At 34.0% G+C, this 115343-nt stretch carries 106 protein-coding genes, 2 tRNA genes, 1 pseudogene and 1 riboswitch; of the genes and pseudogenes, 57 read left to right on the top strand and 52 right to left on the bottom strand.

All coding sequences use genetic code 11. From position 1 onward, the window contains the following. Nucleotides 1-224 precede the first annotated feature (224 nt). The 7 genes from fucP to AC1Q7L_RS19935 all read left to right on the top strand — a co-directional run bounded on the left by fucP (nt 225) and on the right by AC1Q7L_RS19935 (nt 7657). Nucleotides 225-1505 (top strand): L-fucose:H+ symporter permease, encoded by a 1281-nt coding sequence (gene fucP / locus AC1Q7L_RS19965; RefSeq protein WP_492307571.1) that lies wholly within the window; start codon nt 225-227, stop codon nt 1503-1505. 150 nt (nt 1506-1655) lie between these two features. Further along, the gene (locus AC1Q7L_RS19960) at nt 1656-3296 is read left to right on the top strand and encodes a UxaA family hydrolase (RefSeq protein ID WP_492307572.1); all 1641 of its coding nucleotides are present in this window, start codon (nt 1656-1658) and stop codon (nt 3294-3296) included. Between the two features lie 268 nt (nt 3297-3564). After that, complete coding sequence (locus AC1Q7L_RS19955) at nt 3565-4329, top strand: SDR family NAD(P)-dependent oxidoreductase (protein ID WP_492307573.1); 765 nt, start codon at nt 3565-3567, stop codon at nt 4327-4329. A gap of 278 nt (nt 4330-4607) precedes the next feature. Further along, complete coding sequence (locus AC1Q7L_RS19950; protein WP_492307574.1) at nt 4608-5459, top strand: fumarylacetoacetate hydrolase family protein; 852 nt, start codon at nt 4608-4610, stop codon at nt 5457-5459. Then, nucleotides 5456-5785 carry an L-rhamnose mutarotase gene (locus tag AC1Q7L_RS19945; protein WP_492307575.1) on the top strand — a complete coding sequence of 110 codons (330 nt, stop codon included), beginning with the start codon at nt 5456-5458 and terminating at the stop codon, nt 5783-5785. Before AC1Q7L_RS19950 ends, AC1Q7L_RS19945 begins: the two co-directional genes overlap by 4 nt. Before the next feature lie 26 nt (nt 5786-5811). Next, nucleotides 5812-6636, top strand: coding sequence for an amidohydrolase family protein (locus AC1Q7L_RS19940; RefSeq protein ID WP_492307576.1), 825 nt, complete (start codon nt 5812-5814; stop codon nt 6634-6636). Nucleotides 6637-6874: 238 nt separating this feature from the next. Next, nucleotides 6875-7657, top strand: coding sequence for an L-fucose dehydrogenase (locus AC1Q7L_RS19935; RefSeq protein WP_492307577.1), 783 nt, complete (start codon nt 6875-6877; stop codon nt 7655-7657). A gap of 214 nt (nt 7658-7871) precedes the next feature. Here AC1Q7L_RS19935 and AC1Q7L_RS19930 read toward each other — a convergent pair. The 4 genes from AC1Q7L_RS19930 to AC1Q7L_RS19915 all read right to left on the bottom strand — a co-directional run bounded on the left by AC1Q7L_RS19930 (nt 7872) and on the right by AC1Q7L_RS19915 (nt 11348). Next, nucleotides 7872-7944 (bottom strand) — tRNA-Phe (locus AC1Q7L_RS19930). 118 nt (nt 7945-8062) lie between these two features. Next, a tRNA-Phe gene (locus tag AC1Q7L_RS19925) sits at nt 8063-8135 on the bottom strand. A gap of 110 nt (nt 8136-8245) precedes the next feature. After that, nucleotides 8246-10087, bottom strand: coding sequence for a bifunctional lysophospholipid acyltransferase family protein/GNAT family N-acetyltransferase (locus AC1Q7L_RS19920; protein WP_410692478.1), 1842 nt, complete (start codon nt 10085-10087; stop codon nt 8246-8248). Between the two features lie 22 nt (nt 10088-10109). Continuing rightward, nucleotides 10110-11348, bottom strand: coding sequence for an aspartate kinase (locus tag AC1Q7L_RS19915; RefSeq protein WP_410692479.1), 1239 nt, complete (start codon nt 11346-11348; stop codon nt 10110-10112). Nucleotides 11349-11672: 324 nt separating this feature from the next. On the opposite strand from AC1Q7L_RS19915, the gene fbp reads away from it, so the two are divergent. Both fbp and menC read left to right on the top strand, forming a co-directional pair. Then, nucleotides 11673-12689: a class 1 fructose-bisphosphatase gene (fbp, locus tag AC1Q7L_RS19910; protein WP_410692480.1), complete on the top strand. Its 1017-nt coding sequence runs from the start codon at nt 11673-11675 to the stop codon at nt 12687-12689. After that, nucleotides 12690-13691, top strand: a complete 1002-nt coding sequence (gene menC, locus AC1Q7L_RS19905; protein WP_492307578.1) for an o-succinylbenzoate synthase — start codon at nt 12690-12692, stop codon at nt 13689-13691. A 240-nt stretch (nt 13692-13931) separates the two neighbouring features. On the opposite strand, the gene AC1Q7L_RS19900 is transcribed toward menC, so the two are convergent. Next, nucleotides 13932-15065: an alpha/beta hydrolase gene (locus tag AC1Q7L_RS19900; RefSeq protein ID WP_492307579.1), complete on the bottom strand. Its 1134-nt coding sequence runs from the start codon at nt 15063-15065 to the stop codon at nt 13932-13934. A gap of 158 nt (nt 15066-15223) precedes the next feature. On the opposite strand from AC1Q7L_RS19900, the gene AC1Q7L_RS19895 reads away from it, so the two are divergent. Both AC1Q7L_RS19895 and AC1Q7L_RS19890 read left to right on the top strand, forming a co-directional pair. Then, on the top strand, nt 15224-16897 hold the full coding sequence (locus AC1Q7L_RS19895) for a glutamine--tRNA ligase/YqeY domain fusion protein (protein WP_492307580.1): 1674 nt from the start codon (nt 15224-15226) through the stop codon (nt 16895-16897). 286 nt (nt 16898-17183) lie between these two features. Next, nucleotides 17184-18362 carry an MFS transporter gene (locus AC1Q7L_RS19890; protein ID WP_492307653.1) on the top strand — a complete coding sequence of 393 codons (1179 nt, stop codon included), beginning with the start codon at nt 17184-17186 and terminating at the stop codon, nt 18360-18362. A 46-nt stretch (nt 18363-18408) separates the two neighbouring features. Here AC1Q7L_RS19890 and AC1Q7L_RS19885 read toward each other — a convergent pair whose 3' ends face one another. Then, entirely contained in the window at nt 18409-19374 is a 966-nt protein-coding gene (locus AC1Q7L_RS19885; protein ID WP_492307581.1) for a YpdA family putative bacillithiol disulfide reductase, read from the bottom strand. Nucleotides 19375-19431: 57 nt separating this feature from the next. Between AC1Q7L_RS19885 and AC1Q7L_RS19880 the strand changes: the two genes are divergently transcribed. Both AC1Q7L_RS19880 and AC1Q7L_RS19875 read left to right on the top strand, forming a co-directional pair. Next, on the top strand, nt 19432-19842 hold the full coding sequence (locus AC1Q7L_RS19880; protein WP_492307582.1) for an EVE domain-containing protein: 411 nt from the start codon (nt 19432-19434) through the stop codon (nt 19840-19842). Between the two features lie 82 nt (nt 19843-19924). After that, on the top strand, nt 19925-20563 hold the full coding sequence (locus AC1Q7L_RS19875; protein WP_492307583.1) for a hypothetical protein: 639 nt from the start codon (nt 19925-19927) through the stop codon (nt 20561-20563). Here AC1Q7L_RS19875 and AC1Q7L_RS19870 read toward each other — a convergent pair. The 7 genes from AC1Q7L_RS19870 to AC1Q7L_RS19840 all read right to left on the bottom strand — a co-directional run bounded on the left by AC1Q7L_RS19870 (nt 20560) and on the right by AC1Q7L_RS19840 (nt 28860). Then, the gene (locus AC1Q7L_RS19870) at nt 20560-21861 is read right to left on the bottom strand and encodes a glycosyltransferase family protein (RefSeq protein WP_492307584.1); all 1302 of its coding nucleotides are present in this window, start codon (nt 21859-21861) and stop codon (nt 20560-20562) included. The genes AC1Q7L_RS19875 and AC1Q7L_RS19870 overlap by 4 nt on opposite strands. A 102-nt stretch (nt 21862-21963) precedes the next feature. Continuing rightward, entirely contained in the window at nt 21964-24501 is a 2538-nt protein-coding gene (locus AC1Q7L_RS19865) for a YfhO family protein (RefSeq protein ID WP_492307585.1), read from the bottom strand. Nucleotides 24502-24535: 34 nt separating this feature from the next. Beyond that, nucleotides 24536-24766: a hypothetical protein gene (locus AC1Q7L_RS19860; RefSeq protein WP_492307586.1), complete on the bottom strand. Its 231-nt coding sequence runs from the start codon at nt 24764-24766 to the stop codon at nt 24536-24538. Nucleotides 24767-24792: 26 nt separating this feature from the next. Next, nucleotides 24793-25845, bottom strand: a complete 1053-nt coding sequence (locus tag AC1Q7L_RS19855; protein ID WP_492307587.1) for a DUF6263 family protein — start codon at nt 25843-25845, stop codon at nt 24793-24795. Between the two features lie 27 nt (nt 25846-25872). Further along, nucleotides 25873-26625 (bottom strand): 23S rRNA (guanosine(2251)-2'-O)-methyltransferase RlmB, encoded by a 753-nt coding sequence (rlmB, locus tag AC1Q7L_RS19850; RefSeq protein WP_072409810.1) that lies wholly within the window; start codon nt 26623-26625, stop codon nt 25873-25875. A 113-nt stretch (nt 26626-26738) separates the two neighbouring features. Continuing rightward, entirely contained in the window at nt 26739-27212 is a 474-nt protein-coding gene (locus tag AC1Q7L_RS19845; RefSeq protein WP_123979806.1) for a DinB family protein, read from the bottom strand. A gap of 331 nt (nt 27213-27543) precedes the next feature. Further along, a complete protein-coding gene (locus AC1Q7L_RS19840) occupies nt 27544-28860 on the bottom strand; it encodes a peptide-N-glycosidase F-related protein (protein ID WP_492307588.1) in 1317 nt (438 codons plus the stop codon). A gap of 259 nt (nt 28861-29119) precedes the next feature. Between AC1Q7L_RS19840 and AC1Q7L_RS19835 the strand changes: the two genes are divergently transcribed. The 11 genes from AC1Q7L_RS19835 (at nt 29120) to AC1Q7L_RS19785 (ending at nt 39506) form a co-directional block, all read left to right on the top strand. Further along, nucleotides 29120-30415 carry a hypothetical protein gene (locus AC1Q7L_RS19835; RefSeq protein ID WP_492307589.1) on the top strand — a complete coding sequence of 432 codons (1296 nt, stop codon included), beginning with the start codon at nt 29120-29122 and terminating at the stop codon, nt 30413-30415. 280 nt (nt 30416-30695) lie between these two features. Continuing rightward, entirely contained in the window at nt 30696-31700 is a 1005-nt protein-coding gene (locus AC1Q7L_RS19830; RefSeq protein ID WP_066756308.1) for an AAA family ATPase, read from the top strand. 6 nt (nt 31701-31706) lie between these two features. Then, a complete protein-coding gene (locus AC1Q7L_RS19825; protein ID WP_492307590.1) occupies nt 31707-32162 on the top strand; it encodes a GNAT family N-acetyltransferase in 456 nt (151 codons plus the stop codon). Nucleotides 32163-32239: 77 nt separating this feature from the next. Then, entirely contained in the window at nt 32240-33103 is an 864-nt protein-coding gene (locus AC1Q7L_RS19820; protein ID WP_492307591.1) for a DUF58 domain-containing protein, read from the top strand. An 85-nt stretch (nt 33104-33188) separates the two neighbouring features. Next, nucleotides 33189-34085 carry a BatD family protein gene (locus AC1Q7L_RS19815; RefSeq protein ID WP_492307592.1) on the top strand — a complete coding sequence of 299 codons (897 nt, stop codon included), beginning with the start codon at nt 33189-33191 and terminating at the stop codon, nt 34083-34085. Further along, complete coding sequence (locus AC1Q7L_RS19810) at nt 34078-35070, top strand: vWA domain-containing protein (RefSeq protein WP_492307593.1); 993 nt, start codon at nt 34078-34080, stop codon at nt 35068-35070. Before AC1Q7L_RS19815 ends, AC1Q7L_RS19810 begins: the two co-directional genes overlap by 8 nt. Further along, a complete protein-coding gene (locus tag AC1Q7L_RS19805) occupies nt 35070-36077 on the top strand; it encodes a vWA domain-containing protein (protein WP_492307594.1) in 1008 nt (335 codons plus the stop codon). The genes AC1Q7L_RS19810 and AC1Q7L_RS19805 overlap by 1 nt, the downstream gene beginning before the upstream one ends. Before the next feature lie 99 nt (nt 36078-36176). Next, nucleotides 36177-36923: a tetratricopeptide repeat protein gene (locus AC1Q7L_RS19800; RefSeq protein WP_410692500.1), complete on the top strand. Its 747-nt coding sequence runs from the start codon at nt 36177-36179 to the stop codon at nt 36921-36923. Then, complete coding sequence (locus tag AC1Q7L_RS19795; RefSeq protein ID WP_492307595.1) at nt 36923-38659, top strand: BatD family protein; 1737 nt, start codon at nt 36923-36925, stop codon at nt 38657-38659. The genes AC1Q7L_RS19800 and AC1Q7L_RS19795 overlap by 1 nt, the downstream gene beginning before the upstream one ends. Nucleotides 38660-38703: 44 nt before the next feature. Next, complete coding sequence (locus AC1Q7L_RS19790) at nt 38704-39306, top strand: MarC family protein (RefSeq protein WP_410692502.1); 603 nt, start codon at nt 38704-38706, stop codon at nt 39304-39306. A gap of 5 nt (nt 39307-39311) precedes the next feature. Continuing rightward, nucleotides 39312-39506: a hypothetical protein gene (locus AC1Q7L_RS19785; protein ID WP_066756330.1), complete on the top strand. Its 195-nt coding sequence runs from the start codon at nt 39312-39314 to the stop codon at nt 39504-39506. 76 nt (nt 39507-39582) lie between these two features. Here AC1Q7L_RS19785 and AC1Q7L_RS19780 read toward each other — a convergent pair whose 3' ends face one another. The 9 genes from AC1Q7L_RS19780 to AC1Q7L_RS19740 form a co-directional block, all read right to left on the bottom strand. Beyond that, entirely contained in the window at nt 39583-40557 is a 975-nt protein-coding gene (locus AC1Q7L_RS19780; RefSeq protein ID WP_492307596.1) for a chorismate-binding protein, read from the bottom strand. A gap of 24 nt (nt 40558-40581) precedes the next feature. Then, nucleotides 40582-41454 (bottom strand): hypothetical protein, encoded by an 873-nt coding sequence (locus tag AC1Q7L_RS19775; protein ID WP_492307597.1) that lies wholly within the window; start codon nt 41452-41454, stop codon nt 40582-40584. Nucleotides 41455-41470: 16 nt separating this feature from the next. Then, entirely contained in the window at nt 41471-42583 is a 1113-nt protein-coding gene (locus AC1Q7L_RS19770) for an RNA polymerase sigma factor (protein ID WP_492307598.1), read from the bottom strand. Between the two features lie 6 nt (nt 42584-42589). Then, nucleotides 42590-43621, bottom strand: a complete 1032-nt coding sequence (locus AC1Q7L_RS19765; protein ID WP_492307599.1) for a hypothetical protein — start codon at nt 43619-43621, stop codon at nt 42590-42592. Between the two features lie 105 nt (nt 43622-43726). Beyond that, nucleotides 43727-44155, bottom strand: a complete 429-nt coding sequence (locus AC1Q7L_RS19760; RefSeq protein ID WP_492307600.1) for a PaaI family thioesterase — start codon at nt 44153-44155, stop codon at nt 43727-43729. Nucleotides 44156-44264: 109 nt separating this feature from the next. Beyond that, complete coding sequence (locus AC1Q7L_RS19755) at nt 44265-44861, bottom strand: 1-acyl-sn-glycerol-3-phosphate acyltransferase (RefSeq protein WP_492307601.1); 597 nt, start codon at nt 44859-44861, stop codon at nt 44265-44267. Between the two features lie 299 nt (nt 44862-45160). Further along, nucleotides 45161-46879 (bottom strand): PspC domain-containing protein, encoded by a 1719-nt coding sequence (locus AC1Q7L_RS19750; RefSeq protein WP_492307602.1) that lies wholly within the window; start codon nt 46877-46879, stop codon nt 45161-45163. A gap of 10 nt (nt 46880-46889) precedes the next feature. Beyond that, entirely contained in the window at nt 46890-47219 is a 330-nt protein-coding gene (locus tag AC1Q7L_RS19745) for a PadR family transcriptional regulator (protein ID WP_066756355.1), read from the bottom strand. Nucleotides 47220-47431: 212 nt separating this feature from the next. Next, nucleotides 47432-48772 carry a cytochrome P450 gene (locus tag AC1Q7L_RS19740; protein WP_492307603.1) on the bottom strand — a complete coding sequence of 447 codons (1341 nt, stop codon included), beginning with the start codon at nt 48770-48772 and terminating at the stop codon, nt 47432-47434. Nucleotides 48773-48955: 183 nt separating this feature from the next. On the opposite strand from AC1Q7L_RS19740, the gene AC1Q7L_RS19735 reads away from it, so the two are divergent. Further along, the gene (locus AC1Q7L_RS19735) at nt 48956-49546 is read left to right on the top strand and encodes an HD domain-containing protein (RefSeq protein WP_492307604.1); all 591 of its coding nucleotides are present in this window, start codon (nt 48956-48958) and stop codon (nt 49544-49546) included. A gap of 76 nt (nt 49547-49622) precedes the next feature. On the opposite strand, the gene AC1Q7L_RS19730 is transcribed toward AC1Q7L_RS19735, so the two are convergent. From AC1Q7L_RS19730 to AC1Q7L_RS19715, 4 genes are all read right to left on the bottom strand, one after another. Next, nucleotides 49623-50006: an acyl-CoA thioesterase gene (locus AC1Q7L_RS19730; protein ID WP_072409841.1), complete on the bottom strand. Its 384-nt coding sequence runs from the start codon at nt 50004-50006 to the stop codon at nt 49623-49625. A 114-nt stretch (nt 50007-50120) separates the two neighbouring features. Further along, nucleotides 50121-50300: riboswitch (cobalamin riboswitch) on the bottom strand. 73 nt (nt 50301-50373) lie between these two features. Next, entirely contained in the window at nt 50374-51174 is an 801-nt protein-coding gene (locus AC1Q7L_RS19725) for a hypothetical protein (RefSeq protein ID WP_492307605.1), read from the bottom strand. Between the two features lie 116 nt (nt 51175-51290). Continuing rightward, on the bottom strand, nt 51291-51776 hold the full coding sequence (locus AC1Q7L_RS19720) for a YcxB family protein (protein ID WP_492307606.1): 486 nt from the start codon (nt 51774-51776) through the stop codon (nt 51291-51293). 10 nt (nt 51777-51786) lie between these two features. Then, nucleotides 51787-53934 (bottom strand): endonuclease MutS2, encoded by a 2148-nt coding sequence (locus AC1Q7L_RS19715; RefSeq protein WP_410692513.1) that lies wholly within the window; start codon nt 53932-53934, stop codon nt 51787-51789. A gap of 266 nt (nt 53935-54200) precedes the next feature. On the opposite strand from AC1Q7L_RS19715, the gene AC1Q7L_RS19710 reads away from it, so the two are divergent. From AC1Q7L_RS19710 to AC1Q7L_RS19700, 3 genes are all read left to right on the top strand, one after another. Then, nucleotides 54201-54704: a GNAT family N-acetyltransferase gene (locus AC1Q7L_RS19710; RefSeq protein WP_492307607.1), complete on the top strand. Its 504-nt coding sequence runs from the start codon at nt 54201-54203 to the stop codon at nt 54702-54704. A 73-nt stretch (nt 54705-54777) separates the two neighbouring features. After that, the gene (locus AC1Q7L_RS19705) at nt 54778-55584 is read left to right on the top strand and encodes a toll/interleukin-1 receptor domain-containing protein (RefSeq protein ID WP_492307608.1); all 807 of its coding nucleotides are present in this window, start codon (nt 54778-54780) and stop codon (nt 55582-55584) included. Nucleotides 55585-55688: 104 nt separating this feature from the next. Further along, nucleotides 55689-56330 (top strand): uracil-DNA glycosylase, encoded by a 642-nt coding sequence (locus AC1Q7L_RS19700; protein WP_492307609.1) that lies wholly within the window; start codon nt 55689-55691, stop codon nt 56328-56330. On the opposite strand, the gene AC1Q7L_RS19695 is transcribed toward AC1Q7L_RS19700, so the two are convergent. The 3 genes from AC1Q7L_RS19695 to AC1Q7L_RS19685 all read right to left on the bottom strand — a co-directional run bounded on the left by AC1Q7L_RS19695 (nt 56317) and on the right by AC1Q7L_RS19685 (nt 58583). Further along, nucleotides 56317-56817: a hypothetical protein gene (locus tag AC1Q7L_RS19695; protein WP_492307610.1), complete on the bottom strand. Its 501-nt coding sequence runs from the start codon at nt 56815-56817 to the stop codon at nt 56317-56319. The genes AC1Q7L_RS19700 and AC1Q7L_RS19695 overlap by 14 nt on opposite strands. 11 nt (nt 56818-56828) lie before the next feature. Beyond that, the gene (locus tag AC1Q7L_RS19690) at nt 56829-57320 is read right to left on the bottom strand and encodes a DUF456 domain-containing protein (RefSeq protein ID WP_066756387.1); all 492 of its coding nucleotides are present in this window, start codon (nt 57318-57320) and stop codon (nt 56829-56831) included. Nucleotides 57321-57395: 75 nt separating this feature from the next. Continuing rightward, nucleotides 57396-58583: a carboxypeptidase-like regulatory domain-containing protein gene (locus tag AC1Q7L_RS19685; protein ID WP_492307611.1), complete on the bottom strand. Its 1188-nt coding sequence runs from the start codon at nt 58581-58583 to the stop codon at nt 57396-57398. 274 nt (nt 58584-58857) lie between these two features. Between AC1Q7L_RS19685 and AC1Q7L_RS19680 the strand changes: the two genes are divergently transcribed. The 9 genes from AC1Q7L_RS19680 to AC1Q7L_RS19640 all read left to right on the top strand — a co-directional run bounded on the left by AC1Q7L_RS19680 (nt 58858) and on the right by AC1Q7L_RS19640 (nt 65010). Further along, entirely contained in the window at nt 58858-60123 is a 1266-nt protein-coding gene (locus AC1Q7L_RS19680) for a mechanosensitive ion channel family protein (RefSeq protein ID WP_410692518.1), read from the top strand. 158 nt (nt 60124-60281) lie between these two features. Next, a complete protein-coding gene (locus AC1Q7L_RS19675; protein WP_492307612.1) occupies nt 60282-61001 on the top strand; it encodes a pyridoxine 5'-phosphate synthase in 720 nt (239 codons plus the stop codon). 99 nt (nt 61002-61100) lie between these two features. Further along, the gene (locus tag AC1Q7L_RS19670; protein ID WP_492307613.1) at nt 61101-61880 is read left to right on the top strand and encodes an alpha/beta fold hydrolase; all 780 of its coding nucleotides are present in this window, start codon (nt 61101-61103) and stop codon (nt 61878-61880) included. Between the two features lie 115 nt (nt 61881-61995). Then, nucleotides 61996-62226: a microviridin/marinostatin family tricyclic proteinase inhibitor gene (locus AC1Q7L_RS19665; protein WP_492307614.1), complete on the top strand. Its 231-nt coding sequence runs from the start codon at nt 61996-61998 to the stop codon at nt 62224-62226. Between the two features lie 27 nt (nt 62227-62253). Continuing rightward, nucleotides 62254-62463, top strand: coding sequence for a microviridin/marinostatin family tricyclic proteinase inhibitor (locus AC1Q7L_RS19660; protein WP_410692521.1), 210 nt, complete (start codon nt 62254-62256; stop codon nt 62461-62463). A 25-nt stretch (nt 62464-62488) separates the two neighbouring features. Then, nucleotides 62489-62701: a microviridin/marinostatin family tricyclic proteinase inhibitor gene (locus AC1Q7L_RS19655; RefSeq protein ID WP_066756412.1), complete on the top strand. Its 213-nt coding sequence runs from the start codon at nt 62489-62491 to the stop codon at nt 62699-62701. A 42-nt stretch (nt 62702-62743) separates the two neighbouring features. Next, a complete protein-coding gene (locus AC1Q7L_RS19650) occupies nt 62744-62962 on the top strand; it encodes a microviridin/marinostatin family tricyclic proteinase inhibitor (RefSeq protein ID WP_492307615.1) in 219 nt (72 codons plus the stop codon). Between the two features lie 93 nt (nt 62963-63055). Next, nucleotides 63056-64009 carry an MvdC/MvdD family ATP grasp protein gene (locus AC1Q7L_RS19645; protein ID WP_492307616.1) on the top strand — a complete coding sequence of 318 codons (954 nt, stop codon included), beginning with the start codon at nt 63056-63058 and terminating at the stop codon, nt 64007-64009. Beyond that, complete coding sequence (locus AC1Q7L_RS19640) at nt 64006-65010, top strand: MvdD family ATP-grasp ribosomal peptide maturase (protein WP_492307617.1); 1005 nt, start codon at nt 64006-64008, stop codon at nt 65008-65010. The genes AC1Q7L_RS19645 and AC1Q7L_RS19640 overlap by 4 nt, the downstream gene beginning before the upstream one ends. A 54-nt stretch (nt 65011-65064) precedes the next feature. On the opposite strand, the gene AC1Q7L_RS19635 is transcribed toward AC1Q7L_RS19640, so the two are convergent. After that, complete coding sequence (locus AC1Q7L_RS19635; RefSeq protein WP_492307618.1) at nt 65065-65247, bottom strand: hypothetical protein; 183 nt, start codon at nt 65245-65247, stop codon at nt 65065-65067. 168 nt (nt 65248-65415) lie between these two features. Between AC1Q7L_RS19635 and AC1Q7L_RS19630 the strand changes: the two genes are divergently transcribed. From AC1Q7L_RS19630 to AC1Q7L_RS19620, 3 genes are all read left to right on the top strand, one after another. After that, nucleotides 65416-66429, top strand: a complete 1014-nt coding sequence (locus tag AC1Q7L_RS19630) for an NAD-dependent epimerase/dehydratase family protein (protein ID WP_492307619.1) — start codon at nt 65416-65418, stop codon at nt 66427-66429. Further along, nucleotides 66430-68196: an AMP-dependent synthetase/ligase gene (locus AC1Q7L_RS19625; RefSeq protein ID WP_492307620.1), complete on the top strand. Its 1767-nt coding sequence runs from the start codon at nt 66430-66432 to the stop codon at nt 68194-68196. A gap of 98 nt (nt 68197-68294) precedes the next feature. Continuing rightward, entirely contained in the window at nt 68295-69350 is a 1056-nt protein-coding gene (locus AC1Q7L_RS19620) for a diphosphomevalonate decarboxylase (RefSeq protein WP_492307621.1), read from the top strand. 157 nt (nt 69351-69507) lie between these two features. On the opposite strand, the gene AC1Q7L_RS19615 is transcribed toward AC1Q7L_RS19620, so the two are convergent. Then, nucleotides 69508-70593 (bottom strand): endonuclease/exonuclease/phosphatase family protein, encoded by a 1086-nt coding sequence (locus AC1Q7L_RS19615; RefSeq protein ID WP_492307622.1) that lies wholly within the window; start codon nt 70591-70593, stop codon nt 69508-69510. Nucleotides 70594-70774: 181 nt separating this feature from the next. On the opposite strand from AC1Q7L_RS19615, the pseudogene AC1Q7L_RS19610 reads away from it, so the two are divergent. Both AC1Q7L_RS19610 and gloA2 read left to right on the top strand, forming a co-directional pair. Then, nucleotides 70775-71146 (top strand): annotated as a pseudogene (locus AC1Q7L_RS19610) (nuclear transport factor 2 family protein); the annotation flags it as partial. Nucleotides 71147-71154: 8 nt separating this feature from the next. Further along, on the top strand, nt 71155-71532 hold the full coding sequence (gene gloA2 / locus AC1Q7L_RS19605) for an SMU1112c/YaeR family gloxylase I-like metalloprotein (RefSeq protein WP_492307623.1): 378 nt from the start codon (nt 71155-71157) through the stop codon (nt 71530-71532). A 16-nt stretch (nt 71533-71548) separates the two neighbouring features. Here the strand turns inward: gloA2 and AC1Q7L_RS19600 are convergent, their stop codons facing one another. Next, the gene (locus tag AC1Q7L_RS19600; RefSeq protein WP_492307624.1) at nt 71549-71932 is read right to left on the bottom strand and encodes a DUF1634 domain-containing protein; all 384 of its coding nucleotides are present in this window, start codon (nt 71930-71932) and stop codon (nt 71549-71551) included. After that, complete coding sequence (locus tag AC1Q7L_RS19595) at nt 71932-72762, bottom strand: sulfite exporter TauE/SafE family protein (RefSeq protein ID WP_410692532.1); 831 nt, start codon at nt 72760-72762, stop codon at nt 71932-71934. Before AC1Q7L_RS19595 ends, AC1Q7L_RS19600 begins: the two co-directional genes overlap by 1 nt. A gap of 85 nt (nt 72763-72847) precedes the next feature. Between AC1Q7L_RS19595 and AC1Q7L_RS19590 the strand changes: the two genes are divergently transcribed. Together AC1Q7L_RS19590 and AC1Q7L_RS19585 are read left to right on the top strand one after the other, a co-directional pair. Then, the gene (locus AC1Q7L_RS19590; protein WP_492307625.1) at nt 72848-73396 is read left to right on the top strand and encodes a DUF1543 domain-containing protein; all 549 of its coding nucleotides are present in this window, start codon (nt 72848-72850) and stop codon (nt 73394-73396) included. Between the two features lie 51 nt (nt 73397-73447). Then, the gene (locus AC1Q7L_RS19585) at nt 73448-74557 is read left to right on the top strand and encodes a 5-(carboxyamino)imidazole ribonucleotide synthase (RefSeq protein ID WP_492307626.1); all 1110 of its coding nucleotides are present in this window, start codon (nt 73448-73450) and stop codon (nt 74555-74557) included. A gap of 46 nt (nt 74558-74603) precedes the next feature. Here AC1Q7L_RS19585 and AC1Q7L_RS19580 read toward each other — a convergent pair whose 3' ends face one another. From AC1Q7L_RS19580 to AC1Q7L_RS19555, 6 genes are all read right to left on the bottom strand, one after another. Beyond that, nucleotides 74604-74963 carry a hypothetical protein gene (locus tag AC1Q7L_RS19580; protein WP_492307627.1) on the bottom strand — a complete coding sequence of 120 codons (360 nt, stop codon included), beginning with the start codon at nt 74961-74963 and terminating at the stop codon, nt 74604-74606. After that, nucleotides 74960-75532, bottom strand: coding sequence for a hypothetical protein (locus tag AC1Q7L_RS19575; protein WP_492307628.1), 573 nt, complete (start codon nt 75530-75532; stop codon nt 74960-74962). Before AC1Q7L_RS19575 ends, AC1Q7L_RS19580 begins: the two co-directional genes overlap by 4 nt. Before the next feature lie 10 nt (nt 75533-75542). Then, entirely contained in the window at nt 75543-77666 is a 2124-nt protein-coding gene (locus tag AC1Q7L_RS19570) for a cation:proton antiporter (protein WP_492307629.1), read from the bottom strand. Between the two features lie 6 nt (nt 77667-77672). Continuing rightward, a complete protein-coding gene (locus AC1Q7L_RS19565; protein ID WP_492307630.1) occupies nt 77673-78239 on the bottom strand; it encodes a hypothetical protein in 567 nt (188 codons plus the stop codon). 89 nt (nt 78240-78328) lie between these two features. Beyond that, a complete protein-coding gene (locus AC1Q7L_RS19560; RefSeq protein WP_492307631.1) occupies nt 78329-79234 on the bottom strand; it encodes a DMT family transporter in 906 nt (301 codons plus the stop codon). A gap of 137 nt (nt 79235-79371) precedes the next feature. Then, complete coding sequence (locus tag AC1Q7L_RS19555) at nt 79372-80355, bottom strand: zinc-dependent alcohol dehydrogenase family protein (protein WP_492307632.1); 984 nt, start codon at nt 80353-80355, stop codon at nt 79372-79374. A 50-nt stretch (nt 80356-80405) separates the two neighbouring features. Between AC1Q7L_RS19555 and AC1Q7L_RS19550 the strand changes: the two genes are divergently transcribed. Next, complete coding sequence (locus AC1Q7L_RS19550; protein WP_492329397.1) at nt 80406-81284, top strand: AraC family transcriptional regulator; 879 nt, start codon at nt 80406-80408, stop codon at nt 81282-81284. Between the two features lie 232 nt (nt 81285-81516). Next, nucleotides 81517-82020, top strand: a complete 504-nt coding sequence (gene purE / locus AC1Q7L_RS19545) for a 5-(carboxyamino)imidazole ribonucleotide mutase (RefSeq protein WP_492307634.1) — start codon at nt 81517-81519, stop codon at nt 82018-82020. Nucleotides 82021-82121: 101 nt separating this feature from the next. On the opposite strand, the gene AC1Q7L_RS19540 is transcribed toward purE, so the two are convergent. The 5 genes from AC1Q7L_RS19540 to ahcY all read right to left on the bottom strand — a co-directional run bounded on the left by AC1Q7L_RS19540 (nt 82122) and on the right by ahcY (nt 88901). Beyond that, on the bottom strand, nt 82122-83747 hold the full coding sequence (locus AC1Q7L_RS19540) for a BspA family leucine-rich repeat surface protein (RefSeq protein WP_492307635.1): 1626 nt from the start codon (nt 83745-83747) through the stop codon (nt 82122-82124). A gap of 33 nt (nt 83748-83780) precedes the next feature. Next, complete coding sequence (locus AC1Q7L_RS19535; protein ID WP_492307636.1) at nt 83781-85301, bottom strand: BspA family leucine-rich repeat surface protein; 1521 nt, start codon at nt 85299-85301, stop codon at nt 83781-83783. A gap of 8 nt (nt 85302-85309) precedes the next feature. Further along, a complete protein-coding gene (locus AC1Q7L_RS19530; RefSeq protein WP_492307637.1) occupies nt 85310-86695 on the bottom strand; it encodes a BspA family leucine-rich repeat surface protein in 1386 nt (461 codons plus the stop codon). Nucleotides 86696-86850: 155 nt separating this feature from the next. Then, nucleotides 86851-87243 (bottom strand): inner membrane protein YiaA, encoded by a 393-nt coding sequence (gene yiaA / locus AC1Q7L_RS19525; protein ID WP_492307638.1) that lies wholly within the window; start codon nt 87241-87243, stop codon nt 86851-86853. A gap of 344 nt (nt 87244-87587) precedes the next feature. Further along, complete coding sequence (gene ahcY, locus AC1Q7L_RS19520) at nt 87588-88901, bottom strand: adenosylhomocysteinase (RefSeq protein WP_123979708.1); 1314 nt, start codon at nt 88899-88901, stop codon at nt 87588-87590. Nucleotides 88902-89063: 162 nt separating this feature from the next. Here ahcY and AC1Q7L_RS19515 point away from each other — a divergent pair, with 162 nt between their 5' ends. Further along, on the top strand, nt 89064-89594 hold the full coding sequence (locus AC1Q7L_RS19515; protein ID WP_492307639.1) for a HugZ family pyridoxamine 5'-phosphate oxidase: 531 nt from the start codon (nt 89064-89066) through the stop codon (nt 89592-89594). 316 nt (nt 89595-89910) lie between these two features. Beyond that, on the top strand, nt 89911-90525 hold the full coding sequence (locus tag AC1Q7L_RS19510; protein ID WP_410692546.1) for a 4'-phosphopantetheinyl transferase superfamily protein: 615 nt from the start codon (nt 89911-89913) through the stop codon (nt 90523-90525). On the opposite strand, the gene AC1Q7L_RS19505 is transcribed toward AC1Q7L_RS19510, so the two are convergent. The 3 genes from AC1Q7L_RS19505 to porU all read right to left on the bottom strand — a co-directional run bounded on the left by AC1Q7L_RS19505 (nt 90506) and on the right by porU (nt 98493). Then, nucleotides 90506-92788, bottom strand: a complete 2283-nt coding sequence (locus tag AC1Q7L_RS19505) for an FUSC family protein (protein WP_492307640.1) — start codon at nt 92786-92788, stop codon at nt 90506-90508. The genes AC1Q7L_RS19510 and AC1Q7L_RS19505 overlap by 20 nt on opposite strands. Nucleotides 92789-93360: 572 nt before the next feature. Beyond that, nucleotides 93361-94524, bottom strand: coding sequence for a type IX secretion system outer membrane channel protein PorV (porV, locus tag AC1Q7L_RS19500; RefSeq protein WP_123979700.1), 1164 nt, complete (start codon nt 94522-94524; stop codon nt 93361-93363). A 60-nt stretch (nt 94525-94584) separates the two neighbouring features. Beyond that, nucleotides 94585-98493, bottom strand: coding sequence for a type IX secretion system sortase PorU (porU, locus tag AC1Q7L_RS19495; protein WP_492307641.1), 3909 nt, complete (start codon nt 98491-98493; stop codon nt 94585-94587). Between the two features lie 165 nt (nt 98494-98658). Here porU and gldJ point away from each other — a divergent pair, with 165 nt between their 5' ends. Both gldJ and AC1Q7L_RS19485 read left to right on the top strand, forming a co-directional pair. Continuing rightward, nucleotides 98659-100260 carry a gliding motility lipoprotein GldJ gene (gene gldJ / locus AC1Q7L_RS19490; protein ID WP_410692549.1) on the top strand — a complete coding sequence of 534 codons (1602 nt, stop codon included), beginning with the start codon at nt 98659-98661 and terminating at the stop codon, nt 100258-100260. 63 nt (nt 100261-100323) lie between these two features. After that, nucleotides 100324-101595, top strand: coding sequence for a UDP-N-acetylmuramoyl-tripeptide--D-alanyl-D-alanine ligase (locus AC1Q7L_RS19485; RefSeq protein WP_492307642.1), 1272 nt, complete (start codon nt 100324-100326; stop codon nt 101593-101595). Here AC1Q7L_RS19485 and AC1Q7L_RS19480 read toward each other — a convergent pair. Then, on the bottom strand, nt 101588-102199 hold the full coding sequence (locus tag AC1Q7L_RS19480; protein ID WP_410692551.1) for an NUDIX hydrolase: 612 nt from the start codon (nt 102197-102199) through the stop codon (nt 101588-101590). The genes AC1Q7L_RS19485 and AC1Q7L_RS19480 overlap by 8 nt on opposite strands. Nucleotides 102200-102236: 37 nt before the next feature. Between AC1Q7L_RS19480 and AC1Q7L_RS19475 the strand changes: the two genes are divergently transcribed. Both AC1Q7L_RS19475 and AC1Q7L_RS19470 read left to right on the top strand, forming a co-directional pair. After that, entirely contained in the window at nt 102237-102626 is a 390-nt protein-coding gene (locus AC1Q7L_RS19475) for an SRPBCC family protein (RefSeq protein ID WP_410692552.1), read from the top strand. Between the two features lie 90 nt (nt 102627-102716). Continuing rightward, a complete protein-coding gene (locus tag AC1Q7L_RS19470) occupies nt 102717-103490 on the top strand; it encodes an alpha/beta hydrolase (protein ID WP_410692553.1) in 774 nt (257 codons plus the stop codon). Nucleotides 103491-103493: 3 nt separating this feature from the next. Here AC1Q7L_RS19470 and AC1Q7L_RS19465 read toward each other — a convergent pair whose 3' ends face one another. The 4 genes from AC1Q7L_RS19465 to mdlD all read right to left on the bottom strand — a co-directional run bounded on the left by AC1Q7L_RS19465 (nt 103494) and on the right by mdlD (nt 107951). After that, the gene (locus AC1Q7L_RS19465; RefSeq protein WP_492307643.1) at nt 103494-104540 is read right to left on the bottom strand and encodes an anhydro-N-acetylmuramic acid kinase; all 1047 of its coding nucleotides are present in this window, start codon (nt 104538-104540) and stop codon (nt 103494-103496) included. 9 nt (nt 104541-104549) lie between these two features. Then, nucleotides 104550-105140 carry an LPS export ABC transporter periplasmic protein LptC gene (gene lptC, locus AC1Q7L_RS19460; RefSeq protein WP_492307644.1) on the bottom strand — a complete coding sequence of 197 codons (591 nt, stop codon included), beginning with the start codon at nt 105138-105140 and terminating at the stop codon, nt 104550-104552. A 3-nt stretch (nt 105141-105143) separates the two neighbouring features. Then, nucleotides 105144-106433 (bottom strand): BamG family beta-barrel-assembly machinery protein, encoded by a 1290-nt coding sequence (gene bamG, locus AC1Q7L_RS19455; protein WP_492307645.1) that lies wholly within the window; start codon nt 106431-106433, stop codon nt 105144-105146. A gap of 198 nt (nt 106434-106631) precedes the next feature. Continuing rightward, on the bottom strand, nt 106632-107951 hold the full coding sequence (gene mdlD, locus AC1Q7L_RS19450; RefSeq protein WP_492307646.1) for an NAD(P)-dependent benzaldehyde dehydrogenase MdlD: 1320 nt from the start codon (nt 107949-107951) through the stop codon (nt 106632-106634). 510 nt (nt 107952-108461) lie between these two features. Between mdlD and AC1Q7L_RS19445 the strand changes: the two genes are divergently transcribed. The 5 genes from AC1Q7L_RS19445 to AC1Q7L_RS19425 all read left to right on the top strand — a co-directional run bounded on the left by AC1Q7L_RS19445 (nt 108462) and on the right by AC1Q7L_RS19425 (nt 115121). Continuing rightward, nucleotides 108462-109580: a DNA polymerase III subunit gene (locus AC1Q7L_RS19445; protein ID WP_492307647.1), complete on the top strand. Its 1119-nt coding sequence runs from the start codon at nt 108462-108464 to the stop codon at nt 109578-109580. A 303-nt stretch (nt 109581-109883) separates the two neighbouring features. Next, nucleotides 109884-110510, top strand: a complete 627-nt coding sequence (locus AC1Q7L_RS19440; RefSeq protein WP_492307648.1) for a TetR/AcrR family transcriptional regulator — start codon at nt 109884-109886, stop codon at nt 110508-110510. Beyond that, entirely contained in the window at nt 110494-111813 is a 1320-nt protein-coding gene (locus AC1Q7L_RS19435; protein ID WP_492307649.1) for a TolC family protein, read from the top strand. The genes AC1Q7L_RS19440 and AC1Q7L_RS19435 overlap by 17 nt, the downstream gene beginning before the upstream one ends. 14 nt (nt 111814-111827) lie before the next feature. Continuing rightward, complete coding sequence (locus AC1Q7L_RS19430; RefSeq protein WP_492307650.1) at nt 111828-112931, top strand: HlyD family secretion protein; 1104 nt, start codon at nt 111828-111830, stop codon at nt 112929-112931. Between the two features lie 615 nt (nt 112932-113546). Beyond that, the gene (locus AC1Q7L_RS19425; RefSeq protein ID WP_492307651.1) at nt 113547-115121 is read left to right on the top strand and encodes a DHA2 family efflux MFS transporter permease subunit; all 1575 of its coding nucleotides are present in this window, start codon (nt 113547-113549) and stop codon (nt 115119-115121) included. The last annotated feature ends 222 nt before the right edge of the window (nt 115122-115343 follow it).

Below are 115343 nucleotides of genomic sequence, written 5' to 3'. Positions count from 1 at the left end.
GATAAATATTCAATAAAACTGAAATATTTTTACACTGTCTTGTACTATCCTGTACGAATAATTTTTATTATATAAAATTTTTATACATTTAAAAAACCAGAAAATATTTAAATATATGAGAAGAATAATCAAAGCATGGAGTATAAAATATTCATTATGCAATCGATTAATCTTCTCAATTTAAATGAAACAATAGATATTAATTTATAAAATAAACCAAATCGATGAACAATACCCAATCCGGAAACTCGTTTTCTTCTTCTACAAAAAAGAAAAATTACTACTTTCCTCTGATCCTTATCACGAGTTTGTTTTTCTTTTGGGGATTTATCCATAATCTTGATCCGATCTTGATTAAGCATCTCCGAAGCGCTTTTCACCTGAACCATTTTCAGGCTTCGTTGGTTGATTCATCTGTTTTTGCAGCATACTTTTTACTGGCAATTCCTGCCGGAATGATTATTCAGAAATATGGTTACAAAACCGGAATTTTGGTGGGTTTGTTCTTTTTCGCAGCTGGATGTTTTTTGTTTGTTCCGGCAGCTAATACGATTAGTTATCCGTTTTTTCTCGCGGCTCTTTTTGTCTTGTCATGCGGTCTTGCGATTCTGGAAACCGCAGCAAACCCTTACATTACCGTTTTAGGCGCACCTGAAAAAGCAACACAAAGATTAAACTTTGCACAGTCTTTTAATGGTTTGGCAGCATCCATTGCTCCTATCGTTGGCGGAATTTTCATTCTGAGTGAAGAACCAAAATCACAGGAAGAACTTGCCGGACTTGATCAGGCAGCAAAACTGGCTTATATTCATGCCGAAACTTCGCTCGTAAAAGGACCTTACATCATATTGGGATTGATCATTCTGCTGGTTATGTTTTTATTTTTATTCGTAAAACTACCGGAAGTCACGGAAAGCAAAGAAAAATCAACAAAGAATTTTCTACAGGTTTTAGGCGTAAAAAATGTTGGATGGGGCGTTCTTGCACAGTTTTTTTATATCGGTGCACAAATTTATGTTTTCAGTTTTCTTTTGGTTTTTGCAGAAGATGCAATCAATATGAAAGGTCAGGAAGCTAAATATTATGCGGGTGTAGCAGGATTATTATTTATGATCGGGCGTTTTGCAGGAACTTTTTTTATGAGATATATTTCGCCGCAAAAACTGTTGAGTATTTATAGTGTGATCAGTATTGTTCTTAGCATCTGGGTTATTGCAGGATCAGGAATTTTAACATTATATGCGCTTGTTGCGCTTACATTTTTTATGTCAATCATGTTTCCGACTATTTTTGCTTTGGGAATTGAAGGAGCTGGTGCAGAAACAAAACCTGCCTCAAGTTTATTAATAATGTCTATTGTCGGAGGCGCCATTATACCACCGATTGCAAGTAAAATTACAGATATTTCAGGGAACATTCATTTTTCTTATGTTGTACCTTTAGTCTGTTTTATCATCGTATTTTTATTTTCATTAAGATTTAAAAATAAAAAATCCTCATTGTAAATTAACATAAATAAAAAAACATTTGCTATCATTTGCTGAGTGAAACGCCTTTGCGAACCTTAAAACAGTTAGTAGTTAAAAAAAACTTTGCGGACTTTGCGTTAAAAACAAATAGTAAGTATAAAAGAATATTAAATTTTAAAGCTAAAAATGAGCAATTTAATTTTAAAAATAAATCAAAAAGACAATGTTTTGGTCGCTTTGCAGGATATTCCGGCAGAAACTGAAATTATTTTCGAAGGAGTTACCTACACCACTTTAGAAGCTATCCCCGCTAAACATAAATTCTTTATGAATGATATGAAACAGGGCGACGAAATCTTTATGTATGGCGTTTTAGTTGGTAAAGTACAATACGATCTCGCAGCGGGAACCCGAATGACGACCGACAATACAAAACACGCTGCCGAACCTTACTACTACCGCGATGTTGACTATCATTGGACAAAACCCGACGTGTCAAAATTTTTACATAAAACTTTTAAAGGATATCATCGCTCAAATGGCGATGTGGGTACGGCAAATTACTGGCTTTTTATTCCAACCGTTTTTTGTGAAAACCGTAATCTTGATATTATTAAAGAATCACTTTATGACAATTTAGGATATGCAGTGGATGCAAAATACAAAAGCTATACCCACCAATTGGTAGAAGCTATTTCAAAAGGAGAAAATATTGATGATATTGATTTTTCGCCCTCAAATATTCTTGCAAAAGACAGAGTTTTCAAAAATGTAGATGGTATCAAATTTCTCAATCACACCGGTGGTTGCGGCGGAACAAGACAGGATGCAGATACCCTCAGCAAACTTTTGGCGTCTTATGCAGATCATCCCAATGTTGCGGGAGTGACTTTGTTGAGTTTGGGTTGCCAGCATCTTCAAATCGATAATTTTAAAAAGGATTTATACAATCGAAATCCTGATTTTGATAAACCTCTACTCGTTTTTGAACAACAAAAAGCGGTAAGTGAAGAAACCATGATCAAGAATGCCATTTTTGAAACCCTGAAAGGACTTTTAGAAATAAATAAAATTGAACGTGAAGATGCACCGATAAGCAAACTTTGTGTAGGTGTAAAATGTGGCGGAAGTGACGGTTTCAGCGGCATTTCAGCGAATCCGGCTGTGGGACATCTCGCCGATATTCTTTCGGTTTTGGGAGCAAAAGTTTTACTGGCAGAATTCCCGGAATTGTGTGGTGTCGAACAGGAATTAATAGATCGTGCTGTAGATAAACCAACCGCAGAAAAATTCATCAAGTTGATGACGGAATATGATGAACTCGCTCATGCAGTCGGTTCAGGATTTTACATGAATCCGTCGCCGGGAAATATCAAGGACGGATTGATCACGGATGCCATAAAATCCGCAGGCGCCGCGAAAAAAGGAGGTTCCGCCCCTGTTGTAGATGTTTTAGATTATACTGAACCTGCAACTAAACCAGGATTAAGCCTTGTCTGTACTCCGGGAAATGATGTGGAAGCTACCACGGGAAAAGCCGCTTCGGGAGCAACTTTAATTCTGTTCACGACCGGTCTTGGTACACCGACAGGAAATCCGGTTTGCCCTGTCATCAAAGTAGCGACCAATACCGTTTTAGCAACGAAAATGTCAGATATTATCGATATCGATACGGGTGCGGTTGTGCGCGGGGAAAAAACCATTCAGCAAATGGGTGAAGATATTTTAGATTTCTGTATCGATGTTGCCAGTGGAAATATCATTCCTAAAGCTGTAGCATTGAATCAGGATGATTTTATTCCTTGGAAAAGAGGTGTCAGTCTTTAAAAATTAAGTGTTATTAACCTTAAAAAAAAGTTTTTCAACGCAAAGATTTAATAATTGGATCTTAAGGTTTTAAGGAGCAAAGATTGCGACAAGTTGCATGAAGCTTGAAAATAATAAAATCATAATTGCATTAGGATTAATAATCAACTGAAAGCCTTTGCTGAGTGAAACGCCTTTGCGGACGAAAAATATACAGAACAATATTAAAAAAAATCTTTGCGCCCTTTGCGTTAAAAAATATAAATAAAATCTAATAATTAACATAAAGATGTTTTCATTAAAAAATAAAAAAGCCGTTGTAACAGGCGGAGGAAGCGGAATCGGACAAGCAATTGCTATTCAGCTTGCAGCCAATGGTGCAGAAGTTCACATTCTTGAAATAACACAGCAAAACGGACAGGAAACTCTGGAAAAAATACAATCTTCCGGAGGAAATGCCACAGTGTATGCATGTGATGTTTCAAAACAAAAAGATGTTTTGGCAGTTTTCGACCAGATTGGAGCGATCAATATTCTTGTCAATAATGCCGGAATTGCACACATCGGAAAGGCAGACACCACTTCAGAAGAAGATTTCGACAAAATTTATAATGTCAATATTAAAGGAGTCTACAATTGTCTGTTCGCAGCCATTCCACAAATTAGAAAATCAGGAGGCGGTGTGATCATTAATATGGCTTCAATAGCTGCATTGGTCGGAATTCCTGATCGTTTTGCGTACAGCACGGCTAAAGGCGCCGTAAAAGCAATGACCATGAGTGTTGCCAAAGATTATATCAATGAAAATATTCGTTGTAACTCTATTTCTCCAGCGCGTGTACACACGCCTTTCGTGGATGGATTTTTAAAGAATAATTATCCTGATAACATCGAAGAAATGTTTGAAAAACTGTCAAAAACTCAACCAATCGGAAGAATGGCTCAACCTGAGGAAGTTGCTTCTTTAGCACTGTATTTATGCAGTGATGAAGCTTCATTCATAACAGGAGTAGATTATCCTATTGATGGTGGCTTTACTACTTTGAACAATTAAAACTAACAATTGGGTTGAATTATTTTTAACGCAATGCACGCAAAGAATATAAATTAAAACAAAAAATAGTTCGCAAAGGCACTTCGTTCAGCAAATGATAGTAATATCCTTGTGTTAAATTTTAAAAATGTAATTAAAGTAAATTATAAGAATCAGTTATCATTCGCTGAGTGAAACGCCTTTGCGAACGAAAAATACACAGAATAATATTAAAAAAAATCTTTGCGAACTTTGCGTTAAATTAATTTAGACATTTAAAACAGACAAAAAAATTAAAAATGAAATTAATAAAATTCGGAAAACCGGGACAGGAAAAGCCGGGAGTCATTATTGATGATAAAAGATATGATGTTTCTCATTTGGTAAAAGATTATGATGAAAACTTTTTTTCCGGTGATGCTATTGAAAATTTAAAATCTGAAATAAACACGCAAAATCTACCTGAAATTTCTCCTGATGAAAGACTAGGTTCACCTTTGGCAAGGCCATCCAAAATAATCTGTGTCGGACTTAATTATAAAGATCACGCCGCTGAAACCAATGCTCCGATTCCGCAGGAACCTATTTTATTTTTTAAGGCTACCACGGCAATTGTTGGTCCAAATGATGATTTGATTATTCCTAAAACGAGCACAAAAACCGACTGGGAAGTTGAATTAGGAATTGTTATTGGAAAAAAAGCAAACTATGTTTCTGAGGAAAATGCGCTTGAACATGTTGCAGGTTATGTTTTGCACAACGATTATAGTGAAAGAGCTTTTCAACTGGAAAGAAACGGACAATGGGTAAAAGGGAAAAGCTGTGATACTTTTGCACCAATCGGGCCTTTCATCGCGACGCCTGATGAAATTGAAGATGTTCATAATTTACGTTTATGGCTTAAGGTTAATGGTCAAATGTTGCAGGACGGAAATACTTCCAATCTGATTTTTGATGTGCCATTTATGATAAGCTACATCAGTCAGTTTATGACTTTGCTTCCGGGTGATGTTATCAGTACGGGAACACCTGCCGGTGTCGGTTTGGGGCAAAAACCTGAGCCTTGGTACCTGAAACCGGGAGATGTAGTGGAATTGGGAATTGACGGTTTAGGAAGCAGCACACAAAAAGTAAAAGCTTACGGTGAATGAAAAAATTTCGTTTAGCCCTCGATTTGATTGATGATCCTGAATTGATTGCGGAATACGAAAAATATCACCAAAACGTCTGGCCTGAAGTAAAGCAAAGTATTTTGGATTCAGGAATTGTAAATATGGAGATTTATCGTGTTCAAAATCGATTATTTATGATGGTGGAAGCAGATGAAAATTTTTCTTTCGAAGCTAAAAATGAAGCAGATAACAACAATTCAAAAGTTCAGGAATGGGAACAGCTGATGTGGAAATTTCAAAAACAGTTACCCAATTCTAAGCCAGATGAAAAGTGGCAGCTGATGGACAAAATATTTTCATTATAAATTGATTTTAGAAAAAACTGATTAAAATGATTATTGATTCTCACGTACATTTTTGGAAATTTGATCCGATTCGCGATGCATGGATTACGAAAGATATGACCGTAATCCAGAAAGATTTTCTGCCGGAAGATTTTTCTTTATATTTAAAAGAAAACAGTATTGATGGTTGCGTTGCAGTTCAGGCTGATCAGAGTGATGAAGAGACTGATTTTTTGATAAATTTAGCCAAAGAAAATCCTTTTATTAAAGGTGTTGTCGGTTGGATTGATTTAACTTCTGATAAACTTGAACAGTCACTTCAAAACTATCAGTCTGAAAAATTGATTAAAGGCTTCAGACATATCGCTGAGGGAGAAGAAATCGGTTTTTTATTACAAAAAAATGTACTCAACGGAATCGCTACACTGCATCAATATGACTATACTTTCGATATTTTATTGAGACAGAATCAGCTTTCTGACGCAGTAAAACTTTCGGAAAAATTACCAAATCAACCTTTTATTCTGGATCATTGCGGAAAACCGGATCTTAAAACAAATCATTTAAAAGACTGGAAATCTAATATTTCAGAACTTGCAAAAAATCCTAATATTTATTGCAAAATTTCAGGGCTTTTGACTCAAGGAAATTGGAATAATATTGATGAAAAAACAATTTTTGAAACTTTGGATTTTGTTTTTTCTCAGTTTGGAATTAAGCGTACAGTTTTCGGAAGCGACTGGCCTGTCATGTTATTGGGAGGAAATTATGCTTTGTGGATGGAATTGATTTCAAAATATGTAAGTCAGTTTTCAAAAGAAGAACAGGAACTTTTTTTCTCCGGAAACGCTGTGAAATTTTACAAACTATAATTTTTATTACCATAAAACTCACAAAAGTTTTTTAACACTTAAGAATATTTAAGATTAAATTCTTTGCGTGTAGAAGAACACTTAAGTTCTTAAAAATCGAAGATTTTTATTTTAAAATGAATGTAATTAAAAACTTTGTGGTCTTTGTTAAATGAAATGCCTTTGCGAACTTAAAAACAGTTAGTAGTCAAAAAAAACTTTGCGCCCTTTGCGTTTAAAAAACATAACAAAAAAAATTATGAACCTAAATCTCGACCATAAAATAATCATCGTAAGCGGCGGCGCAAAAGGCATCGGAAACGCAATTGCGAAAATCTTAGCCGAAGAAAATGCGTTTCCGATAATCATTGGCAGAAACGAAGACGATAACAAAAAAGCCATTCAGGAAATCCTAGATCTTGGAGGAAAAGCTGATTTCGTTACCGCCGAACTTTTCCAACCTGATGAATGCAAAAAGGCAATTGATGAAGTTGTAAAAAAATACGGAAAAATTGAAGGTATTGTCAATAATGCAGGTGTCAACGATGGTGTTGGTTTGGAAAACGGTTCTTATGAAGGATTCATGGCCTCATATCACAAAAATGTTGTGCATTATTATCTTTTGGTGCATCACGCACTTCCCTATCTTAAAGAATGCAAAGGTTCAATTTTAAATATTGGCAGCAAGACAGCAGAAACCGGACAAGGCGGAACATCAGGTTATGCCGCTGCGAATGGCGCCAGAAATGCTTTGACAAGAGAATGGGCGGTTGAACTTTTACCTTACAGCATTCGTGTGAATGCGATCATCGTAGCTGAAGCTTGGACACCACTTTACCAATCGTGGATTTCTACTTTCGAAAATCCGGAGGAAAAACTAAAAAGCATTACTTCAAAAATCCCTTTGGAAAACCGCATGACAACCTCAGAGGAAATTGCTAATATGGCAGCGTTTCTTTTATCGGAGAAATCTTCGCATACAACTGGGCAATTGATTCATGTGGATGGCGGATATGTGCATTTGGATAGGAGTGTGGGGTAGTTTTTTTAACTTTGACAAAATGAGTATATCTATTTGATGATAAATAGCAAGGCTTTCGGGAAATACGGTTACCTGAAAAAAATAATAAGCTCAGGTAACTGAAAAGGGCACCTTTACTTTGAGAGAATTTGTTTTATTTTGATATATATTCAAAAAAATAACCCCTCAAATTGTACAATTTGAGGGGTTTTGTTAGAAATTGTTAAATTTCCAGTGGTTTCTCCAGGAATCGAACCAGGGACACATGGATTTTCAATCCATTGCTCTACCAACTGAGCTAAGAAACCGTATGTTTTGATTTGTTACTTCGTTATTCAAAGTGGGTGCAAAAATAATAATTTTTCTTATACCGTGCAAATCTTTTTTTGCTTTGGAATAAAAAACCGCCTTTCGCAAGGCGGTCTGTGGTTTCTCCAGGAATCGAACCAGGGACACATGGATTTTCAATCCATTGCTCTACCAACTGAGCTAAGAAACCGTATATATTTTTGTTTGACTTACTTCGTTGTTTTAAAGTGATGCAAAAGTAGTAAGTTTTAATATATGAAGCAAGTATTAACAGTACTTTTTTCTAATAAAAATAAAAACCTACTGATTCTCAGGAGAATTATTTTCCTGTTCCTTTCTAATTTGCTCACTCATTTCCTCTAATACAGGTTTTATCGTGCTTTCCGGAAGGTCACTTATTCTAATATACATCAATCCGTCAATGGCATCATTGAAGTTTGGATCTACATTAAATGCAATAACTTTTGCGTTTTGCTTAATATATTTTTTAATTAAAACAGGTAATCTCAATTCTGGCTCAAGATCATCGATGATTTTATCTAATTTATTTAAATCAGATTCCATTTCCTCGAAGAATAAGTTTTTATCCCTTTCGCGAAGTTTTACTTTATACTCGTTTCTTGGGGTAATGTATTGAGCTACTGCAGAATCATAATAATTCGAACGCATAAACTCGATCATTAATGATTTTGAGAATTCAGAGAATTTGTTGGAAATACTCACACCTCCCATCAAAAATTTGTGATCAGGATTTCTTAAGCAAACATGTACAATTCCTCTCCATAAAAGGAAGAGTGGAAGCGGTTTTTGCTGATATTCCTGGCAGATATATGCTCTACCCATCTCAATCACTTTTTTAAAGAAAGGATGAATATCTTGTTCAAATTCAAATAAAGAACTGGTGTAAAAGCCTTTAATTCCGGATTTTTTCATCACTTCCTTACCTAAGGCCATTCTGTAAGCCCCAACCAGCTTTTCCTCGGCATTATCCCAAAGAAAAAGATGATGATAGTGCTTATCATATTCATCAAGGTCAAAAGGCAGGTTACTTCCTTCTCCCACGGCACGGAATGTAAGCTCTCGCTGACGTCCGATTTCCCTCATTACAGAAGGAATTTCCTCGTAAGCAGTGAAATATATTTCGTAATTACCATTGCTGAAAAGCATTTTGTCGGTGCCTTTCAGTTTGCTGATGTCATTAATGATGTCTTCTTTCGGAGTTTCATCAATGATATTCTGAACAATATTTTCTTCTCTAAGCAAAGGAAATTTTACATATAAATTTTGAAGATTTATAGCCTGAGCCAGAGATTTTCTCTTTTCATAGTAAGATTTCATCATATAAACCTTACGTTTAAGAAATTCGCCTAATTCTTCAATGTTTTCCATCTCGTCCATTGCCTTTAGACCAATAGGCTTTCCGATTCTGATACGGATCGGTTTCTCCCTGTCATTCATCATTTCAGCAGGAAGCATCAATGTTTGAAAGTTAGGGTGAAGTTTTGCCACCTGATAAAAAAGACGGCTGTTCTTTGCATGAAAATACATAGGAACAACCGGCACTTTTGCCATTTTGATAAGCTTAAGAGCCGGTTTTTCCCATTCTCTATCTAGAATTTCTCCGTAAGGATTGTTTTTGTTTGAAACTTCTCCTGCCGGGAAAATACCTACACAACCTCCTTCCTGCAAATGCTTCAATGTTTCGCGCATTCCGGAAGAGCTGCTGTAAGCTCCTTTTCTGTTTTCAAAAGGGTTTACAGAAATTACGTACGGTTCCATAGGTTTTATTTTTTCTAAAAGAAAATTACCCATTACTTTGAAATCCGGACGAACTTCTGATAAGATCTTGCACATTAAAATCCCGTCTATCGCGCCAAGCGGATGATTCGAAACCAAAATAAACGGTCCCGTTTTTGGGATCTTTGCGAGATCTTCTTCAAATGCGACATAGCTCAAGTTTCTCTCTCTCACAAATGAGTCGAAAAAGTCTTTACCTTCCTTATCTTTTAGTTTATCGTATAATCTATTAACTTCATTTATTTTAGCAATGCTCATCACAGCGGATGCTACCGGATTCTTTAGAAATCCTATTTTGCTTAAGCCGGAAGCTTGAATTAAATCGTTTTTCGAAATTAAACTCATGTGTGTTTAGTCGCAATTAGTTTTATTGTGTTACCATTTGAAGCGTATTCTTGGAAATCTGTTCCAATAATACACTTTTTTCTTGGTAAAATTTATCAATGTTCTCCATCTTCGCATTTCTCACGGTAAATAAAGATACATTTTTAACTACTTCAGTTTTAAATATTTTCTGAAGTTCTTCATTAAGCTCGTCTATTTTGTCAAATTTATCTTCCAGACATAAAGCTAGTGAAATTGCAGAATTCTGCATCAAAGAAACTTTAATTTTATATTTTGCTAAAAAGCTAAAAACCAAACTCATATGATCCTCTGCTACAAAAGAGAAGTCTCTGGTAGAGATTTTCAATAAAGTTTGATGTTCCTTTAAAATATAAGATTCCTGAAATTCATTTTTATCTGAAGCACCTACTTTTGTTCCTTCTTTTGTAGGATCTACGAAAGATTTTACATAAAAAGGGATATCTTTTTGCTGTAAAGGCTGTAATGTTTTCGGGTGAATGATACTTGCTCCGTAATACGCCATCTCGATTGCCTCTTCATATGATATATTAGAAAGAAGCGTAACATCCTTGAATTTTCTCGGATCTCCCGTCATCACTCCCGGAACGTCTTTCCAGATTGTCATTGCAGATGCATTTAAACAATAAGCAAAGATCGCGGCAGAATAATCTGAACCTTCTCTTCCTAAAGTTACGGTGAAATTATTATCATCAGATCCAATGAAACCTTGCGTTACATAGCAGATTTCAGGATTTAAGGTTGACATAAATTCTTCAGTTCTTTTCCAGTCTACGTTTCCGTCTCTGTAAGAATTGTCGGTTTTTATGTAATCTCTGGCGTCTAACCATTGATTGGTAAATTGTATTTCATTTAAATACTCACTTACGATCTTTGTAGAGATCATTTCTCCACAACTTACAACCTGATCGTACACGAAATTGTAATTCGGTGATTTATTTCTTCGTAAAAAAGAATCAATATCATCAAAAAACAAATCGATTTCTGCAAAAACCGCATGATTTTCAGGAAATAAACCTTCCGCGATTTCCATGTGTTTTCGTTTTATCTTTTCAATTTCGGTTTGATAGTTATCCTTCTTGAAATAAAGTTCTACAACTTTTTCCAATTCATTAGTCGTTTTGCCCATCGCTGAAATTACCAGCAGACATTTGGCAAATCCTTGGCTTTCTAATACCATGGATACATTTTTTACACTTTCAGCATCTTTTACCGATGCTCCACCAAACTTGAAAATTTTCATTAAATTGTTAAAAATAAAATTGTTAGATAAAATTTAATTGAGTTTTTTACGGAGGTCAAAATTATAAATTTACAACGAGATATGAAAGAGCCGAGCGAGTAGACCTACTTAAGATTTTATTAAAATTAAAAATTAACACTATTTATTGAATTTTTCATTCCTTAGCAGGTTAAATTGGTGATTCATTTTCATGTTGAAATTTATGATAAGTACCACTATTTATGATGTATTGATTTGATATACAGTGCTTAATGTATTTTAAAAGAAAATTCTCTATAATGTTGTAAATTTTACGAAATTTGAGCAAAACGTAAAAAGAAAAATATGTCAGATCAACCATTACAGACTTTAGGAGAATTTCTTATTGATAAGCAGGACGATTTCCAATATTCTACAGGAGAATTTTCACGTCTTTTAAGCGCAATAAGACTAGCTTCAAAAGTAGTAAACAGGGAAGTAAATAAGGCGGGAATTGCAGATATCATCGGAAAAGCAGGAAATGAAAATATTCAGGGAGAGGAGCAGCAGAAACTTGATGTGATCGCCAATGACATTTTTATTACGGCATTGTCTCAAAGAGAAGTAGTTTGTGGTATCGCTTCTGAGGAAAATGACGATTTTATTGACATTAAATGTGGAGAAAACGGGCATTTAAGTAAATATGTTGTATTGATCGATCCTTTGGACGGGTCTTCAAATATTGACGTAAATGTTTCTGTAGGAACTATTTTTTCAATTTACAGAAGAGTAACAGAGCCCGGAACTCCGGTTCAGCTTGAAGATTTTTTACAAAAAGGAATTAATCAGATTGCTGCGGGATACGTAATTTACGGTTCTTCAACAATGATTGTTTACACAACAGGAAATGGTGTGAACGGATTTACATTAGATCCATCATTAGGTACTTATTATCTTTCTCACCCGAATATGAAGTTTCCGGAAACAGGTAAAATTTACTCTATCAACGAAGGAAATTATATAAAATTCCCTCAAGGAGTTAAAAATTATCTTAAATATTGCCAGATGGAAGAAGGTGACAGACCGTATACTTCAAGATATATTGGTTCGTTAGTTGCTGATTTTCATAGAAATATGTTAAAAGGTGGAATTTATATTTATCCATCTTATTCACAAGCTCCGAACGGAAAACTGAGATTACTTTATGAATGTAATCCAATGGCTTTCTTAGCTGAACAAGCTGGTGGAAAGGCAACAGACGGTTTCAGAAGAATTTTGGAAATTGAACCAACAGAACTTCATCAAAGAATTCCGTTTTTCTGTGGAAGCGTCAATATGGTTGAAAAAGCAGAGGAATTTATGCGAATTGACAGTGTAAAATAAATGAAAGCAGAATATTTTAAATATTTATTAGAATTCAAGCGCCCGAGTGGAACATCTCGCGGCGTTTTGCATGAAAAGGAAACTTTTATTCTTGAAATTTCAGAAAATGGAAAAAAAGGAGTAGGAGAATGTGCCATTTTTAGAGGATTGAGTTTTGATGACAGACCGGATTATGAAGAAAAACTACAATGGCTTTGTCAAAATATTCAAAAAGATTCTGAATTTTTAAAAGAAGAATTAAAAGAATTTCCATCCATTTGGTTTGGATATGAACAAGCTGTTTTGAACCTGAAACATGGCGGAAATCTTTATTTTCCAAGTGAATTTACGGAAGGTAAATCTCCAATAATTATCAACGGTTTGATCTGGATGGGGGATATTCATTATATGGAAGAACAGATTCAGGAGAAACTTGAAAAAGGCTTTCACTGTATTAAATTAAAAATCGGTGTCGACTGGAAATCTGAATATGAAGTTCTTCAAAAACTAAGAAAAAAATTTTCAAAAGAGAAATTGGAACTGCGTGTTGATGCAAATGGAGGTTTCAATAAAGAAGAAGCAAAGGTTGTTTTACAGCAGTTGGCTGATTTAGATATTCATTCCATTGAACAGCCAATAAAAGCCGGAAACTGGGCAGATATGGCAGAGTTATGTACTGAAACTCCAACTCCAATTGCATTAGATGAAGAATTAATCGGAATTATCGATTTTAATGAAAAAAAGAAGCTATTACAAGAAATAAATCCTCAATATATTATTTTAAAACCAGCTTTGGTAGGAGGTTTTTCTGGTTCTGACGAATGGATTTCTCTTGCAGAAGAACTTAATATCGGTTGGTGGATTACATCAGCTCTTGAAAGCAATATTGGATTGAATGCGATTGCTCAATATACGTTTACGAAAAATAGCAAAATGCCTCAAGGTCTTGGAACAGGAGGCTTATTTACAAATAACTTTGAAACTCAGTTAGATTTAAAAGGGGAGAAGTTGTTTTTTAAATAAAGTAATTTTATAATCGGATAATTTATAGTTTTTGAGTTAATAATAAGTTCGTTAAATCACGTCTTTTACGAAAATTGCTTTCTTAATATATTGCAATAAATAAGAAAACTTGCTTTTAACTTTTTTCATGATAAAAAATTTAGTATTTCTCTGTTTAATGATTTTGCAATCTTTATGCCAACATGAGCACTTGTTTTAGGGTTTAACATAAGGCTTTACGATATGATTAATTTTAATATATTATTGTGAAATAATTGTGAAAATATTTTCGTTATCCTTTGATCTATTGGTGATAAGATTCCTATCCACACCATATAAATTTTGAAAAATATCATTTTGAACTTGCGAACTGGAAAGGTATCCCCAATGATTTCCGATATCATATTTTAATCCAGTTAATACATCATCTTGAACAAAAGTGCAATCGATGATAGAAACAATATCTTTGAATTTTTCAATGTCACTCGGCCCATTTTTACCTAATCTCGGGGTTAAAATGTTTTTAGTAAACTGAGAAATTCCAAGAATGGTATCTTTTCTGTTTAAATAAATGGAAATCCGATTCGCCAACAATGGTAACTTATTAAATGAATCTTCAGAGTCCTCAAAAACTTTATAAGTAACATCAGAATTCAATAATAAAACCTGGTCGATAACTCTCAAAATATTTTCCTTTTTCAAACTGTACAACATACTTTGAAGCACTCGGTTTCCCATGGAATGAGCCATCAAATGAATTCTCTGATTGCAGGGAACGAGATCACGGTTCGAAAAAATATCCTTTAAAAACTGCGTATAAAAGTAAAATAATCTCATCAACGAAGCTCCGGAATTGATGCTCGAAGCTTTATCATCAAAATAAGTCATAGGAACAATGCTGCTCGAAGCCGGCCAGCTTACGAATAAAATATGCTCAACAGGCGACGCCGGATTATCAATGAACAATTTTTTTAGATCAACAATGGCTTTCAATTCATCATCAAAATCATAAGCGTAGCCATGAATAAATATCAAAACATCACTTCTATCTTTTGTAGAAGACATATCTTTGTATAATTCATAGAACATTCTTTGACTTCCACCGAGATTATTGGCTGTCAAAGTAGATTTTTTGATGCCTTTTTCATTTAATAAAACGTCCAAAACATCCTGATAACCTTGTTTTTCAGGCTCGGAAAACAGTTTATAGTTTACAATATTTCGGTTGGTGTAGTCTTTCTTTTTTTTAGCTGCAGCAGTAGGTTCCTTATAGTTATCAAAATCGCATTTTGCTATCCTGAAATTAGGAATAGAGTATTCATCATTAGAAAATGAATCTGCTTTTTCACCTTTATGGCGAACAATTTTTCGATTGCTTAGGATATAAACAGCCATGTTGTTGTTATTTGAGAAACGGGTTCTTAGTTAATTCTAAGTTAAATAAAAATATTGAATTATTAACAATTATAGTTTTAAATTATAATTTCCGTAAACCCTTAAAATTTCCTAAATTTGCAAATTGTCGTATTATTCGACATTTAAAGCGAATTTTAATGGAAGAAGAAAAAAAATCTCTCAATTTTATTGAGCAAATTATAGAAGATGATTTGGCAAACGGTCTTAAAAATGATCAGATCCGTTTCCGTTTTCCGCCTGAACCAAACGGTTATCTGCATGTAGGTCACACAAAAGCGATCTGCATCAACTTCGGTTTGGGTGAAAAATACAATGCTCCCGTAAACCTTCGTTTCGACGATACGAACCCTGAAAAAGAAGAGCAGGAATTCGTAGATTCTATCATGAAAGACGTTGAATGGTTAGGTTTCAAATGGGATAAAGTTTTGTATGCATCAGACTACTTCCAGCAGCTTTATGATTGGGCAGTTCAGTTAATTAAAGATAAAAAAGCTTATGTTGATGAGCAGCCGTCTCAAACCATTACAGAACAAAGAAAGAATCCTGCAGAACCCGGAGTTGAATCTCCGTTCAGAAATCGTCCTGTTGAAGAGTCTTTAGATTTGTTCGAAAGGATGAAAAATGGTGAATTCGAAAGCGGTTCAATGTCTCTTCGTGCAAAAATCGACATGGTTTCGCCAAATATGAATATGCGTGACCCTGTTATGTATAGAATTTTGAATAAACCTCACCACAGAACAGGAACAGACTGGAAAATTTATCCAATGTACGACTGGGCACATGGTGAATCTGATTATATCGAACAAATTTCGCACTCGCTTTGCTCTTTAGAGTTTGAAAACCACAGACCGCTTTACAACTGGTATTTAGATCAGGTGTATGAAGAAGGAAGGGTTAAAAACAAGCAAAGAGAATTTGCAAGGATGAACGTTTCTTATATGATCACTTCTAAAAGGAAATTGCAAAGGCTTGTCGCTGAAAATGCAGTAACCGGATGGGATGATCCAAGGATGCCTACGATTTCCGGAATGAGAAGAAAAGGCTTTACGCCTACTTCCATCAGGAATTTTATTGATAAAGTTGGGGTTGCAAAAAGGGAAAATTTAATTGAGATTCAGTTATTGGATTTCTGTGTTCGTGAAGACTTGAATAAAGTAGCTAAACGTGTAATGGCAGTGGTTGATCCAGTCAAATTGGTGATTGAGAACTATCCTGAAGGAAACGGAGAGTGGTTAGAAACTGAAAACAATCCTGAGCAGGAAAATGCCGGAACAAGGCAAGTTCCTTTCTCAAGAGAATTATATATTGAGCGTGAAGACTTTAAAGAAGAAGCAAACAATAAATTCTTTAGGTTGAAATTAGGCGGAGAAGTCCGTTTAAAATCTGCTTACATCATCAAAGCTGAAAGAGTGGAGAAGGATGAAAATGGAGAAATCACGACAATTTATGCTTCTTATGACGAAAAATCTAAGTCTGGAAGCGGAACAGAGGAAAGTTTAAGAAAAGTAAAAGGTACGCTACATTGGGTGTCTGCAAAACACGCACTTCCTGTAGATGTAAGAATTTACAATCATTTATTTACTGTGGAACAGCCTGATGCTGAGAAAGATGTGGATTTCTTGAATTTCATTAATCCTGAATCTGTTTCTACCATTAAAGGTTTTGCTGAACCTAGTTTAAAAGATGTTGCTGTTGGAGAACCTCTTCAGTTCCAGAGAATTGGATATTTTACGAAAGATCAGGATTCTACGGATACTACGTTGGTATTCAACCGTACTGTAACATTAAAAGACTCTTATAAGCCGGAGTAAAAATTTATTTATATCATTATAAATGAAACAGGGCTTAATTTTTTAAGTCCTGTTTTTTTGTTTTAAACACTAAAAACACGAATATTCTCACAAATTGCACAATCCAAATTTGTGTTATTCGTGAAGAAAATTAGATCCATTTGTGTTTAAATCAAAAAGAGTCCCGAAGGGACGATTTAACCAAGGATAGGATAAAATCCTATCAAAAAACATTTAAAATTAAAAAATTGTGAAACTAATACACATATATACAAATTCATTCAAAGGACTTTCAGAAGAAAGTTGGATGCTCGCGTTGGTAATGCTCATCAACCGTGCGGGCTCAATGGTACTTCCGTTTTTGGGAGTTTATATGACGAGCCATTTACATTTTAGCATAGAAAATACAGGAATTGTTTTAAGTTTTTTTGGAATCGGATCTGTAATCGGATCTTGGTTAGGAGGATTCATTACAGATAGAATCGGAGAGTATAAAGTTCAGTATATGAGCTTGTTATTAAGCGTTCCGTTGTTTTGTTTAATTCCGGTTTTTAAAACAGAAGTTGGAGTGGCAGCGATCATTTTACTGCAAAGTATTGTAAGTGATACATTTCGTCCTGCCAACTCGGTGGCGATTACAAAATATGCGAAACCTGAAAATATAACGAGAGCATTTTCATTGAACCGTATGGCGGTCAATTTGGGATTCTCTGTTGGCCCTGCCTTGGGAGGGATTTTATCTGCTATTTCTTACAATTTTTTATTTTATAGTAATGCTTTAGCGGCTTTACTAGCCGGGATATTGTACATTTCTTTCTTTTATAAACGAAATAAATTAGCAAAAGTAAAAATCACAAAAGTGAAAGATGCTATTGAGGTTAAAAAAGAAAATTCGCCTTACCGAGATGGTAAATTCTTGATTTATTGTTTCTTTTGTTTGTTGTTTTCGATGTGCTTTTTCCAGTTATTCAGTACATTGACAATCTTTTATAAAGATGTTGCAAAGCTGAGTCAGGAAAATATCGGTTACATCTTAGGATACAGCGGTTTTCTGATCGTTTTACTCGAAATGGGTTTTGTACAAATTGCTGAAAAGTATTTTAATCTAGCTTTTACCATGCTTTTCGGAACTTTCATTTGTGGAATTGCCTATGCAATGATGGCTTTTGATTATAGCATAATTACATTGGTCATCTCGATGACTGTACTTTGTATCGGAGAAATTTGGACACTGCCTTTCATGTCTACAATCACCGCAAAACGTTCCGGGAAAAACAATAAAGGAGCTTATATGGGACTGAACGGGATTTCTTTTTCCGCAGCGTTTATCATTACTCCATATTTGGGAACTTTGCTGGCCGAGAAGTTTGGATTTAATGCTTTATGGATCGGAACCGGAGTTTTAGCGACATTTATTGCAATTGCATTTTACTTTATTGTTCCTTGGATGTTGAAAGATAATAGAGAAATGGAAGATGTGATATAAATATTTATAGGATTAGATTTAATTAATAGCATATTCTCCAAGACAATTATTTGTTTTGGAGAATATTTTTTATAATCATTTCTGCATGAATTCTTGAATTTTCTATAAACCAAAGATGTGTGTCTTTTCCGCCACAAACAACGCCTGCTAAATAAAGATTTCTGACATTTGTTTCCATTGTTTCTGAATGATAAATTGGGTTTAAACAATCTCCTTGAAGATCTATTCCTGAATTTTTTAAAAACTCAAAATCTGGAAGATAGCCTGTCATAGCTAATACAAAATCATTTTCAATTTCATGAATTTGCCCGTTTTCATCTTTAAAAATAACAGAGCTTTGCTTTATTTCAATAATTTCAGAATTAAAATGAGCGGTAATATTTCCCTCAGCTATTCTGTTTTCAATATCAGGTTTTACCCAATATTTTACGTTTTTTGATATTTCAGAATGGCGAACGATCATCGTGACTTCAGCTCCTTTTCTATACGTTTCCAACGCTGCATCTACAGATGAGTTACTAGAACCCACAACCACAATTTTCTGCTTTGCATAAGGATAAGGTTCGGTATAATAATGTTTTACTTTTTCTAGATTTTCTCCGGGAATATCCATTAAATTTGGAATGTCATAGAATCCTGTTGAGATAATTACATTTTTGGCTAAATATTCTCCTTTAGAAGTTTCAACTTTAAAAATATCGTTATTTTTAGAAATATTCAGAACTTTTTCATACAGATTAATATTAATATTTTTCTGTCTTGCAATTCCTTGATAATATTCCAAAGCATCTTGTCTTCCTGGTTTTGGAGCGGTTGTAATAAATGGAATTTCATCGATTTCTAATTTTTCAGCAGTTGAAAAAAATCGCATGTATAAAGGATAATTGTATAATGAATTGACAATGGTTCCTTTTTCTATAATTAAATAATTCAGGTTATTTTTTTTAGCTTCAAGAGCACAGTTAAGTCCGATGGGACCGGCTCCGACAATAAGAATATCTAGAATTTCCATTATGCTAAGATATTGAAAAACTTTCTTACCTTTAATTGAATTCATGAATATCAAACAATGAAATATTATATTGCTGTTGCATCAAAAGATCATATCGAAAGAGGAGTCGAAGGTGGATTTATGCAGGCTAATCATGGAAAAGCCGCTTCTTTAAAAAGACTAAGAACAGGAGATGGAATCATTTTTTATTCACCCAAGCGATATTTCGAGAAAGATGAAAAATGCCAGTGTTTTACTGCGATAGGTGAGATCAAGGATGAGGAAATTTATCAAGGTATTATGGCTGCAGGTTTTCAACCGTTTCGTAGAAATGTAGATTTTTATAAGTGTAAAGAAGTGTCAATTATTCCTTTAATTGATGAATTAGATTTTATTATTGATAAAAAGAGATGGGGATTTTCCTTTAGATTTGGTTTTTTAGAAATTCCTGAAAAAGATTTTCAATTCATAAAAAGTAAGATGATATAATACACTTAATCTAAAATTTGAATTAAAATTATTTAGAAAGCTGGCATCACTTTTGGACATTTTCATTGATTAATATTAAAAAATGAAAAAATTATTACTATCCATATTCGTTATAAGTCTTGTTGCGTGTAAAAAAGAACCAAGTAAAGCTACCGATCACAAAGTTGATTCTACAACCCAAACGACTGTCCAAACTTCAAACCCTAGTCCATCTACCATAACTAAAGAAGAAATCATAAAAGAAGCTAATGATGAAGTTTTGAAAGCCTTAAAAAATAAAGATTATAAAAGATTTGTTGAATTCATTCATCCCGAAAAAGGCGTTCGATTTTCAATGTATGCTTTTGTAGATCCAAAAGAGGATAAGCAATTTTCTAAAACTGATTTTGAAAAGTATCAACCAACAAAAACTCTTTTCACTTGGGGCGCTCATGATGGTTCGGGAGATCCTTACAGAGCGACAATTAATGATTATTTAGGAAAATGGGTTTTCTCAAAAGACTTTACTGCATCTCAATTTTCTTTGGATAAATTTCAAGGTGGCGGAAATTCTTTAAACAATTTAGAAAAAATGTATCCTAAACTTAATTTCACGGAAAATTACATCAAAGGCACCGAAAAAAATGGCGAAATGGATTGGAAAACACTTCGTTTTGTGTTTGAAGAATTCAAAGGAAAGTATTATTTAGTTGGAGTGATTAATGACCAATGGACGATTTAATCTAAAATCTCAATCAATTTTTTTGTAAGATTCTTTCTTGAAAACTGTTCAATATTTTGAGCATTTTCAAGAAGGTTTCCATTTTTCCACAATTCAAATTTCTCTAAAATAAAGATTTTTATTGTTTCGGAATCTTGATAACCAAAATGTTTTCCTGCCTGAGTTTCATTTAAGATTTTTGAAACATCAGCCTGATCCGGACCAAAAGAAATAATCTGTTTTCCTGTCGCTAAATACTCAAATATTTTCCCTGGAATAATACCTTTCGAAGATTCATTGGGGAAATTTGTAATTAAAAGCATATCAGAAGTTTGCATTTCTATGATCGCTTTATCATGAGAAATATATCCTAAATTTAAAATATGATTTTTTAAACCAGAATTTTCAATTGTATTTAAAATTTTATCATCAATTCTGCCCACAAATTTTAATGAAAAACTTTCAGCAAAATCGGAATTGGTTTTCACTAAATCATCAAGAGCTTTCCAAAGATTTTCAGGATTTCTGAGCTGTTCTAAAACTCCAATATAGCTTAATGTAAATTTTTGTTTGAGATTCTGAGAGTTTGAGGATTTGTGAGTTTGAGAAGCATCTGTTTCATCAAAACCATTCGTAATACAAACCGCATTTGCTCCATTTTTGCGGAAATTTTCAGCGTCGGTATAACTTGTAGCTAAAGTAATATCAGCATTTTTAAAAACATCACTTTCTAATTGTCGATGTTTTTTGTCGGAACTTTTGGTTAGTTTTAAATGTTTATAATAAGAAATTTCCGTCCAAGGATCACGGAAATCAGCAATCCATTTTAAATTAGGAAGTTTCTTTTTTAAATTTAAACCTATCAAATGCAAAGAATGTGGAGGTCCCGAAGTGACCACAACATCAATTTTATTTTCTTTTAAATACTGTTCTAAAAATTTTACGGAAGGTTTTACCCAAAAAACTCTGGCATCAGGAATGAAAAAATTTCCTCTAACCCAAATCGAAAGCTTCGATTTCCAGCTTTGGTTTTTACCGACATCAAACTGTCCGGCTTTGAACTTTTTATTACTTTTATTAAGCTTTTCAGCGAGTTGATAAGGTTCCCAAATCTTGGTTTTAACGATTTCAATATTCTCAGGAATATCTTTCATTAAACTTTCATCCAACAACGGGTAACTCGGATTTTCTGGTGTGAAAATAACGGGTTTCCATCCAAATTCAGGTAAATATTTTACAAATTTTAACCATCTTTGAACACCGGGACCTCCCGCAGGTGGCCAGTAATAGGTGATGATTAATATTTTCTTTTGTTCCATTAACTCTGAATTCTTTTTGTCATTCCGTAGGAATCTAGACAATATTTTTAAAATTGTGATTTTAATAATTACTGAGATTTCTACGGAATGACAAAATTGAGATTAAACTTTTTCTACTAAAATTTCCTTCTTCTTATTTTTATTCATCCAATAAATCCCGAAACCACTTAATATAATAAATAATCCAAAGCTCAATAAAGAAATCCATTTTCCAGTTTCAATAACTTCCGGTTCGAAGATCATTCTGATGTTATGTTTTCCTGCGGGAACATGCACTGCACGAAGTAAATAATCGGCTTTGATGTATGGAACTTCTTTGTCGTCTACGAACATTTTCCAGCCGTGAGGATAGTAAATTTCGGAGAATACTGCTAACTGAGGAGTCTTAGATTCTGATTTGAATTCTAGCTCATTCGGTTGATATTTCGTTAAATTAATAAACGCTGTCGGATCTGCCTGAACTGGTTTATTGTTGAAATATTCTTTATCTGAAGAAGCAATAACGGCTGTTTTCTTACTGTCGATTACTCCGATTGACTTAATTTCTTGATTAGGACTGTTCACAAATTTCAAGTCGCTTACAAACCATGCATTTCCATTGGCTTTTGGATTTGGCATTGCCTGAGGATGTTCCGGATCGCCAGCAACCCAATATTTAGCGTTCAGTAAATTAAGAACATTTGGGAGTTTCACAGAATCCATTACTTGGAAATATTCATTGATAACGTCGTCATATCTTCTCAATTTTACGGCGTGATAACCTCCGATTGAAGATTTAAAATAAGATGTATTTGTCTCGCTGAATGTCCCTAAAAGATTATTAAAAATTCTGTAATGTGTTTTGTCTTTTTCAGCAATCGTTTCCAATGTTTTGTTGACCTGAACATTGGCTAAAATTGAACCCAAATTAGGATTTGCCTGTACTTTTTCAGCCAAAAGATCTGAAGTTTCTGTTTGGAAAGGATTTTCAGCAAAAACTTTATCTACATAGTTTTCATCATTCAAATAACGCTTGTTTACTGTCCAAAGATCAAATAAACTCACGACTCCGATAATGATCAAAGCTATATTTTGATTTAATTTTTGCTTTAAAACCATAAATAAAGCTCCTGCTGCGATGGCAACATAGATAAATGCTTTGATTGCATCAATTCTGAACAATTTGAATCTTTCATCCACCAAATAATCCAATAGGAAAGGAGGAAGATATGTTTTTTCATTTTCTGTATGGAAACCTAATAAAGATTTTCCGAAAATTAATAGAATTAATAAAAATCCTAACGTTCCACCACCTACATACAGAAGAATTTTCTTTTTGTATTCTTCCGTTAATTTTTCGTCTGTAAAGAATCTATACAATCCAATAATCGCGATTAAAGGGAATAAAAGTTCCACAATAACTAATATAGAAGATGGCGCTCTGAATTTATTGTAAATCGGAACAAAGTCTATAAAGAAGTCCGATAAAGGCATAAAGTTACTTCCCCAAGCCAATAAAACGGTAAGAATTGAAGCTCCTAAAATCCAGTAACGGTATTTTTTCCAAGCAAAAAAGAATCCTAATAAAGCTAAGAAACAAACGATTGCTCCCTGATAAGCAGGTCCCGAAGTTCCCGGTTGGTCGCCCCAATACGTTACGCTTCCGAAGCCTTTAGAAACACGATCCATTTCAGTTTGTGAAGTCACATTTTCCTGAACAAGTTCCTGAACTTTATTCATAATGTCTTTAGCCTCAGGTTCCTGGCTCCCTCCACCCATCAATCTTGGGATGAAAAGGTTTAAAGTTTCCAGTCTTCCGTAGCTCCACATCAGCATACTTTCTTTGTCCATTCCGGATTCTCCTGAAGTATGAGTATCGTTATCTAAGATTTGTTTTCCTCGAACGGTTTCTTTTACATATTCGGCATTGGCCATAATTCTTTGAGAATTCATTCCAACTCCGATGACACAAGCAGCAGCAATAATTCCCGAAGAAATTAAGAAATGCTTCATCGGCGTTTTCTTTTGGATCGCTCGGATTAATTCAGATAAGAATAAAAATCCTAAAGCAATGAAAAGATAATACGTCATCTGTGGGTGATTCGCTGCTATCTGAAGTCCCATAAACAGGGTCGTAACAATGAATCCCCAGATGTAACTTTTCCGTATATAAACGAGTAATATTCCGGCTAATAGTGGCGCGAAATATTCAATAGTATTCACTTTACCATTGTGCCCCGCAGCAATAATAATATAAAAATAGGTCGAAAGTCCGAAGAAAGTAGCTCCTAATAAAGCATATTTCCAATTTCTGACCGCAACCATTCCTAAAAGGAAAAATCCTGCGAAAAGTAAGAAAAGATAATTAACCGGTCTTGGAAAAAAGTTTAGATTACTATCAATTTTTTTGATAATATCTCCTTTGAACTGGCTTCCCATCTGATAAGTTGGCATTCCACCAAACATGGAATCACTCCAATACGTTTCATCTCCAGTGTTTGCTCTGTAGTCCAGAAGTTCTTTTGCGCCTCCTCTGTACTGAACAATATCATGCTGGAAAAGCTGTTTTCCTGTAAACACAGGTGTGGAATATAAAAATGCTAAAACTATAAATACAACTAATGAAGCCGCAATATAAATTAAGTTTTTATTTTTCGCCATTTTGGTTATTATCTTTTATTTTCTTGGGTATATTTTACCTTTTGTCTTTATTTTCTTTTACCTCTTCATAGTCCACGGTTTCTGCATCCCAATGGATCTTCGGGTTTTTATCCTTGTTTGAACTGTTGATATCCTGCTGATTACTATTTTGTTTGATATTTTTGAACAAATAACTGTAGAATGTTTTAAAAAATAATCTTTTCAAAATATTCCATACAAAGAAAATAATAATAGCGGTGAGTACTAACTCAAGAATAAACTTCATAATTTTTTATTTTAAAAACTTCGACATTATTTTTTAGCAGAAGGATTTACCATTACAGAAGATTTTGAAACGCTTTTCATAGACTGAGACTGTTTTCCGTCTGAAATTGTTTCAATCTGAGTAGTTTCTACATTAATATTCTGATTGGTGATCCATCCTGTGCTTTGATCAAATTTAATGGTACCATTCTGTACAAGCTCACTGCTTAAACTGTGGGTGATTTTATCCTGAGCTTTTTTCTCAGTTTTCTTAGGAATTCCACCAGATACGCCAATTTCTGCAATACCGTTTCCTACGCTTTTTAATACATAGTTTGAGGTAACTTTTACGGCTCCGCTTGGATCTGCGTTTTCAGAACTTGTCCATTTTTCACCGATTTTTGCTCCTTTTTTAGGAATAATAGTTAAGTTTTTGTTGAATTGGTCTTTTAAAACCTTTTCGTTAAAGCTTTGCTTAAGACTTGCAACAACGCTTTCTTTTTGATTTTTATCTTTAATAAGAGTTCCTACAGCATTAGAAACTTTAGTGTAAACTGCATCGAAACCTGTAATCGAAAGTACATTTCCTTTCGTATCCATTTTCATGTTCAGTTTATTGCTTGTAAGAGCTTTGTTGATGTTCCAGATCATTTTCAGATCATCTTCTTTTGGAATCGGAAGCTTAGTATCTACTACAATTGTCTTTCCATCAGCAGTTTGCGAATTTCTTTTTCCGATAAGATTAAGAGTCAAATCATAAACATTTCCTTTGATATCATTAACGGTGAAAGTCATTTCGTCAGTAGATTCACTTGTCCCGTTTAGAGATTTTCCTTGAGGATCTGTCATCGTTTTTACATCTCTCTGGTAAGTTGTAAGAGGATATGTTTTTCCTTTTTCAAGCTTGAAAGTTTGAGTATAAACACCTGCAAAGTCCTTAATTGCAGGGTTTTCTGAAACTTTAGCTACAGAATCAGCAGGAACTTCAACGGTAATTGTTTTTCCTGTTTTCGGATCCACTTTTGTTACGGTCGTTGTTTCTTTTTTACAAGAAACTAAAGCTATAGATGATATAAGCGCAAGCGCTGCAATGTTCTTCATTTGAATTGATTTTGAATGTGTTATCGATTAATTTACTTTCATTAATTTCTGTCTTGTTGCTTCATATAAAATCGCTCCACAAGCAACAGAAACGTTTAGAGATTGTGTTTTTCCTTCAATTGGTAATTTTATTTTTTCATCTGCATGGTGTAAAACTTCTTTAGAAATTCCGGTTTCCTCATTACCCATTACGATTGCGCAAGGTTCTGTGAAACTTACATCATAGATCAGTTTTTGAGCTTTCTCGGTAGCTGCAAATACGGAAATTCCGCTTTGTTGAAGATAATCTACAACGTGCGCTAAATTTGGTTCTTTACAGATTTTAATATTATAAAGTGCTCCTGCAGAGGTTTTTATTGCGTCAGAGTTGATGGGTGCGCCTCCCTTTTCAGGAATAATAATAGCGTCAATTCCTACACATTCTGCAGTTCTGCAGATGGCTCCGAAATTTCTAACGTCAGTTAATCTGTCCAATATCAATAAAAATGGAGTTTTTCCTTCTTCAAATAATTGAGGAACAACATCTTCCACTCTATGAAACGGAACATCCGAAATAAAAGCTACAACACCCTGGTGATTTTTTCTTGTAAAACGATTCAGTTTTTCAACCGGAACGTAGTTTGGACGTAATTTATTTTTAGCTAAAATTGTTTTCAGTTCGGCATAAATATCGCCTTGCAATGCATTTTGTACAAAGATCTTGTCAATAGTTTTCCCTGCTTCAATAGCTTCAATTACAGGACGAAGCCCGAAAATAAAATCGTCTTTTTTATCTGTCATTTTAATAATTTAAATAGTGAAATTGTTAAATATCAATTTTACTTTGTGGGTCAATTTGCTGTGCTTTAAAAAGTCACATTTGAGAATTGACATACCGCAAAATTCATTTTTAACTATCTTCCTTTTTCTCCTAAAATTGCTCTTTTTTGAGCCATAGCATAGCCATAATGAAGGCTTTCATGCATGTTGTTGAAAATGATGGCATCCTGAATACTTTTCAAATCCATCCCAAAACTTGTGGTATAGGGCGTGTAATCTGAGAAGAAATCGCTGTCATAATCTTTCATTAAGATCTTCGAAGTTTCGGTTAATAAAAACTCCAGATCTTCCACTTCAGATTTTTGTACATTTAAGTTCGGAAGAGTTCCTTTCTTATATGTTTCGATCCAATATTTATCAATCCTGAAAGGGTTTCCGCTTAGGTAATAGTGCAAAAGCTGCTCTGTAGCAACGGTGTGTGCAATATTCCAGTAAATGTTATTGTTAAAACCATCCGGAATCAGCAAAAGATCTTCATGAGATGTATTTTGCAGGATATCCAGAAGGTTTCTTCTCACCTGTCTGTGGGCTTGAAAATGATAATTCATTTTACAAATTTTTTAATCACCAAAAATAGTTTAATAAAGTGGAAGTGACAATTTTTAAATGTGAGATTAAGGTTAAAATTATTTAAAATAATGCCTTTAAAATAAATAAATGTTAAAAAAGGTATTTGTTTTCGGTTTATTTAATGGAAAGTCTTTGTTAAAATAATCGATTTTGAGAAGTGTATTTCTTTTCTGACTATTTTATTATGACTTCGAAGCTGGAGCTAACTTACAATATGAAATTTAAAATCTGTTCAAATTTTATAAAAGTAAAAACCTCCCGCGAAGATGTTCGAAAGGAGGTTTCTTTACTTGTTTTTAAAAGAATGTTTTATTTTTTGATAATCTTATGTTTGAAAGATGTTCCGTCTTTTAAGACAACATTCAGAATATAAATTCCTGTATTGTATGAAGAAATATCGATCTTGTTTTCTTTATAATTTTCAAATAATTTTCTTCCGTCTATGCTGAATAAAGTTAGAGATATCACATTTACCGGAGATTTAATATTGACAAAATCAGAAGTCGGATTTGGATAAATACTTACATCTGTTGTTTTGACATCATTTACATTTAAATTGACATTACTTTTGCCCTGCATGTAAACAGATAAATAGACATCTCCTTGTTGCTGATTAAAAACAGCGGTTGGGATTGTATGTTTTAGAGTATGATTTCCTGCGGTCAAGTTAGGCATTACAAATCCTCTGATCGGAACAGAATTTCCGGGACACCAGTTGTTCCATGAAGTCCAATCCGCAACAGTTTTTGGAGTTGTTCCGTAAATTCCGTTGCCTTGTGTATTATATACTCTGAATGGTTCGCACGAAATTCCTCCGGGAGTATACGTAAAAACTTGTACGTCATCTATATATGTGTAGTTTTGTCTTCTTACATATTCTTCACCGCCACTGTTTGCACCATGAGGTGTTGATATTACAAAAAAGCGGGCATCGGTAACGGGATTGGGTAAGTTAAAATTTACAATTCTAACAGTTTGTCCAGGAACATCTGTACTGTTATAGTTATTTATTCTACTGTAACTCAAAAGAGGAGTAAGGCTGTTGTAATCTGTAGGTGTTGCCCCTGCATCTGTTGAAAAGAAAGTAAGAGATCCTGAAAAAACATCAATTCTTCCGGAACATCCCGCAACCTGAGTTTGTGCAGCATAAGGAACACCAAAAACATCTAGTTCCATATACATATCGTAAGTACTACGAAGCGCAGCGTCGTGAAAGACGCTGTATAAATTACTTAAATTATAGGTGTAAGGTACTTCCGTAGGTGTACGGTTTTTGTTCATGAAAGGGGTGATGTATCTACCAACTTCCATTCTTTTTACATTGACATCATCTATAGTATAAGTAGCTTGATTTTTAGGAACTAAAGCCAAGAAAACTTCTCCCAGACGGTCATAATTGTCACAAAGAGCGCCAATGGAAACTCTCATGGCAATTTTTGCTTTGAAAGAATTCAGTTCTGCGTCTGTAAGTTTTCTTGCATATCTTGTGTTTCCAAGTCTGATCAGACCTGTAGGAACAGGATCAGATACCGTTGCTGCATAGCCATCATAATAAACTGCTTGTGAAATCACATTTACCATCGTTGTGGTTTGTGATTGAAGAAGTCCCGCGAAAAAGAGACTCAAAAAAAATAGCTTTTTATACATGTAATTGGTATTTGTTACAAATGTATTAAAATATGTACTTAAATTTAGTGTTTGTTGGTCGATTTTTCAAAGCAAATAATGATTTGTTGATAATTGTATAAATATTTAAAGAGATATAGTTGATTTGAGTTTAAAGTATTATTAAGATTAATGTATGTGATTAAATAATCATATTTATTATAAAAATTAAAACTTTAGTACTAAATTAGCACCATATTCCATATTGAATTTATTAATTATGAAAAGAATTTTACTTTTATCTTTATTATTGATATCGTTGGCGTTTAATGCCCAAATAAATATAAACATTGGAAGTACAAATGTGGGAACTGCTCCGGTAAGTAGCTTTTTTTCCTATTCTTATGTTCAGCAGATCTATCCTAAACAGGAAATAAATGCTAATGCTGCAGGAAATATTACAGGGCTTACATTTTATATAGATCCTTCTTCAACTATTTCTGATTCTTCAAATTGGACTGTTTATATAGGACACACAACAAAAACGGCTTTCATATCTGGAACGGATTGGGTTCCCTCTTCGCAACTAACTCAAGTATTTGCAGGTACGGTGACCAAAAGTAATAATAAAGTTGAACTTACTTTTACAACACCATTTGCTTATAATAATACAGATAATCTAGTAATCGCAGCAAAAGAAAATGCTCCTAGTATTGATATTAATAATTTTGATGAAGCATTTAAAGTTTATTCACATCTTCCATATTCAACTCTTTATTACAAAGGTGACAATGCGGTAGTTGATCCAGCGTCTCCACCCGGCGGAATAAGAGCAGATTACAAATCATCAGTAACGTTTTTAGGATTAACGCCTAGATCTACGCCTGCGTGTCCTTTCGTTGCTTATCCAACAAATAACGCCCAACTTGTTTCATTATCTCCCAATATTAAATGGTTTCCGGTTTCCGGAGCAGATTCTTATAAAATTTCAGTCGGAACAAGCTCTGGAAGCACGAATGTTATTAATCAACAGGTAGTAACAGGAACTGATTTTACTCCATCAACTCCTCTTAACCCGAACACTAATTATTATTTAAAAGTTACCGCAGTTTCAGCCGGAGTTGAATCTTCAGGTTGTACAGAAGTTGTTTTTAAAACTATTCCTCCTGTACCAGTAAATGATGCTTGTTCAGGTGCTTTATTGGCTTCTGCTTTTCCTTATTCATACACACAAAGTGATGCTGTTTCTGCAACTAATAATGCAGGAAATATAACAGTTTGTCCTGATGCGACGAATGATGGAACTTGGTTTAAATTGATCGGAGATGGCAGTCAGTATACTATTAAAGTAACGATGCCTGCCGGAAGTACTTTCGATCCTCAGGTTGATGTATATAGCGGTACTTGTAGTGCCCTGGGATGTGTCGGTACGATGGATAATGGCGGTGCTGCTGCGACGGAAACGATTACCATTCCAACAACGGCAGGAACAGAATATTATATAAATGTAGGATCTTACGAAGAAACAATCGACGTTCCGGAAGATGTATTTACCATTACAATTACTAAGCTTTAATAGACCATTATATTTAGGTTTTATTAATTAAATAAAATAAAAAGCACCATGAAATTTTTATAACTAAGAATTTCATGGTGCTTTTTCTGTCGAGTTATAACGTTTTGGCATATCAATAATTGACCTCTCAAATGAATCATATAAATTAAATCTCAGTCGCTTAGCTGAAGATCTCATAAATCCTCGGAATATTTAACAAACTTTAACTCAAAAATGGCATTTATTGTGTTGATTAATGCAAGTATTTATTAGAAATTTACAACTTATTTTAATTTAAACTATGTCAGATACATATCAAGCAGAAGACATTCGTCAGTTGACGGAAAAGATAAAAGAACAAAACTATTTATTTTCACTTCTGAGACAGGAAATCAACAAGGTTATCATTGGCCAGGAATATATGATAGACCGCCTTTTGGTGGGTCTGTTAGGAGGTGGACACGTTCTTTTGGAAGGGGTTCCCGGATTGGCAAAAACGTTAGCTATCAAAACGTTGGCGGATGCTGTTCATGGTGAATTTTCAAGGATTCAGTTTACGCCGGATTTATTGCCTGCAGATGTTGTAGGAACGATGATCTATAATATTAAAGAGAACGATTTTTCTATAAAAAGAGGGCCGGTTTTTGCCAATTTCGTGCTTGCGGATGAGATCAACCGTGCGCCGGCAAAGGTGCAGTCTGCTCTTTTGGAGGTGATGCAGGAAAAGCAGGTGACAATTGGTGACGAAACGATGAAGCTTCCAAAACCGTTTTTGGTATTGGCAACGCAAAACCCGATCGATCAGGAAGGTACTTATCTTTTGCCCGAAGCGCAAAGCGACCGTTTTATGCTGAAATGTACGATCGATTATCCAAAATTTGAGGATGAAAGAACGGTAATGAGAATGGTTTCTACTTCTCATCAGCCTATCGTAAAACCAGTCGTTTCTCTGCAAAATATTGTAGATGCTAAAGAATTAATCAATCAGATTTATCTAGACGAAAAGATCGAAAAATATATTCTGGATATGGTTTTTGCAACCCGTTATCCTGAGAATTATGGTCTTTCCGAACTTAAAAATTATATCAGTTTCGGAGCTTCTCCAAGAGCATCTATTAACCTGGCAATTGCTTCAAGAGCCTATGCATTCTTAAAAGGAAGAGCTTTTGTAATTCCTGAGGATGTAAAAGAATTGGCGAAAGATGTATTAAGACATAGAATTGGATTAACATTCGAAGCTGAGGCGGAAGAAATCTCTACAGAAGAAATTGTTAACAGAATTTTAGCAAAAATTCAAGCTCCTTAATTTTTAATGGAAGAAATTATCATCAGAAAAGCGATTCAGGAAGATTGCGCTCCGATGTTGGACCTGATCAAAGAATTAGCTGAATATGAAAAAGCTTTGCATGAAGTTACTTTAACGTTAGAGCAATTTACGCAAGATGGCTTTGGTGAATTCCCAGTTTGGGGGGCTTTTGTCGCAGAATTTGAAGGACAAATTGTAGGAATTTCATTATATTATGATCGATATTCAACTTGGAAAGGGAGAAGATTATATCTGGAAGATTTAGTCGTGACAGAAAAACTGAGAGGAAAACAAATTGGTAAAAAACTATTTGAAGCAACCTTAGAACACGGAAAGTCAAATCAATACAGCGGAATAGTTTTCCAAGTATTGAATTGGAACGAACCAGCAATTAATTTCTACAAAAAATACAGTCCAAAGTTTGATAATGAATGGTTTAATGTTTCAATTGAATTTAAATAGATGGAAGAAGGAAGCAGGGTGATGGAAGTTTTAACAACACAAAAACACTCAAATTCTAACACACTCAAACACGAAAAATGCAGATAAAAGATATTGTAAAAAAAGTAAAGCAGATAGAAATCCGTACTCGCAGGAAGACGGAAGCTACTTTGATGGGACAATATCACAGTGCTTTTAAAGGGCAGGGAATGACTTTCTCGGAGGTTCGTCCATATCAGTTTGGCGATGAAATTCGTAGAATTGATTGGAATAAAACCGCTCGTTTCCGTGAACCTTTCGTTAAAGTAATGGAAGAGGAAAGGGAATTGACGATGATGATTTTGGTTGATATTTCCGCTTCAATGGATTATGGAACAAAAACTCAGTTGAAAAGAGAATATGTTGCAGAAATTGCAGCAAGTTTAGGCTTTTCGGCGGCGGGAAATAATGATAAAGTTGGTCTGATTTTATTTGCTGATAAAGTGTATAAAGTAATTCCACCACAAAAGGGTAGGAAGCATATTTTATCGATTATTAGTAATATTTTAACGGCAGATTATGTTCCGGCAGTTTCCAAAATTGATAAAGCAATGGAATATATGATGGGAATTTTCAAAAGAAAATCTTTGGTTTTCCTATTTTCAGATTTTGAAGATGAATACGATTCTAAAATGCTTCGTGTCGCTTCAAAAAAACACCATTTGCTTGGAATGAGGATTTATGATGAAAAAGACAACGAAATTCCAGATGTTGGATACGCGTTGTTATACGATGCCGAAACAGGAAAACAGGTTTGGGCAAATACTTCAAGCGCAAGATGGAGATATACTTTTGCAGAAGCTCAGAAACAAAAAGTAAGAGCATTGGAAGACGATTTTGCCAACAGTTCGGCCAGTTTTATGAATGTAAATACCGGTGCGGATTATTCGAAATTATTGTACGGTTATTTTCAAAAGAAATAAAGTATTAAGAATATTAGGTTGTAGATTCCTCCTTTCGTCGTAATGACAAAATGCTTTTAAATAATCATTGAATTAAATGATAAAATTGAAGAAATTACTATTTATATTATGTTTTTTAGTCTGTGCGAATGCTTTTTCACAGATACTTTCTTCTAGTCTTGAGAAGAAAACGCTTGCTTTGGGAGAAGTGAATTATATTGTTGTGACGATAAATAATCTTCACAATGAAACGGTTGTAGCAGCCCCCAAAAATGAATTACTACCTTTCCATTTTGAAGAAATTAAAGATAGTATAGCACAGAATCCCGATATCTATTATAGAAAAATTGAGTTCGCTGTTTATGAAGAAGGAAAATTCACTATTCCCGAACTGGAATTTAAAGTTGGAAATCAAGTTTTAAAAACAATTCCTTACGAGATTGATGTGATGAATACTGCTCAAAAAGCAGATCAAATCAACGATATCATGAACAATAAGGAAGTAAAACTTGAAGCGAAAGATTATTGGGAGCTCTACAAATTTTATATTTTAGCAGCTTTGGCGGTTATTGCTTTGATTATTGCTGTTGTGATGTATATGAAATGGGGCAGAAAATCAAAAAGTTCTCCTGCTGTGGCAACCAATCAGACCTTGAAAGAATTAGATTCTCTTAAAAAGAAAAAATATATTGAAGAAGGAAATTACCGTTCATTCTATGTTGAATTAATAGAAATTTCAAGAAAATTTATCACTAAACAATACCATTTGCCTGCAGATGTTTTGTTGACGGATGATTTAATAGATTTAATGAAAAAGAACAATACGATTTCTCAGGAAAACGAAAAAGTGGTGGAAGATGTATTTTTAAGAGGAGACTTGGTGAAATTTGCCAAAACTTTCCCTGATAAAGACGCGATGGAAAAAGATTTTGCAGACGTTAGAGAATTTGTGAAGAGATCATCAAAGGATTTAGAATTCGAAAACTTGAGAAAGGATGTTTAATTTTGAATTTTATAGTCCGTGGTTTTTACTGCTTTTCGTGCTGTTTATTCCTCTTTTTATCAGAGATGTAAGCAAACAGAAAAAGAAAGGTATAAAAGTTCCTACCGTAAAAAATATGGAAGGAAGTAATGGAATTGTAGCTGTACTTTTTTTACTTAAAATCTCCAAATATCTTATTCTTTCCGCGCTGATCATTGCGATGGCGAGACCAAGAACGTTCACTGTTTCTCAGGACAGAGATGATACAAAAGGAATTGATATTATGCTGGCTGTCGATGTATCATTGAGTATGTTGGCTAAAGATTTAACGCCCGATCGTCTAACGGCATTGAAAGAAATTGCTATAAAATTTGTTAATCAGCGTCCGAATGATCGATTAGGTTTAGTGACTTATTCCGGTGAAGCTTTTACGAAAGTTCCTGTAACGTCCGATCATCAGGTTGTTATTGATGAATTAAAGAATCTTAATCCGTTGGAACTGCAACCCGGAACTGCAATTGGAGAAGGACTTTCTGTTGCTGTAAATCACCTCAGAAACAGCAAGGCAAAAAGCAAGATCATTATTTTAATGACAGATGGTGTCAACACGATTGAAAATGCGATGCCTGCACAGGTTGCTGCTGAATTGGCTAAAAACAACGATATTAAAGTCTATTCCATCGGAATTGGAACAAACGGATATGCGTTGATGCCTACTCAACAGGATATTTTCGGTGATTTGGTGTTTACAGAAACGGAAGTGAGAATTGATGAAGAACTTTTAAGAGAAGTGGCACAAACAACGAATGGGAGATATTTCAGAGCTACCTCAAACAGTAGTCTGGAAGAGGTTTATAATGAAATTAATCAATTGGAAAAATCTGATATCAAAGTTTCCAAGCTTTATAATTATCAGGAATATTTTAAAATTTTCCTCTGGATTGCTTTAGGAATGTTAATTATCGATGCTTTGCTGAGATGGGTATTTTATAAATTTTTAAGCTGATGGAGTGGTATTTAGGTAATTATTGGTATTTATTGTTGCTGTTGCTTTTGCCGCTGTTAGCTATTTTATTGATTCGTTTTCTGAAATGGAATAATAAAAGGAGAAACATTTTTGCGGACAGTCAGTTTCACGAAGAATTGTTCGAAAAAAGATCAGGTTTTGTGAAAATTTTCCCTGCTCTTTATCTTTTGGGAACTTTGTTTTTAATATTTTCAATTATTGATTTATTAAATGGTTCAGAAGAGGTAAAAAGCAATCAAAGGATGAATAATGTGATCTTTATGCTCGATGTTTCTAACTCTATGAATGCGGAGGATATTAATCCGAGTCGTTTGACGGAAGCAAAAAATCTGATGATCAACACGATGCAGAAGATGAAAAGCGATAAAGTCGGAATTGTGATATTTGCAGGAGAATCTGTTTCTATCATGCCTTTAACAACGGATTACAGCTCAGCTGAAACTTACATTAATGCTATTGAAACCAATTCTATGCAGATTCAGGGAACTGATTTCTTAAAAGGAATGCAGGTTGCGGTTGAGAAATTTAAAAATGTAAGCAAAGGCTCAAGAAAAATCGTTTTGTTGAGTGATGGTGAAGACAATGAAGGAAACGACAACGCTGCTATAAAATTGGCGAATAAAGAAGGGATAATGATCACTTCCGTAGGGATTGGTTCAGACGAAGGTGCACCCGTTCCGGAATATGTTTTTGGACAATTAATGGGCTATAAAACTGACCAAGCCGGAGAAACGGTTATTTCTAAAAGACAAACCGAAGCGCTCAAAAAAATGGCAGAATCCACAGGTGGAACTTATATTGACGGAAATAATATTAATGAAGCTCCAAGTAGAATTTCGGATGCTCTAAGTAAGAAAATGTCTTCTTCAGAAACATTGGTTAAATCTCAGAATGCTAATCATTATTATCAATATTTTTTAGCTGTTTCAATACTTTTCTTCTTTTTAATTTATATTTTTAATCCTAAAAGAGATTTTAATGTTTAATACTCATAATTGTCTTTGAAAAGTTTCGATACCACTTTAACCCAACTTTAACAATTAAGACACTGTTTATTAACATATAAAGGGATAATTTTGCATATAATGAATACTAAAATCATTTTTTTATCGTTTATAATTGCTTTTTCGTTTTCAGGCGTCGTTTTCGGGCAGGAAAGCTATAGGACTTTGGTCTATGAGGGCAATCAGAAATTTAATGGTAAAAACTATGATGGAGCATCTTCTAAGTATATGGAAGCGATAAAATCTAACGAAAAGGATTTTACGGCACACTATAATTTAGGTAACGCTTTGTATAAAAATAAAAAATATGATGAAGCAAAAGCTGAGTTTGAAAAAGCACAAAAACTTTCTCAGACAATTCCTGATAAGGCAGCAGCTCTTCATAATTTGGGAAATACTTATATGCAGATGAAGCAGCCGGACAAAGCTGCAGATTATTATAAGCAATCCCTAAAACAGGATCCTTACAACGAAGCAACAAGAAAAAATTATGGAATTGCCAAGTTGAAGGAAAAAGAAAACCAACAGAAAAAAGACCAGCAAAATAAGTCAGGCAAAGGCGGCGGGGGTAAAGACCAACAGAAAAATGATGATCAGAAAGGCGATACCAAAGATCAAAAACAGGATCAGGGTAAAGGCCAGCAAAATCAGGGGGAAAGTCAACAAGGAAATGATCCGAACCAAAAGCAGAATAATGAAGGTAAAATGCCAAAAGATCTTGAAAACGCAATATTAGATAAAGTAAGCGATAAAGAGAAAGAAACCGCCAAAAGGATTTTAAATAAAAATTCTTATTCGATGCCTCAAAGCAACGAGAAAGATTGGTGATGCAACAGAAAATTATTTACATATTATTTATCCTTTCTTCCGTAATTTCTTACGGACAGGTAAGTATTAATGTAAATCCTGATAAAAATGATTACTCAGGAAAAGATGTTGTAAACCTTACTATCACGCTGGAAATGAATGGTAGCGAGTACAATCAGCAAACGCCAATTCGTCTTCCTGATTTGTCAAAATTTAATATCATAGGTTCCGGATCTGTAAATAATACTTATATTGATCCTGCGACCAACACAGTAATTACGCAACGAGTTTCCCAACTTGCGCTTGAACCTAAACAAAAAGGTAAGATCAAGATCGGTTCCGTTTTGGTTACGGTTAATAATAAAATTTATAAAACAGAACCTTTCGATATTTTGGTAAAAGATGTCGAAAAGAAAGCTGTTGCAAGTGCTTCCAATGATGTTTATCTGAACGTGGAGATCGAAGACAGGGATGTTTATCAGGATCAGCCAACTGTTGCTGTTCTGAAAGTATATTCTAAAAATATAGATAACTTCAGAAAAGTGAAGAATATCCGTCTTCCTGAACAGGATAACATCAATGTACATCCTGTAAATTTCACTAAATCTGAGATTGATCCTTCGTCTAGTTACGGGAATATGGCTTCACAAGTTTTGGCCGTATTTATGGTGTTCCCGAATGAGGCAGGGTATGTTGAGGTACCGGCAGTTTCTGCATCTGTTAATACATACTCAAATAAAAATAAAATAGTTTCCAATAGGGTTAAACTTAATGTAAGAAAGCTTCCTGAAGGTTCTCCGGAATGCTTCAAAAATGCAGTCGGAAACTTTAATGTAAGCGTTTATAATGCTTCAAAAGAAAAGGTTGAGGTTAAAAAACCGATCAACGTTGTCGTAAAAGTTTCAGGGGAAGGAAATTTGTCTGATATGGAACTTCCAAAAATCGTAGAATCTCCGGATTATGAGATTTTTGCCCCTAAAATTACTTCAAATGTAGCTCCGGGAACTACCGGAATTAAAGGTGAGATCTTAGCAAATTATGTTGTCATTCCGAAAAAGGCGGGGGATATTTTTATTAAAACAGAACAGTTCGCTTTCTTTAATCCGGCGAGTAAAGAATATACAGATCTTGGTCAGGAAACGTTGGCAGTGAATGCGTTTTCACATGATCAGATCATGGAAGCTAAAACCACGGTTGAAAAGGTAAATGAATATACCAACAGCTTTTTGGAAACCGTAAATACTCCGGTTTTAAAGACAACTTCATTTAAAGTTAAAGAAAAAAGTAAATTCAATTGGGGTGTACTTTTAACCAATACTGCTATTTTACTAGGATTATTTATTACTTATCTTTTATTTAAGACTTGGCAAAAAAAACGTACATTAGTTAAGGAAACTGTACCTTCAAAATCTTTAGGTTCTGTAGCAGAAACCGAAAATGAAATAAGACAAAGCTTAAAAACTGATATCAATGATTATTTCAGTTATTTAGAAAATCTTAAAGATAATGAAGATTATCAGAAGTTCTTTCAAACCGTAGATGAGATGGATTCTGAGGTTAGAAATCAGTATTTCCAAAGCTCAGCAGAAGATTTCAGAAAGTTTCTGGAAAGAGACAAGGGTTCTGCAGTTGCCGAAGAATACAGAACTCTTTCGCAGAAGATACAGATAGAGAAGTATGCTCCTGTAAAATCTTCCGAAGGAATGGATGAACTTTTGAAGGCAATTGTTAATTTGTATTCTCAGATTAGCAAATAATCAATTTTTTTTCATATTTTTGCGAAATTTTTAATTACAAAAAGATGGAAGTTTTTAATGATTTTTCTATAAAAGAGATTGTTACCTGTTTTATGGTTCTTTTCGCTGTGATCGATATTATCGGTTCTGTTCCCATTGTTGTAAGCTTACAACAGAAGTTCGGGCAAATTGAAGCAGGAAGGGCTTCTATTACTGCCGGAGTTATTATGATCATATTTTTATTTGTTGGAAATAAGATCCTAAAATTGATCGGAGTAGATGTAAATTCCTTTGCTATTGCCGGAGCTTTTGTGATTTTTATCATAGCACTGGAGATGATTTTGGGTATTGAGATCAATAAAACGACGGAAGCAAAGGCTGCATCTATTGTCCCTATTGCGTTTCCGCTGGTTGCAGGTGCCGGAACTTTAACAACTACGTTATCGCTGAGAGCTGAATTTCATGATATTAATATTATTTTGGGAATCGTTCTCAACACAATTTTCGTATATTTGGTGCTGAAATCAGCAAAATGGCTGGAAAGGAAAATGGGAGAGGCTACTTTGTCTATCTTACAGAAAGTTTTCGGGATCATCCTTTTGGCAATTTCAATTAAATTATTTACAGCAAACTTTGCACAATTGGTGCAGAACTATATTAATTTTTAAGAATCATGCAGAAGTTTTATAAAGTATTTTTAGTACTATTCATCGTGTTTATCGCCATAAATCTTTATGCTTTAGACTGGCAGTCGGATGTTTTATCTGAGGATAATCTGAAGTTTGTATTTTCAATTGCTTCGGCCGTTATCGGGCTTGTTTTACTTTTTGTGTTAAACACATGGAGTAAGATTGGATTGAAAAAATAATCTTTAACATTGTTAAAATATATAAACCTCTTAAATTAGATTTAAGAGGTTTTTTTATAAGTAATAATTAAGAGTACTAAGAAACAACCAAATTCTTCAAAACTGCTTCAGATTTTAGCTCTGTTTCAATCCATTCTTTTTCAGGATTGCTTTGTGCGGTAATTCCGCCACCTACAAAGAGATGAACGGCATTTTGGTATAATTTTGCACAACGAAGATTAACAAAAAACTGAACCGTATCTTCTGTTTCAATCTTGATATAACCGGCATAAAATTCGCGCGGAAATTTTTCAATTTTTTGAATGTTTTCTTTACAAAAATCCTTCGGAATCCCGCAGACAGCTGGAGTAGGATGTAATTCCTGAATAAGACGATCCAAATCTTCAGGTTGTATTTTAGCTTTAAAATCTGTTCTTAAATGTTTGATATTCCCTGAAATATGATCGTGCGTTTTTGACTCTTCGACTCCGCTAAGAGTGACATATTTGGTTAAGATATTTTTAATATAGTTTGAAACTGGCTTTTGTTCCTCAATTTCTTTCTCAGACCACTCCTCTGAGACAGGTAGAGTGCCCGCAAGGCTCATTGTTTCAAACTCATGAGTCGTTTTGTTGAATTTTCCTAAAACCTCTGAAAAAGCACCCATCCAGGCGTTTTCACCATTATTGAAAATGTATCTGAAAGCGTTCGGATATGTTTTACATAAATTGTCGAAGCTTTCTTTTAAATCAATTTGATTAAAATCATTAAAAATTTTCCTTCTTGAAAGGACTAATTTTGGAAGATCATTTTTATTAATAACTTCAATGACTTCTTCTAATTTTTGTAAATATTCATCCTTGGTTTCAGCGATGAAATTGCTTTTGTCTTCTGGTAAAGAGTCGTTTGTAATAATTTCTTTATCAAAATTTTCCTGATTTATCTCAATAATATCTCCATCAAAACTGATTTGCCTTAAACCGTCAAAAGAATGAAAATTGATTAAATTTTTACCTGTTTTTTCATCTGTTGAATACAGTTTTTCGTCAAAAGGAAATTTGAAATAAATCATTGATTGAATGCTTTTCGAAAATCATTATTTGGAAATCGTATAAGAGATTCCAAGATTGATTTTTCTTTCTGCAAAGGTATTACTAGTCTTAAAAATCTCAAAATCAAATGACGAGTTTTTTAAGGAAAGATTCTTCATTTGGTATTGCTGATAATCTAATGACAGTAAAAAACGCTTTAAAATTCGATATTGAACTCCAAAAGTGAATCCGTAATTGTTTTGAGTGGTCTTGAAATCATCCAATTTATCTAAAACATTGTTTTCAGGAACTAAAAACTGCATTTTATAAATATTTCGATTAACTAAAAATCCAGCAAACGGGCGAATATTTTTCCATTCGTAGAATAATTTTAACTGAAGCGCATATTCAAAATGTTTATTATTAAATCTTTGGAAAAGTAAAGGTTGATGATCTGTTGTAAAATAATATCCGTTGAGATAAGTTTCTTCTTTATTTGCGTCAAGATCAAATGAAGAATTCCAATAATAAACATTAGCGGAAAGCATTAATGATAACTTTGGATTAATAATGCTTTTCGATACCCAAATTCCCAAATTTTCTCCAAACTGTTGTTTTTTAGTTGAAAGTTCTTTTCCCCAATTGCTGTTTTTTAGTCCGATTCCTGCTTCAATTCCGTATTCTAATAAAGGGTATGATTTTATTTTTACATTATTTTGGGTCGTTTTCAAATTATTTTTAATTTTTATTTCAGTAATAGAATATTTAGGTATTAAAACTTCCTTAGATACTATCTTTACGGGCTTTTCTAAATATACCGTATCATAAACGATCACTTTTTCATAAACATACACCGTGTCTATCTTTTTTCTCTTTTGGGCAAAAGAAAAATTAGCGATGATAAGCAATGAAATGACAATTAGTTTTTTCAAGAACATGGTGAATAAATGATTTTTATCTTTCTACAAATATCGTATCCCTTTGGATAATTTTTTTGACAACAATTACTTTTTTGGGAGCTTCATTAGTTGAATCTTTCAAAATAATTTTCTTTGATTTCTTGTTTTCTTCTGCATTTTTTTCTTTTGAAATCAATTGTGATTCTGAGGTTGTTGTTTCAGTATTGGTTTGGTTTAAATTTTCATCATTGGAATTATTTACTTCTAAAATATCAGGCTTTTTTTGAGAAACATTTTCAGTTTTATTGCTTTCATCTTTTGAAATTTTATCAGATGTAGTGCTAATGTTTTCTTTTGTAAGTAAGTTACTTTTAGGTTTTAATATAAAAATTGAAGCAGTAATAATCAATAAAATTGTAGAACTTATAACAATTTTCTTTTTCCAGGTCTGATTTGAAGTTGGAGAAAAAGACGCAAAATTACTCATTCCTTTTTCTGGAATTTTAAACTCTTTTGAAGGTGCAATATTGAAATCCGAGAATTTACTTCTGAAAGTTTGCGCCCATAATAATCCTCCAAAACCTAAAAACACTAACAATTGAGCCAATTTCTTTTTATTTTTCGGAGTGTTTTCGTCTACAATATTATTAAGCAAATAAATTTGAATAGATTTTTTTGCTCTCAATAAATGAGATTTTGAGGTATTAACAGAGATCCCGAGCGCACTTGAAATCTCTGCATGAGAATAATTTTCAATACAAAATAAATTGAAAACCGATTTGTGATGAGAAGGCAGATGGTCTATCGACAACAACAATTCTTCCCTCGTGAAATCATATATAAAAATGTGTTTTTTTTCTTCTGAAACAGGATCGCTCATCTCTGAAAGGGTATCTGGAATTTCTGAAATTTCGGTGGAAGTGAAGATTTCTTTACTGCTTTTTCGGATGTATTGTAAAGCATTATTCACCACGATTTTTTTTAACCAAGCAAAGAGGAGTTTTTCATCTCTGAGCTGATGTTTATTCTGTATCGCTGCGATGAAACTGTCCTGAACAATATCTTCCGCAGTGTAAATATCCTGTATGTATCTGCGGCAAATCCCCAAGAGTTTTGGGGAGTAATTACCGTAGACATATTGCCAATCTATGCTGTTTTTTTCATTCATATTGCTTTAATTCTCAACTGCAAAAATAGAGTTATATGCGTTTACAAATTGTCCTGAACTATTGGTAATACTTTGCGTTTCTACATTATTGATATACACTTTACTTGCATAAGGTACGGTTTGCTGTTTGATCACATACATATTATTATCAAGAACAAACATATCTTTAATTGATGTATAAGTTGGATCTAAAGGAAATGTGATCTGCACATTATTTTTATAATAGTAATTATCTGTAAATGTATGTCCAATCACATAAAGATCATTAGAGTTTGCTTCACTAATTATTTTTCCTTCATTCAGATTAGGAATCTGGGTATTATCTACCAGAACTTCGGTATTGGTTGATAGCTGTCTGTAATAATATTTCTGATTTTTAATATATAGAAAATTAATCCCATTGGTGTTTTCACTGAAATTACTTACCCAGCTACTGCCCGGAACAGGGTGGAAAGTTGTATTAATATAATATCCTGAATTTATACCTCCATCATTGACGATCGCTGAAACATAAGGCTGATGATTAAAAATATTAAGTTTCGAGCTGGTGTAGATAATATTATCATATCTGTTCAAAATTGTTCTTACTCCATTTTTCCAAATACACAATGCATATCTTTGATTTGCTATAGGCGAACTTGTATCATAATATCCAACAAAATAATCATCTCCGTTATCAATGGCCATATCCAGAATTTGATATTGCACGACTGAAGGAATTCCCAAATATTGAGCGAGATTTTGTCTTACATTATTTTTCCAATAATAATAGGTTCTGTTAAAATTCATGCGGGTATTTCCCAGAACATGAGTGTTATTATTTTCTACAATAATTTTTGTAGCAGTAGTACTGTCGGGAGAAAATAAAGCTGTTTTCACATTGTTTTTCCAGTAGCATGCTTTGTAGTTTTCCATTCCGGCAACGTAAACGTCGTAGGAGTTTACTTTCTTTTCCAAAGATTCTGAATCTAAACTGTCATTTGTACAGGACACGAACAGCGTCATTAAAAATAAAAAAGGTAAAATTAAAGTTTTCATGGTCGTTATTTTCTTATAAGATGCAGAAATGAAAAAAGGTTGCAGCAAGTATATAAAAAAAGACCCAAATTTTTTTGAGTCTTGTATTTTAATTTTAAATATACCTTATTTTAAAAGGATATTGTTGGTCATTGTTGTATGATTAATCAACACGCCTTTTTCATCTCGAATTTCAATTTCTGAAACGTGCATCGTTTTTCCTTTGCGGATAAATCTTGCGACTGCAGTTACGAGACCGTCTTTTTTACTTTTTAAATGGTTGGAATTTATATTGGTTCCAACACCATAATATTTACTGCCATCAATGAAGATATTAGACAGGCTTGAGCCCATCGTTTCAGCTAAAACACAGCTTGCGCCGCCGTGAAGAATACCAAAAGGTTGGTGAACTTTAGGCTGAACAGGCATTGTTGCTGTCAAAGTTTCATTTTCCAGATCAATGTCGATGAATTGTATTTCCAACGTTTTAGCTAAAGTAACATCGTTGCCCCAACTGTTTAAAAACTGTAATATCTCTCCTTTAGTTTTTGACATGCTTTATAATAAATGATAAGTAATGATTGATAAATGATACTCGAGTAAGTAATTTTGCTTCTAGCTTCTAGCTTCTAGCTTCTAGCTTCTAGCTTCTAGCTTCTAGCTTCTAGCTTCTAACTTCTAAATCACTTCCCATAATATTAGGATTCCAGTTTTCAGGAATTTTTGGGGCGATGTCATTTTTGATATAATAATCTTGGATTTCCGCCATTATTTCTGAAAAGGGAGCGCTTGCCAATCTTTCATAAGGAATTGTATAACCTAGGTATACAATATTTCTTTTAAAATCTCCTGCAGCAAGAACAATCGGAACTTTTGCAGCTAAAGCCATATGATAAAAACCTTTTCTCCATTTCGGAACCCAGCTTCTGGTACCTTCCGGAGTAATCACAAGGCTGAAATCTTCTTTTGCAAACTGATCTGCAACAAATTTCACCAAATCATTTTTCTGGCTTCTGTCGATACCAATGCCTCCCAAACCTCTTACTACGCTTCCGTACCAAGCTTTTGTGTGGGCATCTTTAATGATTATTTTTAGAGGTTTCCCCAAAGACCAATAGGCAAGATTTCCTAATAAATATTCCATGTTGTGAGTGTGTGGTGCTACAACAAGAATACATCTGTCCAGACTGTTTACATCGCCTTGTAGAACGACCTTCCAACCTAACATTTTTAACATTAATTTGCCAATCAGTTTTTTCATATACTTTGATTTAAAAACAAAAAAAGTACAACCAAATAGTTATACTTTACAAATATATTGAAATATTATCGCTCTTAAAACAAACCGCTGATTAAATCTACGATTTTGATTACTATTTCTAGTGCTAATTGTACCATTTGTAAGTGTTTTGATTTGGGTTATTAATTATTTACGAAGATAAGATAATTTCTTGATATGCAGAACTTAAATTTAGTTTTTTTGTTGTTTTTGAGAGAAGAAGAGTGTGAATTTCAAACTGTTGCTTTCCATTCACACCTTCAGCCACTCTCTTCAGTTTATTATTTGGTTTTGATAGAAATTTCGTTTTTTCCGTCGTTTACTTTGATATCAACGTCACCTTTCATCTTTTTGATGTTTGTTTTCATTGAATCAATTACTTTGTCAGCCTGGTTTGCAGGAACTTTTTTTCCGTTTACGATGATGCTGTCTTTATCATCAGAACTATATTCAATAGTAGAACCGTTTACAGAGATTTTATTTTTCTCGATTCTGATATTTCCGTTGTTGTAGTCATTATCCTGATCGTCGTCATTCATTCCGTCTGCGTTTAGATCTCCGTTAAAATCAATTCCGTCTTTCTTTACAGGGATTACGATTGTATTTTGAGGAACTACCAATTCATAATTGATGCTGTAATCTCTAAATCTATGTTCGTAAGGGAACTTGATGTAATTTGGAAGGATAATTTTATTGTTAACAATTTCTACAGGAACGCTTACATTAAGTGGAAGATTGTATCCTTTAGCTTCTTTTTTAATGATTAAATAAGGAGTTTTAATGTCAGCTTTTCTTGTTACATCTACATGAATCCAGTCTTTTTCATAAACAGATACTTTGTCAGAATAAAGATCATCATCGTAACCTGTAAAGTTCTGAGGGATCGTTATTTGCTTGAAATCTACATAAATACTGTCTGAAGTTGTATTAATAGAAACCTCTTCTGTATCTTCTTTATGACCTTTTAAGAACATTTCTTTTTTAGCCATACTGATTCCGAAGTAAGTTGAAATGGCAATCAATCCAAGGAATAATGCTCCTAAAACCCATCCTGTATTTCTTAATTTCGTTTTTGGAGAAATTAATTTGATACTTAACAATGCGAATATCATTGCAGGAATTAAACTTCCCAGAACGATCATTGCCATGATCACATATTTCATTCCGTCGTTATCGAAATAGTAGTTCATTTGGCTGATTGGAGGGAAATCACTGTTTCCCATAAATCCGAAACCTACAAATGAACCGATAAGGCAACCAAAAGCCATTAAAGCAAAGATTCCTCCTAAAATATATCTTATTACATTCCAGATCCCGCTTCCTGCATTGTTAATGTAAGGTTTGCTTTCGATATAGATTTCTCCGACTCTCTGAGTAGATTCATTAGCGAATTGTACTAATTTATTAGACTCATTTTTAAGATTGTCGAAGTTCATAGGCTTTCCCTTCATTTTCAGGAAATCTGCTGCAGTTTCTGCAGTTGGTAAAACGATCCAAAGAATGATGTAAAGTAATACCACTAATGAAGAAGAAATTGCTGCTGTAAAGATCCCAAGGATGAAAATTCCTAACCAGATTGCTCTCATCGCCGTAATGTCCATTCCAACGTAATGAGCTAAACCTGCACAAACACCTGCTATTTTTTGTCTTTCTGGATCACGGAACAATTGTTTTTTGTCTGTGTATTCAGTTCCTGAAGCGCTTGCTTTCTTAGTATTTTTTTCAGAATAATAAGCTTCTTCCTGTTCTTCGATCTTTTCCGGAGTTCCGATCTGAGCGATTACTCTTTCAACATCGGTATCATTTACCACTTCACGTTTTCCTAAAGAATCTCTGAAAATTTCAACCATTCTTATTTCTATGTCATGCATTACCTCATCTGCTTCCGAAGCGTCTAAAGAGCTTCTCAGTGCATTAAGATAATCGCTAAGCTTTATATATGCGTGTTCTTCTATTGTAAAAGAGAAACCTGCGAGTCCTATTGAGAGTGTCTTGTTCATAGCTTTGTTTTTAAATTTTTTGAGTGATTTGGTTTACAGAATCTGTTAATTCTTTCCAGGTATTTTGAAGTTCGTCCAAAAACAATTTGCCTTTTTCTGTTATTTGGTAATATTTTCTGGGTGGCCCTCCTGTAGATTCTTCCCATCTGTAAGAGAGAAACTCTCCGTTTTTCAGTCTTGTTAAAAGAGGGTAGAGGGTTCCTTCTACTACATCCAGCTTTCCTTTTTTCAGTTCATCTATCAGGTCGGAAACATACATTTCACGAAGGTTGATGAGACTTAAAATACAGAATTCCAGAATTCCTTTTCGCATTTGCGCTTTGGTATTTTCGGTATTCATCTTTGATAAGTTTTGTTAATTAGTTATATCCAATCAGAATAAAATTCCTAGCTAGTTGAACCTATTCCGATTTTACATTACAAAGATATGTAATTAAAATGGTAATATGCAATACAAAGTAGTGAAAAAATATAAATTAATAGTATAACTAATTGAAAATCAGTCTAATAATTTTTAACGTCGAATTTTTAGAATTTAATGTTTTAGAAAAATTAAGTCAAATTATTGATAATTTTACCTTTTAAGCTAATAGGTCTTAGCGTAACAAGCGCTTTTTTCTCTAATTTTTTCTGATATGATATAAAAGTGAACCTTTTGTAGAATTTACGAACGATAAGAGCCATTTCCATCATGGCAAAATGCTCACCGATGCAAAGTCGAGGGCCGGCTCCGAAAGGATAGTAAGCGAAATTTTTAGAATTTTCATCCTCAAAACGTTCAGGAATAAACGAGTCCGGATGTTCCCAATATTTTGGATTTCTGTGAAGTCCGCTAATGTAAAGGATAATCAAAGTGCCTTTTGGCCACGAATATTCTTTAAAACTATCATCTTCTAAAGCCTCGCGATCGATCGCCCAAGCCGGAGAATGCAAACGCATAGCTTCTTTGATAATATTTACAGTAAATGATTTCTTCATTAAATTTTCTGAAGTGAAAACCATTTCTCCCTCATCTTCAATTTCTTTTTTTAATTTTTCCTCAGCTTTTGGGTTTTGACTGATCTCAAAAAAGATAAAACTTAAAGCATTGGCAGTCGTTTCATGTCCGGCAATGAAAAGAATAAGCATTTCATCAACCAACTGTTCGTCCGACATTGGAAGTTGCGTATCTTCATATCTCGTCTGGATCAGCATATCCAAAAGATCGTTCTTTTCCTCGCCCGAACTTCTTCTTTTGTCTAAAACACTTTGAATGATCGCTTTTGATCTCTTACTTTTTTCAATGTTTTTATCAATAACACCGAAAATATTCAAGATATTGGTATAAAAAGGTAAACGAACTTCTTTGGTAGAAACTTCCTGAACTTCTGTGATTATTTTGCTTAATTCATTCACGGTATTTTCGTCAACATCAGAACTGAAAAGGGTTTTCGCAACAATATTAAAAGCCAGAGAATGAAAGAAATCATACAGATCTACCTCAGATTCGGTTTTAAATGACTCAAGAGATTTATCAATTTCTTCTTCCATAATGGAAACAAGATTGGCAATTTTTGCCTTACCAAAACCTGGTTGAATCAGTCTTCTTTGCTTTAACCAGTCTTTTCCATTGTTGGTTAACAGTCCTTTTCCAAGATATTTTCCTAAAGTGACAGATTGTATTTCAGATTTTTGATAATTTTTATGATTCTGTTTTAAAATATATTCAACAAACTCTTTATCCTGAGAAAAGATGAAGTTTTTATCGGTAAAACTTGCTCTAATATAATAATTATCACCTACAGATTGATGATTTCCGCTAATGACTTCCAACGGATGGTTTAACCCTTTAAATAAAGAATATAGCTTTCTTTTTCCCTTGATTTCTGCCGGATAATTAAACTCTGGATGCATGTTGAATATTTCTATTAAAAATACAATTAATCTCTTACATAAATGAGCTTTACAATCAAAACCCTTATTTTTGCAATACTATTTGGTTGGAATTTTAAATAAATATATCGTGGTGTCACATGTAGACAAAATCATTTTGAATTAAGAGACGCATCCAATCAATCAATACTATAAAGAGTAAAAATGAAGATACAAAAGGAGATCGATTTTATTTTAGCAGTTGATGCTTTAAAAAATGTACAGAGAAGAAATTATAATGCCGATGATTCGAGAAGAGAAAATACGGCTGAACATTCATGGCAGATCATTATTTTAGCTCAAATCCTTTTTCCATATGCGAAAAACAGGGCAGATGTTGATTTGTTAAGAGTAATAAGAATGCTTTCCATTCATGATTTAGTGGAAATTGAAGCCGGAGATACTTTCCTATTTGATGAAGCAGCAATGGTCGGGAAATTTGAAAGAGAAAAACAATCCGCTCAAAATATTTTCGGAATTTTAGATGAACCTTTACGTTCTGAGTTCTTCAATCTTTGGCTTGAATTTGAAGAAGAGCAAACTCCCGACGCTATTTTTGCCTGTGCAATCGACAGAATTATGCCCTTCATTCTAAATTCTCACACCTCAGGAAAAAGCTGGACAGAAGTCGGAGTAACCGAAAATCAGGTCAGAAATATGTTGGAGAATGCAATCAGCAGAGCTTCAGATGAAATGGGAGAGGCTTTTCAGTATTTAATGATTAAAAATTTGGAAACTGAGAAGGTTGTAAGATAATTTTATTTATCCTTGTGATAATATAAAAGTAAAAGAGGTTTCGGCGGCCAAAGGCCGCCGAAACCATAAAAAGGATTTATAATATTTGAATTGGTTTCTTAAATTCATCAATCGCCACAAAAGTAAAATCACCAACAATTGCTCTTTCTCTTTCGTAAGAATACATTTGTTCAGTGTAGATTTCTACATTTACTTTCATACTTGTTGTTCCAACGTGAGAAACTTTACCAATTAACTCCACAATCGTTCCTGCAGGAATTGGTCTTTTAAAATCAATCTTGTCGCTGCTTACTGTAACCACTCTTTTTCTGGCAAATCGGGTTGCGGTGATAAATGCCACTTCATCCATCAATTGCATCGCTGTACCTCCAAAAAGGGTGTCGTAATGATTGGTTGTATTAGGGAAAACGGCTTTAAAAATGCTGGTTTCGGATGCTTTAATTCTTTCTTCTGTAGTCATATTTCATTATTAATTAAAGCGAAAAGAAAGAATATTAGAACAAACAGAAAATAACAGGAACATAGAAATTCCTGAAAAAAACTATTGATCAATAAACTTCAGATCGCGAAAGTTTTTGTCTTAAAGAAATAGGTAGGTCTCCTGACTTGTAACATCTTTATCTCCTTCCCATGCCTCGCACAGTGGATTCTTGATAAAGACTTTTCGTTACTTACAGTTGCGCGACAGTTCGTGATTTTCACACGATTCCCTTTTAATCTGCAGTTAAGCAGAACCAGTTTCTAAAAAGCCACATGCCATCAGCTAGAAGCCAAAAGCAAAATAACTTTTCGGTGCAAAAATAAGGATTATATGAAAGATAAACGAATTATTCCGGATTATTATAGATGATCTGGCTGATAACCTTGCCTTCTTTGATCGTCCAAAGCGTGGTATAACGGTTTTCTCCTGAGCCATTGATCATATAAAGAAAGATGTGATCATTATCGATAGAAGTCACCCCAACATTATTGAAGTCCATTGTTGGTTGGAATAAATTTTTAATAGCTTCTCTCACAAAAACAGAACCTCTTCCAGGTTGTTGAATCCTGATAGATTTAATTTCCGTCACACCTTCAGGAAGTTCATTACCGATTCCCCAAGGTCTTACTTTATCAATGGTAAGGATTTTTCCGTTAGCATCTTTTTCCTTTTTACGATAACTCGCGGTGGATGGGTAAACATCAATAATTACTTTACTTCTTTGATTAGCCGGAATTTTCGGATCAGTATTATCTGTAAAAATAAGAGATTTTCCGTTTTTAGATTTTGATGGAGTGTAAGGTGGTAACTGATCGATGTAAGCGATACGGTCTTTGTTCACCATACCTTCTTTGTTCAGAGAATCATACCTTACGAAAGGTTTTTCGGTGTCGTCTTTGTCAGGATATTTGATCCAGATCCATTCTGTTTCTCCGGGAGCGGGTTTTACATATACAAAAACATCTCCTCGGCGCATACGGATTTTATCCACAATTTTTCGGTAATTATCCTTAGCAACACGTACCATGGCGTAGCCTTCTTCAGCTTTTACAACTCCAAAAGGAACTTTATTTTGCCCTTTCATTAAGCTCAAAGAAAAAACACTGAAAATTGATAAATAAAATACTTTTTTTGCGGAAATCATCATGAAAAATTTTTGACTCTTCAAATATATAAATTAAATGCTTTTTCTGAACATAATTATATATTGTATTAATGATAAAAAGAAAGAGAATGCATATAAACATTCTCTTTTCTATAATATTAATCATTTCTAAGTTTCGCTTTTACGCCATTATTTTTAATAATCGTTCTGAGCGCTACAATTTCCTGTTTTGTAAAATCTTTTTTAGGAATCATATTCATGGTTTGCAAACTATGATAAATAAGAAACCAATCTTTTAATTCTTTTACTCTGGAAACCGTATTCCAATGAAAATCGTTCTCAAATGTCTCTCCTTCGGTTTTAATTTTATCTTCAACGAAAGTATAAGAAATATTTTCCTGAATTTTTTTGTCTGAATAATAAGCTTTTTTAATACTAAAATAACCTCTGATAGTCATGAAAACCCATAAAACAAGCAACCAGATGGAAGCATTTTTAAAAATATCCTGCTCATCGCCATCAAAAAAACCTTTAAATATAAAAAGTAAAACAGCAATTATTGGAAAGCCAAAAAACCTTATTAAAGAACCTTTTAAATAAAAACCCCAAAAATCCTTGAAAGTAATCTGTGTCTTTACAGTCATATATTAATCATTAAATCCTCTCCAATTCCTCAGCACTAATCGTCGTCTTAAAAGTCCCGTAATTCACAATCACTTTGTTTCTGGATATCTTTTCAATCGTCCCGACACTTGTACTTCCTGTGATACGAACGCGTTGACCAATTTTCATCCAAACAGCGCGGTCAGTTTGACGCTTTTCTTCTATTTTTTCGTTGGTTTCTGTGATTTTTTCAATGACGTCTTCTTTTTTCAGTTGTTGCGTGATTTTTCTTTTTACAACCTGAAGTCTTTTCGTTTCATCTTTATCAGCACCGATTTTCCTGAATTTTTCCTGTTCTAAAATTTTTACAAAATCTTTCACCACATCTTTTCGGGATCTTCCTTTTATGTAGCCGTCGATAAAGGTTTCAATCTTATTTCCAAACTGAAGTTTACGATGTTCATCTTCATACAACTTTTGGAAATTGAACAGTTTTTGTTGAAGCTGTTCATTCAGTTTTTGCAGATTATCGCGCTTGTCTTCAACGGATTCCTTTCTTTCGGCAAGATCGGTCTTCAGTTTTTCAACCTCGAATTTTTCCTGCTGAAGTTTTACAATTGTTTTATCGAGATTCACGATGTCATGTTCCACTTTTTTCTTCGCAGAATGAATGATAAACCTTGGGATTTTATTCTTCTCGGCAACCTCAAAAGTAAATGAACTACCAGCCTGTCCGACCTCTAATTTATACATCGGTTCCAACGTTTCTTCATCAAAAAGCATGGCTGCATTTTCGGCATGAGAAAGTTCTTCTACAACCAATTTAATGTTGGTGTAGTGTGTTGTAATGATCGCAAAACTCTTCTTGTCATAGAAAAACTCTAAGAAACTTTCTGCCAAAGCACCTCCCAATTCAGGATCTGAGCCCGTTCCGAATTCATCAATCAATAAAAGGGTATTGGCATCAGCTTCACGGATGATTCCGCCCATTTTCTTTAATCTCGAAGAATAGGTTGAAAGATGATTTTCAATAGATTGATTATCACCAATATCGGTCATGATTTTGTCAAAGAAAAACATTTCAGACCTGGGATGAACAGGAACTAAAATTCCGCTCTGGATCATTAATTGAAGTAAACCTACCGTTTTCAAAGTGATCGATTTTCCTCCGGCATTTGGTCCGGAAATACAGATAATTCTGTTTTGATCCGTTAAAGATAATGTTTGAGAGAAAATCGTTTTATTCTCCGCTTTGTTTCTTAACCAAAGCAATGGATGGAAAGCTTCTCTTAGCTTTAACGTTTTATGACGGTTGATTTTTGGTAAAACTCCATTAATTAATTCTGCAAACTTAGACTTGGCTCTCGTAAGATCAAGATCAAAAATATAAGCCTGATATCTCCAAAGCTGAGGTTGGAATACCGCCAATTCTGCAGTAAGCTGTCTTAGGATTTTATCAATTTCTTTTTTCTCTTCTTCCTGATTTTCGCGAAGTTTAAAGTAATGTTTTACGACACTATCTGGCTGAATATAAGTGATAGAACCTGTTTTTGAAAGTCCCAACACTCTTCCTGGAACTCTTTTCTTATAAGCAGATTTTACCGCTAAAACTCGTATGTCTTCAATATTACTCTCTCGAATATCATCAAGAAAATCACTTTGAGCGTAATTGAACAATACACGGTTGAAATTTTCCTGAATCGCTTTTTTAGCATGTTGAATTTCCGCTCTTAAGGTTTTCAAGATTGGAGAAGCTTCACTTTTTACTTCATCAAAACGGTTGAAAACTTTATCAACCTTATCAATGATTTCTTTCTTAAATTCCAATACAGAAGCGTCTTCCATCAAAGTTGGGAACGTTTCAGGCATGGTCGGGAAAAACTTTTGAAGCCTTCCTATTTGTTCGGTAATCGTTTTTATTTTGATGAAAGCCTTGTTTTCGAGACGGTAATTCTCGATCAGCATGAGTTGTAATTCGCTTTCAATATCTTCGTATTCATCAAACGGAATCGCATTTGAACTTTCAAAACTCGATAAATATTCGGAAGTTTTTTTAAGTGAAAGTCCTGCCTCGTCAATTTCCATGGGACGAAGTTGAAGAATTTTGTCTCTCGTTTTCGGAGAATACGCAAATGGAGAAATTTCCGCGAGCAATTGCGGAAACTCTAATTCGTTTAAATCTTCTTTATTTATATACACAGTGCAAATTTAGTGAGAAAATGTGAATCTTAATTTGAAAATGAACTAATTTAAAGAATACACTTATTCTTTTTTAACCACAAAAGTTGCAAAAGATTAACACATTAGTTATCTTAAGCTTATCATTAAACTACAAATAAGAACACATAAGTTTTAAAAATCTTTGATTTTTTTACTTTTACGAACTATTGATTATCTTATTTTCAATAAAATCTTTTGTGACTTTTGTGGTTAAAATTTATTAGTTTAATTATTAAATTTGAGAAATGAAACTAGAAACTGAAAGACTACAATTAAAAGAAATCAACGAAAGCCATGTTGAGGATATTCTGAAAATTCGAAGTAACGAAATAATCAATCAATTCGTTCAGAGAAATTCTCCGAAAAATAACTACGATGCGCTGCAATTTATTTTAACCATTAAAGAAAGAATCCGAAATAATGAAACGTTTTATTGGGGAATTTCTTTAAAAGATCAACCGAATCTTATCGGAACGATTTGCCTTTGGAAATTTTCTGACGACAGAAAGCAAGCAGAAGTTGGATATGAATTGTTACCCGACTATCATAGAAAAGGAATTATGTCGGAAGCGTTGACTGCAGTTGTAAATTTTGGTTTTAATGATTTACATTTGCAGGAAATTGTCGCAATGACCAATAAGTTTAATGAAAACTCGAAAGGTATTCTTTTAAAGCATGATTTTATTTTAGAAGAGGAAAGAAAGGATGAAGGTTTTCCTGATAATTTGGTTTTTAGCTTGAAGAAATAAATATTTAGCGAAGGATAAGTCTGAGTAGTTTATTGTGTCAGTTTTGTCTACGTTTAATTAAAATATATTTAATATGAAGAGTTATTTATTTGAATTATCTTATGGTGAGAGAGTGGAAGAAAGAAAATTTATTGCTTCGATTTTAAATTCTTTCGATAAAGATATTCTCACAGGTGTTACTATATTTATTAATAATAACATTTATAGTCCTGAATTTTTATTATTGTTATATTTTGAAAAAAATGATGATCAATTTGATGATTGGCTAAAGGTCAATCATCCTACTAAAAAGAGAATTTTTAACTACATGCTAGATAATATAGTTAATGGGATGGAGAAAAAACGTTATAGTTCCGTTTCTTTTAGTAATATTGAAGATTTAGACTGTATTTTAACAGAAGCTCCAAATGATTTGTTTATCTATAGCTCTAAAAAAGTATATAGCGAGATTTGGGGAGAAGTAAAAAGAGGAGGAACACCAACTATCTTTTTATCTCATTCTTCTTTAGATAAAAAAGTTATTGATAATGTTTTTTTAGAGCTACAAAAAGAAGAAATTGAAGTATGGTATGATAAATTTGAAATAGATTTTGGAGATAGTATTACTGAAAAAATTAATGATGGATTAAATAAATCTGAATTAGGAATAATATGTCTGTCTAAAAATTTTTTAAACTCAAATTGGGCAAAAAATGAAATGAACTTTTTTATTCAAAAAAGAATTAATTTAGGAAAGAAAAATTTTATATGTTTAAATTTTGATTTAGAGCATCACGAAATTCCTCCCTTATTACAGGATTATAGATATTTATCGGTAAATGATAATAATTATATTACTGATTTAGTTAATTCCATAAAAAAATTAACGATTAAATCATAGAATTTTACTTAATCTAAACTTTTTGATATGTTTTTCTTTGTTCTTAATGACAGCGGAAAGTATTATTTAATTCTCAAACTATTTTAAAAAAATCAATCAAACCTATGACCTGGACCGAAATTTTAGCCCCAATAAAAAGCACTCCCTACTTTACCACCCTTTGGGAGAAAGTAAAACAGGAATACGCAACAACAAAAGTTTTTCCACCAAAAAATCAGATTTTCAGAGCGTTGGAAATTACGCCTTTCGATGATATTAAAGTCGTAATTATCGGGCAAGATCCTTATCATAATGATTTTCAAGCGAATGGTTTGTGTTTTTCTGTTTCTGAACAGGTTACTGCACCGCCATCGCTGAAAAATATTTTTATTGAATTAAAGGATGATTTAGGAATTGTAAGAACTTCAAAAGAGCTAGACGATTGGGGAAAACAAGGTGTTTTAATGCTGAATGCAACTTTAACCGTTCGTGCCCACACTCCGAATTCTCACAAGGATTTAGGATGGGAAACCTTCACAAATTATATTATTAAAGAAATTTCAGATAAAAAAGAAAATGTAGTTTTCGTATTGTGGGGCGCTTTTGCACAAAAAAAAGCCGAATTCATTGATCCGGCTAAACATTTTATTATTAAATCGGCGCATCCGTCACCTTTTTCTGTGTACAGAGGATTTTTCGGTAGCAAACCTTTTTCAAAAATTAATGAATATTTGGTTTCAAAAGGGAAGAAGCCTATTTCGTGGTAGAATTTTCGCCACCTTTTTTGATAACAATTCCGATTCTATATTTTCCAGCAAGCGCTTTGGTACCGTCTTTTGATGTTGGGTAAGGATTTACTTCTTTCAATGAAATGGTATTTCCATTGAAATCTGTGGATTGATGATAATTTCGTCCTGCATTTTCTGTAGTTGCGATATTTACGGTCATTGGTCTTGTTGCAATTCCCATCACTTCAATCTGTGCCACAGCAACTCCTGCCCACATACAGTTGACGCCCTCAGGACAACGGCTGTCTTCGGAAATACCTTTGAAGGTGACATTCATTTCATATTCTTTAAGGAATTTATTTTCTCCCTCATTGAAGTAAATGATATTTTCATCCTTATTCATTGATTTTACGTCTTTTATTTCGCCTGTCACCGTATTTTTTGTTGAGGTTTTCGTTTCCTTTTGCGCATTGCAGTTGGCTAATGTCAATAATCCTAAGCCGAATATGATGGTTTTATGTAGCATGATTTTCTGTTTTAAATGATATTAAGCATATTCAGTACTACTACCAAAAACATTGCCACACCTACAACCAAACTAAATCCTGTTCCGTAAATAAATCCTATAAAAGCCCCTTTTGTAGACTTCAAAGCCTTATTCATATCTTTGCTGTCATGAAGTAGTTCTCCGATGAAAACTCCGGCAAACATTCCGATCAGGAAACCGAGTGGAATTGGTAAAAACATTCCGACAATCGTTCCTATTATCGAACCGATACTTCCCCAACGTGTTCCACCATATTTTTGATTGGTTTTGGCTGGAATTACATAACTTAAAACTACAGAAACTGCCGTCAGAATTCCAAAAGCCCAAATGTAGATCATAGATAGATCAGCATCCGTTCCATATTTATAGATTAGCAAACCACAAAGACTTAATAATAATCCAGGTAAAACAGGAAGAAAAGTTCCTAACATCCCGAGGAACAATAAAACAAGACAGAGAATATTAATTAATGTTGTATCCATTTTTTAAAATTATAGATGCAAGATAAAAAAAAGTGGCCTTAAAAAAGCCACCTTTCAATATAAGTCAAAAATTTACTATAAGTTTAAGATTACATATTGTAGAATTACACCCGCGTTTCCAATGTTTCCTGAAGCGTGATTATGGAAAGTAGTGTAATAAATATATCCACTGGTTGAAGATCCCGAGCAAGGCCCAACTGTTGCTCCTAATGCAACAAGATAAGGAACTAATGCCTGAGGAACTGAAAGACTGATTTGGATATTTCCCGGTAGCGTAATACAAACCGTTACAAATGTTGAATTTGGAGCGTTTCCTATCGGAGTAGTTGGTACACCCGTTGCTGTAAAATGATTGGTTCTGATCATCAAAGCATCATTTGATGAAGTTTCTTTAACTAAAACTTCCCAATATGCCGGATCATAGTTAGTTATTTTCTGCCATGCACCTAAATCATAGTTGATACTAAGTGTATTGAAACCCAAAGCAGTTGTAAGTCCTGCATTATTTACCGTAGCACCTACCATACCTACGTTTCCGATGTTTTTAGAGCATAATTTTGTATCAGGAACAAATCCTCCTGCAAGCGAACAGTTATTAGTATTTGTTGTTCCGCCCACCAAGTAGGCAACGTCCCAGTCTGAAGCATAGATACTTCCCCCATTAGCAACAAAAGTGGCTAAATTAGTATCAATTACAGTGTAAAGTCCCGGATTTGAAGAGTAATTATTTCTAGAACCACAGTTAAGAAATATGATGTCATACTGTGCAACGGTAGTCAGGTTGGCAAGATCGTTATTGGTGATTTCGGTGGCGGTATAGCCTAAAGTCTGAATAATATCTTCAATTTTATCATACGTTCCTTTTACGTAAGCAATTTTTGCAACCTGATTCAGTTTGGTTTGACTGGCATCGAGATTTAAAGTTTCATTATCTTTTACAGTTGCAGAAATCTCCGTACGGAAATTACTACCGTTACCTGTCTGAATATGAATGGTTTGATTTCCAGCCGGAGCTACCAACGTGAAATTACCGTCTGCGTCTGAAGTGGTGTAATAGATTTTATACTTGTCATCAAAAGTAAAAACTGAAGCGCCTCCAATAGGTTTGGTTCCGTTTTGTGACATTACTTTTCCGGTAAGTTTTCCGGTTTTTACAACCGTAGGACCAACGTTTTCGGAAACTATCGGAGAATCGTCTCCTCCTGCACAACTGGTAAAAAGTGTGAATACACACAACAAAATAAATAAGTAGTGTTTTCTCATATCTAATTGATTTTGATTTGTTTAGTTTTAATCAAATTTAATAAATAATTAAATATAAAATCATGAAATGTGGTAAATTTTCAATATTATTTATTTTTAAAGATGGTTTTTGGCGAATTTTCCATTTATTGATCAAAGTTTAAGAGGATTTAACAATTTTAAAAATAATGATTGATAATTTTTATTAAATATTAAAAAAGAAATCGTTTTGGGATGAAAATTGATAGAAAGGTTTTGATTAAAATCACCCTTAAATTTCCTAAATTTGCTGTAAATGAAAGACGAAATACAAGATACCAAGAATTTTATTCAGGAGCTGAGTGAAGTGCTTTATAACTATATAACAGGAATAGCGCCATCCGGGATGGAATTTATTCTTCATATTGTTATAAAGATCGGTTTGCTTATCGGAATATTTTTAATCATTGATTTCATTTTAAAGTTGATTATTAATAGCAGTTCACGGTTTTTTCATAATCAGGAAAAATATCCTATTCTGAATTCTATTAAAGCATCTAAAGTCACCAATTCTCTAGCTCATTTTATTGCTTTGACGATTGTGGGTGGAATACAGAGTTTCATCTTTACCGGTCATTTGCCAAGCACCACATTTTTCATTGTAAGAATGGTAAATCTTGGTTTGGTTTTGATCGTTGCAGGAATGCTTTATCGATCACTAACAGCGTTCCGAAACTATTTCGTTATCAAGCAAGATTTCTACAACATCATGGCTTTGAATGCCATTTCAGAAACGGTGAAAATTCTGGGAATTTTCATATTCTCAATTGTTGGAATCTGTGTTATATTTGGAATAAAAGGGAGCACAATTGTAGGAAGTTTAGGAGCGATTACAGCAGTTTTGGTATTGGTTTTTCGTGATACGATTTTAGGATTTGTCACAGGGATTCATGTGGCGACCTCAAAAAGCTTGAAAGTAGGAGACTGGGTCAGTATTCCCAAGTACAGTATCGAGGGAAATATCGCTGACATTAGCCTTTTGACGACAAAAATCAATAATTTTGATAAAACGATTTCAACAATTCCAACCTATGATTTGTTGACGACTGAGATTAAAAATCTTCAGGTAATGTCTGAATCTAACACGAGAAGAATTAAAAAATCAATCTATTTTAATATCAATTCTTTTAAGTTTTTAAATGATGAAGAAATTGAGCGTTTAAAGGATATTAACTTAATTTCCGATTATCTGGAATCAAAGATTATTGAATTAAAAAAAGAAAAAGAAAGTCTGGAACATAAAGATAAAATCATTAATGGAAGACAGCTTACCAATATCGGGGTTTTCAGATATTATGCGCAAAGATATATCGAAAACGATCCGGACATTGATCAGGAGGGTGCGATGATGGTTCGTCAGTTGGATATCACTCCACAGGGTTTGCCGTTGGAAATTTACTGTTTTGCAAATGATTCAAAATGGGAGCATTTCGAGCAAATCCAAGCCGATATTTTTGACCATTTATTGGTTGCTTCAAAAGAATTTGATTTGCAGGTAATGCAGGTGAGCATTAAAGTATAAAAAGTTGGAAGATGGATGCTGGGAGCTAGAAGTTTTTCTTCATTCCGCATAAATCTTCCATTGTAATATTTAAAAGTAGGCATAGATTGAAATATGCAGAGCTGTAATAGACTTCCAGCTCCCAGCATCCGTCTTCCTACTTAAAAACAAATTAAAACATGACAAAATTAAGTGTAAACATTAATAAAATTGCAACGATAAGAAATGCAAGAGGAGGCGAAACGCCAAGTGTAACGGAAGCTGCAATTAAAATACAGGAGTTTGGCGGACAGGGAATTACGATCCATCCAAGACCGGATGAAAGACATATCACAAGAAAAGATGTTTATGATCTGAAGCCTTTGGTGACGACAGAATTTAATATTGAAGGAAATCCACATAGAGAATTTATCGATATGGTTTTGGAAGTAAAACCTGAGCAGGTAACGTTGGTTCCCGATGCAGATGACGCGATTACTTCAAATGCAGGCTGGGACACAAAAAAACACTTAGATTTTCTTACAGAAATTATCGCTGAGTTTAAAAATGCAGGAATCCGTACTTCTGTTTTCCTTGATCCAACACCGGAATTGGTAGAATATGCTGCAAAAACCGGAGCGGATAGAATAGAATTATACACAGAAGCTTACGCGAAAAATTATTTACTAAATAAAGAACAGGCGATAAAACCTTATTATGATACAGCAGTTGTTGCAAATGATTTTGGTTTAGGGATTAATGCCGGCCACGATTTAAGTCTGGAAAATTTAAAATATTTTGCAGATAATATCCCGAATTTATTGGAAGTTTCCATCGGTCATGCTTTGGTTTCTGAAGCGTTGTATATGGGAATGGAAAATACAATTCAGGCGTATTTAAAGAGATTGGCAAAATGGTAAACTGATGGCTGGAAGCTAGAAGTCAGAAGCAGGAAGTTGATGCACACCTATTAACTTCCATCTCCCATCTTCAAACTCCCATCTTTAAAAATTAAACTTATGGAAATTCTACATTCAAAAATATTTGGCGAAAATCTTTCGTCTACACCGCTTTTGGTTTTTCACGGATTGTTTGGAATGCTCGACAATTGGGGAAGCTTTGGAAAAGATCTTGGCGAGCAGTTGCCTGTTCATTTAATTGATCTTAGAAATCATGGAAGAAGCTTTCATTCCGATAGTATGTCGCATGATGATTTAGCTGACGATATTACCAATTATATGAACCATTACGGAATCGAAAAAGCCCATATTTTAGGGCATTCTCTGGGTGGAAAAGCGGTAATGCAGTTCGCAATAAAATATCCCGAAAAGGTTGATAAATTAATTGTTGTTGATATTTCTCCGAAAGCATATCCTCCACATCATCAAGGAATTATAAAAGCTTTGGAGACGGTTGATTTTAATACGGTAAACTCCAGAAATGAAGTTGAAGCTGTTTTAACTCAATATATTCCAGAAAAATCAACGATTCAGTTTTTAGCTAAAAATTTATATTGGGATGATGATAAAAAGCTGAATTGGAGATTTAATTTGAAAACTTTAGCCGAAAAATATACAGAATTTGTTTCAAATGCCATCAAATTTGGTGTTTTTGAGGGAGAAGCTTTATTTATTTCAGGTGAAAAATCAAATTATATTCTTCCTCAGGATGAGTTTGGGATCAAGCAGCAATTTCCAAAAGCTAAAATTGTGACTGTGAAAAATGCAGGACATTGGGTTCAGGCAGAAAATCCTGTTGATTTTGCGAATGTTGTTAGAGAATTTTTAGATTTAAATTAATTTAATTCTACAATTGTTGAATTTGTGTTAAAATTTTATTAAATAATATATTTATTTCTCCTGGTGTTGAATTTTTTGTAATTTAGTTTTACCAAATAACTAATAATATAAACTTATGAAACAGAAAAATTCAAATAAACCGTTTTTTGCTTCGTTTTTAGAGAAACAAGTTAAGAATCCGGAAAAAGTAAGCGGAGGTCAGGAAATAACAACAGCTCTTGAAGATTCTGTTACACTTCCTGCAAAAGACAACGTTACATCTGCACTTTCGGATAGCGTTACAAAGCCTGGATTAGATCATGTAACAATGAAATATCCTTCGGATGGTGATGATTCTGTTGAATAATTAAAACTAAAACCAAATTCAAAAACCATGAAAAACAAAAACTTAAAGAAGCCGTTTTTTGCCTCTTTTCTAGAGAAGCAAATCAATAATTCTGACAAAGTAAAAGGAGGTGCTATGACTTCTGAACTTCTTGATAATGTGACAACAGCGCTTCAAGACACTGTTACAAAGCCTGGATATGACAACGTAACAATGAAATATCCTTCTGACGGCGACGAAACAGGAGAAGCTTCATAATTTTTAACATCAAACTAAAAGGATTATGAAAAACAAAAATTTAAAGAAGCCCTTTTTTGCATCATTTTTAGAGAAGCAAATTCAGGATCCTCAAACAGTAAAAGGAGGAGCAATAACGACTGCACTTCAGGATTCTCCAACAACATCAGTTCTTAGAGATACTGTTACCAATAGACAAAATGATCAGGTAACAATGAAATATCCTTCTGATAGTGACGAATCCGGAGAATTGGAATAAGATTTATTCAATTTAAATACAATCAAACTCAAACTAAACATTATGAAAAACGAAAATTCAAAAAAGAAGCCATTTTTTGCCTCTTTTCTAGAAAAGCAACTTAAAGATCCTCAAACAGTAACAGGAGGAACGGATATCACAATTCCTGAAAGAGATACGGTTACAAAACCGGTATTAGATACTGTTACAAAGCCTCAGTATGATATGGCTCAGACTCAGAAATATCCTTCTGACGGAGATGATGATGCTCCAGTTGTATAAAATGAGTTGTTTTTATAATTAAAACATATTAACAAAATCATATTTAAAAGGGAACTTAAACTTTAAGTTTCCTTTTTTAATAAAACGCGGCAAATGATTCTCTGTATAACTCATTCCAACGATTTTTATAATATTGATCTCTTTTTCGACTATCTGAGATCTAAAAATATCCCTTATTTCAGGCTTAATTCTGATCATCTTAATGATTTTCAGAAAATCAGCATTAATGAAGATTCATTTGAACTGACTGATGAGTTTGGAAATGTCTTAAATTCTAAAGATATTCAAGCTGTATGGCACAGAAAATCCTGGCGAATCACCGTTCCAGAAGATCTTGACGAAGATTATGAGAAAATTTTCCTGAAGGAATACGGAAGTCTTCGCTACAATCTTTTCACGATTTTGGAAGATCTCCCGTGTATTAATCCATATGAGTCTGAAAATAAGATTGATGGAAACAAAATGTATCAGCTTAAAATTGCTAAAAAGTTTAATCTAACCATCCCAAAAACGCTTTTTTCGAATGATGAAGAAAAGATTTTAACCTTTTTTCATGAAAACTGTAATGGAAAAGCGGTGGCAAAACTTCACGGTGTCATTACAAAATCGATGAATGGGGAAAATTTTTTGTCAACAACAATTATTGATGAAAATAATTTAGAGCACATTGCTGATATTGCTTATTGTCCAATGATTTTTCAACCCTATATCGAAAAAGAATATGAACTAAGAATTGTTTATGTTGACGGTGAATTTTTCACAGGTAAAATAAACAACAGCGAAAATGCCGATTGGAGAGTCGTTCAGGGAAATTTTCTCTGGTCAGAATATGATCTTCCGGAAGAAATTAAAGTGAATTTAACTTCTATGATGAAGGAAATGAAACTGTATCTCGGAGCAATCGATATGATCAAAGGAAAAGATGGAAAATATTATTTTCTTGAAGTAAATCCTCAGGGAGAGTGGGGAATGCTGCAAAAAGAACTCAATTTTCCCATTGCAGAAAGAATAGCCGATAACCTTATAAAAAGAATAAATAACCAATGAATAAAATTTTAATAATTACGCATACAGGAGATAATTTTTCTATCGAAAAAGTAACAGAATATATTGAAAAAAATAACTGTGAAGTGATTCGTTTCGATGTCGATTTATATCCTTTACAAAATAAATTATCCACTATTTTCCAAGATGGAGAATGGGTGAGTTATCTTGAAACTGCTGATGCGAAAATCCGTGTGGATGATGTTGCAGCGGTTTGGTACAGAAGAGCTTACAATATCGGAAACGGTTTGAAAGAAGAAATGGATTCTAAATTCTATGGAGCGGCAATGGGAGAGATCCGCAACACGCTTTTCGGTTTTCTTGAATCTTTTGATTGTTACTCTTTAGGCAAACCAAGTGTTTACAGAAGGTTAGACAGTAAGGAAGAACAGCTTAAAATAGCAGATAAAATTGGGTTAAAAATTCCTGCAACTTGCTTAACTAATAATCCAGAAGAAGCAAAACAGTTTATTATAAAACATGAGAACGTCGTTGCAAAAATGCAGACAGGATTCGCCATTTATGAAGACGGAGTTGAAAGTGTTGTGTTCACCAACGTTGTTAAAGAAGATAAATTTGAAGAATTAGAGTCACTTTTATACTGTCCGATGCAGTTTCAGAAAATGATTCAAAAGAAAAGAGAACTTCGTGTAACCGTTGTTGGTCAGGATGTTTATGCTTTTGAAATCGATTCTCAACAATTTGAAGATGCCAAAGTTGATTGGAGAAAAGATGGTGTTAATTTAATTGATAAATGGCTTCCAACCGAACTTCCGAAAGATATTGAAGAAAAAGTTTTGGAACTTTTGGATGTTTATAACGTAGATTATGGTGCATTAGACATCATTGTTTCCCCTGAAGACGACTATTATTTCATCGAGATCAATGCAGCGGGAGAATTTTTCTGGCTGGATAATTTAACGGAAGGAAATCTTATCTCAAAAAGTATTGCAGATGTGCTATGTGAGAAAGCTCCTAGAAGAAATAATATGGTTTTAGCTTAGATTTTTAAACACAAAAATCACAAATTAATTCCACGAATTACACAAGAATTTATATCAATAGGAACGGGCTTTAGCCCGTTTTCTTATTTTAATCCCAATAAAGGCTTTAGCCAAAATATAAAACTTAATGCTTGCTGAAAATCTTTGATTTTCTTGCGCCTTAGAAACAGCATGAAGAATAAAAACCTTGCGCCTTTGCGATTTCTCCAACAAAATATTTTCCATTAAACTTTTCATTAAAATTTAGACAAATTCATTAATTAAATAGTAAACTAGGCCGAAATTGTCCTTTAAAAATCGCAAATTTGCAGATACAATTTTTAGGTAATTTTTTAACAAAACGAAGAATTGCCGAATAAAAAATATTGTCATAATTTAGTCAACAATCAAGTAGAAATATAATTGATGGTTTTTGTAACGGGTGCCACCGGAATTTTAGGCAGAGTAATTGTTTTAGAGCTTCTTAAAAAAGGCAAAAACGTTCGTGCTGCAAAAAGACCTACAAGCAATATAAAGGAAGTAAAACATTCGTATACATTTTATACGGAAAGTGCTGACGATTTTTTTAATAAAATTGAATGGATCGATGTAGATTTTAATGATATCAATTCTCTGCAAGATGCTTTGAAAGGAATAGATGAGGTATATCACTGCGCTGCAAAAGTAAGTTTTAATCCTAAAGATGAGAAAGAAATGTACCATGTTAATATTAAAGGTACAGAAGACCTCTTGTTTGCCTGTGAAGGTTCCGATGTTAAGAAATTTTTACATGTAAGTTCTATTGCAGTTTTAGATGGTTTTAATGAAAAAGGAGAATTGGATGAAGAGTCTGATTTTAATCCCAAAATAGAACATTCTGCGTATGCAATTTCCAAACATTTATCTGAAATGGAAGTTTGGAGAGCGTCTGCAGAAGGTTTAAACACTATTATCATCAATCCCGGCATGATTCTCGGAAGCGGGAACTGGAACCAAAGCAGTGGTGAGTTGTTCAAAACTTTTGAAGAGAACAATTTTACTTTTTCGGGTGGTTCTTGTTATGTTGACGTAAGAGATGTGGCAAAAATTGCTGTAGAATTAATGGAAAAGAATATTTTTGGGGAACGTTTTATTCTTATTTCCGAAAATAAAAGATATACTGAAATAGCAGGACAAATCAGAAAGAAATTAGGATTGAAAGAAGCAAAAGTTCTCTCGGGGACGATGCTTAATTTCGGAAGAATTGCTAATATGTTTTTCGGATGGCTGATTCCGAAGTTGAAAATGGTTACAAGATCTAATATTGAATCCGTAACTTCATTCAGTACAGTTTCCAATCAAAAAATTAAAGAAAAGCTGAATTATCAGTTCGTTCCTGTACAGGAAAGTGTTGATTTTCACCTTAATAATTATAGTAACGACAAAAAGCTGAATAAATAAATGAATCTTGCAGAGGCAATTATCAATAAAAATGTAGCAAAGCATCCCATAAAATCAGCCATTGGTTTTAAGAAAAAAGAGGGTTGGAAGGAATTGAGCTGGAAGAAATTTGGTGAAATGATCTTCAAAACAGCCAATGCTCTGAAAAATGCAGGAATTGAGGAAAATGATAAAGTGGCAATTTATTCAGACAATTCTTCTGAGTGGATGATATTTGATTTGGCTGCCATTTCTATTGGAGCGATTACGGTTCCTATTTATTCGACAAACAATGCTGAACAGGCAGAATATATCATCAATGATTCTCAAGCTAAAATTATTTTGGTTGGAGATCAGGCGCAATATGATGCTTGTCTGGATGTTTTACATAAAGAAGAAAATACTCTTAAAACGATCATTGTTTCTAAAAAAGCAGTGTGGATCAAAAAAGAATTCAGCAGTTTTTATCTTGAAGACTTTATTGCAAAAGCTTCTTCAAAATTAGAATTTTGCAAAAAAGAATATGAAGATGTAGCAACATTGATCTATACTTCAGGAACTACCGGAACACCAAAAGGCGTAATGCTGACACATGGAAATTTCATCAAAGCTTTCGATGCTCATTTTGAATTTTTTAAGTTTAAAAATTTCGAAGAAGAACTTTCATTAGCATTTTTACCATTAAGTCACGTTTTCGAAAGATGTTGGAGCTTACTTTGTTTGTACGGAGGAGCGAGAGTGTATTTCCTTGAAGATCCAAAGAACATTGCAAAAGCATTGGAAGAGGTAAAACCTACGATGATGTGCGCCGTTCCGAGATTTTTCCAGAAAGTGTATGCCGGAGTATTAGAAAAAGCCAATGAAGGCTCATCATTAAAAAAGAAAATCTTCAATTGGGCTTTAGAAACAGGAAAGCAAACGGGAGAATTAAGACAGCATGGAAATCCGGTTCCATTTGGTTTAAAGCTAAAAGAATCGGTTGCAGAGATGCTTGTTTTTAATAAAATTAAAGAAAAAATGGGTGGCCGACTGTGGTTCCTGCCTTGTGGCGGAGCTTCTTTGTCCCCCGAAGTAACTAGATTTTTCGAATCGGTTGGAATCCATGTTACAGTAGGTTATGGTTTAACAGAAACTACGGCAACTTTAACGCTTTTCCCATTAACAAACTTCGAACACGCAACAAGTGGAAAACCTTTGCCGGGAGTTGAAATCAGAATCGGAGAAAATGATGAAATTCAGGCGAAAGGAAACGGTATCATGAAAGGGTATTACAACAAGCCGGAAGAAACTCAAAAAGTTTTCACGGAAGATGGTTGGTTTAAAACCGGTGATGCAGGAAAGATTGATAATGCAGGAAATCTGATTATTACAGACCGAATCAAGGATCTAATGAAAACTTCCAACGGAAAATACATCGCTCCACAGCAGATCGAAAACCTTTTGACCAACAATAATTATATAAGTCAGATTGTTTTGATCGCAGAGGGAAGACAGTTTGTTTCGGCTCTGATTGTTCCTAATTTTGAGTTTTTAGGAGATTATATTAAGAAAAATAATATTCCGTTTACTAATTGGGAAGAATTGGTGAAAAAAGAGGAAATTATTCATTTATACAAAGACAAAATCAATGAACTACAACATGATTTGTCTGATTATGAAAAGGTGAAGAAATTTACTTTGATGCCTGCAGAATTCGATATCAACACAGGCGAGATCACGCCAACGTTGAAGGTAAAGAGAAACGTAGTTCTTAAAAAATATGCAGATATTATTGAGAAAATGTATTAAATAAAACGATGAAAGGTCACAGCATATAGTGAAATTTGTGAAAAGCATTTGTGCTATTTGTGGTTTAAAAAACAAGTTTTATCATTTTAAATTAGATTATGACAACACAAGAATTTTTAGGAAAAGAAGAATTTACGATAAGCTCACAAACAGTTTCAGAAAGCTGTCCGTCGAATATTGCCTTAATTAAATATTGGGGGAAATACGACAATCAGATTCCTGCAAATCCGAGTATCAGTTATACTTTAAATCATTGCAAAACGAATACTACAGTAGAATTTTTAGCTGGAGAACCATTTTCTGTACAAACATTTTTAGCAGGAAATGAAGAAGTAAAATTTGCTGAAAAGATCGAAAAATATTTTAAAAATATCGACCAATATTTGCCTTGGATCTTAGAAGGAAAATACATCATCAGAACAGAAAATACGTTTCCACACAGTTCAGGAATAGCGAGTTCAGCTTCAGGATTTGGAGCGATTGCAAAATGTCTGATGAAATTGGATGGAGTTTTTTCTGAAAAAATATCTGATGAAGAATCATTAAAAAAAGCTTCATTTTTGGCTAGATTAGGTAGCGGAAGTGCTTGCAGAAGTCTTTACAACGGTTTGGTTGTTTGGGGGCAATCTCAGGTTAAAGGAAGTTCAGATTTGTATGCTGTACAATATCCGGATGATGAAATCCATGAAATTTTCAAGGATTTTAATGACCAGGTTTTGTTGATTCATGAAGGTCAAAAAACGGTTTCTTCAACAGTTGGACATGGTTTGATGAATACAAATCCATATGCAGAAAGAAGATTTCAGGAAGCGAGAGAAAATTTCATTCCGATGATTGAAATCCTTAAAAGTGGTGATTTACAAAGTTTTATAAAATTGGTTGAACATGAGGCTCTTACGCTTCACGCAATGATGATGATGAGCGATCCTGCCTTTATTTTGATGAAAGTCGGAACATTGGAAGTGATCAACAAGATCTGGGATTTTAGAAGAGAAACTAATTTACCTTTATTCTTTACATTGGATGCTGGTGCAAACGTTCATCTTTTATTTCCGAATGACGGTTCTGAAGAAAAAATTAAATCATTTATCGAAACTGAATTATTACAACACACTCAAAACAATGGAGTAGTGAAGGATATAATGAAATTTTAATTAAGATAAAAAATTTTTAAACATTAATAGGAACGGGCTTTAGCCCGTTTTTGTTGTTTAAAAATGCAAGACCAAGATTTGTTGGCAATGACAAATTTTGAATTTTTTATTATTGTTTTATTTATTATTTTTATCCACAAACTTTGTGTTAAATCAATCAATCCTCAGTCACAACTGTATCACGCTCTCCATCCTCTTCTTTTCCTTCCTGAATCATTTCCTCAGCTTGAATTTTTTCTTCTGTAGTCGCTTTTTCTATTCTTTCTTCCTGCTGATCATTGTGATGATCTATAAAAAATTCACAATAAACGGGAAGATGGTCGGAACCGAAATTTTCCAAAGTAGTAAGCTTTTCAATAAAAATATCTTCACTATGAAACATCAGATCAATCGGAAATCTCAACATACGATATTTTGCATGAAACGTTGACACAAAAGCACGACCGATTCTAGGATCGATCAAATGACTCGTTTTTCTAAACAGAATAGATGATTTTGACCAAGCAACATTATTAAAATCTCCAACAACAATTATGGGCTTATCAATTTTTGTTACACGTTTTGCAGTACTCAATAAATCGCCGTCTCTTTCTTTTGAGGTTTCCTCTTCAGTAGGACTTGGCGGTGGTGGATGAACCCCAAAAAAGACAAATGAAAATCCATCTTCAGTCATTAAATGCACTTCAATACTCGGAATATCATCAGCAACAAAATAATGTGTTTTAGCTTCCTTAATTTCTATTTTGGAATAAAAATGCATTCCGTAAGTATTTTCCAATGTGACTTTATGATGATAGGGATAGTCTTTTTCCAAAGGCTGTATCGCTTTTTCCCAATCTTCGTTGCTTTCCATTGTCAGAAAAACTTCGGGTTTATGTTTTTCTATTAATTTAATAAATCTGCCGTATTCTGTATTGAATTGATACACATTCGCTGAAATAAAATGTATTTTTTGAGACGATTTCTCCTGTCTCGAATGTTTTTTAACAGGATAAATGGGAGTGTATTTTACTAAGATAACGCCGTGATGAACAAACATCAATCCTAAAAAACCTTGAAAATACCAGAAATATTCTGAATGAGAATTAGCCAAAAAACCTAAAATAAATGTAATAATAATAAAATAAGTGATCTGGATCTTACCAAATTCAGGAACTCTAAATATCCAATGTGAATTTTGAATTTTAGGCAAAAGCGTTAAAATTAATAATAGTACAACTAAGATCAGATAAACATTCCACATATTTCTTGAATAAAGGGTTAAAAGTATGATTTTAGTTTTTAAATTGATGTACGGTTTATATTTTATTTTCCTATTTTTATTCTGTATGATTTAACCGAAAAATAATATGAATAAAATAGTAGCTCTCACTTTATTATTAAGTACTTTTTGTTTCGCACAGTAGTCTCAAAATCAGGATGTTGAAAAGCCTATCCGAAATTTATTTCTTGCAATGAAAAATGCAGATCCAGAATTGCTAAAAACAGTTTTTTCGGATGCTGCTATTCTTCAAACTATTACAAAAGACGGAACATTGAAAACAGATAATATTCCCGATTTTATTTCTTCAATTTCTAAAACTTCAAAAGATGATCTTGATGAAAGAATAACCATTGAAGCGATTCATGTTGACGGAAATTTAGCGAGTGTTTTTACGCCGTATCAATTCTATTATAAAGGAAAATTCTTACATTGTGGAGCGAACAGTTTTCAATTGGTAAAACAGAATAATGTCTGGAAAATTCAATATTTAATTGATACCAGAAGAAAAGAAAACTGTGAGAATTTAAAATAAATTTAAAAATGAAAATACATCATATCGCCATCATTTGTTCAGATTACGAAGTTTCCAAAAAATTCTACACAGAAGTGATGGGATTAAATATCATTCGAGAAGTATACCGTGAAGAAAGACAATCATATAAACTCGATTTAGCCATCGGAGAACATTACGTAATTGAATTATTTTCATTTCCTAGTCCACCCGAAAGACCGTCCCGACCGGAATCATGTGGTTTAAGACATCTTGCTTTTTCGGTTGAAAATGTAAACGAAAAGCGAGAAGAATTAATTCAAAAAGGATTAAACTGCGAAGAAATAAGAATCGATGAATTCACTGGAAAAGAATTTTTCTTTACCCAAGATCCGGATAAATTGCCCTTAGAGTTTTATGAAATGTAAGTTTAAGATAATTAAATTAATGAGCGTAACCTGTAAAGAAACTGATCGCCATAATGGCTAAAACGATAGAAGAAATGACTACATAAACGTAGTCTTTTTCTTTTAGATAACCTATCAAAGCAAAAACGATTCTCATCAAAGGAGTGATGATCAGGATAAGAATTCCCAATTGAATAATGGCCATTCCTTCTCCTGCACACAGTGAATGCCAGAATTGTCCCCAAACCTTTTCGGAAGAAGAACCTACATCCAGACTTGTGTATTTTTTTGGCATTTCAAAGCCTTCAAGAAAAAGTTTGATAAAACCGATCAGTGAAGTCAATACGGATAAAATAACGCCCAGTCTTAAAAGATTTCCAACGGAACGGTTCAGATCTACATCAGTGAAATTCTTTCTCATTATCTGAAACTTTTATTGATACCGTTATACATCATATAAATCGACAAAATCGTGATCACAATGGCAAAGAATGTTTTCAGTTTTTTTGTCTTAGAAACCATCAATGTTTTTGATCCGATGAAACTTCCGACTACAACACCAACCAATACCGGAGCAGCAATTACAGGAATAATTTCACCTCTCTGGAAATAAATCATCGCACTTGCAACAGCAGTTACACCGATCATAAAGTTACTTGTCGTAGTAGAAACTTTAAAAGGCAGTTTCATCATATTATCCATTGCCAAAACCTTCAATGCCCCAGAGCCGATTCCTAACAATCCGGACATCGCCCCAGCAAACATCATCATCAAAAATCCGGGAACTGTATTTCTTGCAGAATAGCTTTTCAAAACGCCTTTGTCAGGAAATGTTCCGAATAACTTCAGTTTTTCTTCCAAACTTCCTTTTATTACCGGTTCCTGATGATCGGGCTTTCCTTTAAGATTTAAAATAACCGTCAGAATAAGAATACTTGCGAAAATAATTCCCAATGTATTCGGATTTAGCATCCCCGAAACTAAGGCTCCAATGATGGCACCGGCTGTTGTTCCGATCTCCAAAAACATTCCGATCCTCATATTGGTGAAGCCTTCTTTAACGAAAGCAACGGCCGCACCGGAAGAAGTTCCGATCACAGATATTAATGAAGCACCGATTGCGTAATGCATAGGAACGCCGAAACCCAGCGTTAATAAAGGGATGATGATAACTCCTCCTCCTAAACCAGTAAGCGAACCTAAAAGCCCTGCCGAAATGGCTCCAAGAAAGAGAATAATGATTTCTGACATGCTACAAATATAAAACTATTGGCGTTGTCTGACAAACTTTTAAAAAAGATTATTTTAACGTAATTTTGCAGAAACGTACAGAGAAATGAATTTATTTTATGTCATTCTGGGAGCAACTCCTAAAGGTAGAAATATTGAGCAGCATGATGTTTTTTTCGGTATTGCGGAAAGCCTGAAAGATTTAGTTCCTGATATGAAGGATTTTTGGAAGGAAGCAGATGGTAAAATTCACCTTGACTGTCATCAAAAAGTGCAGTTTGCGGACGGATATGAAGTGAAAATTGTTGAAAAAAATGATGCAACTTCAGAAGATCAATTGTATTTCCTGAATTTAGGCGGATATAAAAGAGGTCATTTTGAGGAGTTCCACGAACAGCATTTGATGGTTGGAAAATCAATGGGAGAGATCATTAAAAGAGCGAAAAATACAGAGTTTTATAAAACAATGGGTTTTGAAGGAGCGGTAAGTCATGTTGACGATAAGCATGGAGTAGATATTGATGATATTTTTAATGTAAATGATATTCTTCCTGAAAAAATGAAAGAAAAATATTCGATTATTTTAATTAAATCCAGTGCCGAAAATCAGGAAAATGAAATAGGATTGGGATATCTGAAAATCGATAAAGTTTAAAAATAAAATTAGCTTTAAATTAAATCTAATAGAAAAAAATAAAAAGAAAGAATGAAAATAGGAATTTTAGGAGGAGGACAGCTTGGAAGAATGTTGATTCAGGAAGCATTGAAATATGATGATCAGTTTTACACACTTGATCCGGCTTCTGATGCACCTTGTCACAACATCTCATACTTTACACAAGGAAATTTCAATGATTATGAAACGGTTTTGAATTTCGGTAAAGATAAAGAGGTTGTAACAATTGAAATCGAACATGTAAATGCTGAAGCTTTGGCTGAACTTGAAAAGCAAGGCGTAAAAGTAGTTCCGAATTCTAATATTATTAAAACTATTCAACAAAAAATCCTTCAAAAGGAATTTTATAAAACGCATAACATTCCAAGTCCTGAATTTCAGGTAGTTTGGAACAGGGATGAAGAAATTACAATGCCGTTACCTTTTGTTCAAAAAATGAATACTGGTGGATACGACGGAAAAGGGGTTCAGGTAATTAAAAATGAAATTGATCTTCAAAACCTTTGGCAGGAAGCTTCTGTGATTGAAAGCTTGGTTGATATTGATAAAGAACTTTCCGTAATTGTTGCAAGAAATGAAAACGGAGAAACAAAGACTTTTCCCGTAACGGAAATGGTCGCAGATTCGAAACTGAATTTATTAGATTTCAACATCTGTCCGGTTTTCTTAAGTGAGGATATTCAGAAACAGATTGATTCTATTACAGAGAAATTTTTAGAAGTTGTAAATTCTCCCGGACTTTTTGCGATCGAATTATTCTTAGATCAGAAAGGAAAAATTTGGGTGAATGAAACAGCTCCGAGATTGCATAATTCGGGACATCAAAGTCAGGAGGGAAATGCTAATTCACAGTTCGAACAAATGTATCGCGTGGTGAAAAACTTACCTTTGGCAGATACCGATTCTCTAACTTTCAGTGGAATGTTAAACTTAGTTGGCGCAGAAGGATTCGAAGGAAAAGTAATTTATGAAGGAATGGACGATGTACTGAAAATGCCAAAAACCTACGTTCACCTTTATGGAAAAACTGAAACTAAGCCCGGAAGAAAAATGGGTCACATCAATGTATTGGCAGATTCGAAAGAAGAGCTGATGGAGAAATTGGTGAAAGTGAAAGAAATGGTGAGAGTAATTGCTTAAAAAAGCTTAATTATACATAAAAAGACTGCCGAAAAGCAGTCTTTTTTTATTCATGAATTTTCGGATAATCGATCGTCCATTTTTTTTCCTGAGAATTCCACATCAGATAAGGTCCATCAAATTCATCCATGTAAATCAATTCGTACGTCCCTTGATTATCTGTTGCATAATTGGGTTTTGTACTTTGATTTTCTTTTTTGAAACCTAATTTTTCAAGTGTTTTTAAATCTTGATTTTCAGGGAGTTTTTTATTGATTGTTTTATAAGCTTCAATATTTTCGATTAATTGATTTCCAAATTGTACATCAGATTTTCGTGTAATTTCAATAGGTAAATTCCAATAAACGGTAAATGCAATTACAAATAGAAGAAGTATTGAAGCTATAATTATTATGGTCTTTTTCATTTAATTGAGTTTAAAATAAATTCAAGTTTTTCATAATCGTTATTTGTTCCAAAGTTTTCTTTATTAGCATGAGTTCCAATAATTCTGTATTGATGACAGTTAAAACATATTTTTGCAATTCCAATTACTTTTTCTTGTTTTTTGAATATCAATATATCCCTAAAAACAGGTATACAAGCCGCCGCATAGCCGTCACTTGCTGTTTTTTCAACAAATATTTTGTTGATTTGAGGGAATTTAGATTTGTCTATTTTCTTTTTTACATAACCTATCATTTCCATATAATTTAAAAAATCAAGATCTGTAATAGTTTCAGGAGTTTCATCAATAGTGACTGTATATTTGTATTTATCTACTTTTGATTTATCCTGATTTTCATATAACTCTTTAATTTTCCCTTCTCCTAAATTAATCGAGTAATAATCAATTTGATCGTAATCAAAGAAAGTTTTACCATATTTTACTTCTTTTGGAATGACTTCTTTTGAGTTTGCCCCTGAGATATTTTCTTTTTTACAGCTACAGAATAGGAAAAATAATACAATGAAAATTATAAACTTTAAATTCATAAAATAGTTTTTACTTAAAAATCTTCTGAATAACATTCCCAATCTCCACAAAATCTCCATGATTTCCTACAGACCGTATTTCGGGATTGTTTTTATCAAATTCCGAGAACGGGAAAATAAGAAGATAATTGTTATTATTTAAATATTTATTCAACAATTCCGGGATAATTCTCATTTGTGGAATGTAAGACTGCATTCCTCTTTTCGCCATTAAAACGATTAATGCTTCATCTTCTTTTAATTGGGCAGCGGTCTTTTCACCGTCTCGCCAATTGTTCATGATGATAAATTCAGCTTCGATATTGGCTTTTTTAATGATTTTTTGTAAGATTTCTAAAATATTTTCAGGAGTATAGAAAACTACCGTCGCACCGGAATTTCTCGCAATATTCCAAACTCTAAGAAGCGCATGGAAAAATCCGGCCTCTTTATGAGCATTTTGAGGAATCATCACCGCATATTTTTTGATGGTTGAAAGAGGTTGGGCAGCATGATACACCAAAACATTCACATCATCATTTTGTAGATAACCGTTGTAAAGATTGTAAACAAAAGAAGGGGAGAAGCCTTTTTCATCTTCCAATCCGATGATCAAATCGGTAATATTTTGTTCTTTGATGACATTGTGTACACCGTTGATGACGTCGTTATCATATCGCTTCAATGCCTGCAATTTCACATCTGCGGCGGCAGCTGCATGGGTTGCCTGATGTAATAATTTCTCGGCATTTTTTACAGAAGACTCATTTTTATCTTCATTAATAACATTTAAAGCAAATAAATCTTCGGTATTGGAATGCGCTTTTATTAAAATCCCGAGATTGACCATCCTTTCAACAGTTTTTTCGTGATTAATGGCCAACAGGATGTTTTCTTCTTCATGATTCGTTCCTGAAACGGTGTCTTCATTGTCACTTTCAGCAATTTTTTGGGCACTTGCCATCGATATAAATGATGAAATTGTACACGAAACCAAGATCAATAAAATACTTCCGTTCAATACATGTTCGTTCAATAATCTTATCGGTTCTCCTGTTTCCGTTTCAGAAATAATGATGTTATAACCAACCATTACAGAAGCTAATGTTGCAGCAGCAGAAGCAGAACTCAACCCAAAAATAAGTTTTCCCTCATCTTTTGAAAGACGAAATGTTTTCTGAGTGGCCACAGCCGCAATATATTTCCCTCCGATGGATGCGATAAGCATGATTCCGGCGACTTCAAGGGTTTCTAAACTTTCAAAGAAAACTTTAAAATCGATCAACATTCCTACACTGATCAAAAAGAAAGGGATAAAAATAGCGTTTCCGACAAACTCAACCCTGTTCATCAACGAAGAAGTGTGGGGAATAAGTCTGTTTAAAGCCAAACCTGCAAAAAATGCCCCGATAATGGCTTCAACACCTGCCAATTCTGCCAACATTGCTGCGAGATAAATCATGACTAAAACAAAAATATATTGTGAGATCTTATCATCCACTTTTTTGAAGAACCAGCGCCCAATCATAGGAAATATCAACAAAACAATTAGTGCGAAAACGATAAACGAAACCGATAGTTTTACCCAAAATGCAGTCCCGACATCTCCCTGTGACATTCCGACCACGACAGCAAGAACCAAAAGAGCAAGAACATCTGTAATCATTGTTCCGCCAACGGTAATATTCACGGCCAGATTTTTTGCAATTCCCAACTTGCTAACCAAAGGATAGGCAATCAAAGTATGTGATGAAAATAAACTGGCGAAAAGAACAGACGTCAAAATATTAAAATGTAAAAGATAATATCCACCAAGAAAACCCAACACAAAAGGAACTACAAAGGTGTAAATTCCGAAAGTGAGACTTTTCCATTTGTTTTTCTTAAAATCTCCCATGTCAATTTCAAGTCCGGCAAGGAACATAATGTACAGCAAACCGGTAGTTCCGGTCACGACAATACTGCTGTCTCTTGATAGAACATTAAACCCGTTTGGCCCGATCACAGCACCTGCGATGATTAATCCCAATAAGTGCGGAACTTTAATTTTATTCAACAAAAGCGGAGCTGCGAGAATAATGATAAGAACCAACAGGAATTTTAATACCGGATCTTCTATGGGAAGGCTCAGATTATGTATGCTTAGTAAGATCATAGGTGTTTATTTTGTGGAACGGACTAATTCGACAGAGAATTTGGCCAGACAGCTATTGTCTACCGTTACGGTTCTGGTACCTCTGATTTTGTTGTCAGAAATATCATTCAATAAAATATTCATTTCTACTTTCTTTTTGGCGGTAGAATCTGTTTTGAAATTAAGCTTGATTTCGTTATGATCAAATTTACCAGCGTACAATCTTACAAGATTATTATTGTTGATAATTTTGGTGACCAATTGAGTAGAATCATTATCAAATTCCCAGGTGTCTATGCGTTGATCTCCAACAACATAATCACTGCAGTTGGATTCTGTGCAAATTACTTTTCCTGTCCAGTCTCCGGAAATTTCTGTAGGCCACATCACGATTTTAACAGAATCTTTCTTTGAAAAAATACTGTCTCTCATTTTTAATAATGCCTGATATTCAGATTCTTTTTGGGCAAAGATTTTCTCTTTTTGAAGTAATTGCTGTTCTCTGGAAATGAGACTGCTCTCTTTTTCCTTATCATTACAGCTTACAAAAAAGAATGGAATTGCCAGAAGTATAAATAGTGTGTTTTTTAGCATACTGAGTATATTGGTCTAAACAATATAAGCAAAAAAACGCAAATGATGAAATTGAATTCCCGAAAATAGGAGGTTTTAGTTAATAAAAATTATACAACTTTCTGTTTTCTAAACATCTCAGGTTTATAATTAATAATAAAAACTCCCATGATAATTAAAACAGCAGCCATGATAAATTTAATGGTAATATTTTCATCCATAATGAGCCATCCTAGAAATATAGCAATAATGGTATTGAAATAAGCTAATATTGAAACCTGAACGGGCGAGATCTTGGTTAAAGCATAATGAAAGGCAAAAAATGCAGCTACAGAACCAAAAACCGACAAGTATATCATTGCAGAAATACTTTTGAGAGTCCAGTTTTCGAAATTATAATGATTGGAAAAAATAAAAGCGAAGATAATCTGAACAATTCCTGCAAATAGAAATTGATAGAATAAATTCAATGAAATATTTCCACTTTGAATATTTAATTTTTTGGTGAAAATCGTTCCCGATGCCCATCCTGCAATAGCGCAGAAAAGGAAAATAATTCCCATTCTGTAATCCGGATTGGCGAGGTCTTTTATTCCGTCCCAGAAAATGAATAATATCCCGCTGAAACACATCAAAACACCTAGAAAAGCTCTAAAACTAAATTTCTGCAAACCAATTGCCACACTTCCCAGAAAAACTAGGATAGGAGAGGATGCGCTGATCAGAGAAGCTACACTGCTTGATACGGTTTCTTCCGCAACAGTGGTCATTCCGTTGGCAACAACCAACATTAATGAAGAGAAAATGATCTGATAACCTAAGTTTTTCCAGCCAATCCATTTAAATTCTTTTCTTGAAAGTAGGAAGACCAACATAATTATTGATGCTAAAAACTGACGAATTCCAGCTACAAACCAAGCCGGAATAGTTTCTACCGCGACACGAATCGCCAAAAAGGTTGTACCCCAAACAAGGGCTACAATAATGACGGCAAAAATAAGTTTGTAATCTTTCAAAATAGAATAAAAGTAGTAAGCAAATATATCTTTTTTGAAATGAAACGAATGGGTACAGTTTGATGAATTTGAATGGGAACAGAATGTTCAGAAGTTCGGTTTGAAAATGTAATACAGAACTCCTGAACACTTTGAAATTAAGAAATAGTAATTATTATTTTCCCGGTTGATTTTCCGCTTTCTAATAAGTTATATGCTTCATTTATTTGTTCTAAAGAATAAAAAGTGTCATGAAGTTTTACTTTAATCTTTCCTGATTCGATGAGTTTAGCTGCTTCGTTTAATATTTCGCCATGATGTTTTTTTCCTTCTCCTGACAGCAACGGATATAATGTAAACACTCCTGAATACGTTGCATTACGAAAAGACAGCGGAGCGAGACTGTGAGTTCCCCAACCCAAAATACTTGCCACATGACCTGAATATTGTTTTACAGCTTTAAAAGAATCATCTAAAACACTTCCTCCCACGGTATCAAGTACTGCATCGAAACCAATACCATTTGTATATTTTTGAACGTATTGATCAACCGAAAGAGTAGTATAATCTATAGGTTCGGCTCCGTAGTTTTTCATTTGTTTTGCGTGATCTGGTTTTACGGTTGTGTATACTTTTGATCCTTTTGCGACGGCTATCTGTACAGCGATATGTCCGACACCGCCATTTCCTCCGTGTATTAAAATAGTTTGATTTTGTTGGATATTTATTTTATCAACCAAAGCTTCCCAAGCTGTGATAAATACTAAAGGTAGCGCTGCAGCTTCCTGAAATATAATATTCTTCGGCTTTAAACTCAAATGTTCCGCACCGGCTGTGACATATTCTGCTAAAGTTCCGGGATTATTGCCTATTCCGCCAACCATGCCGAATACTTCATCTCCAACTTTAAAATTTTTGACGTTTTGCCCAATTTCTACCACAATTCCGGACATGTCGATTCCCAATATCATGGGAAGACCGACTTGTGCATGAGCAGCCTGTCCGTTTTTTATTTTTATATCTAAAGGATTGAGTCCGCTTGCTTTTATTTTAATTAAAACTTCATTCTCTTTGGGTTGAGGTTTGTCTATTTCCTTTAATACTAATGGTTTTCCAAATTCTTCTAATACGATTGCTTTCATTTTGATATTGAATTAATTATGATACAAATTTCGAAAGTATTTATTTTTAAATGTTGTATTTTTACATCATAAAAGGGTATAATATTGTAATGAAACAAGATTATTTACAACAGCCATTTGAGTTGGATTTAAAAGAGCCAATGGATATTTGTCCGCGAGGAGAACACAGTGTAAGTTTTTTTGAACTGGTTTATATTGTTTCAGGAATTGGGACACAGGATATCAATGGAAACAATTTTTCTTACAGAGAAAACAATCTTTTTTTACTTAAACCTGAAGATTCTCACCGTTTTACTTTTGAGACGAGAACGCAATTGTTTTTCATACGATTCAACCGTATATTTTTTCAGAATAATACAATCGAGAATAATTTTTTTAAACGGATTGAACAGATCTTTTCGAACATAAATGGTTTCCAAAGCTTTGTTGTGGATAATATGGAAGACGAAAAAGTGCTGGAATTTTTAATGAAAAACCTGTTTCTGGAAATGCAGAATAAAAAACTCTATTCAGATGAGGTTATTCAGTTGTTGGTTCAATCGGTTTTGACTGTCGTTGCGAGAAATTTAATTCAAAAAACGGCGTTGATCATTGATGAAAAAACAGAAAATAAAACGGCGGATATTATTCAATACGTTCATGGAAATATTTACGAGCCCGAAAAACTGACAGGAGAAAATATCAGCAATCTGTTTGGAATTTCAAAAACATACGTTGGCCGTTATTTTAAAAATGAGACAGGAAAAACATTAAACGAATACGTTACCGATTATAAAATGAAATTAATCGAAAACCGATTGAAACACAGTGATATGAGAATCAATGAAATTGCTGATGAATTTGGTTTCACAGATAAAAGTCACTTAAATCGTTTCTTTAAGAAAAGGCAGGGAGTTTCGCCTTCCGCATTTAGAAATGAAAATCTTTAAAAGTGGATTGTAAATTTCAATAATAAACAAATAATAAGAGAGATAATGGGTTTCGGCGGCGGCTTTGCCGCCGCCGAAACTTCAATTATTAGCAAATTAGATTGGGATTTAATATTGTTAAAATTTCACTTGCGAAGCAAAATCACTATTGACTATTCATCATTTCATCATTAACAATTCCCTATCTCATAATTTTAAAATTCTTTATCTTTGAAATCTAATAAAATTGAAGATGGTAGGAATTATTATGGGAAGTCAGAGCGACTTGCCGATCATGGAACAGGCTGCGAATTTTTTAAAATCTTTAGACATTCCATACGAGCTTACAGTGGTTTCGGCTCACAGAACACCGGAAAGAATGTTTGATTACGCAAAAACCGCTCAGGAAAGAGGTTTGAAAGTAATTGTTGCCGGAGCAGGAGGTGCTGCACACCTTCCGGGAATGGTAGCAAGCTGTACAACTTTACCTGTAATTGGAGTTCCTATTTTGTCGAGTAATTCTATTGACGGTTGGGATTCTGTATTGTCTATCCTTCAAATGCCGGGTGGAATTCCTGTAGCAACAGTAGCATTGAACGGGGCTTTAAATGCCGGAATTTTAGCTGCAAAAATTATTGGAACGGGTAATGCTGAGGTTGCTGAAAAACTTCAAAAATATCAGGAAGCTTTAAAAGATAAAGTATTGGGAACTGTTGACGATATCAAAGCTCAACATCCGAATCAATATGATAAATAAAATGAATGGTGAATGGTCAATTTGCTTCGCTTGTCAATTTTAAAGTTGGTAGTTGACTATTTACAATTCACTAAAAAGCCTCACGTTTTGTGAGGCTTTTTTTATTTTTTAATAAATTTTAGAGAGTGAATTTTATCTTTAGTAATGATCTGTAGAATATAATTTCCAGTTGTTAAAGCTTGTACGTTGATTTCATCCTTAGTTAAAGAATCTTTCATAATAATTCTTCCACTTAGATCTAAAATAATGTAACTTTTTACTCCCTGAATATTTTTTAAATAAATAAAATCCGTTGCAGGATTAGGATAAATAACCGGAGCATTAGAAGATGAAATATCAGAAACTCCCAATATCCTGCATTCTCCAATATTGTCACCTATAAAAACCCATCCTTTACTAACAAGGGTATTTCTCCAGGCAGAAACGTCGGTAGAATAAAGAAAGGGAGAAAGCGGTCCTAATCCTATGTTATTTGGTGTGTCCGGATTTTCAGCCCAGCCTTTCAGTGTTTTGCTGTAGTTTGTACAGTCCAGTCCGCTTTGAGAGATCATCCATAAAGGTGATGTTAGGGATTTAAGATTCCATGTTTCGAGAGATTGGTTGAAGCTTGATGCATCTGAAAACAAAGATGACATCTTGGTTACTTTGCTGGTATCCCAAGAAGCCAAAGGTTGGTTGAAATTTGTGGCATTAGAAAAAGAAGTGTCCATATTGGTAACACTGCTTACGTTCCAAGTATCAAGAGGTTGGTTGAAAACTGAATCTGCATGAAAGATGTGCTCCATATTGACAACTTTTGAAGTATTCCAAGTAGCCAGAGACTGATTAAAAACAGGAATAAAATGAAACATATACGATATATCTGTCGCATTAGAGACATCCCATTGGTCTAAAGGCTGATTAAAAGACTCACAAGACGCGAACATGAACGAGAAATTTGATACATTTGATACATTCCAGCTATTGAGGTTTTGGTTGAATGCTTTTCTGATATTAAACATAAAACTCATATTTTCTGCTGATGAAGTATCCCACGAGCCGATAGGAGGATTGAAGAAATCCGGAGGTGTAGTTGTACTACTGCTAATCGCATATCCAAACATGGATCTGAAGTTTTTAATAGTGGAAGTATTCCAACCTGCCATTGAAGCATTTCCATAGAATTTTTCTGCATTGTGAAACATATAGGAAGCATCCTGAACACCGGAGAGATCAGGAATATCTGTTGCGGTCATCTGCATATTTTTACATTCAACAAATGCTGCATTCATGGAATCCCAATGAATATTTCCCCATTGTTCAATGTCAACCAGCTTTTCTGAGGTACCGAATAAAGTCCATGACAATACAATTCCGGAAGGAATAGTCATATTAGGAATTCCAAATTTCATACGTTTGAAAGTTCCGCTTCCATTGCTTACTTTCACTCTGTAAGTTGCTGAGGTTTGGTTAGGATTTATAGGTGTTCCAAAATCAATCAAAACCTGTTGGGTAGAAGTGATATTAAGCATAGTTCCGGAATGTTGCGGATAGCCCACTTCTTCCCAAGTGATATTGTAATTTTCTCCTATTCCCGGAAACCAAATTTGATTATTCCCTGCCTGAAATGGAACACTGACCGTAGGAGAATTCGTACTTGGTTTCCATATGGTGATAAACTCATTCTGTGCCTTTATGGTTTGAAATAAAAAGCTCAAAATAATGAGTAAGGATAGTTTTTTTAGCATATTAGTTTTTAAGTTTGGTTATCGTTTTTTAGTTTATTTTTTAATGAATTTTAAAGAATGGATTTTGTCTTTAGTAATGATCTGTAGAACATAATTTCCAGTTGTTAAAGCTTGTACGTTAATTTCATCCTTAGTTAAAGAATCTTTCATGATAATTCTTCCGCTTAGATCTAAAATAATATAACTTTTTACTCCCTGAATATTTTTTAAATAAATAAAATCCGTTGCAGGATTTGGGTAGATAGAAGGTTGATCTTTCAGCTTTGTTTCTAGTGAGCCCAAAATCCTACATTCTCCCATCAAATCACCACCGATGATCCAGCCTTTTGAGAGAAGAGTATTCCTTTCATTAGCAACGTCGCTTGAATAGGTAAAAGGAGCAAGAGGTCCTAGATTAATATTGTCTGCAGTGTTGGTGTTATTTGCCCAGCCTTTTAGAGTTCTGCTGTAATTTGTGCAGTCTATTCCTGATTCTGTTAACATTAACATTGCAGCAGTCAGAGAAGGAAGATTCCATGTTTCTAATGATTGGTTAAAGCTTGTTGCAAGGTTGAGCATGGTATTTGCATCTGTAAGGTCGCTTGTGTCCCAATTATCAAGAGGTTGATTAAACGCTGTACATCCATGTAACATATGAGCCATAGAAGTTACTTTGGAAGTATCCCAATTGTTAATCGGCTGATTAAAATTTGTAATAAAATGAAACATAGCTGTCATATCGGTCACTTTTGAGGTGTTCCAATTATTTAAAGGTTGGTTGAATGCAAATGCAAAGGCAAACATCTCAGACATATTGGTTACATTTGAAGTATTCCAGCTATTGATAGATTGATTAAAAACCGAAGCTTGGGAAAACATGGCAGACATATCTGTAACATTACGTGTATCCCATTTATCAAGAGGTTGATTAAAAGTTTGTGCTCCTGAAAAAAGTCCCTTCATATTATTTACTCCTGAAGTGTTCCAGTCTTCTATTGATGCGTTTCCTGTAAAATTTCTGGCAAGGCGGAACATATATGACATATCTTGAACATTAGAAAGGTCTGGTAAATCTGTGGCTGTAAGCTGTAGTTTAGAACAACTTGAAAATGCACTGTACATAGAGGTCCATTGTATATTACCCCATTGTTCAATGGTTGTTAATTTATCAACACTTCCATGGGTAAACCATGTTGCAATAATATTTCCAACCATTTGATTGGGTGAGTTAAACTGCATGTGTTGGAATTGCCCATTTCCATTGCTTACTTTTACTCGATAAGTGGCTTCAACCGGATTTGGATTTAAAGGTGTTCCAAAATCAATCAAAACCTGATTTACAGCAGTCACATTATTCATCGTTCCTGTATGTTGCGGAAAGCCTACTTCTTCCCAAACAATCTTGTAATTGGTACCAATTCCTGGAAACCATATTTGGTTATTATTTGTTTGGTATGGTGCGTTTACAGTTATCGGAATAATTGTTATTGTTGGTTTCCAAATGGTGATGAACTCATTTTGCGCCTTAATTTGGCATAATAATATGATTAAAAATAAGGTTAAAAGTTTTTTCATGGTATAGTTTATTTTTTAATGAACTTAAGAGTCTGTGTTTTATCTTTTAAAATAATCTGTAGAATATAATTTCCTTTTGAAAGGGCAGTAATATCAATACTTTCTGTATTTAAAATATTCTGCTGAACGATTCTTCCGCTTGTATCGAAGATCTTATAGGTATTGATTCCTTTTAAATTTTTAATAAAAATAAAATCCGTTGCAGGGTTGGGGTAAATACTGATGTCATTTTTAAGTAACGTTTCAGAAGTTGAAAGTTCTGATCTGCATTCAGGATTGTAAGAATCACCTGTAAGTATCCAATTTTTATTATTTACCAATTGATTTCTAGCATTTGCTCCATCCTGTGAAGAGTAATTCATTGGAGAAACATTTCCTATAGTAAGATTGGAAGGATTAAGAGAATTATTTGCCCAGCCTATTAATGTATTATCATAGTTTTCACAGTTTAACCCTGAACCTGTAATCATGCCTCCCGCTAACGATACAGATTGAAGGTTCCAGCTGCCTAAACTATAGTTGAAGCTATGTGTATCACCAAGTATTGATCTCATATCCGTTACATTAGAGGTATCCCAGCCGGATAAATCCTGGTTAAAAGCATAACATTCGTGAAGCATATGAATCATGGTTGTAACATTCGAAGTATCCCAATTTCCGATGGGCTGGTTAAAGTAATCAAGATAGTGAAGCATCCAGTTCATATTGGTAACATGGGAAGTATCCCAATTTCCGATGGGTTGATTAAACTGGGTTGCGCTGGCAAACATATGGCTCATATTTGTTATTGAAGAAGTATTCCATGTATTAAATGACGAATTACCATATAAAGCTGTACAGCCATAAAACATACCAAATGTACTTGTAACCTGTGAAAGTTTAGGAGCATCGGAAGCTTTAATATCTAAATTAGTACATTCACTAAATGCCCAATCCATGGTATTCCAAACAATATTTCCCCACTGTGAAACTTCTATTATTTTCTGCTTGTCTCCATTGTATCCCAAAAATAGAGGCCATAGCGTATTGGAAACATAGACATCATCGGGAAATTTAATAGCCTGGAAATTTCCGTTGCCATTCATTATTTTTACACGATAGGTTGCATCATTTGGGTTTGGATTATGAGAAACTCCAAAATCAATCAGGAAGTTTTTTGTTGAGGTAATATTATTGATATTTCCTGTATGGGCAGGATATCCTATTTCTTCCCAACTTGCCTGGAAATTAGTTCCTTTTCCCGGAAACCAAATCTGATTAGGTGTTGAAGGAGCAGAATTAACAATAGCGTTACTTGTATTACTGGGTTTCCAGATGGTGATAAACTCGTCCTGAGCTTTTGTTAAATTAAAAATAAATAGAAATAAGATGAATGGTAAAAGTTTTTTAAACATATCAATATTTTGTGAAATAAAGATAATAAAAATAAAAAACTTAGCAAATTTTTAACTTATCTGTTGTGATAATGTAAATATTATACGTTTTGAGAGAAAAGAGACTGAGAATTTTATTAAATAAAAAACTCCCCAAATATTGGAGAGTTTTTGTATTATTCCTGAAGCATATTGTCTCGAGTATTTTTCTGAACCGCAATGGCTCCGAAAAGCGCCAGTAAAAATGCAAATCCATAAAAACCTTTTTCACTAGGAAGGATGGTGGCATTCCATAATCCGATGGCTAATAAAATGATGGAAGATAAGGTTGCAAACCAACAGATACCGTAATAAATATCCGTCACTTTGATATTCTCTAATCTGTCACGAACTGCTTTCTGTAAAGAAACAACCGCAAATAAACCGTAGAGTAGGACGGTGAAATAATATCCTTTTTCATTTAGTAGCATTTCTGCTCTTACAAGACCTACGATAAATCCTATCATTCCTGCTCCCAATGCAATCCAAGATGCTGCTATAAATGCATTTGATACATTTTGTTTTTTCATACTTACTGTTTTTGTTAAACGCCAAATATATCGATTTTTTATATAACCTGACATCGGAAAAATACGGTAATATTTAGCCCGGATAGCAGCGGTTACCCCACAGCAAGAGTGGGAGGGTTTGAGGGTTTAGGTGTTGGGGAGGGTGGGCGCGAGGAGTATGAGCGGATAGCCGGATTAAGCTTCTAAAAAGTGAATTGTGAATGGTTAATTTGCTTTGCTTGTGAATTTTTGAGTTAAAATGATATGGTGTTAAAACAAAAAACTCCCCAAAAATTGGAGAGTTTCTATTATTTTGAGATCCTTCGATAGTTCGAAAAGCTCACTATAAACAAGGATGACATTTTTTAGTATCTGTAGTACTCAGGTTTGAATGGCCCTTTTACGTCAACACCGATGTATTCAGCTTGTTCAGTAGAAAGAACTTCTAATTCAACGCTTAATTTCTTAAGGTGAAGAGCAGCTACTTTTTCATCTAAGTGCTTAGGAAGCATGTAAACTTCATTTCCGTAAGCAGCAGAGTTTGTCCATAATTCGATCTGAGCCAAAGTTTGGTTAGAGAAAGAGTTAGACATTACAAAACTTGGGTGACCAGTTGCACAACCTAAGTTTACTAATCTTCCTTCTGCAAGGATGATAACTTCTTTACCTTCAATTGTATAGATGTCTACTTGTGGCTTAACTTCAGATTTTGTAGAACCGTAGTTTTCGTTCAACCAAGCCATATCGATTTCGTTATCGAAGTGACCGATGTTACAAACAACAGCTTTATCTTTCATTTTAAGGAAGTGTTCTCCTCTTACGATGTTGAAGTTACCAGTAGTTGTGATGATGATATCTGCGTTATCAACAACAGTATCTAATCTTTTAACTTCGAAACCATCCATTGCAGCTTGAAGCGCACAAATTGGATCAATTTCAGTTACAGTAACGATAGAACCAGCTCCTCTGAAAGATGCAGCAGTACCTTTACCTACGTCTCCGTATCCGCAAACTACCACTCTTTTTCCAGCCAACATAAGGTCTGTAGCTCTTCTTACAGCATCTACTGCAGATTCTTTACATCCGTATTTGTTGTCGAATTTAGATTTAGTAACTGAATCGTTTACGTTGATTGCAGGCATTACCAAAGTTCCGTTCTTCATTCTTTCGTACAATCTGTGAACTCCGGTTGTAGTTTCTTCAGAAAGTCCTTTAATATCTTTAGTAAATTCAGGGTATTTATCAAAAACCATGTTTGTTAAATCTCCACCATCATCCAAGATCATGTTCAATGGTTTTCTGTCTTCACCGAAGAATAAAGTTTGCTCGATACACCAGTCAAATTCTTCCTCGTTTAGACCTTTCCAAGCGTAAACAGGGATTCCTGCAGCAGCAATAGCAGCAGCAGCGTGATCTTGAGTAGAGAAAATATTACAAGAAGACCAAGTAACTTCAGCACCTAAAGCAACCAAAGTCTCGATAAGAACAGCAGTTTGGATTGTCATGTGAAGACATCCAGCGATTCTTGCTCCTTTAAGGGGTTGAGAGGGACCGTATTCTTCACGGATAGACATCAAACCTGGCATTTCTGCTTCTGCAAGGGTAATTTCTTTTCTTCCCCATTCTGCTAGGGAAATGTCCTTAACTTTGTAAGGAACGTATTGTGTTGTTGTACTCATATGTTATGAATAAGTTTTAATTCGAATTATAATAAGATGCAAAATTACAATTAATAATTTAGATACAAAAACAGCAGAATCGGTTTAATGATATGAAATTTTATTTAAATTAAGTTTATTTAGTCTAAATAACCTATTTTTGCAGGGATAAATTTTTATACTATGAATCATACAAATACACAGGACGAAGCTCAGAGACAAGCAAAACCTCTTACTCCAAAAGTAAAAGAACTGATTGCTAATACGAAAAGTATAATTTTAGCTACTGTAGATGCTGAAGGAACGCCTAATTCTAGCTATGCACCTTTTGTGCAGGAAGACAATACGTTCTATATCTTGGTTTCTTTCATGGCAAAACATACAAAAAATCTTGCAGACGGAAGAAAAACTTCAGTAATGTTCATCGAAGACGAATCTGCTACAAAACAGATCTATGCTCGTGAGCGTTTAACAATCGAAGCTACAACTTCTCAAATTGAAAGAGATTCTGATATCTGGAATTCTGTTGTAGGTAAATTAAAAGAAACTCACGGAAAAGTAGTTGATGTTATCGCTGAAATGAAGGATTTTATTCTTATCGGTTTACATCCGGTTAAAGGTTCTTATGTAAACGGATTCGGAAGTGCTTATTTTGTAGATGAAAATTTAGAAATTATGGAGCATAGAAATGAAGTGAATCATCAGTCTAAATAAGTTTAAGGGAAGCTGGAGGATGGAAGTGGGAAGTTTTACTACTAGCTGCTTTATTTTTTAGCTTTAAAATAATATTGAAATCACTTACGTCTTAGGATTTAAGTGATTTTTTTTTGTTTTAATTTTTAATTTCAATCTAAATTTTCACGATCAGTTTGTCATGCTGGAAGCATCTCAACGTTGTACATTTAAGTATTCCTTAAATGTTTTCACATAACAAACCGCACGTTTAACGGTTAGTAGTAAAAACTTCCATCTTCAAACTCCTAGCTTCCAGCCCAATTTTTTTCACTAATTTTACTCAATAAATTTATCAATGCCTCTGTATCGCGATTTTTCTGATGACAATGCCACGATTCTCGTATGGAAATACGATGAAACCGAAGATTTGGACATTCATAAACTTCTGGAGCCCGAAAATGCCGAAAAAGTAAAAGATTATCATCCGAAAAAATTGTTGGAAGTATTGATGGTTCGTAAACTTTTGAAAGGTTTAAAACCAAAGTCCAAGATATTATATAAGGAAAGAGAACCTTTTCTTTCGCCTAAAGATGCAGAAATTTCCATCACGCATTCTTTTCCTTTTGCTGCGATTGCAATTTCTAAAAATAAAATTGGAATTGATATTGAAAAATTCAATCCTAAAATTTTAAGGGTAATCGACAAATTTACCTACGAAAATGAGAGAGGTTTTATTCCTTTTGATAATGAAACTACTTTTTATACCATTATTTGGAGCGTGAAAGAAAGTATGTATAAAATCCATCATTCAAAATATTGGTCTTTGAAGAAGAACTATGAAGTAAAAGATTTTGAATTAAAACATCTTCACGACATAAGCTGCAGAGTTTATGATGATCAGTTTTCAGATGAATTTAAGGCGCGCGTAAAATTCTTTGACGATTACTGTTTTACGATTGTTGAGGAATAGCCTTAACAGTTTCTGTAGTCTCAGATTCACTTTTGTATTTTTCGATCACTTTTCTTTGTTCTTTGGCAACATCAAAGATCAATTCTAGAACATCATGAATGTTTTTCAACTCTGTTAAATGAGAAATTTTATCGGGATCTCTTCTGTCTACGATGTCGTTTTCTTCAATTTCGGTTCTTCTTTTCAGCATCAGATCATCAATGGAAGAATCTTCGGGTTCGATGCGACTTTCCATTTTCAGGGTTTCGTTGATCTCATCGCCATTCAATAAAGCGGAAACTTTCTGCATTTCGGCTTCTATTTTTCTGCTCCAGCTTTCAGCATCAATTTCAGGATATTCTTCATTGTTTTTTGAATATTGAGAAAGGGAAGCAGTGTAGGCAGTAATAAGATGCGAAGTCGCCACAAATTGATGAACAACCTCCAATTTTTTCTGCTGATTTTTTGGTTCAGAAATCATCCTTTGAAAGTTGTCGGAAAGGTTCGCTAATGAAATAATGGCATTTTTACGCTTTACTTTATAATCTTCAATATCAAAATCTCCTTTCAAAAATTTAGAAATAACGCTTTGAAAATAGATAAGATTGCTTTCTGCAGATTTTTTCATTAAATCTAAATTCTGTGTATGTTCCCAAACCGGCAAAACGATGTAGGAAACAACAAAAGCAATAATTCCTGCTACAATTGTATCTACAATTCTGTCTTTAAAAATAACGTCAACTTTCCCCGGACTTAAAAAATTAAAACTCAGGAAGACATAGATTGTCATAAATGAAACTGCCCAAAAATATCGTCCTTTCAGAAAACTGAAACACATGATCATACTTAAAAGCAGGATGCTAAATAAAACTGCATTAATGTGTACGAAATGTAAAATACCATACGCAACGGAAGCTCCTGCAATGGTTCCGTACAGACGAAGTAAATTTCGCTGTTTTGTAATGGAGTAGGCCGGCTTTAAAATCGCAACTATTGTAATCAAGATCCAATATGCATGGCCAATTGCAAAGAATTGGAACATTGAAAATAGATAACCTAATAATAAGGCGATTGTAATTCTTAACGCATGTCGGAAATGTGAGGAAGAAAGAGAAATATTATTTCTTAAAACTTTAAAATTAAGTTTCTCTTCATTAGGCATGAATTTTTTTAAGTCCAATCCGGTGGAAAGACTTTTTGCCAGCTTTACATCTTGTGAAAATACTTTATAAATCTCATTAATTTCTTTTGTAATCTCATTGATACGCATTAATATTTGGCGTAAAATCATGAAGTTTTCCAGCGTATCGGGAGACAGCTGTTTATTTCTAAGCTCGAAATAATGAGCATTTAGATTTTTATGTGCTAAATCCAGATTGGTCATCGGTTTTGCACGGGTTCCGATTTGAAGGGAAATTCCGATATTGGTAATTTCATCTGCCAATAAATTGAGATAATCGTGGATATGAACTAAAATAGTGCTGTCTTCAAAACTTTGTTGAAGTTTTTGATAGTCACTTTCGGAAGTCATTAGTTTTTCATGCAAGTCCATTGAATTAAGGAACATCAACATCAGCAATCGGCTTGTTGTTGTAGATTCATTAACGATGGTTCTGGTCTTGAAAACTGTTTCTCGGGTTTCTTCCTGCAAGTTTTTAATTCCAATCTGTTTGGCGATAACCTGAGTTGTCAGTTTATCAAAATCCGGATTTTTTTGATAATAATTGGCTTTAATTTTTAAAAATTCAGCTAACTGAAGATAGTTTTCCCCAATCATTTGACTGGCTAGTTTATAAGGCTGAATTGTTGTAACAATAAGGAAGATCAATAAAAACCATGCACAACCAGAAGCAAAAATCAATAAGCTTTTAAAAATATTGGCTCCGGTAAGATGACCGTCAATAAAGATCGCCATGACAACTAATGATAATGATCCAACTGCGGCTAATCTTTGTCCGTACACTCCGATCAATGAGAAAAACATCCCAAAAACAATAAGTTCGAGAAAGACCAGAATTTTAACATGCATCACCAAACTTGCAATAAGTGCAACAAGAACAAAGCAGAAAATGGCGAATGTTAACGCATTTCTTCTTCTAATAAATGGTCCGGGCTGATCACAAAGTGCTACAAAGCTGGTTCCAAGAGGGAAGAGGAAGTATTCTTTAAGAATTCCGAAGTGAGCGAGAACCAAACATGGCAGAACAGTAGCCAGTGTAATCCTGATAGCAGAATATACATATTGGCTGGTAACGAATTTTTTGAGTTCCGCGGAATAGTTCATTGTGCAAAAATAGGGGTTAAATATGAATTGCCAATTTTACTTCGTAAGTGAATTGTGAATTTTTTTTAATATCATATTTAAATTTAGCAGGAAAAAATGAATTGACAATTGAAAAACTCCTTTTTTCATTGATAAAAAGACTTGATTTGTTTTAAATGTTTTTCTATGATATAACATTCCATTCAGTTTGTCATCCTGAAAGGATCTAAATATAGTATTAAAAATGAGTTTAGTTCATTGCGAAGAGCGAAGTGACGAAACAATCTCTTTCTTTAAACACAAATGGCACTAATTTCACACAAATAACAAAAAATAATTGGATCTCTAGTACTATATTTAGATCCTTTCAGGATGACAAACTTTGTTGATATTTCCAAATATTTGAATCAACGACTGTAACCCTAGCCCCGATCGCAGCATTTGTTTGAGCTCATTTCTATGGTTTCGGCACGGCGGCTTTGCCGCCGCGCCGAAACCATAGAAATAGCGAGTGCGGAGAGCGGGAAAAAGCTCCTTAAAACAAAAAAAGCTCCATCAAATGGAGCTTTTTTAAACCTGTATGTTATATTGTATTAATTATCAACATTAGAAGTTTCATCACCGATGTTCCAAGTTAACCCGAAACGAAGAGTGTTATCTAAAGCTGTATTAATTTTAGACATATTAATAAGGTAAGAAATATCAAGTCCGAAAGAGTTGTATTTTAAACCAATACCTGCAGTTGCAAATTGTCTTGCCCCTTGTTCTTCACTTTCATGGAAGTAACCACCTCTCACAGCAAATGCATTGTTGTAAGAATATTCCAGCGCTCCACTATACATGATACTGTTAGGGTTTTTGAAAGATTTGCTGATACCGTCAATTGGACCTACGTTTGGTACTGCGTACATCGGTTGTCTTGTATTAGGATCCATTCCGATAAATTCAGAACCGGGAACCAAAAGTTTAGATCCTTCAACGCTAAGACCAATTCTGTTTACATCATCCAGGAACATATCGTAACCGATACCTAATCTTGCCATTGTCGGAAGATAAGATCTAGATTCCTCGTTTCCTGTATAATCTAGTTTCGGACCTAAGTTCTGGATTGCTAAACCTGCATTCAATTTACCATCATATCCTCCGATACTTGAGAATCTTGGAGATGTATAGTAAGCTGAAATATCTACTGCAAATGAGTTTGCAGGCTTAAGAGTTGTATCTGTGTTGAAACCTCCGGCCAAATCTGAACGAATATATCTACCCGTTACAGCCATTGAATAAGAATCTGAAAGTTTTAGACCGTACGCAACGTCAATTGAGAATTCATTTGGCTTAGACGTACCCATAGAAGTAACTTCTGAACCTACTAATTGAGTTAAATCTACTTCACCCATATTGAAGTAATAAATACTCGCAGAGATGGTAGATCTTTCTTCCTGCCCTAGAAACTTATGGAATGCACCATATAGTAAAAATACATCATTGGTAAGTTTTCCCATGTAAGGCGTGTAGTTGATACCTACGGAAGAACTTGATCTGCTAAAAGGATATTTCGCTGCATTCCAAAATTGAGAAAACGCATCAGGAGAGGTAACTACACCTTGATCTCCCATACCTCCGGCTCTAGCATCTGGTGCGATTCTTAAAAATGGAGCTCCGGTTAACACAGGTCTTACAAGACTTAAATCTTGAGCATACCCTAAAAAACCAGCACCTAACCCAATTCCTAAAAGCAGTTTAGTAGTTAAATTCATATGTTGTCTTTTATATATTATCAGTTTTTTGTTAATATTATTATCTATTAGTATTTTAATTTATTTCAAAAGTACCATTTTTTCTACAGCTGTGGCACTTCCTTTGCATTTTTCTTGGTTTTGACTTTTTGCAAATATCTTAAAAATATACGTACCTTTTGCTACTGTTGACCCAAAATCGTCTCTTCCATCCCATTCTATTGCCTGACGTGGCGTTCTAAAGCCCTGTAGGAACGGTTCTGCAACAACAGGTGTAGATAAAGTTCTTACTAATTTTCCTGTAATTGTATAAATCTGAACGTTTACATCCAAAATATCATCACAATTATGCTCAAACTGAATGTACGTTTTGTTTGTAAAAGGGTTTGGCCAGTTCAATGGTCTGTTAATAGTTAAATGCTGATCTGCTTCATCCTTAACTTCAAAGTCTAACGTAGAGGTTGTCGAATTATTGTTTATGTCCCAAACTTTAAACGTTAATTGGTGCTGACCAATCGCTAAATTCCTAAAAGGGTAGGTTACATTTCCTTTTTGGTAATCTGCTAAACTTGGGCTCAAACATCCGTTTCCTTCTCCTGAAGCATAAAAATCATTTAAAACAACCGTGTTAATAATTTGACCGTCCAAATATACTGTAATATCGTGACCGATACCAGATCCTGTAGAATTTATTCCTGTGTCGTCTGTAACACATGCTAACAACATCGGACTTTGGTTGGTAATACCTCCATTCGCGAAGTTGGTGTTGTTCATATATAATTTCACTTTTGGAGGTTCGTTATCATTAAGTCCGTTAGGATTAATATCTCCGACTTGTACCGCCTGATTGTTGAATACGTCTGTCGCTTTATTATCAGCATATCCTAAAATTCTTCCTTCTCCGATTGCGTAATTAATGTCTTTCGGAACGTAAAATTCTACATTAAATACACCATTCACAGCTGTTCCTGATGCTTTTACGATGGCACTTCCTTCTTCTGTATAATTAAGAACGGTAAGGTTTCCATCATTATTTAATGTTTTTTTGTTTAATCTTTTATCGAAAATGTTAATAACAACTCTTCCGTTGAAGCCTGTGTTAATTGTTCCGTTTGGATTATTGATATGTCCTTTTACTTTTACAAAATCAAGTCCTCTGATCAATCCCGGAACCGGAGTTTCGATATTATCAATTATTAATAAACGTTGAGGTCTGCTTAATTTCATTGCAGGATCACCAAGTAGATTTACTTTTAAGTGATTGGAGTCTGCTCCGCTTAATTTCTTGGCATTTAAATGAGCATTTCCTAAAGAAATAAAATCATCACCTACCATTTTGAAAATTTGTTTCGTATAAGTATCAGTAAATGCAATACCATACCCAATACCTACCGCACGGCTTGAAGTGATCATTGTAGAAACTCCGCCTTGTTTTAATTTAATAAACTGTTCACCTGCAGAGAAAGTTTCCGGATCATCCCATAATGTAAATTCACATGTTATGGTTGATACAAATGGAAATCTACTGTAAATATTAGAGAAATTATTTGAATTTTGAATTTCATCTGTCGTTAATACTCTTTCCTGAGCCCATCCATTGATACCTCCATGTCCGAAATAGAAAAGATATAAACTGTTTCCAATATCATTAGAAATAGCCTGATTTACCTGTGGATATCTTTGTCCTCCAGCTGTACTTTGTGCTTGAAATGCATCCAAATATAGCTTTCTTACATTATATTCCTTAAGAGTAGGGCCTGTCTGTTCAAAAACACTTACCAAAGCATTGTTCATTGTAGTATGGAATGGTATTGGTGTAGAACTGCTGTTTTCATCGTGATCATCATCTACTACAAAATCCAGTTTCATACGCCATTCCCCAAAAGGAGTAGACTGACTAGGAAGACTGTTGTAATAAGCTAAAACTTTATCCATCATATTGGATGCTTCCGTCGTGTTTGCAGCAGGAATTCTTCCAACAGGTAGATCGGGAAGATTACTTGTAATATATTGAACAGTCTGAGGTTGCGTCATTACAATATAATCATCCGTAACAAAAGAATTTACAAAATCTCCGGATGCTTCACTTTCATAACTTGAAACAACATTTGAGTTATTTGGAATTCTGTTTTTATAATCATAAGATGTATCTCCTAAGATAAATACATATTTTAATTTTCCAGCCGGGGTATTTAATTTGGTTACAAAATCTCTGATTGCGGTAAGATCTCTGCTTCCGCTTCCAAATTCGTTGTAGATTTTATTGATATCTACTATTTGAACAGCGAAGTTACTTTTTGTCTGATGGTAATTGGCCAATCTTTGAGCCTGACCCATCATTTCCGGAGTGGTAAGAATCAGATAATCTATATTTTGCAATGCTGAGAGATCCTGATTGGCAATTCTTTCAACAAACTGAGGCGTAAAAGCTGCATCAGCTCTAAATGCTACAAATTCATTATTAAAATCTTGATTTCCTGTAATATATCCAAAGTTAAAAGTAGCATTACCTGTTGCTTTATTTACTCTTCTGTTAGCATTGGTGATATCAGTGACATCCCAAACTTGCTCGATTGCAGAGGTGTTTGCGATACTGAAACCATAACCAGTATTGGTACCACTCGCAAGAGAAAAATCTCTGAAACTCATTTGTGAACCATTAAAACTTAGGTTTTCTTTGTATTGTACCTCCACATAATCCATATAGAAAGTCCCATTAGGATTAAATGTAATATTTGGAGTATATTTAAAAGTAATCTGATTTCCTGTTAAACCTGTTATTGTTCCTTCATATTTTATAGGTTGAAAATCATAAATATAATTAGCTGTATTGGCAGATACAGAAAACGGAATCGGATTTTGATTATTAATACTGATTGTAAGAACATCTTGCTGAGCTTTATAACCAACTGCTCTGGTTCCGTATCTTATAATATCTGACCCTTGGATAGGAGAGTTTGTATTAAGCGTAATCGTTTTTTCTGTAGTAAACGGAGCGTCTTCCACCCATATTCTACCAACTTTTAGTAAGTTTTTTTGATCATTGTCGATTACCTGATAGTTATCGTATCTCGTAATCAAAGCGGTTGCAGGTAAATTGGCATCTACAGCCTGCACTCTTTTTCCTACTCCTTTGTCGAAAGTTATATAGTAATATGAAAAATCATCATAAATGTTTTTAAGATGATTTGCTCTGTCATTTCTTGTTTCTACTCTCTTGAAACCGTTACCATTTCCGGTGTCATAAAGATTGTAACCAGTTGGTCCTTGTGCGTAAAATAAAGCATAATCATTATCATTCCACACATTGTCATCTTCACCAACAACCTGTATGGCATTTTCTTGCAAAGCACTGTATTTTACATCCTGATTGTGTTCAGGAAGCATAATTCCGCCGTTACCGTAGATTCTTAAGTTTTTAGGATTTACTGAAGAAGGGTTAATTCCGTTATCTTGTAAAAACTGTCTTGTAATTTTAAAAATCCCCGACTTGTCAACTTTTATTTTATAAAAACCACCGGTTGAAAGAGGGTTGTTTGTTGTTCCGACTTTAGCTGCGCTTCCAAAATTGTTTGATAAAGACGTTTCAGCAACATCAAATGATGAAAGTCTTTGAACACGTCCTTTTACATTTTTAAAGAGAGAAACGTTGATGGTTGCGTATCTTTCACCTTCAAGATAATAATACGCGATATCTGTAACTTCGTAGTTGGGTAATAAGTCTTTATTTAAGTCAAATAACTCTCTGTTGGAAATGTTTTCCCAAACCAGATTAGAAATTTTTAGCTGCTTTTCTCCAATTTTTTGTTTGGTTGTGATAAAAACATTATTTTGGCCATACGAAAAACCCTCATTTTTAAAGTTTGGGAGATTCAGTTTTGTTTCACCGAAATCTTGAATTTTGGCTCCATCCCAATCGATGGCCGTTTTTTGAGCCCAAATCGCTGATACAAAGCTTAATAGGAATAAAAGCGTTATTTTTTGTTTCATGTTTGATTTTGAAATTTCTAAATTACAAAATAAATGAAAATTTTAGAATTAAATTGCGATACAATAAAATTAATTTGTGAACATTTTTCAAAAAAATCAAATCTTTACTTGATTTATTGAATAATTTATTTTTTCTTTGTACTTTGAAAATATTTATAATCGACTATGAAAAAACTAAAGTTGTTTTCATTAATAGCATTGAGTTCTACACTTGCATTAACCAGTTGTGGTGGGTCAGGTACCAGTAAAGGCGGTGGTACTAAAAAATTTGTCAGCAAGACAGGTTGGAAGCCAAACGAAAAACAGGGTTGGTTTTTTGCAGGAAAGCAACAGAAGCAAAAAGGTTGGCCAGGAATGGTATATGTAGAAGGTGGAACTTTTACAATGGGATTAGTGAAAGATGATGTTATGCACGATTGGAATAACTCGCCTCGCAGAATGCAGGTAAGTTCATTCTTTATCGGAGAAACAGAAATTACTAACTATGAATACCGCGAATACCTTACATGGTTGAAGTATGTATTCCCTCCAAGTGATCCAAGCTTTAAGGAAATCTATAACGGTGCTTTGCCGGATACCTTATTGTGGGATAACAAACTATCCAGAAACGATTTCAACGAAACGTATTTCCGTTCTCCTGAATTCGATTACTATCCGGTAGTGGGTGTATCTTGGACGCAGGCTAACAGATACTGCGAGTGGTTGTCAGATAGAGCCAACGAAAAAGCTTTAATGCAAGCAGGAGTAATTGCTAAAGATTTATACATCAATGAATCTAATAACCAAGGAGGAACTGCATTTAACATGGATAAATTCAAGTCGAATGATCCGGAAATCCAAGGATATATTAACGAAAAAAGAATGCAGCAAAAAATTGGTATAAAAAGTACCAATCAAAGATTACTTGCTGCAAACAGAGCTCCAAACGCTGCTATGGTTACGAAATTCAGACTTCCAACAGAAGTTGAATGGGAATATGCAGCTCTTGGTATGGCTAAAAATAGAGAATACAATCAATATAAAGGTAAAAAACCTGAAATTGAATTGCTAAGAGGTACTAAAGGAAAAGATAGAGGTATGTACCTTGAAAATTTCAAAATGGGTACTGGTGATTATTCAGGTATCGCAGGATGGAAAAATGACGGCGCTGCAAGAACTGCAGACGTAAGAGCATATCCTTCTAACGACCTAGGTATCTATGGTATGTACGGTAACGTTTCAGAATGGACTGCCGATGTTTACAGACCAATTATCGACGAAAACTTCAGTGATTTCAACTACTACAGAGGAAACATGCCTCAAGCGGTTGTGAAGAACGGAGACGGAACTTATAAAATGGTTGACGAAAGCAACATTAAGTATGATACTTTAGCTGACGGTAGATTGGTTTACAAAAACTTACCAGGTCAGTTTGAAAGAGAAACTGTTGCTGATTACAGAGACTATAGAGATGGTGACAGACAATCATCTTTAGATTATAGAACTGCAAGTGATTCTGCTGCTGGTTTCGACATGTACAATTCTCCTAAAACAAGGTTTATTGTAAATGCTAACGGGAAAGTTGTATTACAAAAAGACACTAAGGACAGAACTTCTGCTATGAACAACGATGTTAGAGTAGTAAAAGGTGGTTCTTGGCAGGATACAGCTTATTGGTTGGATCCGGGTCAAAGAAGATACAAGAGCCAAGGTAAAGCTTACGGATGGATCGGATTCCGTGTTGCACAGGATGCTAGAGCTAATGACAAGGCTAGAACTAGAAGATAATATTTATCAAAAATAATTTCAAAAACCTTCCAAACTATTGGAAGGTTTTTTTATTTTTGAACTATGAATATAGAACAGTTTTACTCTTTATTTTTACAATCTAACAGAGTTACCATAGACAGCAGGAAAATAGGAAAGGATGACATTTTTTTTGCCTTTTCCGGGGAAAATTTCAATGCTGCCACCTTTGCTGAAAAAGCAATAAATGAAGGTGCTTTGGCTGTAATTGTAGAGCAACAGGATTTTGAAAATGTAGACAAAAATATTTTCTATGTTCCTTCTACGTTGGAGTTTTTGCAAGAACTGGCGATTCATCACAGAGATCAATTACAAATTCCTATTATTGGACTTACCGGTAGCAACGGGAAAACGACGACCAAGGAAATCATTCACGCTGTCCTTTCTGAGAAATACAACGTGCAGTATACTTATGGCAACCTAAATAATCATATTGGTGTTCCGTTGACAATACTTTCTATTAAACCTGAACATGAAATGGCTGTTGTCGAAATGGGAGCCAATCATCAAAAAGAAATCGAATTACTTTGTATAATTTCCCAACCTAATTTTGGATATATTACCAATTTTGGAAAGGCACATCTAGAAGGTTTTGGCGGATTTGAAGGAGTTATAAAAGGTAAATCTGAGCTTTACGATTATCTGAAAAATAATCATCAGACTATTTTAGTCAATGAAAATGATCCAATTCAATCAGAGAAAACAGAATTTTACCAACCTAAAATTACTTTTGGAAAAGAAAGTTCAGACTATAATTTTGAATCTTTTTCTGAAGAACATTTTGTAGGATTATTATATCAAAACAATAAAGCATTATCAAAACTTACAGGAGAGTACAATTTTACAAATCTTTGTGCTGCTGCTAGTTTAGGCTTACATTTTGGAATTGATTTTGAAAAAATTAAACAAGCCATTCAAAATTACACTCCAACCAATATGCGTTCTCAAATCGTTAAGAAAGAAAATAAAACTTTAGTTCTTGACACGTACAATGCCAATCCAAGCTCTATGACGGCCTCTTTGCATAATTTTATCACTTTTGAAGGTTCAAAAACAATCATTATTGGTGATATGTTGGAACTAGGAGAGGAGAGTGAAAAGGAACATCAAAACATCCTGAAATTAGCTCAGGATCTTGGTTTTAATGAAATAATAACTGTCGGTGGACATTTTAAAAATATAAATTCTTCAGCTTCTGCTTTTCTTAATACAGCAGAATTAATAGAATATTTAAAACTGAATACCATTCAATCAGAAAATATTCTATTAAAAGCTTCAAGAGGAATTTCTCTGGAAAAAGCGATCGACTTTATTTAGTCTTCGAACTCCAGAATTCTTTTACAATCAGTTCAATATTTTTAAAAGTGCTTGGGAAAACCTCATTTTCTATTTGAGTGGTGTTTTTCCAGGCTACTTCGGTAATACCTTCTTCGATCTGAGGTTTTGAAGTGTCTTCTCCAAAGAAGTTCATGTCAAACCAATGCGTGCATTTCAGGACTTTATCACCATTTCTTTCAATGTAAATATGGTAAGTTGTGTTGATGAAATCTACCAATTCAACATTACTCAGACCTGTCTCTTCTTCAATTTCCCTAACCGCAGACTCTTCTCTGGATTCTCCTTTTTCCATTTTACCTTTCGGAAGATCCCATTTCCCGAGTCTTTTGATGAAAAGCATATCTCCTTTTTCATTATTTACCAGTCCGCCCGCAGCTTCAATTATTCTAAAAAGATTTTGAAACTCAGCCCAGATCTCATCAATATTTTCACCGAATACATTTATTTCTTTTACAGATGTATTCTCCAAAAGATCCAAAGCGATCTCCAAAGTTGTGAAACTTTCGTAGCTGATCTTTTTTTCGAGCTCTTCGGATTGCTTAGACAGCAATAATTTTTTTTCGTTCACAAAAACTTTATACATTTGTAATTAATTAAGAATTTAAATACAAAAATAAAAAATGAATTTAGAAGGACGAAAGATTATTGTCAATAAATCATCTAAAGAATTATCCGAAATACTAAAAACCCCTGAAAATTATAAAGATTTTATGCCGGACGGTCTTCAAAAGTTTGAAACCAGAGAAGATGGCTTTAAATTCGGGTTACAGGGAATGCCGGAAATCGCTTTAAAAATAGATGAAGTTACAGAGCAGAAAGCAGTTTTAAAGTCTGCAAGTTCAAGTTTAGATTTTGCTTTAACCGCAACTTTAAACCCGATCAGCGAAAATCAGACTGAAGTACAGATGCTTTTTGAAGGAAAATTCAATCCATTTATCAAAATGATGGTAGAAAAACCTCTACAAAACTTCATCAATACCTTAACGGATAAGATCGAAGCTTATAAATAATAGAAAGTCCTGAAGTTCTCAGGACTTTTTTTATGATTGATTTTGATTTCATTTTTTTAGTAACTTAGTTAGTAAATTAAATAAGCACATATGAAATCTAGATCAATTTTAAAAAAGATCAATATATTATTGCTGATTGTAGTAATTTCTTTATCAAATTACTCTTACGCACAAAATTCTCAGTCAGTAAAAAATATTGTACTTGTGCATGGTGCATTTGTGGACGGTTCCGGATGGAAAAATGTCTATGATATTCTGGTCAAAAAAGGGTATAATGTTACCGTTACACAGCAGGCGTTGACATCTTATGAAAGTGATGTTGAGAGTGTCAATCGAATCATTGATCAGCTAGACGGTCAATGTATTTTAGTAGGCCATAGTTACGGTGGTGCTATCATAACAACTGCGGGAAACAATCCAAAAGTTGCCGGATTGGTTTACGTAGCTGCTCATGCCCCGGATGAAGGAGAATCTGAAGGAAATAATGGAAAACTTTATCCACCAGCTTATAAATCTATGATAAAAGGCGAGGATGGATTTGACTATATAGATCCGAAAAAATTTCCGGAAGATTTTGCGGGTGGGGTGACAAAAGATATGGCAAGTTTTATGGCGATTTCACAGACTCCTACAGCGGATGTTGCATTTAAAGCTATTATTAAAAATCCTGCATGGAAAACAAAACCAAGTTGGTATGTTGTAGCTAAATCAGATAGAATAATCAACCCCTATTTGGAAAGAATGTACGCCAAAAGAGCAAAAAGTGTAACTATAGAAGTAGCTGGTGCCAGTCATTGTGTTTACATTACTCATCCAAAAGAAGTATCAGATCTGATTATCTCAGCGGCTCAAGGTAAAAAATAGCAATTAATTAATGATAATTCCGGAGCTGTGATCCTGTGAACTTCCCGTTGCAGAAGCAAGCACATTAATCTCATTATTAAGCCTCAAAACACCCATAAAAGCAAAGATCAGCGCTTCTTTATAATCTATAATCTCTTTTTCAGGAATGATGATTTCGGCTGTGGTTTTTTCTCGTATTTTTTTAATTAAATAAATATTATAAGTTCCACCGCCTGTAAAAAGAATATTTTTTAAGTTATTTTCATTAATAACTTTAGAAATTTGCTGAGCCACATGTTCTGTGAATGTTGCTAAAACATCAATCGTTTCAATATTCTCAAATAAAGAGAAAATATTTTCGTTACACCACTCAATTCCCAATGATTTTGGATGAAATTGTTGGTAGAATTCTAGAGAATTAAGTTTTAATAATAATTCCTCATCAATTTCCCCTGTTTTTGCCAAATCTCCGTTTTCATCAAAGCTTTTATTGAATTTTTGAACTAATTTATTCAAAACAATATTAACGGGAGCAATGTCAAAAGCTATTCTTTTATCATTAATTTTTAACGAAATATTAGAAAAACCACCTAAATTAAGGCAGGCATTGTATTGAGAAAACAGCAATTCATCACCAATCGGAACTAAAGGTGCTCCATTTCCACCCATCAAAACGTCTTGAGATCTGAAATCATAAATTACAGGCAGACTTGTTTCTATCTTAATAGCTCTTCCATCTCCGATTTGTAAGGTGAATTTCTTTTGAGGTTGATGAAAAACCGTATGACCGTGAGAAGCAATCAGATCAATATTTTTTAATTCAAATTTTTGAATGAAATCTTGAGTAAGTTTTCCTAAGTAAAAACCGTATTCTGAATGTAATTCTAATAATTCTTCTGCAGAAAGATGAATCGAATTACGAAGTTTATCTTCCCAGATTTTAGGATAAGGAATTGTTTCTGCCTTTATGATCTGAAAACTCCAGGTTTCCTTTTTCTCGAATGTTGCATAGCAGATATCCAAGCCATCCAGGCTGGTTCCAGACATTAATCCTATTGCATGCAAGGTCATAGCAGATATTTATTTTTTAGATTCGGCTAACTTTTTAGTACTAAAGTTTCCAGAATTTTTATAGAAAGTATATTCAGAAAAGTCATCTTTTGCCGTCATTCCATTGGCTCCGATAAGGGTAGATCCGTCTTCCATTGTTACAAAAACGGTGTCACGCGTAAATATTCTTTGCTTTTTCTGATCCCAAAAAATACTTTGCATGGCAAACCTTTGGCCTTCATTTGTAGTGATTCTTACATCGCCTTTTGCTTCGTAGAACTTTTTATATTCAAAAATTCGGGCATATTTTGCGGTAATTCTTCCGGGAATTTTAGGTTTTTTCTTGTCGAAAAATTCTATATTAATTCCTTTTCTAGCAACGGTATATGGACTGTCTATCAATTCATATTTTTCGATGATAGGAGCGAGCGCCTTCATGCTTATAAAACCGGAATCTCTTTGAACAATCTTAGCATCGTAAATAATCGTTGAAGGAAAATTTTTGCTTTGAAGGCCTTTGGATTTGGTAAGATCCTCTTCACAAGATGTCAAAACAAAAAATATAGCACAACTAAAAAGGTATGCTATATTTTTATATGATATGTTTTTTATAAACTTCATTTTTTATTCAAGTAAACGCTTTCTGAACCACTTATCAGCAAAATTGAAACCAACTTTTAAGTTAACATAATTCTGATTAATCAGGTTATTGTCAAGTGTTCCTCTTTTTCCGACTTCTAAACCAAGTTCAAGACCGCTCATTCTTGTTATGCTGCTTGTTTTGAATGGAAGAAGTACTCCTGCAGAAATACCAAATTTGTTGATGTTTGTTCCTGCAATTTTTAGAGCTCCTTTTTCATAGAAAGCACCATATCTGTAGACAACTCTTGAAAAATAATTTCTAAAGTTGTTGTAGTTAGGTAAATACCAACCTCCGGCAGAAATTCTGTAAGAATCCTCTAGATCTAAACTTTTTCCGAAATAAGTAATTGATTCTCCTTTTTTATAGTCTACCTGACCGGAAAGGAACCACTTGTTCTCCTCACCATATCCTACACCGACAGACGCCTGTATAGGTAAAAGGTTTTTAGAACTTGTACTTTTTTCTTCAATAATACTTTCTCCAGCTTTTACATCTCCGGTAGTGTAATAATACGTACTGTTTTTATAATCAGTCATCATATTACTTGTGTTCCCGAAAGTGGTAGTAGCACCAATCGTCAGTTTACGGTCGTTACGGGTATCCAGTTTTTGGTAACTTGCTCCTAACGTAAAGTTGAAGTTTTTAATACTGTTTTTAGTTTCATAACCATTGACCAACTCAGCATTAGAATAAGCAATCTCGTTCGTATCATAAAGATTACCGAAGTAATAATTAGCTCTAGCTCCCACAGAGAACTGATCTGCTACTTTATAAGATAATGCGATCTGTGCAGCGTTCAATGTACCTGATCCTCTAAATCTATTGGCAACAGTTGCTTCTGTTCCGTCTTCCATTTTAATTGTAGAAGAATTCAGAATGTCATAGCTTTTAGAGCTGTACGGCTGATAAGAAAGTCCCAATTTTACCTTTGGAGATAAAGGAAAGGCCAATGAAATATTAGATAAATACGTAGAATGTTTTGTAGACTTCGTATTATTATAATCAGTTTTGAAATAATTATTTTCGTTGGTAGCTTCCAGTTTAATACTTGTAAGCTCGAAATTAGCATTATTTGCAGGGTTTGCGAAGTTGAAACTACTCGTAAAGTCACTTATATAAGCTGTGGAGATCCCTCCCATAGAAGCAGTTTCAATCGTATTATCATATTTTACATCTCCAATTCCGTAAGTTGCATAAGGTGAGTTACTCAGACTCTGCGCATTAAGGAAGTATCCAACTGATATGAATGATAGTACAAAGATTTTTTTCATTCTTTATTTTTAAAATAATGCGCAAATATCTTAAATATTAATGAATTGTAAAAGTTTCATGAGGTTAAAGTTTGTTAAGGGCTTCTCTTTAAGCAAAAAATCTAATTTTCAATAAATTGAAATGCCAATTTTATTAAATAAAAAAGGCTGCTCATCGTTTGAGAGCAACCTTTTATATAGTTTTAATTAAGATAAAAATTATTTAACCTGAAGCACAGATCTTGTGTGACTAAAGTTTTCAAAGCTGTATTTCCCGTGATATTTTCCCATTCCGGAAGTTCCTACACCGCCGAAAGGTAAATAATGAGAGCCAACATGCACAATTGTACTGTTGATTTCTGCATCTCCGCTTGTTGTGCGACTAAGAATATCATCTGCAAATTGTTGGTTTTCGGTGAAAATATATAAGGCTAATGGCTTCGGACGGTTATTTATTTCCTCTAAAGCTTCATCAATATCAGAATACGTCATAATAGGAAGTATTGGTCCAAAAATTTCCTGTTGCATCACTTTATCATCCCAAGCTACGTTATCCATTAAAGTAGCTTCAAAATGGCGGGTTTCAAGATCGTAACTTCCGCCATAAATTACTTTTTCAGGAGCTGCTTCAAGATAACCTGCAAGATTTTTGATTTGATTCTGATTGACGATCTTTCCTATTTTACCCAAAGATCCATCTGGATAAGTTGTTTGTAAATAAGCTTTAAATTTTTCAATAAAAGCATCTTTCACAGATTCATGAATGTAAATATAGTCTGGAGCAACGCAGGTTTGTCCGCAATTAATCCATTTTCCGTAAGAAATTCTTGCAACGGCTTTGTCAAGATCTGCATCTTTATGGACGATTGTCGGAGATTTCCCTCCCAATTCAAGAGTTAGCGGAATTAATTGTTCTGCTGCAGCTTTCATGACGATTTTTCCAACATTTGGACTTCCTGTAAAGAAAATATAGTCAAATGGAAGGCTTAATAATAAAGTATTTTCTTCAATTGCTCCCTGAACGACGGCTACATAAGCTTCGTCGAATGATTCTTTTACAATATCTTCAAGAACTTTTGCTACGTGAGGTGTATTTTCAGAAGGCTTTAAGATAGCTGTATTTCCCGCGATCAAAGCTCCGATTAGCGGACTGAAAGTCAACTGAACAGGGTAGTTGAAAGGGCCAATAATATAATTAACACCGTAAGGTTCGTGAATTATTTTACTCGTTACTTCTGCTCCCGAAGAATGCGGTTTTGATTCTGCGGGAACTGGTTTTGCCCATTCGTCAACATTTTCCAAAAGATAATCAAGTTCGCTGATAACGATTTGGATTTCCACATATTCTGCTTCTTTTCTGCTTTTCCCTAAATCTATATCTAAAGCTTCACAAAGGGCATCAGTATGACTTAAAAATACTTCTCTGAATTTTCTCAGTTGAGTTTTTCTGAATTCAATATCTTTAGTTTGATTGGTTTTAAAGAAAGCTTTTTGCTTTTCAAATATTTCTCTTATTTTCTGTTCCAGTTCTGTATTCATTTTTATTTATTTTGATGATTGCAAATTTAAAACTGTGCAATTTTTTGGTTGAAAATCATTAAGCAAATTTATTGTTAAAAATTAAATTGCACACAATTTAATTTTAATTTTATTCTAATGGAATTATTGATGCAACCTATTAATATGATTTACCTGTTTAAATTTTTTCTTTGATAATTGGTAAATCGCAAAGGCGCAAATGATAATTAATGTCAATGTTTTAAGGCGCAAGGATTTTATCTGCGATAAAATTTATAACGCTTTGTAATAAATGCTTGCTGGAAATCTTTGATTTTCTTGCGCCTTAAAAAAGTTGTAAAAATTAAAATCTTTGCGCCTTTGCGATTCTCCAACAAAATAATATCTACAGTTTTGCTTGAAACTTTTTTATATAAGTTTAAAACATATTGACTATATGTTTTCAATGAAAAATTAATGCCAATAGTTTTTCTGGATATTAAATCGAGTTTAATTTTTAAAAATTGAGCGAAGATTTTTTATCTTTGGAACATGAATTGGGAGAACATCGCCGGACAGGAAAATCTGAAAAAACTTCTTAAAGACAGTATCGCTGAAAACAGAGTGAGCCACGCCCAGCTTTTCATAGGAAAAGAGGGTTATGGAACGCTTCCCATGGTTTTGGCGTATGCAAAAGAAATTTTGAAAGGTGAAAACGAGCACGCAGCATCAAAAGTGGAACATTTAAATCACCTTGATCTGCATTTCAGCTTCCCGGTTTTTACGGATAACAGAAACTCTTTAAGCAAAAATAAGTTTGATGAGTTTAGGGAAATGATCATGGCTTCACCGTATGCAAGCTATGATGATTGGACGGCTTTTCTGGAGTCTGAAAATAAGCAACTCTTTATCTCTGCAGATGAAGTTGATGATCAAAATCAAAAATTCTCTCTTAAAAGCTTTGAAGGCGGAACTAAAATTTTGATTGTCTGGAGAGCAGATAAAATGAATATTGCCGCTTCCAACAAGTTCCTGAAATTTTTGGAGGAACCACCTGCAAAGACAATTATTCTCCTTACAGCAGAAGATATTAATGATATTCTTCCGACAATTCTTTCCAGAACTCAGGTTGTGGAGATCCCAAGAATTAATGACAGCGATATAGAAAACTATCTTAAAAAGAATTTTTCTGTATCTGATGAAAAGGTAAGAGAAATAGTTCACCAGGCTCAGGGAGATTTGAATGATGCCATCAAGCTTTTAAATTCAGAAAATAAAAGCGATGAGTTTGAAAAATTATTTGTTCAATGGGTTCGTGATGCATTTATGGTGAAAAAGAAACCTGAATTCCTTAAAAGTATCATTCTTTGGGCAAGAGAAATTGCAGGCTGGAACAGAGAAAAACAAAAGAACTTTTTAAATTATTGCTCTGAAATTTTCAGATTGGCTTTGCTTCAAAATTATCAGTCGGAAAGTCTTGTTTACAAAAAAATTGACGCTAATGGTTTTAATTGGGCAGGATTTTCAAAATTCATCAGTGGAGCCAATATCGAAAGTATTCTGGAAGAAATCTCAACAGCAGATTTACATTTAACCCGAAACGGAAATCCTAAAATAATCTGGACAGATTTAGGAATAAAATTATCAAGATATATTCATAAAAGCACATAAATAGAAACTCCGGCATTATTGTCGGAGTTTATTTTTTCATTAAAGAGAATTATTTATCATTCACTTTTAGTACAATTTTCTTTCTTGCCTTAAGATTTTGGGGATAGTCTCTATTTAAAATGGATAATTCAATAGATAGAATTAATAATGTTTTATTCATATCAGTTTAAATTTAATTAACGGAAATCTAATACTATTCAGTGAGTTACATTAAGGAATATTAAATTTTAATTAAATAATCAATCAATCGTTTGATTTATTGAAAATCTTGTGTAAATTTGCACCTTGAAAAATGAGAGTATAATGATTTCAAAAGAAGAAAATATATTGTTCGCTGCCGAAAAGCTCTTTGCTGAGAAGGGTTTTGAGGGAACTTCCACTAGGGAGATCGCAAAAGCTGCGAATGTAAATATTTCTATGATATCTTACTATTTTGGTTCTAAAGAAAAACTGTATGAAAAATTAGTTGAATACAGAATGAATGAAGGGCAATTCTTCTCCAAAGATATTTTGGAAAGAACCGACATTAATGAATGGGAAAAAATAAAAAAAATAGTAGATCAGTTTGCAGGAAGAATAAGACATCAAAAATGTTTTTACAGAATCATGCAGAGAGAGCAGTTACATGCAGAGAATCCTCAGATCGTTGAGTTTCTTAAACAAACGAAAATGGGTTTTATTGCCATGTATTCAAAGATTTTAGAAAGTGGTTTAGAGAAAGGTGTCTTCACAAAAAATCCTCCTATTTATCTGCTTCATACAACAGTGAGTGGGACATTATTCTATGCATCCAATGCTAAAGAAATGTATAAAGAATTTTTAAATGATACTGAAGATGAAGAGGTTTTTGATGAAAAATATTACACGGAACTTAATAAACATATTAAATATATACTAAAAGACCTTTTAGGTTATGAAGAGAATAAATAATTCAATTCTTGCACTTTCTCTATTTATAGGAATTGCAAACATAAATGCTCAGGAGAAAAAACAACTCACCCTCGATGAAGCTGTGCAGTTGGGAATCCAAAACAGCAAGAGCCTAAAGATTGACGCAGCTAAAATTGAAGAAGCTACCGCAGATCTTTTGGAAGCAAAGAACAAACAACTTCCTGAATTGAAAGTTTCCGGAAGCTATATGTATCTTCCCATTAAACCAACGATTGATCTAAAGCTTTCTACCGGATCAGGTGCTGGTGCAGAAAGCCCGACAGTACATCAGGTTGCTTATGGATCTGTGAATCTTAGTGTTCCGATCTACAACGGTGGTAGAATTAAATATGGTATTCAGTCTGCAAAATATTTGGTGGAAGCATCAAAATTAAGCACAGAAAATGATAAAATAGCAATTGCTTATAACGTTGCTCAGGCTTATAATAATTTATTTAAAGCAAATCAGTCGATTAAAGTTTTAGAAGAAAACCTTACTGCTTCTCAAAAAAGAGACGAGACTTTTCTTAAACTAGAAAATAATGGAGTTATCGCAAGAAACGATCGTTTAAAGGCAAATCTTCAGACTTCAAATATCGAATTGCAATTATTGGAAGCAAAAAACAACTACAATATTGCGAACATCAACATGGATTTGTTGTTAGGATTAGCTGATAATACAGAAATTGAAGTTGATCAAAATTATATCGACGAAGGTTCTGATGTAAAAGCAGTTGACTTCTATGTAAACGAAGCCAGAGAAAACCGTAAAGATTTACAGGCTTTGGCTCAACAAAGAAAAGCGGCTGAGTTGGGATCTAAATCGGCAAAAGCTGAAAATCTTCCTTCAATTGCATTTACTGGAGGTTATGTAGCTGCGGATATTCCGAAATTTCTTACGATTTATAATGCAGTAAATGTGGGAGTTGGGATTTCTTATAATTTATCAAACCTTTGGAAAGAAAATTCTTCATTAAGACAGTCTCAGGCAAGAGAAAAGCAGTTAGCTGCCAACGATGAATTATTAAATGACAACATTAAGCTTGATGTAAACAGAGAATATCAAAACACAGATTACTCTAAAAAGAGAATCGCGGTGTATGAAAAAGCGGCTGAGCAGGCTAATGAAAACTACAGAATTACAAAAAATAAATATGACAACGGTTTGGCTACCATGACCGAATTGTTGGATGCAGATGCTGCACAGATTTCTTCAAATGTTGGAGTTATTAATGCAAAAGCAGATGCAGCATTGGCTTACAGAAAACTATTACAAACTACAGGAACTTTAACAATTAAATAAGATTAAGACCAAAAATGGAAAATAATAATACACCAGTAACTGAACCTAAAAAGAAAAAGAGTTTAGTTTTCCCAATCATTTTAGCGGTTGTCGTAGTAGTGGGAGGGATCTACGGATACAGAACATATTCTTACGGACAGCTTCATGAAGAAACTGACGATGCTCAAATTGCTTCTAACATGAGCCCAGTGATTTCTAAAGTTTCAGGATATGTAACGCAGATAAAAGTAAAAGATAATCAATTAGTTAAAAAAGGAGATACTTTGGTTATCCTTGATAACAGAGATCAAAAAATGGCTTTAGTGCAAGCTGAAGCAGCTTTGGCGACTGCAAAAAGCAATATTTCAAATGCTCAGGCAAGTACAACAGCAACGTCTAAAAATATAGGAAGCTCACAAGCGGCTGTTACAACGGCAAATGCTCAAATCGAAGCTGCAAAAGTAAATGTTTGGAAAACAAACCAGGATTTGAAAAGATATTCTGTTTTGGTAAAAGACCACTCAATTACAGAACAACAGTATGAGCAGGCTTTGGCTGCAAAACAATCTGCAGACAGACAATTACAGGTTTTGGTTGATCAGAGAAATCAAATTGCTCAACAAACCGGTATTGCTTCTTCTCAAACGGCTGCAAGTTCTCAACAAATCAGTGTTGCAGGTTCAGTTGCTAAACAAAGAGAAGTTGATGTAGAAAATGCAAGATTGAATCTTTCTTACACAATCATCCTTGCTCCGGAAGACGGATTTGTTGGAAAAGTTCCAATTCAGGCAGGACAGTATTTACAGGCAGGATCTCAGTTATTCAGTTTAGTTAAAAATGATCAAAAATGGGTTGTGGCTAACTTTAAAGAAACTCAGGTTGATAAAATGGTAGAAGGTCAGAAAGTAAAAATCGAAATCGATGCTTTCCCAGACACAGAATTTGATGGAGTAGTAAGTTCATTCTCTCCGGCTACAGGTTCTACATTCTCTATTCTTCCTCCGGATAACGCGAGTGGTAACTTCGTAAAAGTTGTACAAAGACTTCCTGTGAAAATCGACTTTGTAAAACTAGATCCAAACGTTGCTAAAAGACTAAGAACAGGAATGAACGTGAAAGCCGAAGTTTCTTTGAAATAATATTTAAATAAGTGGATTGTCAATTTTGCTGAAGCAAGTCAATTGTGAAAGGAAAATGAAGCAGTAAAGTTGATGATGAAGTTTGATGCCGATCTTGTGGAAGGATTCAGTGATGAAGAAGGAAATGAGGTAATGAAGATGATGTTGCAGATGGAGTTCAATGTAGAAGTATAATGAAGTTGAAAACTGACAAACGAAGTTGATATCGGTTTTGTAGATGAAAATCAATCATGAAGTTGGAAATGAAGGCGTAAAATTGACCATGGAGTTGATTAATAATTGACAATTCACTTTTAAAAAATAATTAAAAATAATAAGAAATTAAGGGATTTAGAAATTGATGCTTGATTTGAATTATTTACATATTTAATTTAATAACTAAATAATTCGCAACCGAATAGGCTCATCAATAGAAGCGGGCTTTAGCCCGTTTAACAAAAAGATTAAAATTTCAAATGGCTTTAGCCAAAATATAGTATTAATCTTAGCTTAAACCTTAACAATCAAACAGAAAATTTAATAAAGAACAAAGTTAGTTCGTAAAAATGCTTGTTCTTATTTCTAAAATTTCTAGATCTCATAATCTCTTAATTTTTTAATACCTATAAAAAAACTATGGAAGATTCATTAGTAGAATATGGAGCCCGAAGAGTGATCATTACGATCACAGCTATTCTTTGTGCTTTGCTTGAAATTGTGGATTCCACGATTGTGAACGTTGCCCTGAACGAGATGAAAGGTAACCTGGGATCTACACTTTCTGAAGTGGGTTGGGTAATTACGGCGTATGCCATTGGTAACGTAATTGTTGTACCGATGACGAGTTGGCTTTCTCAACAGTTCGGACGAAGAAATTACTTTGCAGCTTCTATTATCATATTTACCGTGTTCTCATTTTTATGCGGTAATGCAGATAATATTTGGGAGTTGGTATTCTTTAGATTATGTCAGGGAATTGGAGGTGGAGCCTTATTGGTAACCTCGCAGACCATTATCACAGAATCTTATCCGATTGAAAAAAGAAGTATGGCTCAGGCTATTTATGGTTTGGGAGTAATTATTGGCCCAACATTAGGTCCGCCATTAGGAGGTTATATTGTTGATAATTTTAGTTGGCCGTATATTTTCTATATTAATATTCCAATCGGGATTGCAGCGACTTTAATGACATTACAGTTTATAAAAAGTCCGAAATATGCTGAAAAACGTAAAGCTTCAGATGTAGACTGGTTAGGAATTGCTTTATTGGCAGTTACCGTAGGTTCATTACAGTATATCTTGGAAAGAGGGCATGAAGAAGACTGGTTTGCAAGTGGATGGATTGTATTATTTACCGTATCAGCAGTGTTAGGATTTATCTTATTCCTCTGGAGAGAACTTACGTTCAAATATCCGATTGTAGAGCTTAGAGTTTTGAAAAACAGTAATTTAAGGATCGGAACGGTCATGTCCTTTGTATTAGGATTTGGGTTGTACGGTTCCACGTTTATTGTTCCTTTATATACTCAGAGTATTTTGGGATGGACTGCCTTAGAATCAGGAGCATTAATGATTCCGGCGGCGTTAACAACCGCTTTCATGATGCCGATTATTGGTAAGTTGCTTTCGAAAGGAGTAAAACAGCAGATTTTGGTTTCTTTAGGATTATTTACGTTCTTCGTTTATAGTTTCTGGGGATATAAAATTCTAACTCCGGACACCGGTAAAGACGCCTTTTTCTGGATGTTGATGGTGAGAGGAGCAGGATTAGGATTATTATTTATTCCAATCACCTCTTTATCATTAAGTACTTTGAAAGGTCAGGAAATTGGACAAGGAGCAGCATTTACAGGGATGATGAGACAGCTGGGAGGATCTTTCGGGATCGCGGCCATCACTACATTTATTGCGAATGCCAGCCAGAAATACAGAGTTAATTTGGTCTCCCATTTAGATTCCAATGATTTTGATGTCCAGCAAAGATTAGCAGGATTAAAAGCAAGTTTCATGGCAAAAGGAATGACTCCTGATGCAGCAATGAATGCAGCGTATAAAATGCTTGATCTCACGGTCACGAAACAGGCAACGGTATTGTCTTACATGGACGTTTTCCTTTATTTAGGAATTGCTTTCCTGGTTTGTATTCCGTTTATCTTATTAGTAAAAGAACGAAAGAGCAAAGAAAAAATAGATTTAAGTGGTGTACACTAAATTTTATTGAAATAAATATAAATCCTCCGAAATTTTTCGGAGGATTTTTTGTGGAAAAAGGTTTTATTTAATGGAAATGCTTCGACTCCGCTCAGCATGACATCGCTAAAAATTTACGGTTAGAATAATGCAGTTAGTATTAGCAATGTCATGCTGATTTCTATGACAAAACCAAGTTATTTGTATAATTTTCTTCATAGGGCTTTTGTTGTTTAATAACCG

The organism is Chryseobacterium sp. GW823-FHT05E08 (assembly GCF_058795655.1).
Note: the sequence above shows the minus strand (reverse complement) of the source record. Positions and strands in the feature narration are given on the sequence as shown.

Coding starts and splice junctions, on each gene's coding strand:
- AC1Q7L_RS19945 (WP_492307575.1), top strand. CDS start 5,456: ATGAAAAAATTTCGTTTAGCCCTCGATTTGATTGATGATCCTGAATTG.
- AC1Q7L_RS19900 (WP_492307579.1), bottom strand. CDS start 15,065: ATGGCTGTTTATATCCTAAGCAATCGAAAAATTGTTCGCCATAAAGGT.
- AC1Q7L_RS19710 (WP_492307607.1), top strand. CDS start 54,201: ATGAAACTAGAAACTGAAAGACTACAATTAAAAGAAATCAACGAAAGC.
- AC1Q7L_RS19445 (WP_492307647.1), top strand. CDS start 108,462: ATGAATTGGGAGAACATCGCCGGACAGGAAAATCTGAAAAAACTTCTT.
- AC1Q7L_RS19630 (WP_492307619.1), top strand. CDS start 65,416: ATGGTTTTTGTAACGGGTGCCACCGGAATTTTAGGCAGAGTAATTGTT.
- AC1Q7L_RS19745 (WP_066756355.1), bottom strand. CDS start 47,219: ATGAATACCGAAAATACCAAAGCGCAAATGCGAAAAGGAATTCTGGAA.
- menC (WP_492307578.1), top strand. CDS start 12,690: ATGAAAGCAGAATATTTTAAATATTTATTAGAATTCAAGCGCCCGAGT.
- AC1Q7L_RS19585 (WP_492307626.1), top strand. CDS start 73,448: ATGAAAATAGGAATTTTAGGAGGAGGACAGCTTGGAAGAATGTTGATT.
- AC1Q7L_RS19750 (WP_492307602.1), bottom strand. CDS start 46,879: ATGAACAAGACACTCTCAATAGGACTCGCAGGTTTCTCTTTTACAATA.
- AC1Q7L_RS19700 (WP_492307609.1), top strand. CDS start 55,689: ATGACCTGGACCGAAATTTTAGCCCCAATAAAAAGCACTCCCTACTTT.
- AC1Q7L_RS19670 (WP_492307613.1), top strand. CDS start 61,101: ATGGAAATTCTACATTCAAAAATATTTGGCGAAAATCTTTCGTCTACA.
- AC1Q7L_RS19760 (WP_492307600.1), bottom strand. CDS start 44,155: ATGTCAAAAACTAAAGGAGAGATATTACAGTTTTTAAACAGTTGGGGC.
- AC1Q7L_RS19640 (WP_492307617.1), top strand. CDS start 64,006: ATGAATAAAATTTTAATAATTACGCATACAGGAGATAATTTTTCTATC.
- AC1Q7L_RS19435 (WP_492307649.1), top strand. CDS start 110,494: ATGAAGAGAATAAATAATTCAATTCTTGCACTTTCTCTATTTATAGGA.
- AC1Q7L_RS19960 (WP_492307572.1), top strand. CDS start 1,656: ATGAGCAATTTAATTTTAAAAATAAATCAAAAAGACAATGTTTTGGTC.
- AC1Q7L_RS19650 (WP_492307615.1), top strand. CDS start 62,744: ATGAAAAACGAAAATTCAAAAAAGAAGCCATTTTTTGCCTCTTTTCTA.
- AC1Q7L_RS19720 (WP_492307606.1), bottom strand. CDS start 51,776: ATGACTGTAAAGACACAGATTACTTTCAAGGATTTTTGGGGTTTTTAT.
- AC1Q7L_RS19825 (WP_492307590.1), top strand. CDS start 31,707: ATGGAAGAAATTATCATCAGAAAAGCGATTCAGGAAGATTGCGCTCCG.
- AC1Q7L_RS19550 (WP_492329397.1), top strand. CDS start 80,406: ATGTTGTATTTTTACATCATAAAAGGGTATAATATTGTAATGAAACAA.
- AC1Q7L_RS19820 (WP_492307591.1), top strand. CDS start 32,240: ATGCAGATAAAAGATATTGTAAAAAAAGTAAAGCAGATAGAAATCCGT.
- AC1Q7L_RS19920 (WP_410692478.1), bottom strand. CDS start 10,087: ATGAGTTTAATTTCGAAAAACGATTTAATTCAAGCTTCCGGCTTAAGC.
- AC1Q7L_RS19880 (WP_492307582.1), top strand. CDS start 19,432: ATGAAATATTATATTGCTGTTGCATCAAAAGATCATATCGAAAGAGGA.
- fbp (WP_410692480.1), top strand. CDS start 11,673: ATGTCAGATCAACCATTACAGACTTTAGGAGAATTTCTTATTGATAAG.
- AC1Q7L_RS19510 (WP_410692546.1), top strand. CDS start 89,911: ATGCCTCTGTATCGCGATTTTTCTGATGACAATGCCACGATTCTCGTA.
- AC1Q7L_RS19685 (WP_492307611.1), bottom strand. CDS start 58,583: ATGAGAAAACACTACTTATTTATTTTGTTGTGTGTATTCACACTTTTT.
- AC1Q7L_RS19770 (WP_492307598.1), bottom strand. CDS start 42,583: ATGAATGAAAAAAACAGCATAGATTGGCAATATGTCTACGGTAATTAC.
- AC1Q7L_RS19535 (WP_492307636.1), bottom strand. CDS start 85,301: ATGAAAAAACTTTTAACCTTATTTTTAATCATATTATTATGCCAAATT.
- AC1Q7L_RS19805 (WP_492307594.1), top strand. CDS start 35,070: ATGGAGTGGTATTTAGGTAATTATTGGTATTTATTGTTGCTGTTGCTT.
- AC1Q7L_RS19940 (WP_492307576.1), top strand. CDS start 5,812: ATGATTATTGATTCTCACGTACATTTTTGGAAATTTGATCCGATTCGC.
- AC1Q7L_RS19635 (WP_492307618.1), bottom strand. CDS start 65,247: ATGAAAAGTTTAATGGAAAATATTTTGTTGGAGAAATCGCAAAGGCGC.
- AC1Q7L_RS19440 (WP_492307648.1), top strand. CDS start 109,884: ATGATTTCAAAAGAAGAAAATATATTGTTCGCTGCCGAAAAGCTCTTT.
- porV (WP_123979700.1), bottom strand. CDS start 94,524: ATGAATTTAACTACTAAACTGCTTTTAGGAATTGGGTTAGGTGCTGGT.
- AC1Q7L_RS19555 (WP_492307632.1), bottom strand. CDS start 80,355: ATGAAAGCAATCGTATTAGAAGAATTTGGAAAACCATTAGTATTAAAG.
- porU (WP_492307641.1), bottom strand. CDS start 98,493: ATGAAACAAAAAATAACGCTTTTATTCCTATTAAGCTTTGTATCAGCG.
- AC1Q7L_RS19915 (WP_410692479.1), bottom strand. CDS start 11,348: ATGAAAATTTTCAAGTTTGGTGGAGCATCGGTAAAAGATGCTGAAAGT.
- AC1Q7L_RS19595 (WP_410692532.1), bottom strand. CDS start 72,762: ATGTCAGAAATCATTATTCTCTTTCTTGGAGCCATTTCGGCAGGGCTT.
- AC1Q7L_RS19680 (WP_410692518.1), top strand. CDS start 58,858: ATGAAAGACGAAATACAAGATACCAAGAATTTTATTCAGGAGCTGAGT.
- AC1Q7L_RS19690 (WP_066756387.1), bottom strand. CDS start 57,320: ATGGATACAACATTAATTAATATTCTCTGTCTTGTTTTATTGTTCCTC.
- AC1Q7L_RS19790 (WP_410692502.1), top strand. CDS start 38,704: ATGGAAGTTTTTAATGATTTTTCTATAAAAGAGATTGTTACCTGTTTT.
- AC1Q7L_RS19865 (WP_492307585.1), bottom strand. CDS start 24,501: ATGGCGAAAAATAAAAACTTAATTTATATTGCGGCTTCATTAGTTGTA.
- AC1Q7L_RS19860 (WP_492307586.1), bottom strand. CDS start 24,766: ATGAAGTTTATTCTTGAGTTAGTACTCACCGCTATTATTATTTTCTTT.
- AC1Q7L_RS19470 (WP_410692553.1), top strand. CDS start 102,717: ATGAAATCTAGATCAATTTTAAAAAAGATCAATATATTATTGCTGATT.
- AC1Q7L_RS19800 (WP_410692500.1), top strand. CDS start 36,177: ATGAATACTAAAATCATTTTTTTATCGTTTATAATTGCTTTTTCGTTT.
- AC1Q7L_RS19830 (WP_066756308.1), top strand. CDS start 30,696: ATGTCAGATACATATCAAGCAGAAGACATTCGTCAGTTGACGGAAAAG.
- AC1Q7L_RS19795 (WP_492307595.1), top strand. CDS start 36,923: ATGCAACAGAAAATTATTTACATATTATTTATCCTTTCTTCCGTAATT.
- AC1Q7L_RS19530 (WP_492307637.1), bottom strand. CDS start 86,695: ATGTTTAAAAAACTTTTACCATTCATCTTATTTCTATTTATTTTTAAT.
- yiaA (WP_492307638.1), bottom strand. CDS start 87,243: ATGAAAAAACAAAATGTATCAAATGCATTTATAGCAGCATCTTGGATT.
- AC1Q7L_RS19580 (WP_492307627.1), bottom strand. CDS start 74,963: ATGAAAAAGACCATAATAATTATAGCTTCAATACTTCTTCTATTTGTA.
- AC1Q7L_RS19935 (WP_492307577.1), top strand. CDS start 6,875: ATGAACCTAAATCTCGACCATAAAATAATCATCGTAAGCGGCGGCGCA.
- AC1Q7L_RS19695 (WP_492307610.1), bottom strand. CDS start 56,817: ATGCTACATAAAACCATCATATTCGGCTTAGGATTATTGACATTAGCC.
- AC1Q7L_RS19425 (WP_492307651.1), top strand. CDS start 113,547: ATGGAAGATTCATTAGTAGAATATGGAGCCCGAAGAGTGATCATTACG.
- AC1Q7L_RS19950 (WP_492307574.1), top strand. CDS start 4,608: ATGAAATTAATAAAATTCGGAAAACCGGGACAGGAAAAGCCGGGAGTC.
- AC1Q7L_RS19505 (WP_492307640.1), bottom strand. CDS start 92,788: ATGAACTATTCCGCGGAACTCAAAAAATTCGTTACCAGCCAATATGTA.
- AC1Q7L_RS19735 (WP_492307604.1), top strand. CDS start 48,956: ATGAAGATACAAAAGGAGATCGATTTTATTTTAGCAGTTGATGCTTTA.
- AC1Q7L_RS19890 (WP_492307653.1), top strand. CDS start 17,184: ATGCTCGCGTTGGTAATGCTCATCAACCGTGCGGGCTCAATGGTACTT.
- AC1Q7L_RS19775 (WP_492307597.1), bottom strand. CDS start 41,454: ATGTTCTTGAAAAAACTAATTGTCATTTCATTGCTTATCATCGCTAAT.
- AC1Q7L_RS19845 (WP_123979806.1), bottom strand. CDS start 27,212: ATGAATTATCATTTTCAAGCCCACAGACAGGTGAGAAGAAACCTTCTG.
- AC1Q7L_RS19675 (WP_492307612.1), top strand. CDS start 60,282: ATGACAAAATTAAGTGTAAACATTAATAAAATTGCAACGATAAGAAAT.
- rlmB (WP_072409810.1), bottom strand. CDS start 26,625: ATGACAGATAAAAAAGACGATTTTATTTTCGGGCTTCGTCCTGTAATT.
- AC1Q7L_RS19730 (WP_072409841.1), bottom strand. CDS start 50,006: ATGACTACAGAAGAAAGAATTAAAGCATCCGAAACCAGCATTTTTAAA.
- fucP (WP_492307571.1), top strand. CDS start 225: ATGAACAATACCCAATCCGGAAACTCGTTTTCTTCTTCTACAAAAAAG.
- AC1Q7L_RS19875 (WP_492307583.1), top strand. CDS start 19,925: ATGAAAAAATTATTACTATCCATATTCGTTATAAGTCTTGTTGCGTGT.
- bamG (WP_492307645.1), bottom strand. CDS start 106,433: ATGAAAAAAATCTTTGTACTATCATTCATATCAGTTGGATACTTCCTT.
- AC1Q7L_RS19955 (WP_492307573.1), top strand. CDS start 3,565: ATGTTTTCATTAAAAAATAAAAAAGCCGTTGTAACAGGCGGAGGAAGC.
- gldJ (WP_410692549.1), top strand. CDS start 98,659: ATGAAAAAACTAAAGTTGTTTTCATTAATAGCATTGAGTTCTACACTT.
- lptC (WP_492307644.1), bottom strand. CDS start 105,140: ATGAAGTTTATAAAAAACATATCATATAAAAATATAGCATACCTTTTT.
- AC1Q7L_RS19660 (WP_410692521.1), top strand. CDS start 62,254: ATGAAAAACAAAAACTTAAAGAAGCCGTTTTTTGCCTCTTTTCTAGAG.
- AC1Q7L_RS19665 (WP_492307614.1), top strand. CDS start 61,996: ATGAAACAGAAAAATTCAAATAAACCGTTTTTTGCTTCGTTTTTAGAG.
- AC1Q7L_RS19785 (WP_066756330.1), top strand. CDS start 39,312: ATGCAGAAGTTTTATAAAGTATTTTTAGTACTATTCATCGTGTTTATC.
- AC1Q7L_RS19780 (WP_492307596.1), bottom strand. CDS start 40,557: ATGATTTATTTCAAATTTCCTTTTGACGAAAAACTGTATTCAACAGAT.
- AC1Q7L_RS19855 (WP_492307587.1), bottom strand. CDS start 25,845: ATGAAGAACATTGCAGCGCTTGCGCTTATATCATCTATAGCTTTAGTT.
- AC1Q7L_RS19705 (WP_492307608.1), top strand. CDS start 54,778: ATGAAGAGTTATTTATTTGAATTATCTTATGGTGAGAGAGTGGAAGAA.
- AC1Q7L_RS19810 (WP_492307593.1), top strand. CDS start 34,078: ATGTTTAATTTTGAATTTTATAGTCCGTGGTTTTTACTGCTTTTCGTG.
- AC1Q7L_RS19575 (WP_492307628.1), bottom strand. CDS start 75,532: ATGAATTTAAAGTTTATAATTTTCATTGTATTATTTTTCCTATTCTGT.
- AC1Q7L_RS19765 (WP_492307599.1), bottom strand. CDS start 43,621: ATGAAAACTTTAATTTTACCTTTTTTATTTTTAATGACGCTGTTCGTG.
- AC1Q7L_RS19600 (WP_492307624.1), bottom strand. CDS start 71,932: ATGAGAAAGAATTTCACTGATGTAGATCTGAACCGTTCCGTTGGAAAT.
- AC1Q7L_RS19740 (WP_492307603.1), bottom strand. CDS start 48,772: ATGCATCCAGAGTTTAATTATCCGGCAGAAATCAAGGGAAAAAGAAAG.
- AC1Q7L_RS19570 (WP_492307629.1), bottom strand. CDS start 77,666: ATGATCTTACTAAGCATACATAATCTGAGCCTTCCCATAGAAGATCCG.
- AC1Q7L_RS19430 (WP_492307650.1), top strand. CDS start 111,828: ATGGAAAATAATAATACACCAGTAACTGAACCTAAAAAGAAAAAGAGT.
- AC1Q7L_RS19725 (WP_492307605.1), bottom strand. CDS start 51,174: ATGATGATTTCCGCAAAAAAAGTATTTTATTTATCAATTTTCAGTGTT.
- AC1Q7L_RS19485 (WP_492307642.1), top strand. CDS start 100,324: ATGAATATAGAACAGTTTTACTCTTTATTTTTACAATCTAACAGAGTT.
- AC1Q7L_RS19620 (WP_492307621.1), top strand. CDS start 68,295: ATGACAACACAAGAATTTTTAGGAAAAGAAGAATTTACGATAAGCTCA.
- AC1Q7L_RS19515 (WP_492307639.1), top strand. CDS start 89,064: ATGAATCATACAAATACACAGGACGAAGCTCAGAGACAAGCAAAACCT.
- AC1Q7L_RS19625 (WP_492307620.1), top strand. CDS start 66,430: ATGAATCTTGCAGAGGCAATTATCAATAAAAATGTAGCAAAGCATCCC.
- purE (WP_492307634.1), top strand. CDS start 81,517: ATGGTAGGAATTATTATGGGAAGTCAGAGCGACTTGCCGATCATGGAA.
- AC1Q7L_RS19870 (WP_492307584.1), bottom strand. CDS start 21,861: ATGGAACAAAAGAAAATATTAATCATCACCTATTACTGGCCACCTGCG.
- AC1Q7L_RS19615 (WP_492307622.1), bottom strand. CDS start 70,593: ATGTGGAATGTTTATCTGATCTTAGTTGTACTATTATTAATTTTAACG.
- AC1Q7L_RS19755 (WP_492307601.1), bottom strand. CDS start 44,861: ATGAAAAAACTGATTGGCAAATTAATGTTAAAAATGTTAGGTTGGAAG.
- AC1Q7L_RS19540 (WP_492307635.1), bottom strand. CDS start 83,747: ATGCTAAAAAAACTATCCTTACTCATTATTTTGAGCTTTTTATTTCAA.
- mdlD (WP_492307646.1), bottom strand. CDS start 107,951: ATGAATACAGAACTGGAACAGAAAATAAGAGAAATATTTGAAAAGCAA.
- AC1Q7L_RS19885 (WP_492307581.1), bottom strand. CDS start 19,374: ATGGAAATTCTAGATATTCTTATTGTCGGAGCCGGTCCCATCGGACTT.
- AC1Q7L_RS19565 (WP_492307630.1), bottom strand. CDS start 78,239: ATGCTAAAAAACACACTATTTATACTTCTGGCAATTCCATTCTTTTTT.
- AC1Q7L_RS19655 (WP_066756412.1), top strand. CDS start 62,489: ATGAAAAACAAAAATTTAAAGAAGCCCTTTTTTGCATCATTTTTAGAG.
- ahcY (WP_123979708.1), bottom strand. CDS start 88,901: ATGAGTACAACAACACAATACGTTCCTTACAAAGTTAAGGACATTTCC.
- AC1Q7L_RS19590 (WP_492307625.1), top strand. CDS start 72,848: ATGAATTTATTTTATGTCATTCTGGGAGCAACTCCTAAAGGTAGAAAT.
- AC1Q7L_RS19475 (WP_410692552.1), top strand. CDS start 102,237: ATGAATTTAGAAGGACGAAAGATTATTGTCAATAAATCATCTAAAGAA.
- AC1Q7L_RS19645 (WP_492307616.1), top strand. CDS start 63,056: ATGATTCTCTGTATAACTCATTCCAACGATTTTTATAATATTGATCTC.
- gloA2 (WP_492307623.1), top strand. CDS start 71,155: ATGAAAATACATCATATCGCCATCATTTGTTCAGATTACGAAGTTTCC.
- AC1Q7L_RS19465 (WP_492307643.1), bottom strand. CDS start 104,540: ATGACCTTGCATGCAATAGGATTAATGTCTGGAACCAGCCTGGATGGC.
- AC1Q7L_RS19835 (WP_492307589.1), top strand. CDS start 29,120: ATGAAAAGAATTTTACTTTTATCTTTATTATTGATATCGTTGGCGTTT.
- AC1Q7L_RS19480 (WP_410692551.1), bottom strand. CDS start 102,199: ATGTATAAAGTTTTTGTGAACGAAAAAAAATTATTGCTGTCTAAGCAA.
- AC1Q7L_RS19895 (WP_492307580.1), top strand. CDS start 15,224: ATGGAAGAAGAAAAAAAATCTCTCAATTTTATTGAGCAAATTATAGAA.